This is a genomic window from Pseudomonas jessenii (genome assembly GCF_002236115.1).
GTDB classification, from domain to species: domain Bacteria; phylum Pseudomonadota; class Gammaproteobacteria; order Pseudomonadales; family Pseudomonadaceae; genus Aquipseudomonas; species Aquipseudomonas jessenii.
Window position 1 is genome coordinate 1 of sequence record NZ_NIWT01000006.1, and the last position, 115,343, is coordinate 115,343.

Here is a 115,343-nt window from a genome sequence, read left to right on the forward strand (position 1 = left end):
TCCCGAACTCAGCAGTGAAACGATGCATCGCCGATGGTAGTGTGGGGTTTCCCCATGTGAGAGTAGGTCATCGTCAAGATTAAATTCCGAAACCCCTATCTGCGTATGCAGGTAGGGGTTTTGTTTTAGTAGAAGTCACCAGTTTTCACTGGCACGTTAAAATTCTAACGGGCTGGTTACAGAATTTCTTGACGACCATAGAGCGTTGGAACCACCTGATCCCATCCCGAACTCAGAAGTGAAACGATGCATCGCCGATGGTAGTGTGGGGTTTCCCCATGTGAGAGTAGGTCATCGTCAAGATTGAATTCCGAAACCCCTGTCTGCTAACGCAGACAGGGGTTTTGTCGTTTCAGGGGTACTGAAAAGCCCGTTGTGGAGCCTCTCCACAACGGGCTTTTTCACGTCTTACGCAAACAGCTTCAGCACATTGTTCATCGCATCATCGGCAAAACCCTGCACGAAGTCCTTGAAGTCCGGCAGTGCCTCGGCGGCGCCCTGCGCCGGTTCGGCGATGATGGTCCAGGTGGCTCTGGACTTGTCCGCATCCAGTGGTTCAACGCTCATCGCCGCCCACAGATTGGCCACACCCAAGGTGTTGTAGATAGTGGTCCAGGTCATGTGCCGTGCCTGGTCGTCCCGGGAGTTGAGCTGCTCGACCACCAGGTTGCCGTCCTTGAAAAACTTTTTGCGTAGCGATGACACGCCTTCGCCGGTCATCTCTATATGCGACAGTGCCGGGATGAAGCGATCGAAGCCGGCAAAGTTACCGACTACGGCCCATACCCGAGTGGCATCGGCGGGCACGTCCACCGAGGACACCACGTGGCAGCCTTGAGGGTTTTTGATCAGGGTGTCGGGTTGCAGAATACTCATGGTTTTGCTCCGTTTGGTTGCGTCAGATGAAATTGATTTCTTTGAGGTAATCGCAGCCGCGACGCAGCAGCGCCGGGGACTTTTGCGGGTAGTGCGCGCCCATTAGCCGAACACCGGCCTGGGCGTTGTCGTGGCCGATCATCGAGATATCGCCGATGTCCTCCTCGAAGCCGTTGAGGTAGAACCCCAGCACGCCGAACAACGCGTTGTCGCTGTCGACCCGACCCAGTTGCTGCTGCCAGTCGGCGACGCTGACCATCGTGAATTCGCGGCCTGCCTCGCGTAAGGACGCCACGTAGTTGTCCCAGCTCAAGGGCTCGGGGTTGTGCAGGTTGAATACCGCTTGTTCCGGTTGATAACGACTGGCGTGGAAGGCGATGAATCGGGCGAGAAAGTCCACCGGCATCAAGTCGAAATTCAAGGTGAACTCCGGTACTTGGCCAAGCTGGATCGAGCCCTTGAGCATCAGCATCAGGCGATTCTTGTGCGGCTGACACACGCCCGTGAGGCTGTTGAAGCTGATGTTGCCGGGACGGTAGAGATTGACCCGCACACCAAGCTCCCGTGCCCTTTCGAGGATTCGCTCGCCGACCCATTTGGACAGGTTGTAGCCGTTCTTGATGTAGATCGGTGGTGTGAGTGCGGCCGGCAACTCAAGCACTCGGCCATCGGCGGATATCGTGCTGGAGGCCGAGAGCGTCGAGACGAAGTTGAAGATTTTTTTGCTGCGTCCTTCGCACAGGCGCAAACATTCGAAAATCGGCTCGACGTTGTCCCGGGCGAGCGACTCGTAATCGAGGACGTGATTGACGTTGGCCGCGTTGTGCACCAGAGCGCCAAACTCCTGATCCAGCCGCTGGTAAACCTCGGGCGCCAAACCGAGTTCCGGCCGTGTGACGTCTGCCGTGTAAACCCGCACCCGGCTCATATCCAGATGCTCCAGACGGTTCTCCCGTAACGCCTGGGCAAAGCGCTCGTTTGCCGATTGCCCGTTGCCGTCGCGAACCAGACAGGCGACTTCACTGGCGCCCCAGGCCAGCAATGCCTCAACGATGTGTACACCGACAAAACTGTTGGCACCGGTGACGATCACCTTGTGCACATCGCCCATGCGGCTGACGGGCATTGGCTGAATATCCAGCTCGCGGAAGGCATCGTGCATGGCCTGTTCGCTCAGCACTTCTTCGCTGCCGAAGCCGCGTACCAGTGTCGCCAGTTTCTCGAGGGTGGGCATTTCGATGAAGCGGTTGATCGAGATGCTGCGCCCGAACTCCTCGCGCAGTCGCAGGAGCATGCGCGACAGCAGGATCGAGTGCCCGCCCAGATTGAAGAAGCTTTCGTCGGTGGAAATGTCGCTCGCCGGCAGCTCCAGCAACTGCGCCCAGATTTCCAGCAGCAGGGCCTCATCGGCGTTGACGGGCAGGCGCCGTGAAGGGTTCTCGGTGACGCTCACCGGCAGATCCAGCAACGCCTTGCGGTCGACCTTGCCATTGCTGGCGTAAGGCATGCTTGCCAGCTCGGTCCATGCAACAGGGCGCATGTAGTCCGGCAGGTGCTGTGTCGCGTGGGCCCTCAACGCCTGGCGAGCGCTGCCGGGAAGGTCCTCTCGGGGCTGGGCAAGGAAAGCCAGAATCCGCCGCTGGCTATCGATGATCACGACAACCTGGCGATACAACTGGCTGTCGCGCAGGCAGCGCTCAATCTCTTCCGGCTCGACCCGGAAGCCGCGAATCTTCACCTGATTATCACGCCGACCGCACAGCTCGATCCCTTCAGCCGTCCACTTCGCCATGTCCCCGGTGCGATAGGCGCGCAGGGTCCGGTCATCAGGCAAGTTCAGTTCCAGATAACGCTCAGCCGTTTGCTGCGGGTTGTTCAGGTATCCAAGGCACACGCCCGGGCCGGCAATGTACAACTCGCCGACGGTCTGTTCGGCCACCGGTTGAAAATCGTCATCGAGAATCAACACCTGGCTGTTGGCGATTGGAGCGCCCAGCGAACGGTTGTGGTCGCCTGACTGGAGTTTGCGCGCGGTAATCAGCACCGTGGCCTCGGTGGGCCCGTAGAGGTTGTAGAGCTTGCACTGACGGCTCAGCTGCTCGATGACCCACGGCTCGCAGACATCGCCGCCGGTCATCACATGGTCCAGACACAGCAATTGCTCCAGCGGCAGGATGCTCAACAAGGCCGGCGGCAAAAACGCGTGGCTCAGTTGCCGATGACGAATCAGCTCCACCAGTTGCAGCGGATCGCGACGTTGGTCCTCGTCGGGCACGATCAGCTCGGCGCCTTGCAGCAGGGTCGGGAAGATGTCGATCAGCGATGAGTCGAAACTCAACGAAGAAAACTGCAACACCCGGCTCTGGCTGGTCAGCTGAACATAGTCGGCGTACCAGTGGGTGAAGTGCGCGAGGTTGGCCTGGCTGAGCAGCACGCCCTTCGGATGGCCGGTGGTGCCCGAGGTGTAGAGGGCCATGCATGGTGCATCGAGGTCGGGGCGCTGACGCATCAACGGTTGAGAGAGATCTGCTGCATGGGCGTCGATGCTGCTGATGTCCAGCCCTGGCATCTCGTTCGCCAGGGGGGGCTCGCCGTCATGCAGCAACAACACCGCCCCGGCATTCGACAGGATGTACTGCTGACGTTGCAACGGATGGCTCGGCTCCAGCGGTAAGTACACCGCGCCGCTGCCCAGGATCGCCAGGATTCCCGCATACAGCGCGCTGCATTTGGGCAGGCAGATCCCGACGACTATCGGGCGTTGATGCTGATCCAGCAGCGGTCGAAGACATTTCTGGATGGCGCGGCTGTGGGCGTGCAACTGGCGATAGTCGAGGGTGGTGCCATCAATGCTCAAGGCCGGACGGTCAGCATTCTGGATGCACTGTTGCTCCAGCCTTTCGATCATCGGCGTTTGCGCAAGTTGCTGCAGTCGTGGGTCGGCGGTGGCATTGAGGCGATGCACGAACGCGAGGCTGTCAAGGAACCGCAAACTCTCGATGCGCTCGAAGCGAACAGGTTCGGCGGGTTCGGCGAGCCGAAAATAGTCGACATCGCGCGAGTAGCGGCTGACCAGCAGCGCCACGTGGTCAACCAGTGCTGTCATGGCCTGCCTACGCAACGCCTGGCCGTTACCCGACGGCTCATCGGCGATGGGTACACGGGTCAGCAGCGTTGAGCCATGGCTGCACAACAGGTCCAGCGAAGGCAGGCCGGACGCCTGCGGCAGGCCAAGGCCCAATTGCAATGTCAGTCGTTGCGCCTGACAGGTGAACGGAGGTGACGTGCCATCGTCGATCAGTAGATCCGCAGGCCCCGACATTTCGTCGAGTGCGAACATCCGCGTCAGTGAGTGACCGTGTTGTTCGAGCTCCAATGCCAGCTCGGTCAGTGCCTGGCTTTGTCCGATGAGCAAGATGTCGAGACGTCTCATGATGGGCTCCTCGTCAAACCAGGTAGTCGCTGAGGGCGGTTTGTACGCACGGCGAATCGAGCAACGAACTGCTGTGGAAAAACCGCACAATGTTGGCCACCAGCGGGTGATGGCGACTTATCGGGAAGGCCAGTGCCGATACTTCGTTCCTGAGGGCGTGGCGCGCCGCGTCATTGATCTGCAGTGCGTCGATCAGGCAGAAGTCGAAGGATTTCTGGATGTCGTTGGTCAGGTAATGAGTAATGAACACCGGCAAGATCTGGGCGATGCACTGGCGGTCGTCTGCACTTGCGGCATGCCAGTAGATGCGTACCAGCCGCGCCCAAAAACCGGAGTGACGCCCCTCGTCCAGCAAGTGATCGGCCATCAGGCCCTTGATCGATTGCTTGACCGTGTCGTCCTTGGCAAACGCGGCGACATCACCGGTCACCGTGTTTTCGGCGATGGCCACGCAGATCAGTTCTACCGCGCTACGCAGGTGCTCAGGTGCGAGCGCCACGGCCGCCGGTATTGCTCGGCTCAGTTCGATTTCATCCGGCAATTCAATGGGGGTGATGCCGGTCAACGCGATGGTCTGTTGCATGAAATCCATCGCCACCAGTGCGTGATAGTCCTCGTCCACCACGACAGTCATGGCGTCGTAGCGGCAGGCGAACGGGAACTCGACCGCGAAGCGATTCTTGGCGATGCTGCGGGCGGTTTTGTCGACGATCTCGGTTTCGAAGATCACCACATCGTTGATGAACTTGTAGAGGGTCTGCACCAGGGCGAAGTCGCGCTGTTCCGGGCATTGGCGCACAAAGGTTTCGCTCAGCACCAGCGGTTGGCGGCTCAACGGGTAGATCAGTTTGTCGTCGTTTTCCAGCACACGGCGCGGGCGGGTGCGGATGGTCGCGCGGCTCTCCCAGGCATCAGCGAAGGATTGGTAGTCTGCGGCGTTCATGCGCTCACCTCCGTGACGGATACGTTCATGCTCAGGCGCAACCCGTCCCACAGGGCGATACGACTTTCCACGGCTGCGATGGCGCTGGCGTACACGTCTTCCTGCCGTTGCGGGTCGCTATCGACCAGTCGCGACAGGAGCTTTTCCGCTGCCGGGCCGTGGTCCTCGGAATCGACCTCAATGTGCCGTTCGAGGTAGTAACGGAAGGTCGGCGCCTGCTCGATGCCGATGCCCCAATCGTCGAGGATGCGCTGGAACATCTGCGGGATAACGCTCTCGCGACCGTGCAGAAACGCCGCCGCTACACTGTGACCCGGTGCATGCAGTGCGGTGTGTAGCGTATGGCGAACGAAATCCGCGGCCGCCGGATCGACCTTGATGCTCTGCAAGGCCACGTCGTAGCTCGCACCCTCTTGCTGCAGAGCCACGAAGCGTTCGATGGCAACGGTACAGGCGCCGACCTCGCGCATTGCATCCAGGTACAACTCGAAGTGGCTGTAATGACCCCGGGCCGGACGATCATCCGACTCCTCACCCAGTACGATCTCGTTGATCAACCGCGCGGCCTGGGGATCCTGCGGTGGCAGCCAGGGCAGTCGCACGCAGGTCAATTCCTGTTGCAGGCGCTTGGTCAGCGACATGAAGTCCCATACGGCAAACACGTGGGTTTCCATGAAGCGTCGCAGGACCGGCAGCGAATGTATTTCAGAGAAGATCGGGTGTTCGCTAAGTTCTGATTTTTTTTGAAGCAGACGTTCTTTAGTTGGTTTCATGGATGAGCCTGTAAATGATCCGGGGTGAGAAGTAATCAAGCACTGAAGTTCGCTGGAAGTTTTCTCCTGGCGAACGGGTACCTCAAACGTATTGATCTTTTTCAGTGCTATTGATGCCGAGTAGCTGAGGTGTTACTGCCGTTTGTGGTTGGCGGCGAAGAAAAACTAATACACATATAAAGTGTTGATCAAGTTGTTTTGTTATTATTTCAATATTCAACTTTTTCGAAGATGACAAGTTCCAATAAAACTTTTTATATTGGTTTTATTTTGGCGTAGTTACTCCTTCCGGCTTATGTAAGTCAGAATTAAATAAAGAGTGAATGCCTCACTCGAAGTAACTTTTTACGGGCGTCGTTGTGGGTGTCTGAGGGGGTGGAAGCGGGTCGCGAGTGATGCCGATCCTTCCGTTCCCGTGATGAGGCTCCTTCCTTCGCTTCTGGGGGCAGAGACTGCTCCATTCGCACGGAGCGTCACCCGTTTTTTGTCCTGGTTATCCAGAGTGGGCGTAAATCGAGGTGGCCGCCATTACTGAGGCATCACGCAAACGTTGCAATGGTCGGGTTTTAAGGCGGCGGGGCGTTGGGGCGCGGTATGGCGCCGCAAGGGCGGTGTGGTATGGGGGCGGGGGATTTGTAATCAAATCATTCGCGGAGCATTTGGGGGGGGGGAATGCGCGGCAAGCGAGGAAAACCCTTCGTTACATTCCCCGGGCTTGCCGCCGCGGGCTACTTCGACCTGTTCCTGGCTTGGACTTCAGGGCTGTTGAGGTAGCGCGTAATGACCTCGACCCCTCGGTTCAGGTGATGCTCGAGCAGCTGCACGGAGTGTTCGACGTCCCGGGCTTTGGCTGCCTGCAACAGTGCCTTGTGGTCATCCTGGGAGAGTTTGCCAAGGCCCATGGCTTCCAGGTTGAAACGCAGGAACCGTTCTTCTTCGATCAGGCCGTCTTCGACCAGTTTCAACAGCCGGCGATTCGGCGCCCGGGTGTAAAGCGCCATGTGGAACAGGCGATTGAGCCGACCGATTTCGGTGTAGTCGCTTTCCGTTTCCAGTGCATCGATGTAGCGGGCAGCCTGTTCGAGATCTTCGTCCTGGAGCAGTGGTACCGAGAGACGCAGGGCTTCGGATTCCAGCAGGATGCGCAGCGCGTAGGTTTCCACGGCATCGCCCTGTACCAGCGGCGCGACCACGGCGCCCTTATGGGCAACCACATTGAGCAACGATTGTGCTTCGAGTTGGCGCAAGGCTTCGCGTACAGGCATGCGGCTGACGCCGAACAGGTCGGCGAGGTCTTGCTGGCGCAAGGCCGCACCGCAAGGAATGCGCCCGTCGAGTATGGCCGCGCGTAGGGTTTCTTCGATCACCGAGCGTGCCATGTGTGCAGGAATCGGCCCGTTGACCTTGATACTGCTGAGAGGGTTGGGCTTTTGTGTCACTAAACGCACCCTGATTGATGGAATATTTTTGGATCCAAATGACACTAGTGACTGGCTGACTGCTTGTCAAACAAGCTCTGGAGTGCCTTTCTTCCAGTTTAGCGCGCCGCCAGTGATCTCACCGTGCCATTGTCTTTTTCCGGGCTAACCTTCACCATTCGAACGACTCCCTCCTGCCTATCCAGGATGCCTCGCATTGGTGGCAAGTTTAACGATCCCCCGGGTTTTACGCTGGCTGTGCAGCGCATTGCTGCTGACTGGCGTGATGCTGGGCAGCTTGAGCGCCGATTGGGATTTTTCCCTGATCAGCCGGCGAGCGCAGGCATTGTACGGACCTTTGGGAGAAGGTCAGCAGCGCATTAATGATTGGCAATACTTGTTGACCAGCCAGAAGCAGATCGGCGAGCTGGAACAACTCAATGTGGTCAATCGCTTCTTCAACAAACAGCTGCGATACGTCGAAGACATGGATCTGTGGCATGAAGTCGACTACTGGGAAACCCCGATCGAAGCCCTCTGGAAAGGCGCCGGCGACTGTGAAGACTACGCTATTGTCAAGTACTTCAGCCTGCGACACCTCGGTGTAGCCAGTGAAAAGCTGCGTATCACCTATGTCAAGGCACTGACCCAGAACCGTGCGCACATGGTGCTGACCTACTACTCGAGTCCGGAGGCCGAGCCCCTGGTGCTCGACAGCCTGATTGATGCAATCAAGCCGGCCAGCCAACGAAAGGATTTGCTGCCGGTCTACTCTTTCAACGCGGAAGGGATGTGGTTACCGGGTGCCAAGAGCAATAAAAAGGTCGGCGATACCAAACGCCTTTCGCGTTGGCAGGATGTGTTGAAAAAAATGCAGGCCGAAGGATTCCCGGTCGAGACGACTAACTAGGAGCACGTGCTCAGATGTCTTTGTTCAAACAGCTGTTGATTGCTATCTGTCTGTTCCTGGTGGTCGCCTTCACCGGCAGTTTCATGGTCAGTCTGGAGAGCTCGCGTACTCAGTACGTCAACCAGTTGCGCTCCCATGCCCAGGACGCTGCGACGGCGCTGGCGCTGTCCCTGACACCGAACATCGACGACCCGGCGATGGTCGAGTTGCTGGTCAGCTCGATTTTCGACAGCGGTTACTACGCGAGCATCCGCGTGGTCGATGTGAAGACCAATCAGACCCTGGTCGAGCGCACGGGCATTCCGGCGGTCAACAATGTTCCGGACTGGTTCGTCAAACTGATCGGCCTGGAGCCCGCCGGTGGTGATGCGATCGTCAGCCGTGGCTGGGAGCAGGCTGCCCGGGTCGAGGTGGTCAGCCACCCGATGTTCGCGCTGGCCAAGCTATGGCAAAGCGCTTTGGGCAGCCTGGGCTGGTTGCTGCTATGTGGCGCGGTCAGTGCGGTACTGGGCGCATTGTTGCTGCGTCAGCAATTGAGACCGCTGGATTACATGGTCAAGCAATCCCACGCTATCGCCCGGCGGGAATTCCTCAGCCTGCCAGAACTGCCGCGCACCCCCGAACTTCGCCGGGTAGTGCAGGCCATGAACCAGATGGTCGAGAAGCTCAAGGCGCTGTTTCAGGAGCAGGCGGAGCGCAGTGAAAAATTGCGGGTCGAGTCCTATCAGGACTCGTTGACCGGGTTGGCCAACCGGCGTTATTTCGAGATGCAATTGAATGCGCGGGTAAGCAACCCGGAGCAGGCCAGTTCCGGTTACCTGCTGCTGTTGCGGGTCAAGGATCTGGCCGGTCTCAACCAGCGCCTTGGTGGTCAGCGCACCGATGAAGTGCTCAAGGCCGTCGGCGAGCAATTGTCCCGCGAGTGCGCCAAATACCCGGAAACCCAAAACCTGGTCACCCGTATCCGCGGTGGCGAATTTGCCGTACTGGCACCGGGACTGGTGCGCACAGAAGCGCTGCAATTGGCACAGAACCTCGACAGCGCCTTGGCCAGTCTTCACGCTACCGGCGCCACCGATGTGGCTGCCGTAGCCTCTATCGGCCTGGCGCCTTTTGCTCACGGCGACTCGCCGCAAGCCGTGCTCAGCCTCGGCGATCAGGCACTGGCGCAGGCCGAAGGCCAGGGCGAGCAAAATTGGGCCTGTATCGAACACAGCCTTGCGGCCAGTGTCGGCGACGATCACCACGCCTGGCACCTCATGCTCGACCAGGCGCTGACACAGCAGCGTTTCGAGCTGTATTTCCAACCGGTCGTGGCCGCTCAGGACACGCAACTGGTGTTGCACTACAAAGTGTTGTCGCGACTGCTCGACGAACACGGCCAGACCATCCCCGCCGGGCGTTTTCTGCCTTGGCTGGAGCGCTTCGGCTGGACTGCACGTCTGGATCGGCTGATGCTCGAGCGGGTATTGGAGCAAATGAGCGGGCATGAGGAATCGCTGGCGCTGAACCTGTCGTCGGCTACCCTGGCCGATCCGCAGGCGCAAAACAAAATCTTCGAGATACTGCGCTCGCATTCCAACCTCGGCCCGCGTCTGACCCTGGAAATTGGCGAAGAGCAACTGCCTGATCAGGCAGTGCTGGAGCAACTGACCCGGCGCCTGCGCGAACTGGGGTTCTCCCTGAGCCTGCAACGTTTCGGTGGCCGCTTCAGCATGATCGGCAACCTGGCCCGGTTGGGTCTGGCGTACCTGAAAATCGATGGCAGCTACATTCGGTCGATTGATCTGGAGAGTGACAAACGCCTGTTCATCGAGGCGATCCAGCGAGCGGCGCACAGCATTGACTTGCCCCTGATTGCCGAGCGGGTCGAGACAGAAGGGGAGTTGTCGGTGATTCGCGAGATGGGGTTATACGGTGTACAGGGCCAGTTGTTCGGCGAGCCAAAACCCTGGGCCTGATGTGATCGCCCCCACGCCATGCGTGGGAATGATCGCAGGGGCGCGTCAGATCAGCCCGGTCTCCTCATCATCGATCAATTGGCTCAAGCCACCCAAGGCTTCACGGGCCTGGTTCCGGTCCATGAGCTTGGCCTGGGCCGCCGTCGGCAGGTCGGTGACGCGGATCACGCCTTTCTGCGTCAGCACCTGAATCAAGTCGTCGAGTACCCGGATCATTTCCAGGTCACTTTGCTTGAGCTGTTTGAGGCTGTTTTCCACAGCCGCGTTGGCAAACCAGGCCTGGATCTCATGATTGTCGGCCGCCAGCGTTTCCGTGGCCTCCGCGTAGGCGGCGGGTTCCACGCGTACCAACAGGCCCTGCGCATCGCGTTGCACGTAAAACATTGAGCATCCCTCAGAATTGAACCAGCGTCATGCTGTCAGCAGCATAGGTCAACTGCATGCCAGTATGTGGCGCAGCGACGAAATCGTCACCGGGCAGCGAATGCAAACGTGACGGCCGCCCCATAGGGAGCGGCCGTTATCACGCATCAGCTGTTGTTGTGATCGATCTTGATGGTCGGGTCACTACCGGCAATCAGGTTGTGCAGGTTGGCGCTGGACCAGTTGTTGCCTTCCAGTTTGATCGTCACGTCCGGTGTGGCGGCGGCCGCATTGCCCGAGTTGAACTGGCCGGTTGTGCTGACTTGCAGCGACGACACGCCATCGACCGTGGAGATCTTCAGGAAGTTGTCGATGGTGCTGCCGGTTTCACCCTGCAACAGATCGCGCAGGTCGATCCGGTCGCCTTCGCTGGCCTTGAAGTCCTTGATCACGTCGTTGCCGGTGTCGCCCGCTTTCCAGACGAAGGTATCACCACCGGAACCACCGATCAGGATGTCGTTGCCCTGTCCACCCATCAACGTGTCGTTGCCGGTACCCCCGAGCAGGATGTCATTGCCCTTGCCTCCGTCGAGGGTGTCGTTACCGCCCAAACCGAACAGGATGTCATTGCCCGCCCCGCCCAGCAGGGTGTCGTTGCCGTCATGGGCACCGGACACATCGAACGCGTTGTAATGCTCGGTGATGTACTGGTGCACATTGCTGGTGGTGACGTTGCTGACGTCCACACCGGATTGCTGCGCCACGAAGGCTTGCATTGCCTGGTAACCCTCGCCGGCAATGCCGTTGAAGCTCACCAGATCGCCGAACAGAAGGTCGTTGCCGTCGCCACCGCTGACGGTGTCGTGACCCGGCATCGTCGCTTCAGTGTGGCCGATGATCGAGTTGGCCAGGTCCTTCGGATCAATGTTGGTTTGTGGCGATTGATTCGAGTCGTACGGCTTCAGGTCGTTGAGGCTCACTCCGCTGTTGAGGCCAATCGCCTCGACATTCGACAGGTTGCTCAGCAACGTAAAGCTGCCGGTGGAGTTGCTGGTGGTGTCCCCGTCGGTGCTGTTGCCGTCGCCGTCACGACCCGAGAACTCGTAGGTACCGTCACCCTGGGCATGCAGATAGCCGAAGTCCTTGGATGACCAGCTACTTCCGTTTCCGTTGCCATTGCCATTGCCATTGCCATTGCCATTGCCGTTGCCGTTGTTGCCGTTGCTGCTCTTGGTCCAGACCGTCACATAGCCCGAGGCGGTAATGTCGATCTGGTGCGTGCTGTCGGGGAACAGGCTGATCGCTGTGCCCAGCTGATAGTTGCTGGTGGTGATCAGGCTATCGAGTGTTGTGCTGCCATACAGAGTCGGGTTGGTCGACTCGCCGCTCTGGTAGTAAGTCGGCTTGCCGTCAGTAATGAAATACGTGAGGTTCGTCGCCCCGATGTTGGCCACGGCGTCCGCACTCTGGAACCAGTTGGCCGTGGTTTTGAACACGTCCTCGTAGTTGGTGCCGCCACCGGATGACATCGAGTCCAGAGTCGCCTTCAACTGAGTCAGCGCATTCGGGTCTTTGAGGTTCACCGATACCGACTTGTTGACCTGGGTGTCGAAGTCCACCAGGAAGATGTTCACCGTACCCGAGTTGCTGCCCAGGCTTTGCTTGAGGGTGTTGAACACCGACGTCAGCTGGTCCTTGGCCGAGTTGATCGACGAGGAACTCATACTGCCGGAGCTGTCGACCATGAACGCGATGTTGTAGTTGGTGCCCGGCACCACGGTCAGGCCGCCGATGTCGGCGACGATGATGTCATTGCCGTCGGTGCCGGTGATGGTGTCATCGGCCGCCGTGGCGGTGACGGCGTTGTAGACTGCCGGGTACACAGTCACGGGAATCTGCGAAGTGCTGCTGGCCGAACCACCCAGGGCCTCGGTGGAGGTCGAGGTCACGGTCAGGTTGAACTGGCCGTTGTAGTACGGTGGTGGAGTGACAGTCAGAGAGCCGAGGCTCCAGCCCGTCACGTTGGCCTCGCCATTGGTCGCGGTGACCGTGAAGGTATGTCCCGCGCCGTCGGTGAGCATCGAGCCGACCGGCATGCCGCTGATCTTCAGGCTCAGGCTTTCCGAGCCGTCGGTGTCGGTCAGCGCGGTGGTGATGGCGGACAATTTCACACTGGTGCCTTCGGCGCCGGTGTTGAGTTTGTAACCGTCGTAGTAGCCTTCGCCATTGGAGCCGTGCAAGTCGGACACGGTCACGCCGGCATTCACCAGATCTGACACGCTAGTGTAAATCGGTACGCCGGCACTGCTCAGGTCGATCGGCGTGCTGCCATTGACCGACAGGTTGACGTCATAGCTGCCCGGGCCGCTCTGGTTGTGGTGGTAGATGTCCAGGGTGTAGTAGCCGCTGGTGGTCGGGGTGTACGAACCATTGAGGTTGCCGCCCGCGCCCCACGTGATCGCGGCCACGTTCTTGCCTCCGATAGTCACCAGCAGGCTGTCATCGCCAACACCGCTGAAGGTATAGGTCTTGCCGGCTTCGAGGTAGATCAGGCCGGAGGTTTTCGACGCCGTACCGGCGGTCACGCTACCGTCGGACTGCACGTTGGTCACGGTGCCTTTGGAGTTCGGTGTGCCAGCGGCGTCGATCACGTTTTTCAGCGTGGTCGAGTCCGCGCCGTTGCCGCTGGTGCCCAGGCCCGACAGACCGGTCCAGACTTCCTTGATCAGCCCGGTGGACCTCACGCTGTTGTCGGCAACGCTCAGGGTCGGGGTATCCGCCACTGGGGTGATGTCGATCTTGATCGTGCCGGTGTTGCCCAGCGCCTGGCCGTCGGTTGGCTGGAACTTGATCTGTGCGTAGTCGGTCTGGTTGTTGCCCAGGTTGGTACCGCCGTATCCGTCTACGCCCGATTCGTTGGCATCCGGCATGAAGCGCAGTTTGCCAGCGTCGATGTCGGCTTTGCTGAAGGTCTGGTCGGCGGCGACATCTTTCCAGGTCGAGCCGTCCAGGTACTGCAGTTTACCCTCGCCCGGCAGCTGGGTGATTTTCACGCCCTGGCTGGTGGCCGGACTGTCGACGTCGCTGACGCCGAAGGTCGACCAGCCGAGGATCAGTGGCGTGTCTTCGGTGCCGGTGACGTTGACCGGTGCTGCGACCGGTGCGTCATTGACCGCCACCACGTTGACCGTGGTGGTCGCGGTGTTGGAGTAGTTGCTGCCATCGGTCACCGTCACGGTGATGATGCGCGGCACTGTGCTCGGATCTTCACTGTTGTTGGTGAAGGTGATGTTCTTGATCTGCTGCATGTAGTCGGCCAGCGTTGCGCTACCCGACAAGGTCAGCGTGACGGTGCCATTGGTGCTGTTGGCATTGATGGTGATGCCGTTGACGCTGTTGCCCAGGTTCAGCGCATCGCCGTCCTGACGATTGGTCAGCACGATGGTCGCGCCGGTCAGCAAGGTGCTGTCCGGGTCGGTGATGCTCAGGTCGGTATCGCCGATCGACACGCCAGGGCCGGCAGTGTTTTCGGTGAACGTCACCTTGTAGTCGACTCCGGTAGCGCCACTGGAGTTGTTGGCGTCGAGGTCCAGTACTGGTGGTGCATCGTTGTCGATGATCGAAGTGCTGACGCTGCCGTTGGACGCGCTGATCGCCAGGCTCTCGAAGTTGCCACCGGTGGCCGAGTCGATCTTGACCACGAAGTTTTCGGTGCCTTCGGTGATCTTGCCATCGATGGTCGAAATGTCGAACGGCACGCTGCTGACACCCGCCGGGATCTTCACGGTGTACACACCGGTGAAGTCAGAACCGTCGGCGGCGGTACCGCTGTAGACGATATTCAGCGTCACTTCGGTCTGGGCCGGGTGAGTCAGGCTGACGGTGTAACTGGCGGTCTGGCCTTCGGTTACCGAGGTGCTGCCGCTGATGCTGACAGTGGTGGTGTCCTGGAAGTCACTGACGCTGGTCGACGCGGGAGTCTTATCCGTGCCGATGGCTTCAAGGTTGCCGCCGCTGGCGGTCTTGATGGATTCGCTAACGGTTGGCGCGCCGATGTAGACGTCGTTGCCGACCGTCACCGGCAGGGTGCCGGAGCTCTGGCCTTCGGCGATGGTGATGACCTTGCCGCTGTCCAACGTCACGGTGACCGGACCGTTCTGCGCGGTGACCGGCTTGCCCTGGGCATCGGTCAGCGTGGCGGTGTAGGTGATGGTGCCGTTTTCGTCCACGCTCGGGGTCGCGGTCAAGGTCACCGTAGTGGTGTCGTTGACGTCGGTAACCGTGGTTTCCACGGGGGTCTTGATCGGGTTGATCGCTTCGAGGTTGCCGCCGTCAGCCGATTTAATCGACTCGGTCACGGTGGTCGGACCTTTGTAAACGTCGTTGCCCACGATGACCGGCAAGCTGCCGGAGCTCTGGCCTTCGGCGATGGTGATGACCTTGCCGCTGTCCAACGTCACGGTGACCGGACCGTTTTGTGCGGTGACCGGTTTGCCCTGGGCATCGGTCAACGTGGCGGTGTAGGTGATGGTGCCGTTCTCATCCACGCTCGGGGTGGCGGTCAGGGTCACGGTGGTGGTGTCGTTGACGTCATTGACCGTGATGGTTACTGGCGTTGTGTTTGGCGACACCAATTCCAGGTTGCCGCCCACCGCGTCCTTGATGGATTCGGTGACGGTGGTCGGACCTTTGTAAACGTCGTTGCCCACAATGACCGGCAAGCTGCCGGAGCTCTGGCCTTCGGCGATGGTGATGACCTTGCCGCTGTCCAACGTCACGGTGACCGGACCGTTCTGCGCGGTGACCGGTTTGCCCTGGGCATCGGTCAAGGTCGCGGTGTAGGTGATGGTGCCGTTTTCGTCCACGCTCGGGGTCGCGGTCAAGGTCACCGTAGTGGTGTCGTTGACATCGGTAACCGTGGTTTCCACGGGGGTCTTGATCGGATCGATGGACTCGAGGTTGCCGCCCACCGCGTTTTTGATGGATTCGGTGACGGTGGTCGGGCCCTTGTAGAGGTCGTTGCCGACCGTCACCGGCAAGGTGCCGGAGCTCTGGCCTTCGGCGATGGTGATGACCTTGCCGCTGTCCAACGTCACGGTGACCGGACCGTTCTGCGCGGTGACCGGTTTGCCCTGGGCATCGGTCAAGGTCGCGGTGTAAGTGATGGTGCCGTTTTCGTCCACGCTTGGAGTGGCGGTCAGGGTCACGGTGGTGGTGTCGTTGACATCGGTAACCGTGGTGCTGACCGGAGCCTTGATCGGATCGATGGACTCGAGGTTGCCGCCCACCGCGTCCTTGATGGATTCGGTGACGGTGGTCGGGCCCTTGTAGACGTCGTTGCCGACCGTCACCGGCAAGCTGCCGGAGCTCTGGCCTTCAGCGATGGTGATCACCTTGCCGCTGTCCAACGTCACGGTGACCGGACCGTTCTGCGCGGTGACCGGTTTGCCTTGGGCATCGGTCAACGTGGCGGTGTAGGTGATGGTGCCGTTCTCATCCACGCTTGGAGTGGCGGTCAAGGTCACGGTGGTGGTGTCGTTGACATCGGTAACCGTGGTTTCCACCGGGGTCTTGATCGGGTTGATCGCTTCGAGGTTGCCGCCGTCAGCCGATTTAATCGACTCGGTCACGGTGGTCGGACCTTTGTAAACGTCGTTGCCCACGATGACCGGCAAGCTGCCGGAGCTCTGGCCTTCGGCAATGGTGATGACCTTGCCGCTGTCCAACGTCACGGTGACCGGACCGTTCTGCGCGGTGACCGGTTTGCCCTGGGCATCGGTCAACGTGGCGGTGTAGGTGATGGTGCCGTTCTCATCTACGCTCGGGGTGGCGGTCAGGGTCACGGTGGTGGTGTCGTTGACGTCATTGACCGTGATGGTTACTGGCGTTGTGTTTGGCGACACCAATTCCAGGTTGCCGCCCACCGCGTCCTTGATGGATTCGGTGACGGTGGTCGGACCTTTGTAGACGTCGTTGCCCACCGTCACCGGCAAGCTGCCGGAGCTCTGGCCTTCAGCGATGGTGATGACCTTGCCGCTGTCCAACGTCACGGTGACCGGACCGTTCTGCGCGGTGACCGGTTTGCCTTGGGCATCGGTCAACGTGGCGGTGTAGGTGATGGTGCCGTTCTCATCCACGCTCGGGGTCGCGGTCAGGGTCACCGTGGTGGTGTCGTTGACGTCATTGACCGTGGTGGTTACTGGCGTTGTATTTGGTGACACCAATTCCAGGTTGCCGCCCACCGCGTCCTTGATGGATTCAGTGACGGTGGTTGGACCTTTGTAAACGTCGTTGCCCACCGTCACCGGTAGGGTGCCGGAGCTCTGGCCTTCGGCAATGGTGATGACCTTACCGCTGTCGAGGGTCACGGTGACCGGACCGTTTTGCGCGGTGACCGGTTTGCCTTGGGCATCGGTCAGCGTGGCGGTGTAAGTGATGGTGCCGTTTTCGTCCACGCTCGGGGTGGCGGTCAAGGTCACGGTGGAGGTGTCGTTGACGTCATTGACCGTGGTGGTTACTGGCGTTGTGTTTGGTGACACCAGCTCCAGGTTGCCACCGTCGGCCGACTTAATCGACTCGGTCACGGTGGTCGGACCTTTGTAGACGTCGTTGCCGACCGTCACCGGCAGGGTGCCGGAACTCTGGCCTTCGGCGATGGTGATGACCTTGCCGCTGTCCAACGTCACGGTGACCGGACCGTTCTGCGCGGTGACCGGTTTGCCTTGGGCATCGGTCAGCGTGACGGTGTAAGTGATGGTGCCGTTCTCGGCCACGCTCGGGGTGGCGGTCAGGGTCACGGTGGAGGTGTCGTTGACGTCATTGACCGTGATGGTTACTGGCGTTGTGTTTGGCGACACCAATTCCAGGTTGCCGCCCACCGCGTCCTTGATGGATTCAGTGACGGTGGTCGGACCCTTGTAGAGGTCGTTGCCGACCGTCACCGGCAGGGTGCCGGAGCTCTGGCCTTCGGCAATGGTGATGACCTTGCCGCTGTCGAGGGTCACGGTGACCGGACCGTTCTGCGCGGTGACCGGCTTGCCCTGGGCATCGGTCAGCGTGGCGGTGTAGGTGATGGTGCCGTTTTCGTCCACGCTTGGAGTGGCGGTCAAGGTCACGGTGGTGGTGTCGTTGACGTCGGTAACCGTGGTGCTGACCGGGGTCTTGATCGGATCGATGGACTCGAGGTTGCCGCCCACCGCGTCTTTGATGGATTCGGTGATGGTGGTCGGACCCTTGTAGACGTCGTTGCCGACCGTCACCGGCAGGGTGCCGGAGCTCTGGCCTTCGGCAATGGTGATGACCTTGCCGCTGTCCAACGTCACGGTGACCGGACCGTTCTGCGCGGTGACCGGCTTGCCCTGGGCATCGGTCAGCGTGGCGGTGTAAGTGATGGTGCCGTTCTCGGCCACGCTCGGGGTGGCGGTCAGGGTCACGGTGGTGGTGTCGTTGACGTCATTGACCGTGATGGTTACTGGCGTTGTGTTTGGCGACACCAATTCCAGGTTGCCGCCCACCGTGTCCTTGATGGATTCAGTGACGGTGGTCGGACCCTTGTAGAGGTCGTTGCCGACCGTCACCGGCAGGGTGCCGGAGCTCTGGCCTTCGGCGATGGTGATGACCTTGCCGCTGTCGAGGGTCACGGTGACCGGACCGTTTTGCGCGGTAACCGGTTTGCCTTGGGCATCGGTCAGCGTGGCGGTGTAGGTGATGGTGCCGTTTTCGTCCACGCTCGGGGTCGCGGTCAAGGTCACCGTGGTGGTGTCGTTGACATCGGTAACCGTGGTTTCCACGGGGGTCTTGATCGGATCGATGGACTCGAGGTTGCCGCCCACCGCGTCCTTGATGGATTCGGTGACGGTGGTCGGGCCCTTGTAGAGGTCGTTGCCCACCGTCACCGGCAGGGTGCCGGAGCTCTGACCTTCAGCGATGGTGATCACCTTGCCGCTGTCGAGGGTCACAGTCACCGGACCGTTCTGCGCGGTAACCGGGGCACCGTTTTTGTCGGTCAGCGTCGCGGTGTAGGTGATGGTGCCGTTCTCATCCACGCTCGGGGTGGCGGTCAAGGTCACCGTAGTGGTGTCGTTGACGTCATTGACCGTGGTGGTTACTGGCGTTGTGTTTGGCGACACCAATTCCAGGTTGCCGCCCACTGCGTTCTTGATGGATTCGGTGACGGTGGTCGGGCCCTTGTAGAGGTCGTTGCCCACCGTCACCGGCAAGCTGCCGGAGCTCTGGCCTGCAGCGATGGTGATCACCTTGCCGCTGTCCAACGTCACGGTGACCGGACCGTTCTGCGCGGTGACCGGCTTGCCCTGGGCATCGGTCAGCGTGGCGGTGTAGGTGATGGTGCCGTTTTCGTCCACGCTCGGGGTCGCGGTCAGGGTCACCGTTGTGGTGTCAATCGAGTCAGTGATGGTGGTCACAGCCGGCGTGGTGTTCGGCACCAAGTTCTCGAAGTTGCCGCCGGTGGTACTGGTGATGGTGGTGCTGACGGTGCTGCCGTTGTTATAGACGTCGTTGGCCGCAGTCGGGACGTTCACGCTGCCGCTGGTCTGGCCCGCGTCGATGGTAATGACCGAGCCGTTGCTCAAGGTCACGATCATCGGCGTGCCGGCCGGGTTGCTCAGGGTCGCGGTGTAGGTGATCTGGCCGCCTTCGGTGATGTTGCCGGTGGCGGTCAAGGTCAGCCCTGTGTTGTCCACGGAATCGGTGATGGTGGTCACGGCTGGTGTGGTGTTCGGCACCAGGCTCTCGAAGTTGCCGCCGGTGGTGCCGGTGATCGTGGTGCTGACGGTGCTGCCGTTGACATAAACATCATTGGCCGCAGTCGGCACGTTCACGCTGCCGCTGGTCTGGCCCGCGTCGATGGTAATGACCGAGCCGTTGCTCAAGGTCACGATCATCGGCGTGCCGGCCGGGTTGCTCAGGGTCGCCGTGTAGGTGATCTGGCCGCCTTCGGTGATGTTGCCGGTGGCGGTGAGGGTCAGGCCGGTGCTGTCCACGGAGTCGGTGATGGTGGTCACGGCTGGCGTGGTGTTCGGCACCAGGTTTTCGAAGTTGCCGCCGGTGGTGCCGGTGATCGTGGTGCTGACGGTGCTGCCGTTGACATAAACATCATTGGCCGCAGTCGGGACGTTCACGCTGCCGCTGGTCTGGCCCGCGTCGATGGTAATGACCGAGCCGTTGCTCAAGGTCACGGTCATCGGCGTACCAGCCGGGTTGCTCAGGGTCGCGGTGTAGGTGATCTGGCCGCCTTCGGTGATGTTGCCGGTGGCCGTCAAGGTCAGCCCTGTGTTGTCCACGGAATCGGTGATGGTGGTCACGGCTGGTGTGGTGTTCGGCACCAGGTTTTCGAAGTTGCCGCCGGTGGTGCCGGTGATGGTGGTGCTGACGGTGCTGCCGTTGTTATAGATGTCGTTGGCCGCAGTCGGGACGTTCACGCTGCCGCTGGTCTGGCCCGCTTCGATGGTAATGACCGAGCCATTGCTCAAGGTCACGGTCATCGGCGTACCAGCCGGGTTGCTCAGGGTCGCGGTGTAGGTGATCTGGCCGCCTTCGATGATGTTGCCGGTGGCGGTGAGGGTCAGGCCGGTGTTGTCCACGGAATCGGTGATGGTGGTCACGGCCGGCGTGGTGTTGGGCACCAGGTTTTCGAAGTTGCCGCCGGTGGTACTGGTGATGGTGGTGCTGACGGTGCTGCCGTTGTTAAAGACGTCATTGGCCGAGGTCGGCACGTTCACGGAGCCGCTGGTCTGGCCGGCGGCGATGGTGATGGTCGAGCCGTTGGACAGAGTGACGGTTACTGGCGTCTGTGCTGGATTGGTCAGGGTCGCGGTGTAGGTGATCTGGCCGCCTTCGGTGACGGTGTTACCGGCCGTCAGGGTGACCGTGGTGGTGTCGAGGGTATCGGTGACCTGGGTCACGGCCGGGGTCGTCGGCGGCGTCACAGTGATGCCGCTGCCGCCGCTGGTGCCGGTGACAGTTACATCGATCTGGGTCGCGTCGTTATAGACAGTGTCGTTCGCAGCCAATGGCACGTTGACGGTGCCGGTGGTCGCGCCTGCGGGAATCACGATCACGGCGCCGTTGGACAGCGTGACAGTCAGGTCGGTCAGTGGTGCTTGGGTCAGGGTCGCGGTGTACACCAGCACGCCACCGGCCTCGGTGATGGTCGGCGTGGCACTGAGGCTGAGGGCTGACTCACTCGGGGTATTGGCGTTGGTATTAGCGTTGGTATTAGCGTTGGTATTGGCGTTGGTGGCCTGGCCACCCGGGATTTCCAGAGTCGTTTGCCCGGCAGTGTTGATACCCGCAGTCGGGAAGCCGATGGTCGGATCGACGCGGCCAGCGGTGGCGTCGAGCATCACGGAGCTGTGACCACCACCGACGGCACCACCAGAACTTGCGGCAACCGGGCCGGCAGCGGTGGCTTCAAGGTCTTTTGTCGGGTCGGCACCGGCAGCAATGGCCTGTTGCAGCTCTTCTACCGAAGGCGCGGCTTGCGCGGTGGCAGCTGCCAGGTCAGTGCTGGAGTCTGGAGCGTCAGCGCTCCACTGAGTGTCACGACCCAGATCCAGGGTGCGGCCATCGGCCAGTTCCAGGGACACGGCGCCGGAAAGGCCAGTGTCTATCTGGTCGCCGGCAAACAGTTTGTCGCCTTCAACGAGAACGCGGCGGATGCCCTCGGGGGACACCACGAAAACCTGACCAACAATGCTTTTGACGATGGCAACAACACTGCTCATTGAAGACTCTCCGGGGTGTCACGTTCAGTTGACTTCCATGGACCTGATGGCATTTGTCTGTGCCGACCAGTCTGGACGTACATTGCAAAATAGATGCACAAATTTGACGCATCAAATCGTCAATATATTGGCTATATTTTTTCGTTATTAACTTTATGCCAAACTATTGACCTTCCTCGAGCCATCCTAAACAATCGTCCCAGTAATGTCACATTGATATTTCGGCTGTGACTCGTCCTCGGTATGTGATCCAGTTCCGCTTTTTGAACTTTCCGACATACGGTCATTCCGCTTGCCATCTTTCGACGCAGCGCGTTCTTTTGCTGTGATTCAAGACAAGAAGTTCTGGGAAATTCCTACAATGCGTTCGCCTTTGTTCATGGCAATACCTTTCGTCCTCGCCGCGTCTTTTGTGCAGGCGCAGTCCTTACCAGAAGCCATGCAACAAGCGCTGGATGTCCATCCGGAAGTTCAGGCGGGTGTCAACAGTCGGTTGGCTGCGGATTATCAGTTGAAGGCTGCAAAAGGTGGATATTTGCCACGGGTCGACCTGCTGGGCGGTTATGGTCGTGAAGGCACCGATAGCGTGACGACGCGAACGGACGGCAGCAACAATCACTGGCAAACCCTGAATCGCAGTGAGTCAAATTTACGTCTGACCCAAATGGTTTTTGACGGTTTTGCGACGTCCAGCGAAGTGGGGCGTCAACAAGCCACTGTCAACTCCCGCGCCTACTCGCTGCTGAGTACTTCCGAGCGCACCGGGCTGACCGTGGCCCAGGTCTATCTCGACGTGCTGACTCGTCGCGAATTCGTACGTCTGGCCGAGGACAACCTCAAGAGCCACCAGCGCATTTACGACCAGATCCAACTGCGCACCCAGCGTGGCGTCGGCAGTGGCGCCGACCTTGATCAGGCGGAGGCGCGGATGGCCCAGGCGCGCAACAACCTGATCACCGAGCAGACCAACCTGGCTGACGCCGAAACCAACTACCTCTCCGCTGTTGGCCAGATGCCCGATCAACTGGAACGCCCGGCGAGTTTCATGGCGCTGATGCCGGCCAACCTGAATGAAGCCCGTGCGCAGATGCTGGAAAACAGCCCGATCCTGCGTTCGGCCGAATCCGATATCGCCGCTGCCGAGAAGCAGTACGACACGGCCAAGTCGACGTTCTACCCGCGCTTCGATGCTGAGTTGGGTCGCTCCGCGGACAACGACATTGATGGTCAGAACGGCCACAACAACGAATGGCAGGCCATGCTGCGCATGCGCTTCAATCTGTATGCCGGCGGCAGCAACAAGGCCGATCTGGAATCCAAGTCCTACCTGTCGAACCAGGCGCTGGACATCCGCAACAACGCCCTGCGCCAATTGAATGAAGAGCTGGGCCTGGCCTGGAACGCCCTGAACAACGCCAACGCGCAAGTGCCGATCGCCCAGCAATACGTCGACCACAGCACCGCCGTGCGTACCGCTTACCAGCGTCAGTTCAGTCTCGGCGAGCGCACCCTGCTCGATTTGCTCGACAGTGAGAACGAACTGTTTTCCTCCTCCCGCCGTCTGGCGGAGATCAAGAACATTCAGTTATTTACTCAGTACCGAATCAAGGCGACCATGGGCGAATTGCTCAAGAGCCAGGGAGTGGTCGCACCATTGGCATCCGTTGTGCAGAACGACATGAAGCCCAAGGTCCAATTGCCCGGTATGAATTAAGCAGGACCTTCATTGTTCAATTGTTAGCCAAGAGTGCCGAGCGTGGAATCAGAAGTCAGTCGGGTTCAACTCATTCATGATCCGCGCGCGTTGCATGACGATCCGTTGCTGGATGGTCTGCTCGCTCTTTGCATGCTGCACCAGAAACCTGCCAGCGCGGCAATGCTGACCACCGGCCTGCCGCTGCCCGAGCAACGCTTGAGTGTCGAGTTGCTGCCTCGTGCGGCCGCTCGCGCGGGGCTGCAAGGTCGGGTGCTGCAACGCAAGCTGGAAGATATTCCGGCGATCGCGATGCCAGCATTGTTGTTGCTCAGGGACGGTCGAAGTGCCGTCCTGCTCGGCTGGCAAGGCGAAGATCAGGTACGGGTGCTGCTCAGCGAAAGCGACGGCGGTGAGTCCCTGGTCAGCCGTGACCTGCTGGCCGATGACTACACCGGCAAAGTCTTTTTCGCCCAGCCGCAGCACAAGTTCGACGTCAATCACGGCACGCTGATTCCGCGTGCGCGCTCGTGGTTCCGCGACACTCTCAAGCGTTCGCGCTGGTTGTACGCCGATGCCATCGCCGCCAGTTTTCTGATCAACATCATTGCCATGGCCGCGCCGTTGTTCGTGATGAACGTCTACGACCGTGTCGTGCCAAACCAGGCCGAAGCGACGCTCTGGGTGCTGGCACTCGGCATCACGGGCGCCTACCTGTTCGACCTGATCCTGAAAAGCCTGCGTAGCCTGTGCCTGGACCTGGCCGGCAAGAAAACCGACCTGATTATCTCGGCCACGCTGTTCGAGCGCATCGTTGGCATGGCCATGAAATACCGGCCGGCGCGGGTCGGCAGCTTTGCCCAGAACATCCATGAGTTCCAGAGCCTGCGGGACTTCCTCGCCTCGCTGACACTGACCAGCCTGATTGACCTGCCGTTCACGATTCTGATCTTTATCGTCATCGCGATCCTTGGCGGGCATCTGGTTTGGATACCGGTGCTGGCATTCCCGATCGCCCTGGCCATTGGCTATGCCTTGCAGAAACCCCTGGTGGCGACCATGGAACGGACCATGGCGCTGGGGGCCGAGCGTCAGTCGAGCCTGATCGAGACCCTGGCCGGCCTGGATGCGGTGAAGGTCAACAACGCCGAAAGCGAACGCCAGTATCAGTGGGAGCAGACCATCGGCACCCTCAGTCGCCTTGAGTTGCGGGTGAAAATGCTCTCCGGCCTGGCGATGAATATCACCTTGCTGATCCAGCAACTGGCCGGCGTGATCATGATCGTCTTCGGCGTGTACCAGATCATCGACGGTCACCTGAGCATGGGTGGCCTGATTGCCTGCTACATGCTCAGTGGTCGTGCGCTCAGCCCGCTGGCGTCACTGTCCGGGCTGCTGACTCGTTATCAGCAGGCGCGGGTGACCATGACCTCGGTCGACCAGATGATGGAGCTGCCCCAGGAGCGCAATTTCGAAGAGCGTCCGCTCAGCCGCAAGGTGCTGCAGGGTGGCATTGAGTGCCGCCAGCTCAACTTCACCTACCCGCAACAGCAGAATCTGGCGCTGAAGAACATCAACCTGTCGATCAGTCCCGGCGAGAAGGTCGGCATCATTGGCCGAAGCGGCTCGGGCAAGAGCTCGCTGGCGAAGTTGCTGGTGGGGCTGTATCAGCCGGATGACGGCGCGTTGTTGGTCGATGGTGTGGATATCCGCCAGATCGACGTCAGCGAGCTGCGCTACAACATCGGCTACGTGCCCCAGGACATTCAGTTGCTCGCCGGCACCTTGCGCGACAACCTGGTTTCCGGTGCGCGGTATGTCGAGGACGAACTGGTGCTGCAAGCCGCAGAACTGGCCGGCGTCCACGAGTATGCGCGCCTGCATCCGCAGGGTTATGAGCTGCAAGTCGGCGAGCGCGGGCAGAACCTCTCCGGCGGTCAACGGCAAAACGTCGCCCTGGCCCGTGCATTACTGCTCAACCCGCCGATCCTGCTGCTCGACGAGCCGACCAGCGCCATGGACAACACCGGCGAAGAGCGCCTCAAGCAGCGCCTGGCAGCGGTGATCGAAAACAAGACCATGGTGCTGGTAACGCACCGGGCATCGCTGTTGTCGCTGGTGGATCGCCTGATCGTGGTCGACCGCGGGCAGATACTCGCCGACGGCCCGAAAGCCGCAGTGATGGAAGCGTTGAAGAAGGGGCAGATCAGTGTTGCTTAAGTCGGGTAAGGGTTCGATCCTTCGCTACTTCAAAGGCTCTGCTTCACTTCAGGGGCAGCCGCTGCCGGAGGTCAACAAGGCGCTGATCGAGGATGCGCCCCGCGTGGTGCGGCTGACGATCTGGGCGATCATCGCGTTCTTTGTGTTCCTGATGCTCTGGGCCAACTTCGCGGTGATCGACGAGGTGACCAAGGGCGACGGCAAGGCGATTCCATCGTCGAAGATCCAGAAGATCCAGAACCTTGAAGGCGGTATCGTTGCCGAGCTGTTCGTCAAGGAAGGTCAGATTGTCGAAGCCGGCGCACCGCTGATTCGCCTGGACGACACGCGATTTGCTTCGAACGTCGGTGAAACCGAGGCCGATCGGTTGTCGATGCTGCTGCGGGTCGAGCGCCTGAGCGCCGAGGTCGAAGATCGCCCGCTGAACTTCCCCGAGGATGTGCTCAAGGCCGTGCCGGGTCAGGCCAAGAGTGAAGAATCGCTCTATATCAGTCGCCGCCAACAGTTGCACGATGAGATTGGTGGCTTGCAGGAGCAGCTGATCCAGCGCCAGCAAGAGCTGCGCGAATTCACCTCCAAACAGGCGCAGTATCGCCAGCAATTGGGCTTCCAGCGTCAGGAAATCAGCATGTCCGAGCCGTTGGTGGCCCAAGGCGCGGTATCACCGGTGGAAGTCCTGCGCCTCAGGCGTGCCGAAGCGGAGACCCGTGGTCAGCTCGACGCCACCACGCTGGCAATTCCACGAGCCGAATCGGCAATCAAGGAAGTGCAGCGCAAGGTCGATGAAACCCGTGGCAAGTTCCGTAGCGAAGCCCTGACCCAACTCAATGAAGCACGCACCGACCTGAACAAGGCCCAGGCCACCGGCAAGGCCCTGGAAGACCGGGTCAGCCGGACGCTGGTCACTTCGCCAGTGCGTGGCATCGTCAACAAGTTGCTGGTCAATACCATCGGCGGGGTTATCCAGCCGGGCAGCGACCTGGTGGAAATCGTGCCGCTGGACGACACCTTGCTGGTCGAGGCGAAGATCCGCCCGCAGGACATCGCGTTCCTGCACCCGGGCCAGGAAGCGACGGTGAAATTTACCGCCTATGACTACACCATCTACGGCGGGATGAAGGCCAAGCTGGAGCAGATCGGTGCCGACACCATCACCGATGAAGACAAGAAGACCACCTACTACATCATCAAGCTGCGCACCGACCGCAGCCACTTGGGCACCGACGAAAAACCATTGCTGATCATTCCGGGGATGGTGGCTTCCGTGGACATCATCACCGGCAAGAAGACCGTGCTGAGCTACCTGCTCAAGCCGATCATCCGCGCTCGTGCCGAGGCGCTGCACGAGCGGTAATCCACCTTTGAGGCCACTGGCCCCATCGCGAGCAAGCTCGCTCCCACAATGGATCTGTATTGAAACGCAATTTTTGTGTTTCCACTGACCCCTGTGGGAGCGAGCTTGCTTGCGATAGCGTCCGCCAAAACACCACAATCCTGTCAGAAAGTGACAAATAACGTCACACCACGATTCCTCCACTCCCTTAGCAATCGCCATATCGTTATTCGTTAACGGTATTTAAATTTCAATTCTTATATCTATAAAGTCAATCTCCTGCGTACCTGTCGACCAATCGGCGCGCCGCACGACACGAACCAACACGGGACCTCCGTGAGTTTCTGATCGACGCGCGCGCCTTTGTGCGTGCCGTGCGTGGGAGTGATTTATGTCTGCAGCTTCAGCTTCGCCAAGCATCGCGCCACAACTCTTTGAAGTCCGCCCGTTCAGCGGAGCGGTGGGCGTCGAGATCATCGGTCTCGACCTGTCCCGCCCGATCAATGATCAGGACTTCGCCCGTATTCACCGCGCGCACCTGGATCATCACGTAGTGGTGTTCCGCGACCAGCGCATAACCCCTGAGCAACAGATCGATTTCAGCCGTCGTTTTGGCGTGTTGCAGATCCATGTGCTCAAGCAGTTCCTGCTGACAGGGCATCCGGAAATCCTGATCGTCTCCAACATCGTCGAAAACGGCCAGAACATCGGCCTGGGTGACGCCGGCAAGTTCTGGCATTCCGATCTCTCCTACAAAGAACTGCCGAGCCTGGGCTCGATGCTGCATGCCCAGGAGCTGCCGTCAGAAGGCGGTGACACATTGTTCGCCGACATGCACAAAGCCTGGGACAACCTGCCACTCGCGTTGCGCAATGCCGTTGAAGGTCGCTCGGCCGCGCACTCCTACACCGCGCGTTACAGCGAGACCAAATTCGAAGGCAACTGGCGCCCGACCCTGACCCCGGAGCAACTCGCCCAGGTCGCCGAAGTCGTCCACCCGGTCGTGCGTACCCACCCGGAAAACGGTCGCAAGGCGTTGTTCGTCAGCGAGGGGTTCACCACTCGCATCGTTGGCCTGCCGGAAGACGAGAGCCAGCAACTGCTGACCGAGCTCTACGCCCACAGCGTGCTGCCGCAAAACATCTACCGCCATCAATGGCAGCCCCATGACCTGGTGTTCTGGGACAACCGTTCGCTGATCCACCTCGCCGCCGGATGCCCCAGCCATCTGCGCCGCAAGCTGTATCGCACCACCATCCAGGGCGACGCGCCTTTCTGAATTGTCGGAGATCTGATCATGTCCAAACGTCTTCCATTCGCACCTCTGGCCGCGGCCATCGGTCTGGGTTTCAGCCTGATCGCCGGCAGCCTGGTGGCACCGACCGTGGCCCACGCCGAAGGTGAAATCCGCATTGCCGAACAGTTCGGCATCGTTTACTTGCTGCTGAACGTGGTGCGCGATCAGAACCTGATCGAGAAGTACGGCAAGCAGGAAGGCATCGACATCAAGGTCGACTGGACCCAGCTCTCCGGCGGTGCAGCGGTCAACGACGCGTTGCTGTCGGGCTCTATCGACATTGCCGGCGCTGGTGTTGGCCCGCTGCTGACCATCTGGGATCGCACCCACGGCAAGCAGAACGTCAAGGCCGTGGCTTCTCTGGGCAACTTCCCGTACTACCTGGTGAGCAATAATCCCAAGGTCAAAACCATTGCCGATTTCACCGAGAAAGACCGAATCGCAGTGCCGGCGGTGGGCGTGTCGGTGCAGTCGCGCTTCCTGCAATACGCGGCGGCCAAACAGTGGGGTGACAAGGACTTCAATCGCCTCGACAAGTACACCATCGCTGTTCCACATCCTGATGCCACGGCTGCGCTGATCGCTGGCGGAACCGAGTTGACCGGGCACTTTTCCAACCCGCCGTTCCAGGATCAGGCGCTGGAAAATCCCAACGTGCACGTGGTACTGAACACCTATGACCTTCTCGGTCCGAACTCGCCGACGGTGCTGTTCGCCACCGAGAAATTCCGCAATGAGAACCCGAAAACCTACAAGGCATTCATTGACGCGCTGACCGAAGCGGCCACGTTTGCCCAGAACGACAAAGGCGCAGCGGCGGACACTTACATCCGCGTTACCAAGGCCAAAATCGATCGTGCGGCGTTGCTGAAAATCATCGACAACCCGCAGTTCGAGTTCAGCGTCACGCCGAAAAATACCTACCCGTTGGCTGAGTTCCTGTACCGCGTTGGCGCGATCAAAAACAAACCGGATTCGTGGAAGGACTACTTCTTCCAGGACACCAAACCACTGCAAGGGAGCTGACCGAAATGAACGCTCCTTTGCAAGGCCACACGGTCAGCAAACCGATCGCGGCAGCCCAGGCGCTGCTGTCGGTCGATAACGTCAGCCTCGAATACCGCACACCGCAGCGCGTGGTGCGGGCGACCCATCAAGTCAGTTTCGAGATCGATCCGGCAGACCGCTTTGTCCTGCTCGGCCCGTCCGGTTGCGGCAAGTCGACGTTGCTCAAAGCCGCCGCCGGCTTCATCCAGCCAGTGGAAGGCGAGATCCGTCTGCAAGGCCAGCGCGTCGATGCGCCGGGACCGGACCGGATCGTGGTGTTTCAGGAGTTCGATCAACTGCCGCCGTGGAAAACCGTCAAACAGAACGTGATGTTTCCGCTTCTGGCTTCGAAAACCCTCAAGCGCAGGGAGGCCGAAGAGCGAGCGCTGCACTATCTGGAAAAGGTCGGCCTGGCGGCGTTTGCCGATGCTTATCCGCACACCTTGTCAGGCGGGATGAAGGCACGGGTCGCCATCGCACGGGCGCTGGCGATGCAGCCGAAAATCCTGTTGATGGACGAACCCTTTGCTGCGCTCGATGCCCTGACCCGGCGCAAGATGCAGGAAGAATTGCTGCTGCTCTGGGAGGAAGTGCGTTTCACGCTGCTGTTCGTCACGCACTCTATCGAAGAGGCACTGGTGGTGGGCAATCGCATTCTGTTGCTGTCACCCCATCCCGGACGGGTGAGGGCGGAAGTCCACAGCCACCAGTACGATTTGCACAGCCTCGGCGGTGTGGCGTTTCAGGAATCGGCGCGACGTATTCATCGACTGTTGTTCGACGAAGGTCAATCACCGCAAGCCGAGCATGAACTGGATTTCGCTGATATCCGCATCGCTTATTGAGCCAGTTGAAAGGAGGGCCCGATGAGCCATTTATCATCCCCGCGTGAAGAATTCGAAACCGTATTGCCGCCACTGACCAGCGTGCCGCTGGAGCGCGAACTGCCCCTCGGCCAACGCCTGTGGCAACAGGGCTGGCTACGTAAAAGCCTGATCCTGATTTTGCTTGCCGTGCTATGGGAAGCGGTTGCCCGTTATCAAAACAACGACCTGCTGCTGCCGAGTTTTGTGCAAACCGCTCACGCGCTTTACGACGGCCTGCTCAGCGGCGAGTTGCTGGGCAAGGTGTGGATTTCTTTGGTGGTGCTGCTCAAGGGCTACCTGATCGGCATCGTTCTGGCGTTTGCCCTGACCACGCTGGCGGTGTCGACCCAGTTCGGTCGTGACCTGCTGAGTACTCTGACTTCAATGTTCAACCCGTTGCCGGCCATCGCGCTGTTGCCGCTGGCGCTGTTGTGGTTTGGCTTAGGGCAAAACAGCCTGATTTTCGTGCTGGTGCATTCGGTGCTCTGGGCGCTGGCGCTGAACACCTACGCTGGCTTTCTTGGTGTCTCGGAAACCCTGCGCATGGCCGGGCGCAACTACGGCCTCAAGGGCATGCGTTTCGTGCTGTTCATCCTGATTCCGGCAGCGCTGCCGTCGATCCTCGCCGGGCTGAAAATCGGCTGGGCGTTTGCCTGGCGGACCTTGATTGCTGCCGAGTTGGTGTTTGGCGCAACCAGCGGCAAGGGCGGGTTGGGGTGGTACATCTTTCAGAATCGCAATGAGTTGTACACGGACAAGGTGTTTGCCGGGTTGGTGGTGGTGATTCTGATTGGATTGCTGGTGGAGAATCTGGTGTTTGATTCGTTGGAGCGGGTGACGGTGAGGCGGTGGGGGATGGTGCGGTGAGTGTGACACCGTCCATTGTTGGTCTTCATCTCCTCTGCCGTATTGTCTGTGCAGTGGATATCCCGTCTAGCCGATTCAAGCGCTCTCTACGAAGTCGAACTTGACGCTGGGGCGATGGTGTTCCATGGACTCCTATCGGTTCTGGAAACGTTGAAAGCGCCCCGCGATTATCTGCGTCAAGCAATGGTCTCGAGAACAAATCAGGATCTTGTCGTGAATAAGCTGGTGGTATTTCGCCTGCTGATGCATCAATTAGAGTTGAGCGATTGAGGGGGTAGGCGGGGGGCATTGACGGCTTGGCTCTGGAGGCGCCAGTCAGTGGGTTAATATCGAAGTACGCAGGAGGGCTGCCTGGCGGTCTGCTGAAAGGCGCCTCGTACCACCCAAGATGCCTGAAGTTTGCCCGCATTGACCGATAGCCAAGATAAGTCGAGGCTGCGCCCGATACCAAACTTGTAGCGGAAAGCAATTGAGATGCCTGAGGAGCAATATCAAACATGTTTGAAAGTCCTGCAGCCATCCCTGTCAGCCCGGATATCGTGCCTAAACCATTTGCGAGGGTAGCTTGTCCGCGACTTATTACTAAAGAGCCAATATTCAATCCCGTTCCTACTGAAGAAGTCAGGTAACCGATGATCCCAAGCTCTCTAGTGGCGGAAAGTATAGATATCACTCCCCAATGCCCCGTAGGATCCGCCCGATTGATCGGGTCCCCCGCGCAATACATATAAGCATTCAACCCACCCTGCCCAAACGGACTCCAACTGTCCGGACTGTGAAAACGCATCAACCGCGGGTTGTAGGCGCGGTAGCCGTTGCCCAGTAAATACCAACCGATATTCGCCTCACGTAACTGGCCATTGAACCCCAGCCGTGTCTCGACTCTCTGCTGCGCGGACTGCTCGCCGTACGCTGAGTAGCCGATGGTTTTGGTCAGTCCATCGACGATTTCGCCAATGATGGATTGGCTGCGGTCGGTTGCCAGCAGTACTACGCGTGGCCGGCTGCGGTTGTCTCGATCAACAGGTTGGCTCATGCCGGGATCTTCGCGGAAACGGGGCAGGCTTTGAGTTTTACTCGCTTGAGCCAGGTTTGCGAACTATCAGAACTGATAGTGGTGTGAGTTGTTTCTATGGGCTGGCGCGAATGGATGTGGTGACGGCTCCACCGCTTTCGCGAGCAGGCTCGCGAAGAGGTCGGTGCTGCCAACACATGATTCGGCAGTTTGTTTGCTAGCATTGCGTCTGAATCAGTCCAGATTAAACACGAGTGCTCACGATGCAACTCCCAGACATGAACCTGTTGGTCGCCCTCGATGCCTTGCTCGACGAGGGCAGTGTGGTGGGCGCCGCGCGGCGGATGAACCTCAGCCCGGCGGCCATGAGCCGGACGTTGACGCGCATTCGCGAGGCCATTGGCGATCCGATCCTGGTGCGCGCCGGCCGTGGCCTGGTACCGACCCCCAAGGCACTGGAATTGCGCGAACAGGTTCGCAGCGTGGTGGAACAGGCCGGTTTGCTGTTTCGTTCGGCCGATATGGTGGAGCTGAGTTCGCTGCGGCGGCGTTTCAGTATTCGGGCCAACGACTTCTTTGTCGGCGTCTACGGCGGCAAGCTGTTCGACACCCTTGACCGGCAGGCGCCGCACTGCGAATTGCGTTTCGTCCCGGAAGGCGATGGCGATGATGAGGCATTGCGCGAAGGGCGGATCGATCTGAGCGTCAGCAACACCCGGCCGTTGACCCCGGAAGTGAAGATTCAGAACCTGTTTTCCACCCACTTTGTCGGCCTGGTGCGCGAGGATCATCCGCTGTTCGACGAAGAGATCACGGCGGAGCGTTACGCGGGGTTCTCGCATATCAGCATGTCTCGGCGCGGCATTGCCCGAGGTCCGATCGATACCGCGCTCAATGCCCTGGGGCTGGAGCGGCGGGTGGCGGTGATCGCGCCAAGCTTTCATGCGGCGATGTTTGCCTTGCCCGATTCGGACCTGATTCTGCCGGTGCCCAAGGAAGCCTTGCTGAGTGTGCGGCGGCTCGGACTGAAGCTGCGCTCGTTCGACCTGCCGATTCCGTTGCCGACCTTGATGCTGACACAGGCCTGGCATCCGCGATTCGACAAGGATCCGGCCCACCGCTGGCTGCGTGAAACGCTGAAATCCTGCTGCGATGAAACCTGGCTGGCCGCGCAGCCGGACTGACCTGAACGCAATTCCCCCCCTGTAGGAGCGAGCTTGCTCGCGAAAAACGTCTGAACGACACGATCAATCAGTCAGCACGCGTTATCGTTGACGTCCATCGCGAGCAAGCTCGCTCCTACAGGGGGCAGGGGTTGTATCGTTGTGTTTGGCGCACTTATAACCTGCCAATAAGTTGATTTTCGTCAGGCATTACGCTTCTTAGAATGCTTCGGTCTTTCCACGCCGGAGCTTGCAGTACATGACTTCCCTTACGGTCACGGCACCTGTGGCTGCGGCCAGCACGGCAGCCGCTCCACCTGTCTTCGGCCCGCGGATCATTATCGGCCTGGTTGGCGTATTGGTGGCGGTGCTGATGTCGGGTCTGAACGAGATGGTGACCAAAGTCGCCCTGGCCGATATCCGTGGTGCGTTGGCCATCGGCTACGACGAAGGCACCTGGCTGGTCGCCTGTTATACCGCGACTTCGGTGGCGGCCATGGCGTTCGCGCCGTGGTGTGCGGTGACGTTCTCGTTGCGGCGTTTCACCCTGTGCGCCATCAGCCTGTTCACCCTGCTGGGTGTGTTGTGCCCCTTCGCCCCGAATTATGAAAGTCTGTTGTTGCTACGCACCTTGCAAGGCCTGGCGGGCGGTGCATTGCCACCCATGCTGATGACCGTGGCCCTGCGCTTTCTGCCGGCCAATGTGAAGTTGTATGGCCTGGCCGGTTATGCCCTGACGGCGACGTTCGGCCCGGGTCTGGGCACGCCGTTGGCGGGGTTGTGGACCGAGTATGTCGGCTGGCAATGGACCTTCTGGCAAATCATCGCGCCTTGCCTGATTGCCATGGCCGCAGTGGCGTATGGCTTACCCCAGGACCCCCTCCGCCTGGAGCGCTTCAAGTCCTTCAACTGGCGCGGTGTGCTGCTGGGCTTTCCCGCCATCTGCATGCTGGTGATCGGCATCCTGCAGGGCAATCGCCTGGACTGGTTCGAGTCGAACCTGATCTGTGGATTGCTCGGCGGCGGGCTGTTGTTGCTGGTGCTGTTTTTGGCCGGCGAGTGGTCGCAGCCGATTCCGTTTTTCAAGATGCAGATGCTCGGCATCCGTAACCTGTCTTTCGCCCTGCTGACCCTGGCAGGCGTGCTGGTGGTGTTGCAGGCGGTGATCATTATTCCGTCCAGCTACCTGGCGCAGGTCCAGGATTATCGCCCGGTGCAGACCGCGCCGATCATGCTGCTGGCGGCGCTGCCGCAATTGATTGCGCTGCCGTTGGTGGCGGCGCTGTGCAACTTTCGCTGGGTCGATTGCCGCTATGTATTGGGCATTGGCTTGAGCATGCTGGCGCTGTCGTGCGTCGGCGGCTCGCAACTGACCTCTGCGTGGATTCGTGACGATTTCTATGTGCTGCAATGGCTGCAGATTTTCGGTCAGCCCATGGCGGTGTTGCCGCTGCTGATGCTGTCCACCGGCAGCATCAACCCGATGGAAGGGCCGTTTGCATCGGCCTGGTTCAACACCGTCAAAGGCCTGTCGGCGGTCATCGCCACCGGGGTGATCGAGGCGATGACCACGGCACGCCTGCATTTCCACTCGACCATGCTGGTCGACCGTCTCGGCAACTCACCGCTGGTCGAGCGCGACAGCGCAAGCCTCGCTCATCGGCTGCATGAGCAAGCGGTGGTGCTCACTTCCTCTGATCTTTACCTGTGCATGGCGGGTATCGCGGTGATCTTGATCCTGCTGATTTTCTGGCTGCCGACGCGGATTTATCCACCGCGCGCACCGACCTGATTGCTCCACTGAAACAGAAGGTTTTTATGAACACTCAAGCAAAGCAGAAAGTCGCGGTTGCCGTGGCCGCCGCATTGGCCGTCGGCGTGTTGCTGTACCTGGCGATGCCCGGCCTGTTCGGCAAGCGTACCCAGCAGAACACCAATGATGCTTATGTCTCGGCGGATTTCACCCTGGTCGTGCCGCGGGTTGCCGGGTTTATCAAGCAAGTGCTGGTCGAGGACAACCAGCAGGTCAAGGCCGGGCAGTTGCTGGCACTGATCGATGACCGGGATCTACGCGCCGCCGCCGAGGCCGCCGATGCCGAAACGCTGGTGGCCAGGGCGCAACTGCAAAACGCCCGGGCGACCCTCGAGCGCCAGGCATCGGTGATTGCCCAGGCGCAATCCTCGGTGGTTTCGGCCAAGGCGGAAATGGCGTTTGCCGAGCATGAACTGAACCGCTACAACCACCTCGCCGGGGTGGGCGCTGGCACGGTGCAAAACGCGCAACAGGCGCAAACGCGCATCGACCAGGCCTCCGCACGGCTGGCCAATGCCACGGCGGTACTGGCGGCGGAGCGCAAACAAGTGGAGATCCTCACGGCCCAGCGCGATGCAGCCGAAGGGGGGCTGAAACGGGCGCAAGCGAAGCTGGAAATGGCCAGCTACGAGTTGTCCTATACAAGGATCGTCGCGCCACAGGACGGCATGGTCGGCGAACGCGCGGTGCGGGTCGGCGCCTACGTCACACCGGGCAGCAAAATCCTCGCCGTGGTGCCGCTGGCGCAGGCGTACGTGATGGCCAATTTCCAGGAAACCCAACTGACGGATGTGCAGCCGGGGCAGGCTGTGCAAGTGCGCGTCGACAGCCTGGGCGGTGCGGCACTGAACGGTCGTGTCGAAAGCATTGCACCGGCCACCGGGGTGACGTTTGCCGCGGTCAAACCGGACAACGCCACCGGCAACTTCACCAAGGTGGTACAGCGGATACCGGTGAAAATCGTGCTGGAGCCGGGACAGTCGCTGGCCGAGCGCTTGCGGGTGGGGATGTCGGTGGAGGCGAGCATCGATACCGGCAGTGGTGTCTCGCGTGAGGTGACTCAGCGATGAAAACCTGTGTTGACGGTGCGGACGCCATCGCGAGCAAGCTCGCTCCCACAAGGGTTATGCGCGAAGTACAAGATTTTCGCATCACAGAAAGTCCATTGTGGGAGCGAGCTTGCTCGCGAAGAGGTCATCAGCCTCGCCTGACTTTTTCTGCCTTGCTTATGCTGAGCCTGTCCGCCTGCACCGTCGGCCCGGACTTTCACAAACCTCAGCCCACACAAATCACCGAGTGGTCGAAACCATCAAAGGCAGCCGCCAGCCAAGTAGTCACCGAAACGATGAACGAGCGCTGGTGGGAGGTGTTCCACGACCCGAAACTCTCCGCCCTGAGCCAGCGCGCCCTGACCGACAACCTCGACTTGAAGCTCGCCAGCAGCCGCCTGCAGCAAAGTCGTGCAGTTCGCCAGGTGATCACAGCCGACCGCTATCCGAATACCGCCGCCACGGGAAGTTACGCCCGAAAACGTAACAGTGGTGAAGGCCTGAGCGACCCGTCAGGGCACAACGGCCAATCCGCCTTCAACCTGTGGGATGCCGGCTTTTCCGCCTCCTGGGAGCTGGATTTCTGGGGCCGCGTGCGTCGGGAAACCGAAGCCGCCGATGCTAACCTTGAAGTCGCCGAGAACGACCGACGTGGTGTGCTGCTGTCGGTGCTGGCCGAAACCGCCCAGGACTACATTCAACTGCGTGGCGTGCAGAACACCCGGCTCGTCACCGAACAGAATCTCGACGTCGCCCGCCATAGCCTGAAGCTTTCGCAACTGCGCCTGGCCGACGGCGTCGCGACGGATCTGGATGTCGCTGAAGCCGCCGCGCAGGTGGCGGCCATCGAATCACGCCTGCCCGCACTGGAGCAGCGCCAGTGGCAACTGATCAACGCCTTGAGTCTGTTGATGGGCGAAGCGCCCCAGGCATTGACGGCGGAGTTATCCACAGACGCACCGGTGCCACAAACGCCGCGCCAGGTCGCCATTGGCTTGCCCTCGCAACTGGCTGAACGCAGGCCGGACATTCGCCAGGCCGAAGCACGGCTGCATGCCGCCACTGCCGGCATTGGCGTGGCCAAGGGCGATTTCTATCCGCGAATCACCCTGTCGGGGAACATCGGTTCCCAGGCCATGCAACTGAGCGATTTCGGCTCCTGGGGTTCGCGTTCGTTCGGGATCGGCCCGCAGTTCAGCTTGCCGTTGTTCGACGGCGGACGCTTGCGTGGCGTGCTCGAGTTGCGCGAAGCACAACAACAGGAAGCCGCTATCATCTATCAGCAAACCGTGCTGCGCGCCTGGCATGAAATCGATGATCAACTGACCACCTACAACGCCAGCCAGTTGCGCCGCGACAGTCTGGCCGAAGCCGTACGTCAGAACCGCATTGCGCTGGACACCGCGCAACAGCAGTACGTTGAGGGCGTGGTGGATTTCGTCACGGTGCTCACCGTGCAAGGAGCGTTGCTGGCGACGCAGGAGCAGTGGGTCGAGAGCTCGACCGGCGTGTCGCTGGCGGCCGTCGGGTTGTACAAGGCGTTGGGTGGGGGTTGGGAGTCGGTGTATCCGTTGGCCGTGACGGCGCAGCGTTAATACGCAGGCAATGATGGCCATCTGCTTGACGCTAGTCACCGCTGCCGTAGACTCGGTTGATCCGAAAGGGAGTGCGGTCATGCGGATTTTCTGTGTGTTGGGGTTGGGATCGGTCCTCGTCGCGAGCGCTGTCCAGGCGCAAACGCCTGGGGCAGACGACCCGCTTGCGCAAATGGATGCAGGCGCCAGTACTGCGACCAGCACCGAGGCCCGCGGTGTACTGCGGGCCCGGGACCAGGCCGTACTGGCCAGTGAGGTCCCTGGGCGGATTGTCGAGTTGCCGTTCAGCGAGGGGGAATCGTTCAAGAAGGGCGATACCCTGGCGCGGTTCGATTGCTCGGCCTATCAGGCGCAGCTCAATGCCGCTCAAGCGGCCAGCCGTGGCGCGGGTGAAGAACTGGCGCACAACCGGCGACTGGCCGCGCTGAATTCGGTCGGGCGTTTCGAAGTGGCACGTGCCGAGGCCAAGGTCAGCGAAACCCAGGCGCAGTCCCAGGTGTATCAAGTGCAGGTCAAGCGTTGCAGCGTGCAGGCGCCGTTCGATGGCCAGGTCGTCGAGCGCAAGGTACAGCGCTATGAAAGCGTACCTGCCGGCGCACCCTTGCTGGACGTGGTCGATAATCGCACCCTGGAAATCCATTTGCTGGTGCCCTCGCGCTGGATGGCCCGACTCAAGCCCGGCCAGACCTTCAGTTTTGTCCCCGATGAAACCGGCAAGCCGCTGGATGCGACAGTCAAACGCCTGGGCGCACGAATCGATGAAGGCAGCCAGACCCTGCTGCTGGTGGCCAGCGTGCCCGACGCCAGCGGGTTGCTGGCGGGCATGAGCGGCACTGCGCATTTCGCGGAGTTCAAGTGAACGCGCCGGTGAGCGGCGGTGCCGAACAGGTATTCGCACGTTTTCTTGATCTTGAGCGCCAGACCCGCGCAGCCCAAACGTCCGCCCAATTGGCCTACAGCCTGGTCAATGATGGACAGGCATTGTTTGGCTTTCGCCATGCGGCACTGTTGATCGCCGGGAAGGTGCAGGCCGTGACCGGTGTCAGCGCGGTGGAGCCGAACTCACCCTTTGTAGCGTTCGTCGAGCAGGCGGTGGCTCAGTTGTTCAAACGCGAACAATTGCAGCAGGCGCGGGTCGTTGCCGCCGATGTCCTCGGCGAGTCGCTGCGGGCTGAATGGCAAAGCCTGTCGGCGGCGCAGGTGTTCTGGCTGCCGCTGGTCGATCGTCAGGGCGAGGTGTTCGGTGGGTTGTGGCTGGCCCGGGACGTTGCGTGGAACCCAGCCGAACAGGTGCTGCTGGCGCAACTGGGTGATACCTACAGCCACGCCTGGCAGGCGTTGCAACCGCGCAAGCCCTGGCGTCTGCGTTGGACCCGCAAACGCCGGGGCTTGCTGGTTGCAGTGCTATTGCTCGGGCTGTTGATCCCGGTGCGCCAGTCCGTATTGGCACCGGCTGAAGTGGTGCCCTTGGGCGGGCGGGTAGTGGCGGCACCGCTGGACGGTGTCATTGCCGAGTTCCTGGTCAAACCCAATCAGACGGTGAAGACCGGCGAATTGCTGCTGCGCTTCGAAAGCACCACACTCAAGGCCCAGGCCGATGTCGCCGAACGCGCCCTCGGGGTTGCCGAGGCGGAACTCAAGGCCAACTCCCAGCGTTCGTTCGCCGATGCCGAGTCCAGTTCGAAACTGGATTTGCTGGCCGCCCGGGTTGAACAGAAACGCGCCGAGCGCGACTACGCCCGTGAACTGCTCAAGCGCAGCGAAGTGCGCGCCGAGCGCGATGGTATTGCGGTGTTTGCCGATGCCGAACGCTGGACCGGCAAACCGGTGCAGACCGGCGAGCGGCTGATGGAGATCGCCGATCCGACCCAGGCGCAATTGCGTATCGAGCTGGCTGTGGGGGACGCGATCTCCCTGGAGCCCGGCGCTGAAGTCGCCTTGTTTCTCGACAGTGACCCGCTGCAACGGCATCTGGCCAGACTCGAACGTTCGGCTTATGAAGCGCAACCTACGGCGGGCGGGCAATTGGCTTATCGGCTGGATGCGAATTTCGACGCGCCACCCCCGCGCATCGGATTGCGCGGCACGGCGAAAATCTTCGGTGACCGGGCGCCGCTGGGGTTGTACCTGCTGCGTCGACCGTTGGCCGGTTTGCGTCAGAGCGTGGGCTTGTAAATGAGCCTGCCCGGCCTGCGTGCCGACCTGCAACTGTCCCCGGCAGCGCCGGCGCTGGACGGTGCGCCCAGCTGGACGCTGGCCGACCCGGTGCGAGGGCATTACTTCAAGCTCGGTACGACGGCGATGCGTTTGTTACGTCACTGGTCGCTGGGTGAACCCGAGCAGGTCCTGCAAGCGGCCAATCGTGAGCCGGGACTGGCGCTGGACGGTACGGATCTGGAGCAATTGCTGGTTTTTTTGCGCAGCCACGACCTGATTACCGCCCTCGACCCCCAGCAGCGTGCCAGCTACAGCGTTAAAGCGGATGCCCAGCGCCGGAGCCTGTGGCAAGTGTTGCTGCATCAGTACCTGTTTTTTCGAATTCCGTTGTGGCGCCCCGAGCGTTTTCTCAACCGTGTCTGGCCTTGGCTGGAGCGCTTCGGTCCGCGAGCGCTGCGCTACGGATTACCCGCCGTGCTGGGGGTGGGGGTGTTTCTGGTGTCGCGGGACTGGCAGCGATTTATCGCAACGTTTCCGCATCTGTTCAGCCTTGGCGGCGCAATGGCGTTTGGCGTGGCCCTGTTCTTCGCCAAGCTCTGCCACGAATTCGGTCACGCATTCATGGCCAAGCGCGCCGGGTGCCGGGTACAGAGCATGGGCGTGGCGTTCATGGTGCTGCTGCCGATGTTTTATACCGATGTCAGCGATGCCTGGCGGGTCAATGATCGCAAGGCCCGGTTGCTGATTGGCGCTGGCGGCGTGCTGGCGGAGTTGCTGTTGGCGTGCATTGCCTTGCTGGCCTGGTCGTTGTTGCCCGACGGTCCCGCCCGCACCGCCGCGTTCATGCTCGCCAGTGCTACGTGGATCACCACACTGGTGGTCAATCTCAACCCATTCATGCGTTTTGACGGTTATTTTTTGCTCAGCGATTTCTGGCAGGTCGATAACCTGCAAGGTCGGGCGTTTGCCCTGTGCCGCTGGCGCCTGCGCGAGTTTTTGTTCGGCTACGGCGCAGCGGCGCCGGAGCCTTGGTCGCCGACAATGCAACGGCGTTTGCTGATCTGGGGGTATGGCTCGTGGTTATGGCGCGCGGCATTGTTTTTCGGGATCGCTCTGGCGGTCTATCACCTGTTCTTCAAGGTGTTGGGGATTTTCCTGATGCTGGTGGAGCTGGTCTGGTTCATCTTTCTGCCCATCATGAGTGAGTGGCACCAGTGGTGGGGCCGCCGCGAGCAGGCGCATGGACCGCGGGTGCTGCTCAGCAGCCTGGCATTGCTCGGGCTGTTGCTGGTGCTCATCCTGCCGTGGCGCAGTGCCGTCGAGGTGCCGGCCATGCTGGAAGCGGGCCGGGTCAACACCTTGCATGCGCCGGTGGCGGCACGGATCAAAGCCGTGAAGGTGCATGACGGGCAGTCGGTGGTGCAGGGTGATGTCCTGATCGAACTGGAGTCCCCGGATCTCGATTCGCGCCAGACCATTGCGCGCCGGGAAATCGAGATTCAGCAATTGCAAATGCGCCGTCAGGCCAGCCGCAGCGAAACGGCCTCCGATGCCTCAATCGTCGAGCAGCGCCTGGCCGAAGCGGTCGCCGAGTACCGGGGGCTGGCGGCTCAGCGCGAGCGATTGCTATTGCGCGCCCCCCATGCCGGCACCGTGCGAGATCTGCTGCCGCAATGGGCGGTGGGGCGCTGGCTGTCGACCCGGGAACCGCTGGCGCGGGTGGTCGAGGACGGCGTGCGCTTGCGTGGCTATCTGGCCGAGGCAGAACTCTGGCGCGTGGCACCGGGCGCCACTGGACGGTTTATCGCCGATGATCCGATGCATCCGGCGATTGCGGTGCAACTGAGCGAAATCGACACCAACGGTGTGGCGTTTGTCGATCAGGAGGCACTGACCTCCGATCACCACGGACCGATTGCCGTGCGTCGCGATCAGTATCAACGAGCCGAGCCGGTACAGGCGCAGTATGGCGCGCGATTGAGTACCCTCGAACCGGCGCCGACGCCGGTGCAGCCGTTGCGCGGCGTGGTGGTGTTGCAGGGCAGCGGCGAGTCGTTATTGGGGGTTGCCTGGCGACGCATGGCGGCGCTGGGGGTCAGGGAAAGCGGTTTTTAAGGAGTGCGACGATGGCGAACAGCAGTGCTGTGGCAGCCGAAGGTTTGGTGGTGCGGCCTTCGCGAGCCAGCGATGGGCCTTTTTTGCAACGCCTGTATCAATCGGCCCGACCGGACCTGCAATGGATCGACGACAGTGTGGAGGTGGTCGAGCAGATTGTGGCCCAGCAGTTCCAGGTGCAGGAGCAAGGACTGGGTGAAAACTTCCCCAATGCCATGCATTACGTGGTTGAGAAACTCGGCACTGCGATCGGCGCGTTGAGCACTGATTTCGGGCCGAATGAGATTCGCGTGCTGTATCTGGCCTTTATCCCGGCGGCGCGGGGGCAGGGGTATGGGCGGGCGGTATTGCAGGGGGTGCAGAAGGCCGCCCAACAGATTCGTTGCCCGGTGGCGACGGTGGTCTGGGCCAGCAATCCCCATGCGCTTGAGCATTACCTGGCGCTGGGTTTTGCAGTGCAGGAGTACAACGTCGCGGCACAAAGGCTGGTGTGGTATCCGCAAGGCTGAGGGCACTGCGAGCCAGAAAAGGGTCAGTTGAAGGCGATGTAGAAGTAGCCTCGCTGCGGATCACGTCCCATCGACGGCACCCGGGAAACGAAAATGTTTTCCACTTTGCCCAGTTCCGGCAATTGCAGCGTGCATAAACCGTCCACAAAATCGGTCGGGGCCAGGCTGTTGAACTCTACACTGAATGGCATGCGCTCACTGTTGCGCATGCGGGCGCGGGGTGACTCTTCGAGGTGTTCGAACTGCACCGGCAGTTCGCTGCCGTCGGGCAGGCGAAGGACAACGGTCTGGCCCAGCAGGGTCTGGAAATGATGACTTTGAACCGCTTGCAACATGATCAGCCTCCGAAAAGTGAACAGTGCCGGGGGCGCGCGGCCCCCGGCGAACCTTCAGCCACGCGATGGAAAATACCCTTGCAGGGCGATGCTGAAGTTGATGACCAGGAACGGGTTCATCACACTCATGGGCTGGGTCCCGCCAGTGGAGGCAATCTCTCCGGTGACGGTGGTGCTCACGCCCTGGAGTGCCACCGCCGTTGCCCCTTGCTGATCGGAGTAGATATTCGCCGTCCCCGGTCCGCCGCTCGAAGCGCCGATGAAGGCGTTGGTTGTCGTTGGCACGTTTACGGGATTGCTCGGCGGGTTGGCCAGTTGCAGGGTGGTGGTGGCGGTCAGTCCGGACATCTGGTGGGTGTGGTTGGGCATGTTGCCGATGGTCGCGGTGACGTTTTCGGTACCGGAAATCTCGCCAATGGTGCGCGTGCTGAGATTGGTGCCGGTGCCCTGGGCCATCGGTAATCGACCTTGCAGGTTGGGTAGCATGAAGGTGGTCTGGCCGTTGCCGCCGTAGTTCACGCCAATCAGCGAGAACAATGCACTCCATTGCGAAATGCTTAACGTCTGGCCATTGCAAAGGGCCCAGTTCTGGGGGGCGAAATCAAAGGCGAAAGGCTGGATAGTGCCGATAAATACTTCCATTAATCCTTATCCTTCAGGTTGGTGGTTGGCGCGCCACGCGGCTGCCAGACACCTGGGGGTGTCGACTCCTTTTCTTTACGTGGCTCGGTCACGCCACGCCACAGCGTAGACGTAGATTGTGGGTGTCGTGGCGAGGTTGTGTTTGTCCGATGGACACGCTCCCCACGCTGTCATCGTTAATGTCCTTCACTGTTTACGAAAAGCTCGGTATCAAGTCGATTTAGCTTCAAATTGATATCAAAAGACCACTAGTCGAAGCTTTATCGATCGACTACGCTTTGTCCTACAAAAGGACTATCAAATACGGTGAATGGACTTGCACCATTTTCATTTCATTTCCGGTTTGCCGCGCTCGGGGTCGACCCTGCTTTCTGCAATCCTGTTGCAGAATCCGCGTTTCCATGCCGGAATGACCAGCCCCGTCGGTTCCCTGTTTTCCGGTGTTCTGGAGCAGTGCAGCGCCGGCAGCGAGTTTGGTGCCGTTATCGACACCGATATGCGCCGTCGCCTGTTGCGCGGCCTGTTTGATTCCTTTTACGCCGACAAGGCCGACAAATCGGTGGTGTTCGACACCAATCGGTTGTGGAGTTCCCGCCTGCCGGCCATCAGCGATCTGTTTCCCAAGGCCAAGGTCATTGCCTGCGTGCGCAACGTCGCCTGGGTCATGGACAGCATCGAGCGTCTGTACCGCGCCAATCCCTATGAAAACACCAAACTCTTCGGCGATGCCGTCGAGCGCAACACCGTCTACAGCCGTTGCGAAACCCTGGCCCAGCGCAATCGCCTGGTGGGTTTTGCCTGGGCGGCGCTCAAGGAAGCCTATTACGGCGAGCATGCCGACTCCTTGCTGATCATCGACTATGACTTGCTGACCCAGGCTCCGGAGCGGGTGCTGCGGCTGGTCTACGACTTTATCGACGAACCCTGGTTCGAGCACGACTTCGAACACCTGGCGTACGACGCCCCGGAATTCGATCAAGCCCTCGGGGTGGCCGGCCTGCACAAGGTCAGACCCAAGGTCGCCGTGCAGGCACGACGCACCATCCTGCCGCCGGATCTGTTCAAGCAATACTCAGACTTGTCCTTTTGGCTCGATGGCTCTGCCAGCGCCGCCAATGTCATTCGTATGAAGTCCGACGCCGCGAACATTTGATCGCGGCGTTTTTCATTGATGCCTTACGTATATTCGTTCGAATCCGGGTGAGCAGCATGTGGTGGACCATTTTTGGCGGGGTAAAGGCAACGTCACGGGCAACCGAAGGTCAACGGACGCCAGCGGCGCCCATGATCATGTCCCTTGAACCACGCATGCTGTTCGACGGCGCCGTCGCCGCCACGGTGGCCGATACCGCGGCCCAGGCCGATAGCCATTCCACAGCCGATGCCGCCAAGACACCGACTGCCGATCACCCGACGATCAGCAAGGACACCCACGGCCAGACCGATGCCGCGCCGGCTGTCAGCCCGGTTGCGGTGCCAGGGCAGAGCGTGGTGTTCGTCGACTCTCGGGTGAAAGATGCCGACAGCCTGCTCCGGGGCGTCGCCCCCGGGACCCAGATCGTGAAGCTGGACACGGGCAAGGATGGACTGCAACAAATTGCCGACTACCTCGATCAGCATCAGGGCATCAGCTCGGTGCAGATCATCGCCCACGGCAACGCTGGCGACCTGTGGCTGGGCGACAGCTATCTGTCGGCTGACAACGTCGCCGCTCGCAGCGCGGTGCTGGCGGAAATCGGCAAGGACATCAACGCTGGCGGTGACATCCTGATCTACGGCTGCTACACCGCCGAAGGCGAGCGTGGCCTGAGCTTTGTCGACTCGCTGGCGCAAATGACCGGCCGCGATGTAGCGGCTTCGAGCAACCGTACCGGCGTGGGCGGCGACTGGAATCTGGAAATCGCCACCGGCAACATCGAAAGCGCCAACGTGCTCTCGACCACAGCCATGAGCGACTATCAGTGGGGCCTGGCCACCTGGACCGCCACCAACAACGCCAATACGGGCGTCGGCTCGTTGCGTGCCGCCCTCGCCTCGGCGCAGAACGGCGATATCGTCACCTTCAGCAGTGGCATGACGGTGCAGTTGACCTCCGAATTGCTGATCAACAAGAACGTCACCGTTGATGGCGACTTGAACAACGACGGTGCGGCGGATGTGATTCTCGATGGTCAGTACAGGACCCGAGTGATTGAAGTGAGCTCAGGCAGTATCGTCACGCTCGATGGCCTGGTGATCACCCGTGGCCTGGTGTCGGGCAATGGCGGCAACGGTGGCTACGGTGCCACGGGCGCGATGGCCGGAGGTATTTTCAACGCCGGGATTCTGACCCTGAACAACGTTACCGTGACCTCCAACGGGGCTTCCGGTGGCGGTGGCGGCGGCGGTGTCACGGGCGCTTTTTACGGCGGCGGCGGCGGTGGCGGCGGCGGTCTGGGCGGACAGGGCGGTGGGCATGGCGGTTCGGCAGGGCCAGGCACCGGCACGTTGGGCGGCCAGGCGGGCAGCGGTGGCGTCGGTGGTTACGGCGGCGGTTATGACGCCACCCACATGGGCGGTCGTGGCGGTACCTCCACTGGCGGTGCTGGCGGGGTGGGCGTTTCCTATTACAGCAACGGCGGTAACGGTGCGACGGCCACCAATGGCACGATATCCATAGGCGGCGGCGGCGGCGGGGCCGGTTGGGACAAGGTGGGTGGCGCCGGCGGCAACGCGGTGGGCGGGATCTACAACGCCAGCAGCGGCACCATCACCGTCATCGGCACGTCGACCATCAGCAACAACATCGGCGCCGGTGGCGGCGGTGGCGGTGGCGGTGGCCAAGGCAGCAATGCTAGTAATGGCGGCATTGGCGGCCGGGGCGTCGGTGCGATCTGGAACAAAGGCACGCTGCTGATGACGGCCGCCAACTTCGCGGCCCTGGCCGGTAATGCCGCGGCCAGTGGTGCGGGTGGTACCGCGCAGGGCGGAGGTACAACCGGCACCTCGCCGACCTCCTTCGCGACCATCTACAACGACGGGGGTGTACTCAACACCGCGTATGCGCCACCACCGACCGCGACCATCGTGGTTGCTGACACCACACTGAGCATCGGCGAAACGTCCTTGGTGACGATCACTTTTTCCGAGGCCGTGACCGGTTTCACCAATGCGGACCTGACCATCGCCAACGGCACCTTGAGTGCGGTAAGCAGCGGCGATGGCGGCATCACCTGGACAGCAACGTTCACGCCGTCCGCCAGTATTTCCGATACGACCAACGTCATTACCCTGGACAACACCGGTGTGATCAACGGTCTGGGTACCGCCGGCGTCGGCACCACCAACTCCAATAACTACACGGTCGACACCGTACGCCCGACCGCGACCATCGTCGTGGCGGACAATGCGTTGAGAGTCGGCGAAACTTCGCTGGTGACCATCACCTTCAACGAAGCGGTCACCGGTCTCACCAACGCGGACCTGACGATTGCCAACGGTACGCTCACTGCGGTGAGCAGCAGCGATGGCGGCATCACCTGGACAGGGACCTTCACCCCAACCGCCAGCATCACCGATACGACCAACCTGATCACCCTGGACAACACCGGGGTCAACGATCTGGCGGGCAACGCCGGGAGCGGTACCACCGACTCGAACAACTATGCCGTCGATACCGTGCGCCCGACCGCGACCCTTGTGGTGGCCGACACCAGCCTGAGAATCGGTGAAACCTCGCTGGTGACCATTACCTTCAGCGAAGCGGTCAGCGGGTTCACCAACGCCGACCTGACGATTGCCAACGGTACGCTCACGGCGGTGAGCAGCAGCGATGGCGGCATCACCTGGACGGCGACCTTTACCCCGACCGCCAGCGTCAATGACACGACCAACCTGATCACCCTGAACAATACCGGGATCAGCGATCTGTCGGGCAACGCCGGTAGCGGCACCACCGATTCGAACAACTATGCGATTGATACGCTCCGTCCGACCGCGACCATCGTGGTGGCGGACACGGCGCTGAGAATCGGCGAAACCTCGCTGGTGACGATCACCTTCAGCGAAGCGGTGAGCGGGTTCACCAACGCTGATCTGACCATCGCCAACGGTACGCTCACGGCGGTGAGCAGCAGTGATGGCGGTATCACCTGGACGGCGACCTTCACCCCGTCCGCCAGCATCACCGACACGACCAACCTGATCACTCTGGACAATACCGGGGTCAGCGATCTGTCGGGCAACGCCGGCAGCGGCACCACCGACTCCAACAACTACGCGATCGACACCGTGCGCCCGACGGCCAGCATCGTGGTCGCGGATACGGCGCTGAGAATCGGTGAAACCTCGCTGGTGACCATCACCTTCAGCGAGGCGGTGAGCGGGTTCACCAACGCCGACCTGACCATCGCCAACGGTACGCTCACTGCGGTGAGCAGCAGCGACGGCGGCATCACCTGGACGGCGACCTTCACGCCCTCCGCGAGCATCAACGACACGACCAACCTGATCACCCTGAACAACACCGGGGTCAGCGATCTGGCGGCCAACACCGGCAGTGGCACCACCGATTCGAACAACTACGCCATCGATACTGTTCGTCCGACTGCCACGATTGTGCTGGCCGATCCAACGCTGACCGCGGGCGAAACCTCGCTGGTGACCATCACCTTCTCCGAGGCGGTGAGCGGTTTCACCAACGCCGACCTGACGATTGCCAACGGCACCTTGACCTCCGTCAGCAGCAGCGACGGTGGCATCACCTGGACGGCGACCTTCACCCCTACCGTTGGCGTGAATGACTCGAGCAATGTGATCACCCTGAACAACACCGGAGTCAGCGATCTGGCGGGCAACACCGGCAGCGGCACTACCAACTCCGGCAACTACACCATCGATACGGTGCTGCCGACGGCGACCATCGTGGTCGCCGACAATGCGTTGAAAATCGGTGAAACGTCGCTGGTGACCATTACTTTCAGCGAAGCCGTCAGTGGGTTCTCCAACGCCGACCTGACCATCGCCAACGGTACACTCACAGCGGTGAGCAGCAGCGACGGCGGCATCACCTGGACCGCGACATTCACCCCGACTGCCAGCATCACCGACACGACCAACCTGATCACGCTGGACAACACCGGTGTGCAGGCTGTCGCCAGCGGTAACGTGGGCATCGGCACGACCGACTCCAACAACTACGCCATCGACACCGTGCGCCCGACGGCAACCATTGTGGTCGCGGACACGGCACTGAGAATCGGCGAAACCTCGCTGGTCACGATCACCTTCAGCGAAGCGGTGAGTGGTTTCACCAATGCCGACCTGACCATCGCCAACGGTACGCTCACAGCGGTGAGCAGCAGCGACGGCGGCATCACCTGGACGGCAACCTTCACGCCTTCGGCGAGCATCAACGACACGACCAACCTGATCACCCTGGACAACACCGGCGTGGCTGATCTGAGGGGGAACGCCGGCAGCGGCACCACCGATTCCAACAACTACGCTATCGACACGGTCCGACCCACTGCGACCATTGTCCTGGCCGACGCCACCCTGAGTGCCGGCGAAACCTCGCTGGTGACCATTACCTTCTCCGAGGCAGTGACGGGTTTCACCAACGCTGACCTGAGCATCGCCAACGGCACCTTGACCTCGGTGAATAGCAGCGACGGTGGCATCACCTGGACCGCGACCTTCACCCCAACCGTCGGCGTGAATGACTCGAGCAACGTGATCACCCTGAACAACACCGGAGTCAGCGATCTGGCGGGCAACACCGGCAGCGGCACTACCAACTCCGGTAACTACACCATCGATACGGTGCTGCCGACGGCCACTATCGTGGTCGCCGACACTGCCTTGAGCGTCGGCGAAACCTCGCTGGTGACCATCACCTTCAGCGAGGCGGTGAGCGGTTTCAGCAACGCCGACCTGACCATCGCCAACGGCACCTTGAGCTCCGTGACCAGCGGTGATGGTGGCATCACCTGGACCGCAACCTTTACGCCGACCAATGCCATCTCCGACACCAGTAACGTCATCACCCTGGATAACAGCGGTGTGCAAAACGGCTCGGGCAACGCCGGTAGCGGCACCACCGACTCCAACAACTACGTGATCGACACCGTGCGCCCGACCGCCACCATTGTGGTCGCGGACTCGGCGCTGGCGGTGGGTCAGACATCAGTGGTGACCATCACGTTCTCCGAGGCGGTGACCGGCTTTACCACGGCCGATCTGACGGTGAGCAACGGTACTCTGAGCAATCTCAGCACCAGCGATAACATCATTTACACCGCGACATTTACTCCGACGGCTGGCATCACCGACGCCACTAACCTGATCACCCTGGACAACAGCGGTGTGGTCGACGGGGCGGGCAACGCCGGTAGCGGCACCACCGATTCGAACAACTTTTCGATCGACAGCCAGCGCCCGACCGCAACCATTGTGCTATCCGACCCGACGCTGAGCGCCGGTGAAACCTCGCTGGTAACCATCACCTTCAGCGAGGCCGTGAGCGGTTTCAGCAACGATGACCTGTCCGTTCCCAACGGCACGTTGAGTGCGGTGAGCAGTAGCGACGGCGGCATCACCTGGACGGCGACGTTCACGCCGACCGTCGCGGTCAACGACACGACCAACCTGATCACCCTGGACAACTCCGGTGTCGCGGACCTGGCAGGCAACGCCGGTGCGGGTACGACCAATTCCGCGAATTTCACCATCGACACCGTGTTGCCGACCGCCACCATCGTGGTCGCCGACACTGCCTTGAGCGTCGGCGAAACCTCGCTGGTGACCATCACCTTCAGCGAGGCCGTGAGCGGTTTCAGCAACGCCGACCTGAGCATTGCCAACGGTACCCTGAGCGCGGTGAGCAGCAGCGATGGCGGCGTCACCTGGACGGCAACCTTCACGCCGACCGCCAACATCGCTGACAGCTCCAACCTGATCACTCTGGACAACAGCGGCGTGCAGAACGCCTCCGGCAATGCGGGCAGCGGCACCACCGATTCCAACAACTATGCCATCGACACCGAGCGCCCGACGGCGACCATCGTCGTGGCCGACGACACGCTGGCCATCGGTGAAACCTCGTTGGTGACGATCACGTTCAATGAAGCGGTGACGGGGCTCACTACCGCCGACCTGATCGTGGAAAACGGCACTTTGAGCGGCTTGAGCAGCAGCGACGGTGGTATCACCTGGACAGCGACCTTCACGCCGAGCGCCAGCATCACTGACACGACGAATCTGGTGACCCTGGACAATACCGGGGTTGTTGACCTGGCGGGCAACGCCGGCAGCGGCACCACCGATTCGAACAACTTTTCGATCGACACCCAGCGCCCGACCGCGACCATTGTGCTGTCCGACCCGACGCTGAGCGCCGGTGAAACCTCGCTGGTAACCATCACCTTCTCCGAGGCAGTGAGCGGTTTCAGCAACGCTGACCTGTCCGTTCCCAACGGCACGTTGAGTGCGGTGAGCAGCAGCGACGGCGGCATCACCTGGACGGCGACGTTCACGCCGACCGTCGCGGTCAACGACACGAGCAACCTGATCACCCTGGACAACTCCGGCGTCGCGGACCTGGCAGGCAACGCCGGTGCGGGTACGACCAATTCCGCGAATTTCACCATCGATACCGTGTTGCCGACCGCCACCATCGTGGTCGCCGACACTGCCTTGAGCGTCGGCGAAACCTCGCTGGTGACCATCACCTTCAGCGAGGCCGTGAGCGGTTTCAGCAACGCCGACCTGAGCATTGCCAACGGTACCCTGAGCGCGGTGAGCAGCAGCGATGGCGGCGTCACCTGGACGGCAACCTTCACGCCGACCGCCAACATCGCTGACAGCTCCAACCTGATCACTCTGGACAACAGCGGCGTGCAGAACGCCTCCGGCAATGCGGGCAGCGGCACCACCGATTCCAACAACTACGCCATCGACACCGAGCGTCCGACCGCCACCATCGTGGTCGCTGACACGGCCCTGAGCGTCGGCGAAACCTCGCTGGTGACCATCACGTTCTCCGAGGCGGTGACGGGTTTCACCAACGCCGACCTGACCATCGATAATGGCACCTTGAGTGCGGTGAGCAGCAGCGACGGCGGGATCACCTGGACGGCCATTCTGACACCGTTGGCGGGTATCGCCGACACCAGCAACCTCATCCAGCTCGATAACAGCGGTGTTCAGGATGCGGCAGGCAATGCCGGCATCGGGGCCACGGACTCGAACAACTACGCGATCGACAGCCAACGCCCGACCGCGACCATTGTCATGGCCGACACCGACCTGCGTCCCGGCGAAACGACCCTGGTGACCATCACCTTCAGCGAAGCGGTCAGTGGTCTGGACAGTTCCGATCTGAGCGTCGCCAACGGCACTCTGAACGGGTTGAGCAGCAGCGACGGCGGCGTCACCTGGACGGCGACTTTCACGCCGACCGCCAGCATCACCGACACCACCAACCTGATCACCCTGGACAACACCGGTGTCACCGATGCAGCTGGCAACGCCGGAAGCGGGGTGACCAACTCGGCGAATTACCTGGTGCAAACCAGTGCGCCGACCGCCAGCATCGTGATCGCCGATACGGCGCTCAAGGCTGGCGAAACGACCCTGGTGACCATCACGTTCAGCGAGGCGGTGACCGGTTTCAGCAACGCTGACCTGACCATCGCCAACGGTACATTGAGCAACGTCAGCAGCAGCGATGGCGGCATTACCTGGACAGCGGCCTTTACGCCAACCTCGAACGTTACCGACGCCGGCAACCTGATCACGCTCGACAATAGCGGCGTGGTCAATGCATCGGGCAACGCGGGGACGGGCACTACCGACTCGAACAATTTTGCCATCGACACCGCGCTGCCGACCGCCTCCATCGTGGTTGCAGACACGCAACTTGGCATCGGTGAAACCACCACGGTGACCATCACCTTCAGCGAAGCGGTGAGCGGTTTCGATGTGTCGGACATCAGCGTTGCCAATGGTGTGTTGTCGAACCTGAGCAGCAGCGATGGCGGCGTGACCTGGACCGCGACCCTGACTCCGACCGCCAACATCAACGACACAACCAACCTGATCGTGCTCGACACCGGTCGCGTGCAGGACGTTGCCGGCAACTTCGGCGCAAGTATCGCCATCTCCAACAATTACGCGCTTGATGCGACCCGGCCAACGGTGAACATCGTGGTTGCCAACCCGAACCTCGGTATCGGCCAGACCACTACGGTGACCTTCACCTTCAGCGAAGCCGTCAGCCACTTCGACCTGTCCGATCTGAGCGTGACCAACGGCGACCTGAGCAATCTCGGCAGCAGCGATGGCGGCAAGACCTGGACGGCGACGTTCACGCCGACGGCCAATGTCACCGACCCAAGCAACTTCATCGCCCTGGACACCCGCAACGTCACAGATCTGGTGGGCAACACTGGCAACACGGTGGCGGTGTCGAACAATTACACCCTCGACAGCGAACTGCCGAGCGCCACCGTCGTGGTCGCCAATCCGAACCTGGGCGTGGGTCAGACTTCGCAGGTGACCATCACCTTCAACGAAGCGGTCAGTGGTTTTGATTTGTCCGACATCAGTATTGCCAACGGCACCTTGTCCGACCTGAGCAGCAGCGATGGCGGCAAGACCTGGACCGCGACCCTGACACCGACCGCCAACGTCAATATCGCCAGCAACGTGATCAGCATCGACTATGCCGGTATCAGCGACATGGCCGGCAACAGTGGCAGCGGCGTGAGCTATTCCGACAATTTTGTCATCAACACGGTGCCAACTTCCTCGGTCGTTTTCGTGTCGGCAGACCTGGATTTGCGCAGCAACCCCCCGGTGACGCTGACCGATGTGCCCAACGTGCCGCTGCAACCGACCATTTTCACGCCTCCGACGGGCAACCTCAGCTCACCATTGACCTTCCAGCCGTTGTTCGAACAACGGGTGATCGGCAACGGTATCCGGCCGTTGGGCGATATTTTCATGAACCACGGTGCATTGGCCCCGAGTTTCATCGCACAGGTTTTCAGCAGCAATGACAGCGGAGGCGATGGCTCGGGGCATGGTTTCCTCGGTTTCGGCGGCGGCGATGGCGGTGTGTTCAGCACCAGCACGCTATCGAGCCTGTTCAATCAGGACAGCAGTAGCGAACGCGATTCGTTGAACGCCTTTGGCAGTCAGTCGATCAAGTCCGGCGATGTTTCCCAGGGCCTGCGCGGGGTGTTTGGCGCACCGACCCTGGGCCAGCAATTGCAACAGCTCAAAGACAACGAGCAGCAGCAGGTCGATAACCTGGCCGCCGCTTTGAAACTGGCCGGCATCAGCGAAATGCAGGCCTGATGAAAACCTCCACTTGTGATGCGGCACCCAGGGGCGATGCAAGGATGAATAGAAGTCATAAGTTATTCGGCGCCAGCCTGCTGGCACTGGCGATCAGCGGATGCGCAGTCACCAGTGAGCCGATCGAACGCAGTGTCAGTGAGCAGCGCGCCAAAAGTGACCTGCAAAGCATGTACAAGGGGCAGGAGCCTCTTGGCGGCCCATTGACCCTGCACCAGGCCATGGCCCGTGCGGTGAAGTACAACCTCGAAGGCCGGTTGAAAATCATGGAGGAGGCCCTGGCCAAGCGTCAGCTCGACCTCGCCAGTTTCGACATGCTGCCGCGCATGGCGCTGGACGCCGGATACGTGGGCCGCAACAACGTCAACGCCTCCAGTAGCCAGAGCGTGCGGACCGGCACGCAGTCCCTGGAGCCTTCGACCTCCCAGGACCGCGACCGTGATGTAGCGGACCTGACGATGGTCTGGAACGTGCTCGATTTCGGTGTCAGTTACATCAGTGCAAAGCAGCAGGGCGACCAGCGCCTGATCGTTCAGGAGCGCCGACGCAAGGTGATCAACACCATCGTCCAGGACGTACGCTCGGCGTATTGGCGGGCGATGGCCGCCGAACGCCTGCTCACGCAGATCGACAGTCTGATGGCACGGGTGGAAACCGCGCGCAACGACAGCCAGAGCATGAGCCAGCAACGCATTGGCGATCCGGTGCAAGCCCTCGGTTATCAACGCTCGCTGATCGAAGCGACCCGCCAACTGGAAGAGCAACGCCGTGCGTTGTCACTGGCGAAGACCGAACTGGCGACCCTGATCAACCTGCCGATGGGCACGGAGCTGACCCTGGCGACCGATAACGGTTATGAGATTCCCGAACTCAAGGTCGATCTGGCCAGTCTTGAACAGGAAGCCCTGACCAGCCGACCGGAACTGCGCGAACAGGATTATCAGACCCGCATCAGCGCTGCCGAGACCCGCAAAGCCATGTTGCGCCTGCTGCCGGGCCTGGAGTTCTCCGCTGGCGGACATTACGACAGCAACTCGTTCCTGGTGGAGCAGGGCTGGGCCGATTACGGCGTCAAGGTCACCTGGAACCTGTTCAATGTGATCTCGGCGCCTGCGGCGATCGACGTGGCCAAGGCCGGTGAGGAAGTCGCCACCGCGCGCCGTCAGGCGATGTCGATTGCGGTGCTGGCGCAGTTGTATGTGGCCAATGCCAACTACCGCGAGGCCTTGCGCCAGTTCAAGACCAACCAGCAATTGTCGGACATCGACGGGCAAATCGTCGGTCAGTTGCGCAACCGCCACCAGGCGGATGGCATCGGTGAACTGGATCTGATCCAGGGCGAACTCAATACCTTGCAGGCCGATCTGCGTCGTGACCTGTCCTACGCCGACCTGCGCAACGCCTACGGGCAAATTTTCGCCAGCGCCGGCCTCGATCCGTTGCCGGATCAGGTGCAATCGACACAGGTCCAGTCCATCGCCACGGCCCTGGCCAATCGTGAAGCAGCCTGGGCGGCAGGTGATATTACGGTGCCGGTGACCCATGCCCCAGCACGTTGATGTGAAGGCCCCGACCGCCAGCATCAGCCGAGCTCAGCGGGAGCGGCGCAACGGTCATCGCGGCGCGGCGATACTGCTGACCGGCCTGCCGGCGGCGGGCAAGTCGACCCTTGCGCAAGCGCTGCATGCCGAGTTGTTTGCTCGCGGACTGCAGAGCGTGGTGCTCGATGGTGACGGGCTGCGGGTGGGGCTCAATCGAGATCTGGGCTTCAGCGACAGCGATCGTCAGGAGAACATCCGTCGCGCCAGCGAACTGGCATCGTTGCTGGTGGAGAACGGACAAATCGTGATCCTGGCGATGATCGCGCCCCTGGTGGAGTTGCGCGATGTGTTCGCCCGGCGGCTCGGTGACGATTATCGCGAAGTCTGGTGCAGTGCGACCCTGGCGGTGTGCGAGCAACGTGATCCAAAAGGTCACTATGCCCGCGCCCGACGCGGCGAATTGACCGGGTTTACCGGGGTGTCCGCACCGTATCAGGCACCGGTCGATGCGGCGCTGGTGCTCGACACCGGGATACAGTCTGTGGAGGCCTGTCTTGATCGACTGTTGACCTGGCTCGGTGAATCCGCGGTGCTGCCCCGACCTTGAACCGGTTGGTGTTCAAGGTTTCGACGACAAGTCCGCCATGCCCTTGAGCAACTCGATCGGCAGTGGAAAGACGATGGTCGAGCTCTTGTCGCCGGCAATCGAACTCAGGGTCTGCATGTAGCGCAGCTGCATGGCCCCCGGTTGGCGGCCCAGCATTTCGGCGGCTTGCATGAGTTTTTCCGAGGCCTGCAATTCGCCTTCGGCGTGGATTACCTTGGCTCGCCGTTCCCGTTCGGCTTCGGCCTGCTTGGCGATGGCGCGGATCATCGATTCGTTGAGGTCCACGTGCTTGATCTCGACGTTGGCGACCTTGATGCCCCAGGCGTCGGTCTGGGCGTCGAGCACTTGCTGGATGTCCAGATTCAAGCGTTCGCGTTCGGCCAGCAGTTCGTCCAGTTCGTGTTTACCCAGCACCGCCCGCAGCGTGGTTTGCGCCAATTGGCTGGTGGCCATCAGAAAGTCTTCGACCTGGATGATCGCCTTTTGCGGATCGAGCACGCGGAAATACAGCACTGCGTTGACCTTGACCGACACGTTGTCGCGGGTGATCACGTCTTGCGGCGGCACGTCCAGCACCACGGTGCGCAAATCGACCCTTACCATTTGCTGGACCACCGGTATCAGCAGGATCAGGCCAGGGCCCTTGACCTGCCAGAAGCGCCCGAGCTGGAACACCACGCCGCGCTCGTATTCGCGCAGGATGCGGAACGTCGCCCCTGCCAGTGCGATGATCAACAATAGCAGCGCGACAAGACCCAATTGCAAACCCATGACTATTCTCCGCCCGGCGCCGCGTCAGCCGCGGCCACTTGCAGCAGCAAACCCTTGCGCCCCACCACCCGCACCCGCTGCCCGGGTTGCAGCGGCGTCGCGCTAAGCACTTGCCATCGTTCTCCCTGCAGATGAATCCAGCCGCCATAGGCGTTACCGGTCTGCAATGACGTCACCGCCGTCACGCTGCCGAGCAGCCCGGCATCACCGCTGACGATGTCGCGCGGTCGTGTCTTCATGGCGTGAATCACCAGGTAGATCAGCAACAGCGCGCTGACCAGACCCAGGCCGATCATCAACGGCACGGGCACTTCGGTATTGGACAGGATCACCGCGCCGATCACGAACATCACGATGCCGCCCAGGCCGATCACGCCGTAATTGGGCAGGGCCGCCTCGGCGATCAGGAACGCTAGGCCGAAGGTGATCAGCCAGATCCCGATGGGGTTGGGCACCAGCAACACAACTGTGTCGGTGGCGCAGGCCGATCCGCTCAACGCCAATAGCAACGCAACTGCACAGCAACGCATGTTCACTTGACCCTCCGGGAGAGGCGTGGAGTGGCTCTGAATACAGTTTAGTTGAGCCTCGGCCGGTATGAATTTTGCTCAATTTCCGTCGGCAGCCGATGAGCGGATTTCCCACCGGAACGCGCTGACGGGCCTAGACTTTTACTACGCAAGCCAAGCTTTAATCATCGTCCGTAAGCGATCATGGCGGACACCGAGGTGCATCATGCGTATGGCAAGAACCGTGCAGCGAAGCCTGGAAAAGGCTCAATGCGAATATGACATCGTCAGCCACCCACACTCGGCCAGCAGCCTTGAAACGGCGCGGGTCGCAGGCATTCCTGCCGAACGGGTGGCCAAATCGGTGATCCTCGACGATCACCATGGGCATTACCTGATGGCCGTGCTACCCGCCAGCCGTCACCTTGACCTGAGCAAAGTCCGCAGCAGCGGTGAGTGGCAGGTTTCCCGCGAAAGCAACCTCGCGCACCTGTTCGATGATTGCGAGCGCGGTGCCGTACCGGCGCTGGGTGAGTCCTATGGGTTGGAGGTGGTCATCGATCCGCTGCTGACCCGGCAAAAAGACATCTATCTGGAGGCTGGAAACCACGTCAACCTGGTGCGCATGGACATGCCCGAGTTTCTGAAAATGGTGCCGCATGCCGAGGTGCGGGAATTGAGTCATTGAGTTTTGTTTCGTCAATGCTGACGTCATCGCGGGCAAGCTCCCTCCCACAGGAACTGCGATTAACCTGTGGGAGCGAGCTTGCTCGCGATGACCGCGCAGCGGTCCTTGAATTGGTCCCCAGGAGTTCGACATGGAAAGCCCGACCCACAACCTTCCATCCCTGTTCAAACAACTCGGCCTGCCGGACGACGCCGAAAGCATCGATAAATTCATCGCCACCCATTCACCGCTCAAACCTGAGCTGCACCTTGCGGATGCGTTTTTCTGGAGCCCGAGCCAAGCGGAACTTCTGCGGGAGGAGATTCTCGATGACGCGGATTGGGCCGAGGTGGTGGATCAACTGGATGTGATGTTGAGGAAGGGGCGGGGGGTGTAAATAACTGATAGGCGGCGGTCCGCAGAGGTTGCTCTGATCAAGGTAATTGACCAAAATTAAGACCTTATTTGAGGTCTTAATTATGCAAAGTGTTTTGGCTGATATGGCTGTCAGCGTGTCTGAACTGAAGAAAAACCCCTCTGCCGTTTTGAATGGCGCCCATGGAGGGCCCGTCGCAGTGCTCAATCACAATCGTGTCATGGGCTACATGGTCCCGGCAGATGTTTTCGAGGCCATGGTGGAGCGTCTCGACGATTTGGAGTTGGCGGAAATCGTGCGTTCTCGTCGTCATGAAACGCCAATTCCGGTAACGCTGGATGACCTATAAGCTCGAATTTCTGCCATCTGCACGCAAAGAGTGGGACAAGCTGGGGCATACGTTGTGTGAGCAATTCAAAAAGAAGTTGGCCGAACGGCTCGAAATGCCTCGAATCCCGTCTGACTCACTCCATGGCATGCCCGACTGCTACAAAATCAAATTGAAGTCATCTGGCTACCGACTCGTCTACGAGGTGATAGATGAGCGCGTTGTCGTTTCTGTCGTTGCAGTAGGAAAGCGGGAACGGAGTGAAGTGTACGAGCGTGCCAGGAAACGTTGATGGTTCTCGGCAGGTCGCTGTTACGTAATTGTTTCAAAACTTGACGGAAAATCCCCTCCAATGCGATATTGATAGTTAGCAAACTAACAGTGTGTATTTTCCCTCGTGCCGAATAACCTTGCCATTCTCCAGATGAACATCAGCAGCGCCATGGTGGTGGCCGCCAGGCATTGGCGCAAAATCTGCCAGACCACGCTGGCCAACTATGGAATCTCCGAAGCCTGCGCCGTTCCGTTGTTGATGATCGGGCGGCTGGGCGAGGGTGTGCGCCAGGTGACGGTGGCCCAGGCAGCAGGGATGGAGAGCCCGTCGCTGGTGCGCCTGCTCGATCAGTTGTGCCATGGCGGCTACGTCTGCCGCACCGAAGATGCACAGGACCGCCGCGCCAAATGCCTGAGCCTGACCGAAACCGGTCGGGAGCTGGTGCAGGCGGTCGAAGTGGAACTGGTGCGCTTGCGCCACGAAGTCCTTGAAGGCATTGACCAGAGTGATCTGGAAGCTACGCTGCGGGTACTGAGAGCATTTGAAGCGGCCACGCCGCCATCGGTGGCCAACTCTTGAGCGGATTTTTCTCTGGCATGCCCCCGGCGCGGGACTGGTTCTACGGAGTCCGCACCTTCGCCGCATCGATGATCGCGCTGTACATCGCCCTGCTCATGCAAATGCCGCGTCCGTATTGGGCGATGGCTACGGTGTACATCGTTTCCAGTCCGTTTCTCGGTCCTACCAGTTCCAAGGCGCTGTACCGGGCGGTCGGCACCTTTATCGGCGCTGCTGCGGCGGTTTTGTTCGTGCCGATGTTCGTGCAGAGCCCCTACGTGCTGGTGGTGGTGATTGCACTGTGGACCGGGACGCTGCTGTTTCTGTCCCTGCATTTGCGCACGGCCAACAACTACGCCTTGATGCTCGCCGGTTACACCTTGCCGCTGATCGCTCTGCCGGTGGTGAACAACCCGCTGGGGGTGTGGGACGTGGCCGAAGCGCGGACCGAAGAAATCTTTCTGGGCATCGCCGTGGCGGCAGTGGTCGGTGCCATGTTCTGGCCCCGGCGCCTGGCGCCGGTGTTCAATGATTCGGTGAGCAAATGGTTTACCGATGCATCGACCTACAGCCTGCGCTTCCTCAGCCGCAACGTGCAGCCTGAAGAGGTCAGCGCGTTGCGGGCATCGATGGTCGCTACCTTCAACTCCCTGGAGTTGATGATCGGCCAGTTGCCCCACGAAGGCTCGCGTCCGCAGACGGTACGCAACACCAAGGAGTTGCGCGGACGGATGATTCACCTGCTGCCAGTGATCGATGCCCTCGACGATGCGCTTTACGCCCTGGAACGGCGCACCCCCGAGCTTGTGGACAAGTTCGCGCCATTGCTGACGGCCACCACCGAGTGGCTCGAGCACAAGGATGCCGACCTCGCCCGCTGGCAGGCACTGAAGGATAAACTCGAGGCCCTGCAACCGGCTCCCGAAGCGCTGGATGACCGCAAGCAACTGCTGTTCTCCAACGCCATTTACCGTCTCGGCGAGTGGATCGATTTGTGGCAGGACTGCCGCAGCCTGCAGTACGCCATCCAGTGCGAAAGCCAGGACAACTGGCGCGCGGTGTATCGGCATTGGCGGCTGGGGCGGCTGTCCCCGTTTCTGGATCGCGGCCTGATGTTTTATTCCGCTGCTTCCACCGTCACCGCGATAATCGTCGCTTCGGTGCTGTGGATTCTGCTCGGCTGGACCGATGGCGGCAGCGCAGTGATCCTGGCGGCGGTGGCGTGTAGTTTCTTTGCCTCGATGGACGACCCCGCGCCGCAGATTTACCGGTTCTTTTTCTGGACGGCGATGTCGGTGGTGTTCGCCAGCCTTTATCTGTTTCTGGTGCTGCCCAACCTGCATGACTTTCCGATGCTGGTACTGGCGTTTGCCGTGCCGTTCATTTGTGTCGGCACCCTGACGGTCAAGCCGCAGTTTTACCTGGGCATGCTGCTGACCCTGGTCAACACCTCATCCTTCATCAGCATTCAGGGCGCTTACGACGCGGACTTCCTCAGTTTCGCCAACTCCAACCTGGCCGGCCCCATGGGGTTGCTGTTCGCGTTCATCTGGACCCTGATCGCCCGGCCGTTCGGTGCCGAACTGGCAGCCAAGCGCCTGACCCGTTTCAGCTGGCGTGACATTGTCGGCCTCTCCGAGCCGGCCACGTTGTCTGAGCATCGGCTTCTGGGCATACGGATGCTCGATCGGCTGATGCAGCACCTGCCGCGCCTGGCCATGACCGGCCAGGACTCCGGCGTGGCGCTGCGGGAAGTGCGGGTGGCGCTGAATCTGTTGGACCTGCTCGCTTATACGCCGCGGGTCCTTGGTGTGCCGCAGGTGCTGCTGCGCCAGGTGGTGGCCGAGGTTGGCGAGTACTTCAAGGCCTGTCTCAAGGCCGGTGAGCGCTTGCAGGCACCGAGCCCGTTGCTGATGACCCTCGACCGCACGCGTCGCGCCCTCAGCGGTGCCGGCGATGATGAAACCCGTCGGCATCTGCTGCACGCCCTGAGCGGCCTGCGCCTGGCACTGTTGCCCGGCATCGAATTCGTCGGTTCCGCCGAGCCCGAAGAACCGCTTCCCCATGGCATTGATGGAGCGCCCTTATGATCGGTGACCTGGATCTGAGCGGGGTATTCCTGCCCACGCTGCTGGTGCTGATGGGCATTACGTATGTGTTGTACCTGTTGGTGCACGGGGTGCTGACGCGCCTGCACTTTTACCGTCTGGTCTGGCACCGGGCATTGTTCAACGTGGCCCTCTACGCCTTGCTGCTTGGCGCCGTGGACTCACTCAGTCGATACCTGATGACATGAAAAAACCGTTTCTAACCCTGGGTCGCGTGGTGTTGACCCTGCTGATCGTGAGCTTCGCCGTGGTCGTGGTCTGGCGCATGGTGATGTATTACATGTTCGCGCCCTGGACCCGCGACGGGCACATTCGCGCCGACATCGTGCAAATCGCGCCGGATGTCTCCGGGCTGATCCAGCAAGTGGAGGTGCGCGACAACCAGTTGGTCAAGCGCGGCCAGGTGCTGTTCAGCATCGATCCGGACCGCTTCAAGCTGGCCCTGCGCCAGGCGAAAGCGGCAGTCGCCGACCGTGAAGAAACCCTGGCCCAGGCCCAGCGCGAGGCCAAGCGGAACAAGGGTCTTGGCAACCTGGTGCCGGGTGAGCAACTGGAAGAAAGCCAATCGAAAGTGGCTCGCGCCCAAGTGGCCTTGATGGAAGCCCAGGTGGCGGTGGACAGCGCACAACTCAACCTCGACCGCTCGGTGATCCGCAGCCCGGTGGACGGCTACGTCAACGACCGTGCGCCACGGACCCAGGAATTCGTCAGCGCCGGGCGGCCCGTGTTGTCGGTGGTCGACAGCAACTCGTTCCACATCGACGGCTATTTCGAAGAAACCAAACTGAACGGCATCCATATCGGCCAGAGCGTCGACATCCGGGTGATCGGCGACAATGCGCGCCTGCGCGGGCATGTGGAGAGCATCGTCGCCGGTATCGAAGACCGCGACCGCACCAGTGGCAATAACCTGCTGCCCAACGTCAACCCGGCCTTCAGCTGGGTGCGGCTGGCCCAGCGGATTCCGGTGCGGATCGCCTTCGATGACGTGCCGGATGATTTCCGCATGATCGCCGGGCGCACCGCCACGGTATCGATCATCGACGATCAGCAACGGGAGCCGGCGCAATGAGCAAGGCCTCGGGTTTGGCGGTCGCCGGATTAGGTTTGCTGCTGTCGGCGTGTCAGATGGTCGGGCCGGATTATCATCTGCCCGAAGAGGCGGCTGTCCATCGTCCAGACTTCCAGGGCGATCTGGCGGTCGACGGTAAAACGGTGGTGTCCGCGCCGGTGCCGGCCGATTGGTGGCGCCTGTACAAGGACCCGCGACTCGACCGGTTGGTACAGCAGGCCATGGCCTCCAACACCGATTTGCGCGTGGCGGCGGCCAGCCTGTCGCGGTCTCGCGCGCAGATTGATGAGGCCGAAGCGGCGGGCGGCTGGAGCGGCGGCGTGCAGATGGGCGCCCAGCGCTTGCAGGAGTCTGGTCAAGCGTTCTTGATACCGGAAAAAGTGCCGGTGGCCAACATCGGCGATATCGGCATCAGCGCGTCGTACCAGTTCGACCTGTTCGGCACCTTGCAACGCGGTATCGAAGCGGCCAAGGCCAATGCCGATGCGACACAGGCAGCTGCCGATACTGCACGCATCACCGTGGTGGCCGACGTGGTTCGCGCCTACACCCAGGTGTGTGCAGCCAATGAAGAGCGGGAAATCGCCCAGCATTCCCTCGACCTGCAAGCCCAGAGCACCACGCTGATCCAGCGCTTGCGCGATGCCGGGCGTGGCGACGAAACCCAGGTCACCCGCTCGCAGACCCAATTCAAATCCCTGCGCGCCGACATGCCGCGCTATGAAGCGTCGCGCCAGGCCGGGCTGTACCGCTTGTCGATGTTGCTGGCCAAGCCGGTGGACCAACTGCCGGCCGGCACCGCCACCTGCGACGAGCTGCCAAAAATCGCGCAACTGGTACCGGTGGGCGATGGCGCTGCGTTGCTCAAGCGTCGTCCCGATGTGCGGCAGGCCGAGCGGCGACTGGCGGCCGCGACGGCCGGTATCGGCGTCGCCACGGGCGAGCTGTATCCGAACATCAGCATCGGCGCGACCATCGGTACCGTCGGTATCCTGGACGATCTCGGCGACCCGTCTACCAATCGCTGGGGCTTCGGTCCGTCGCTGACCTGGAACGTGCCGACCAACGGCGCCCGGGCGCGCATCCGCGAAGCCGAAGCGGTGACCCAGGCGACACTGGCGCATTTCGACGGGGTGGTGCTCAATGCCATTCGCGAGACCCAGACCGGTCTTGCCCAGTACACGGCATTGCTGCAACGCCGCGATGCACTGGCCGATGCCGAGCAATCGGCAAAACTGGCGGCCGACCAGACCCACCGCTTCTTCCAGGCCGGCCGCGCCTCGTTCCTGGCCGACCTGCAAGCCACCCGCACCTACATCGACGTCACGGCGCAGCTGGCGGCCGCTAACACCCAGGTTGCCGCCAGCCAGATCGATTTGTTCCTCGCCTTGGGCGGTGGTTGGGAAAGCGGACGAACGCAAGCGTCGAACTCCGGCAAACCCTGAGGCCGTTGCTATGCTTTGAAGTGTTGGAGGGGCGCCCGGTGCAAAAGCGCCCTTTCTTCGCACAAGGCTCGCGCAGGTCAGGGGGAAACCAATAATGAAAAACCCTTATGCTCTCGGCTTCTGGTGCGCCATCGTGGCGTTGGTGCTGCTGTCGGCCACCTATTTCTACGGCATCATGCTGGCCCACCAGATCGACAAGGCTATGGCGTTCCTCGACAGTGCCGCCGCGCTGATTGCCGTGATGTCCATTGCGGTGGTGGCCTGGGCCTCGGTCCAGAATCAACGCATCAAAAAAAGACAACTCGAACAGGGCAAGACCCTGGTCCTGATCTGGGACACCAAGGTGGCGTTGCGTCGTGTCGAAACGGTGTTCGACCGCTATTTCTGGGGCAGTTACTGGCAACCGGGGCGCACCTTTCAGGAAGTCATGGGCGAATTGACCGGCACGCCGCTGGAAAAAAGCCTCGAGAGCCTGAAAAAACAGTGCCTGGCGCTGGACCGGCAGGTGGCTGACGACGGTCGGCACTGGCTCAGCAATGCCCGCGAACTGGCCGATGTCGCCACGGCTATGGCCCGCGAACGCTATCAACTGGACGTCTGCGACCCGCGCGCGGAAGTGACGGGCGGGGCGGTGATCAACCGTGACTTCGAAGTGCTGGTGTACACCTGGACTGCGCGGCTCAAAAGCTTTGATCATCAGCTGGATGAGATTGAAGTCCAGTATTCCTGATTTTGTGGTGGCTGTTATGCCGCCATCGCGGGCAAGCCCGCTCCCACAGGTATAGCGTGATCCCTGTGGGAGCGAGCTTGCTCCGGGCGGCGTTCCGACGATAGCGATCGAATGGATTGCGAAGATCTCGAATCCTGCGCCCCCCCAAGACACTCTTTCACCTTTAATCATTGGGCCGTTCGTCGCCCCTGGTGCTAATCTGCTTTCCACTTTCAGCACAGTCGAGCCGCAACCCGTCATGGGTTCAGGGAAGACGACCTCACTTTCAACAACGGACACTGAACGGGTCATACATGAATAAATCAGCAGGCGTGCTACTGGGAATTGTTGTCGCAATCGGTGCCATCAGCGCAGGTGGGGCCTGGTTCACCAGCACCAGGATCGAAGGTGTGCTGAACACCTCGATAGCCGATGCCAACAAGGAACTGCAGGCGGCGATGGTTGGTTCCAACGGCACGGCGTCGCTGGAGCTGGTGTCGCTGGAGCGTCATGTGTTCAGCAGCACCGCGCACTATCGCCTCAAGGGCGAAGGCGAAATGTTCGGCGAAGCGCCGGTCGAGTTGCTGTTTGTCGATCACATCGAACACGGCCCGTTGCCATTCTCGCGCCTGATGTCGCTCAAGTGGCTGCCGGTCCTGGCGACCAGTCACTACGAGCTGGAAAAGACCCCGTTCACCGAGAAGTGGTTTGCCGCCGCCAAGGACAAGTCCCCGCTGACCGGCGTGGTCAATATCGGCTATGACAACGCTACCAATGGCACCTTCGAGTTGCAGCCGCTGGAAATGGCACTGGATGACAAGTCGAGCATGAAGTTCTCCGGCTTGAAAATGGACGTCGACGCCAGCGCCAAGGCGCAGAAGGTCAAGGCCAACGGCTACATGGACAGCCTGAAGGTGACCACCGTGTCCGAAGACCAGACGCCGGTGCAGGTTGAATTCAATGGCCTGACCCTGGCCAGCAACCTGACAAAAAGTACCTACGGTTTCTACACCGGCGAAAACGTCGTTGAACTGGCCAGCGGCAAATCGACTTTTGGCGTCAAGCAGTCGGTGCTGGACTTCAAGAAATTCGAAATGAAGAACCTGACTGAAGAAAAGGGCAGCAACGCCTCAGGGCGTGCCGATTACAAGGTTGGCGAAGTGTCCCTGAACGGCAAGACCATTGGTTCCGGTTCGCTGGCCATGAGCCTGAAGAACCTCGACATTCCGGCGACCCTGTCGTTGATGCAGATTTACCAGAGCAAACTGCAGCCGTATGAAAGGGCGGTGGCCGAAGCAACGGCGGCCGGTCTGCCGGCACCGGAGCTGAAACTGACCGAAGCCGAAGAGGCGCTGCTCAAGTCCAGCCTGGAAAAACTGCTGGCGGCCGGACCACAAGTGGCCCTGGAAAACCTGTCGTTCAACACCGCCAATGGTGAGAGCCGCGCCAACATGGTGCTCGATCTGACCAAGCCACAAGCTATCGATCTGCCGACCGATCAGTTGGTCAGACAGCTGATCGCGCTGCTGGACTTCAAGCTGCAAGTGTCCAAACCCATGCTGATCGATGTGCTCACCGTGCAATCGCAAATCGACGGTCAGACCGACGCCAAGCTGATTGCCGATCAGGCCACCGCCACCGCGGACATGTTCAGCAGCATGGCGGTCGGCAGCCAATTGGCAAAACTGGACGGCAATAACATCGTCACCAACTTGCGTTACGCCAACAATCAGGTGGACTTCAACGGCCAGAAAATGACCGTCGAAGAGTTTGCCGGTTTTGTGATGAGCAAGTTTGCGGATGCTGGCGCCACCGAATAACGGCGGCCGTTTACCCCGCAACGCCCGGCCTCTGCATCGCGCAGGCGCCGGGCGTTTTGCTGTCTGGCATCTCTAGGGAACGTCACGGATCAGGCGCCATGCCTCTTCCCATGGCAGCGGTTGTTTCATCCGCTCGGCGAGCATCGCCATTGCCCGGTCCATCTCGCAGGCTACCGCCGCCGACACCACGCCGTTTTTTCCGAACAGGCCTATGAACGGCGGGTTGTAAGGGTCGCCCTTGAACTCGACTTCGTCCCAGGCCTCGGAGTGGCCGAGGTAGTCATAGGTTTTACCGAAATGCCAGGTCCAGAAAAACGGCACGTCGAGGTAATGCTCGTCACCGCCCAGCATATTGACCGCGGCGATCCGCGCCTGTTGTTGGGCCAGTCGCCAGTGTTCGATGCGCAGGTATTGGTCGTTCAGCGGGAACGTTGCGATATCGCCAGCCGCCCAGAGGCCGTCGGCCACGCGCATTGCGCCATCGACATGCAGCGAGTGATCCTGCTCCTTCGGTAACCCGGTAAAGGCCGCAGTGGCTGGCGTCACGCCGATGCCGACCAGCACCAGATCGGCCGCCAAGCGTTGGTCGTTGTCCAGGCGCACGGCTTCGACCTTGTCCGTCCCTTCGATCTGTACCGCATTGCCATGAGTATGAAACACGACGCCATGGGCTTCATGTCGTGCGCGAATGGCCTTGCCGACCGTGTCGCCGAACTGTTTGGCAAGCGGCACCTCGTGGCGGGCCAGTACGGTCACGTGCAGGCCAAGCTGGCGCAGGGACGAGGCGGATTCCATGGCAATGAAGCTGTCGCCGATGATCACCACCCGCTGGCCGGCGCTGGCGCTGTCCAGAATCTGCTGCGCATGGGCTTTGGAGCGCAGGAGGAACACTTGCGGCAGGTCGGCGCCGGGCAGCGTCAGCGGGTTGGGTACGCCGCCGGTGGCCAGCAGCGCGGCGTCGTATGTCAGTGATTGGCCGTCAGTCAGCCGCAGCGTCCGGTTTGGCGCGTCCAGGCTTGCCACTTCGCCTCGCAGGCGTTCGATCCGCTGCTCGCGGTAAAAATCCTCGTCGCGCAGCGGCGGGACTTCGTTCAGCGGCATCTCCCCGGCGATCACGTATTTGCTTAGCGCCGTGCGGTCGTATCCGGCATCGGCTTCGCGGTCGATCAACAGTAACCGGCCGCCGAAACCTTTCTCGCGTAAACATGCTGCCGCCGCCGTGCCTGCCGCGCCGGCGCCGACAATGATGAAGGTTCGTGGATCGTCGGCCGGTGGCGCGTGGGCGTCCGGCATCGGCTGGTCGCCGACCCAGATGTCGCCGTCACGGACTTCAAGGGGATAGCGCTTGAGGCTGTCCAGGGCTGGGGGTTCGCACAGCCCGCCATCCTCGACCCGAAACTGCGCCTTGTGCCATGGACACGTCAGGCGCCCGTGGCATATCGCGCCGTCCGCCAGCGGGGCTCCGGCATGCGGGCATTCGGCCTGATAAGCGCGCAGTTGTTCGCCGGCCCGCAACAGCAGAATCTTGCTGTCCTGGACCTGCACTTCCAGACCCCGGTCTTCGGGCACATTGGCGACACGCGCAACGCGATGCAGAGTCATGATTGCTCTCCAGACAGACGTTTCACTTATGAGTCTGGTACTTATCGCGAGGTTCAGCCAATTGCCCCTGCCACGGCGTGAACGGTCCGGCTATAGTTTGCACGCCGACGACGGCCCAACACGTACAAGGTGCTCCGGTATGCCCCGATCGACCTCAATGAACCCTTGGCTTGCGGCCTTGGCAGTCGCCCTTTGCGTGCAGTTCCCGGCGCAGGCCCAGGAACGTTTCACCCTAAACATTCCTGGAGTCTCCGATGACCGCCTGTTCACGTCGGCCGCCGCCAGCGACTCCGCGGGCTGTGGCGGACATAACATTTCCCCGGCATTGAACTGGAACGCCGGCCCGGCAGCCACCCAAAGCTACGCCATCGTCATGCACGACCCTGACGGCCAGCAGGGCCAGGGCATCGATCAGTGGGTGCATTACGGCATCAAGTCCGGCACCCACCAGATCCCGGCCGGCGCCGGGAGCAAACCCGGCCTCGAGGGCATCGCCGGTACCAACAGCAAGGCAACCACCGGCTATGTCGGCCCTTGCCCGCCCGTTGGCGACAGCGCGCACCACTACATCATCCAGATCTACGCCCTGGACCTGCCCCCGGACGCCTTGCCCGCCGGCCTGACCCGTGCGCAGTTGCTGGAAAAAATCAAAGGCCACGTTCTGAAAAACAGCAGCGTGGTGCGACGCTATCACCGCTAAAGGCTGATCGCCCCAGCGGATTTGCAGAAAACTGAAGTGCGCGGCATTCCGGGGATTTGGCATCCACCCCCGAAAGCGCGCACTATCAGGCTATAGCCGATGCGTTGGAGGATGCCGTGGCAAAAAAAATCGACCGCATCGCCCAAATGCTCAACTGCCCGCAAAAGGGTGAAGAACTGCGGCGAGCGATTACCGAGAGTCGCAAGGATTTTCTGCTGAATCAGCCGGAAGAGGATGTTGTTGAAGACGACGACCTTGAAGAGGAGTTTTTCGAGGACGACGAGGACGATGATGAGTACGACGAATTCGACTGGACTACAGAATGAAAAAAACCGCTTCGGCGGTTTTTTTGTGGGCCAGGACAGCACCGGTCGGAGACTCGTTGACCCCCATGCTGAAAATGGCACACTATCAGGTACTTTTTTACGTGCCTTTGGAGCCGCCATGGAGCAGCTACTTGCAAGTCGTTCGGTCAGCATCACCGAGCTCAAGCGCAGCCCGAGTACTGTAATCGAGCAAGCCGGTTCCGAGCCTGTTGCCGTGCTCAACCACAACCGTCCAGCCGCCTATCTTTTACCGCACGCGGCCTATCAACAGCTGCTGGATCGGCTGCACGCTGCCGAACTTCGTGAAGCCATTGCGGCGAGCCGCAACGATCCGCGTCCGGCCGTCGCTGCCGATACAATGTTTGCCGAGCTTGATGCGCTGATTGATGAGGTAGAAGCAGAGCAACACCGTCCATGAGGCAAGTGCTTTTCTCTGCATTGGCACGGGACGATCTGCTGCAAGTCGCTCGTTTTATCGCCCGGGACAATCCTGAACGGGCCCGGACGTTTGTGGGCGAGCTACGCATGCAGTGCGCGCGATTAATCGAACAACCGAATCTGGGTGTTTCAAGAGACGATTGCGCCAAGGGATTGCGAATGCTTCCCCATGGCCGATATCTGATCTTCTACTGTTTGGCGGACGACGAGATCAAGGTCGAACGCGTGCTGCATAGCGCGAGAGACATTGGCCGGCTGTTTGAAAAAAACAGCATTGATCATTAGGCGCGAAGCTTGCAATCACCCACAAAAAAGCCCCAGACCCATAAGGCCCGAGGCTTTCTTGTAACAGCGGTATGGTGCACCAGGCGGGATTCGAACCCACGACCCCTGCCTTCGGAGGGCAGTACTCTATCCAGCTGAGCTACTGGTGCAGCGGGCGCCATGATACTCATATGCGCTGCGGGCGTCCATGCTGCTGAATCGCCTGCGTTTTTTTAAAGCTGTAACGCGCGGTTGCTACGTTGATCAGAAAAAATGGGCAAAAGCGTCGTTTTCGTTCTTTTTTTCGAACAGCCTATTGTCCTTTACCCCCTTTGATCCTAGGATTCGTTTGAGATTTCAAACGCTCTTGTCTGGGTGCTGAACCGCACGAGTTCAATCAGTGCGCTATTTATGTGCTTCAGCCCGGTGAATGATTTCCCTGACGGCAGCCTATCGAGGCGCCTTTCTACAATCATAATTTGCTCCGCATTCGTTGCGGTGCTGTTAAGGAAAGCCGACATGCAGCTTAAAGACACCCAGTTGTTCCGCCAGCAAGCCTTCATCGATGGCGCGTGGGTCGATGCGGACAATGGTCAGACGATCAAGGTCAACAACCCGGCAACGGGCGAAATTCTGGGCACCGTGCCGAAAATGGGCGCTGCCGAAACCCGCCGTGCGATCGAAGCTGCCGACAAAGCGCTGCCGGCCTGGCGTGCACTGACCGCCAAAGAGCGTGCGACCAAGCTGCGTCGCTGGTTCGAACTGATCATCGAGAACCAGGACGACCTGGCTCGCCTGATGACCCTGGAACAAGGCAAGCCATTGGCCGAAGCCAAGGGCGAAATCGTTTACGCCGCTTCCTTCATCGAATGGTTCGCCGAAGAAGCCAAGCGTATCTACGGTGACGTGATTCCGGGCCACCAGCCAGACAAGCGCCTGATCGTGATCAAGCAGCCAATCGGCGTGACCGCTGCAATCACCCCGTGGAACTTCCCGGCTGCGATGATCACCCGTAAAGCCGGCCCGGCCCTGGCCGCCGGTTGCACCATGGTGCTCAAGCCTGCTTCGCAAACCCCGTACTCCGCTTTCGCCCTGGCCGAACTGGCCCAGCGCGCCGGCATTCCGGCTGGCGTGTTCAGCGTTGTTTCCGGCAGCGCCGGCGACATCGGTACCGAGCTGACCAGCAACCCGATCGTGCGCAAGCTGTCCTTCACCGGTTCGACCGAAATCGGTCGTCAACTGATGGCCGAATGCGCCAAGGACATCAAGAAAGTGTCCCTGGAGCTGGGCGGCAACGCGCCGTTCATCGTGTTCGACGACGCGGACCTGGATAAGGCCGTCGAAGGCGCGATCATTTCCAAATACCGCAACAACGGCCAGACCTGCGTCTGCGCCAACCGCCTGTACATCCAGGACGGTGTTTACGACGCATTCGCCGAGAAGTTGAAAGTGGCTGTCGCCAAACTGAAGATCGGCAACGGTCTGGAAGCAGGCACTACCACTGGCCCGCTGATCGACGAAAAAGCCGTGGCCAAGGTGCAAGAACACATCGCCGATGCCTTGAGCAAAGGCGCGACCGTGCTGGCGGGTGGCAAGCCGATGGAAGGCAACTTCTTCGAGCCGACCATCCTGACCAACGTGCCGAATAACGCTGCCGTGGCCAAGGAAGAAACCTTCGGTCCATTGGCTCCGCTGTTCCGCTTCAAAGACGAAGCCGATGTGATCGCGATGTCCAACGACACCGAGTTCGGTCTGGCCTCGTACTTCTATGCTCGTGATCTGGGCCGTGTGTTCCGTGTGGCTGAAGCCCTGGAATACGGCATGGTCGGCGTCAATACCGGGTTGATCTCCAACGAAGTCGCGCCGTTCGGCGGCATCAAGGCCTCGGGCCTGGGCCGTGAAGGCTCCAAGTACGGCATCGAAGATTACCTGGAAATCAAATACCTCTGCCTGGGCATCTAAGCCGGGAAGAGCATTGTTTCAAGCGCAAAGGGCACGAGAGCGCTGTCCCTTTGCGCCGCTTTAAACCGGAATTTTCTCGGTGGCCGGGAACGCAGTGGCAGTCGATCATCGCATGCTGCCGCCGTTGCTCCCCGTCGCTTTATCCTTGAACCACGCCGCCCGATGAGCGGTGAATGAGGAATGTATGAGCAAGACTAACGCTTCTTTGATGGCCCGCCGTACCGCTGCTGTTCCACGTGGTGTTGGCCAGATTCACCCGATCTTCGCCGATTCCGCGAAGAACGCGACCGTAACCGACGTTGAAGGTCGTGAATTCATCGACTTCGCCGGCGGTATCGCCGTACTGAACACCGGCCACGTGCACCCGAAAGTAATCGCCGCCGTGACCGAGCAGTTGAACAAGCTGACCCACACCTGCTTCCAGGTACTGGCCTACGAGCCGTACGTGGAAGTGTGCGAAAAAATCAACGCCAAGGTCCCAGGTGATTTCGACAAGAAAACCTTGCTGGTGACCACCGGCTCCGAAGCCGTGGAAAACTCCATCAAGATCGCCCGTGCCGCCACTGGCCGTGCCGGCGTGATCGCCTTCACCGGCGCCTACCACGGTCGCACCATGATGACCCTGGGCCTGACCGGTAAAGTCGTGCCTTACTCGGCCGGCATGGGCCTGATGCCAGGCGGCATCTTCCGCGCGCTGTACCCGAACGAACTGCACGGCGTGAGCATCGACGATTCGATCGCTTCCATCGAACGCATCTTCAAGAACGACGCCGAGCCGAAAGACATCGCTGCGATCATCATCGAGCCGGTTCAGGGCGAAGGTGGTTTCTACGTCGCTCCGAAAGAATTCATGAAGCGTCTGCGTGCCCTGTGCGACCAGCACGGCATCCTGCTGATCGCTGACGAAGTACAGACTGGCGCTGGCCGTACCGGTACTTTCTTCGCCATGGAACAGATGGGCGTTGCTGCCGACCTGACCACTTTCGCCAAATCCATCGCTGGCGGCTTCCCGCTGGCCGGTGTGTGCGGCAAGGCCGAATACATGGACGCCATCGCTCCAGGCGGCCTGGGCGGCACCTACGCCGGTAGCCCGATCGCTTGCGCCGCGGCCTTGGCCGTGATGGAAGTGTTCGAAGAAGAACACCTGCTGGATCGTTGCAAGGCTGTTGGCGAGCGTCTGGTAACCGGCCTGAAGGCCATCCAGGCCAAGTACCCGGTGATCGGTGAAGTCCGTGCCCTGGGCGCGATGATCGCGGTCGAGCTGTTCGAAAACGGCGACAGCCACAAGCCGAACGCCGCAGCCGTGGCGTCCGTTGTGGCCAAGGCTCGCGACAAGGGTCTGATCCTGCTGTCCTGCGGCACCTACGGCAACGTTCTGCGCGTCCTGGTACCGCTGACCTCGCCGGACGAGCAACTGGACAAAGGCCTGGCGATCATCGAAGAGTGCTTCTCCGAGCTCTGATCACCCAGTGTGACCTGATCCACAAAAAACCCGCTTCGGCGGGTTTTTTCATGCCCCTTGAAACACATCCCGCCCATTAGCGCTGTATCGAATGGCCAGCATTGGCTAAGGTTTGCGCATTGCCAGGGAGAGCTGTATGACAACCGTCATTTTACCCGCCGTTCCAAGAGTCCTGATCGCCGAGGCCGACCCTTGGTCCCGGGATCTGCTCAAGGAAGTGTTGTTGAACGTACGCTGCGATGCACAGCTGGATTTGTGCGCCGATGGTCAGCAAGCGCTGGAACTGTTGGCCGCCAACCCCTATGACCTGGTGATCGCCGACTGGGAGTTGCCCGGCGTCGATGGCCTTAACGTCCTGCGCAGCATCCGTCAGCGCAAACGCAATCCGCCCATGCCGTTCATTCTGATGAGCAGTCGCAACGACAGTGCCAGCGTGCGCGAGGCCTTGCCGCTGGCGCCGGCCGCGTACCTGACCAAACCCCTGAATATGCAAAGCCTGACCCATCGGTTGCAGGGGCTGCTGCTGAACGCTGGCGAAGAAGTCTCGTGCGAAGTGCCGTCGCTGGCACCGGGCATGACGTTGTCGGTGTTTCTGGAGCGTCGACGGGAATTGGCTGACGGTGCGCCGCTGATGACCGACGTGCAAGTGGCGGTCAAACGCAGCCTCAATCCCAATGGCCTCGACCTGACGGTGCTGGAAGACGAAATCCGCACCGATCCGCAGGTTACCGCTGTGCTGATCGCCGCCGCCAACAGCGCGGCCCAGCACCACGGCACCGCTGTGCAAACCCTGTCCCAGGCGCTGCATCGCCTGGGCACCGGGCAGAGCATGAACCTGATTCTCGGGTTGGCGCTCAAGCGCAGTGCCCGGCTCAGCGATCCGCAATTGGCCGACTATGCCGAGCGTTACTGGGATCTGTCCCTGCACACCGCCGAATACGCGAGAACCCTGGCGCGCTTGCTCGATCTGGATCAGGAGCGCTGCTATTGCGCCGGCATGTTGCATCGTCTCGGCGATCTGGCGTTGCTGCGGTGTTTGCAGGAATGGAAACAGGCCGGTGGCGAACTGGACGAGCAGGAGGAAGTGGGCGAAGCGCTGGTTGAATTTGGCGCGGCCTATGGCTCGGCCCTGCGCACGCGCTGGCGTCTGCCACTGGAGTTGCGCGAACTGATTGCGGCGGCCTACCAGCTCGGTGGCGGGGTTTACTCGCGCGAAGCGCTGGTGGTGAACATGGCGGCGCAGATGGCGCGCCTGAGCGAGCATGAGGGCATCGAGGCGCTGGCGAAGAGCCGGACGGCGAGGTTGCTCAAGATCGGCCTGCCGGAGTTGATGCGTTTGCGCAAAAAGTAAGCACACCACCAACCCCTGTGGGAGCGAGCTTTTGTGGCGAGGGGGCTTGCCCCCGTTCGGTTGCGCAGCAGCCGTAAACCAGCGAATGCGGTTGTCCTGACAATGCTGGAACACCAAATGCAGGACTGCTTCGCAGCCCAACGGGGGCAAGCCCCCTCGCCACAGGTATCCGGTGGTGCCAGCGAAATCTCAGCCCGTCACAATCCGGTTCTTTCCCTCGCGCTTGGCCTGATACATCGCCGCATCTGCCCGGGAAAACAGGTTTTCCACGTTTTCGTCCGCGGCGGTCAGGCTGGTCAGGCCCTGGCTGACGGTGATGCCGAACGTCTGGCCCTCATGGTTGAAACTCAATTGCTGAATCTGCCGTTGCAGGCGTTCAGCCACTTGCAGGGCCATTTGCGGTGTACAGCCGGGAAACACCGCGGCGAACTCCTCACCGCCAATACGCCCGAACAGGTCGCCACGACGCAATGCTGCGCGGCCGCTTTCGGCAATGCGTTGCAACACGTTGTCGCCTTCCTGGTGACCGTAGGTGTCGTTGATCGTCTTGAAGTTATCAATGTCCAGCATCAGAAACGACAGCGGCTCGCCCTGTTGCCGGGTGTGTGCGAACGCGCGGTGGGCGCATTCGAAGAAATGACGGCGGTTGCTGCTCTGGGTCAGCGCATCGATGGTGGCCAGGCGATGCAGCTCGGTTTCCATCTGCTTCTTGTCGGTGATGTCTTCGGCGATGCCGACGATGATCACCGGTTGCCCCGGCTCGGCCTGGCGGTTGATGTAGCATTTGTCGCTTAGCCAGCGCACCTGGCCGTCTGCGGCGATGACTCGATACTCGCGGTCTTCGACGGCGCCTTTGTCCAGCACTTCGGCAAGGCTGCGTTCGGCATAGTCCAGGTCGTCAGGGTGAATGCTGTCGCACCATTGATTGCCGTCGGCCAGCAGTAGATCGGCCGAACGGCCAAAGATCCGTTCATAGGCGGGGCTGACGTAAAGCACCTTGCGGGTTTCCCAATCGAATGCCCACAGCACTGCATTGACGCTCATCAGCAAGGTGCTGAACAACTGTTCGCGTTCGCTCAGGCGTGCGACTTCGCGTTGGGCGTGCATTAGCGCTATCAGGGGCTGCGCGGCCTCGGGCCAATGCGACGGAGATGAGTCTTGCAGGTTTTTTGGGGCCATCGACACAAATCTCAAAGGGCATGCCGCGCGTTCGATAGCGGCCAACACCAAGCCTGCCGGGAATGGCGAAGTGTCTTTGAGATAGGGCTTTTTAGATGAAGTTCCCGCCTTGTGTGGCGAGGGAGCTTGCTCCCGCCGGGCGGTACTGATGGCACGCCACATAACCATGTGGGAGCGAGCAAGCCCGCTCCCACAGGTTTTTTCAGACGGCGGCAGGGCGCAGGGAGTAGGTCTTCAACTGATCGGCGAAGTCGCGCAGGGATTGAATCCCGCTGGCTTCGGCTTCGTGTACCCAGTCCTTGATGGCCGCCAGCATGTCGTGACCATTTGAGCTGGTCTTGACCCAGATCTGTTGCAGGGCCAGGCGTTTTTCGTAAATTACCTTCAGCGCCTGACTGTGCTCGAGCATGTTCTGGATGCGTACATGGTGTTTGTCATCCAGCAGGCTGGTCTCCCGCGAAAGCAGGCGTTTGGCCCGGTGGAACTGGTGACGTACCGAGTGATCGACTTTTTCCAGCTCTTGCTTGACCAGCGGGCCGATCACCAATTTGCGGTACTGGGCCATGATCTGGAAGCGGTTGTTGAGGATCGCCATGGCGGTGTCCATGTCCAGGTTGCCCTTGCCTTCGACGCGATGGGCAATCGGCGCAACCCGTTGAACCTTGGCCAGGCGCAGGAAGCTGAAGACTTGAATCCACGCCCAGCCCAGGTCGAACTCCCACTTCTTCACCGACAGTTTTGCCGAGTTAGGGTAGGTGTGATGGTTGTTATGCAGTTCTTCGCCGCCAATCAGGATGCCCCAAGGCACCAGGTTGGTCGCCGCATCGCGGCATTCGAAGTTGCGGTAGCCAATGGCATGGCCCAGGCCATTGACCACGCCGGCGGCCCACACCGGGATCCACATCATCTGGATGGCCCAGATGGTGATGCCGATGGTGCCGAACAGCAGCAGGTCGATAACGCCCATGATCGCGATGCCCAGCAGCGGGAAGCGGCTGTAGAGGTTGCGCTCGATCCAGTCTTCGGGGCAGTTCTTGCCGTAGATGCGCAGCGTCTCGGGGTTTTCCGCTTCGGCGCGGTACAGCTCGGCGCCTTTGCGCAGCACCGTGGACAAACCCTTGATGACCGGGCTGTGCGGGTCATCGACGGTTTCGCATTTGGCGTGATGCTTGCGGTGGATGGCAGTCCACTCGCGGGTGTTCTGCGCCGTGGTCAGCCACAGCCAGAAACGGAAGAAATGCTTAAGGCCCCCATTCAGCTCCAGGGAGCGATGGGCCGAGTAGCGATGCAGATAGACCGTGACGGCGATGATCGTGACGTGGGTCATCAGCAGGGTGACTGCTACCAGCGACCAGGGCGACAAGCCAAGAAAACCTTCGTACCACATAGGCTGTAGGGCCCTCGATAAAGAAAAAACAGCCGTTGCATTATCACTAAGCCCACACAGAAAACCAGTCACCCTTTCAGATAAGAGTGGCTGGATGTGTCTTTAAACTATAATTCCAACCTTTTTGTAGGGACATGGATCGCCGGATGTCTGCCACCTATCGCGATGCCTTGCGTGCAGCGCTGCTCTATCTGCTGCTTTCTGTGGTTTGGCTGCAGATCAGTGGCTATTTATTAAACAGTTTCTTCGATAGCTCTGCCGAGCGATTGCGATGGCAACTGATCAACGGTTATGTCTGGGTGCTGTTCAGTGCCGGGTTGATCTTCATTGCCCGGGCGCGGCTGCTGCGGTGTCTGGGTATCGGCGCCAAACTGCGTGAGCGCGACGCCGACCGCATGCGCGTGCGCCAGGCGGCAGCCGTGTTCGACTGCACCCGCGAAGGCGTGCTGGTCACCAATCGGGAAGGTCTGATCGTCCATGTGAACCGGGCGTTCATGGAAATCACCGGTTACGGGTGTGAGGACGTGCTGGGGCAGCGGCCCAACCTGTTCAAGTCCGGGCGACACTCTCCTGAGTTCTATCAGGTGATGTTTGCCACGCTCGCCAGTGTCGGGGAGTGGAGTGGAGAGATCTGGAACCGGCGCAAAAGCGGCGAGATTTACCCGCAATGGCAAACGATCCGCCTGATCCACGACGACTACGGCCGGCCGAGCCAATATGTGGCGGTGTTTTCCGACATCAGTGCAATCAAGAATTCAGAACACGAACTGATGCACCTGGCGCACCACGATCCGCTGACCGATCTGCCGAACCGCCTGCTGTTCATCGACCGCGCCGAACAGGCCCTGGCCTCGGCACAGGTCCACAAGCGTGGCTGCGCGCTGCTGATGACCGATCTCGATCACTTCAAGATGATCAACGACAGCCTCGGGCATACCATTGGCGACCAGTTGCTCAAGGCTGTGGCCGAGCGCCTGGGGGCCATGTTCGGTCCGGGCGTCACCCTGGCGCGGTTGGGCGGGGATGAGTTCGCCATACTTGCCGAAAGCTGTCCGCAACTGGTTCAGGCCGCTGCGTTGGCCCAGCGGATCATCGAGGGCCTTAAAGAGCCGTTCCTTATTGATGGGCACCAGCTGTCCATAAACACCAGCATCGGCATCAGCCTGTTCCCCAGCGATGCGTTGAGCGTCGAGCAACTGCTGCGCAATGCCGACTCTGCACTGTTCAAGGCCAAGAGCGCGGGGCGCAATGATTATGCCTTGTACACCGAAGAGTTGACGGCCCACGCCCAGCAACGGGTCGAGATCGCCTTCGAATTGCGCCGAGCCCTGGACCGACAAGAGTTGCGGGTCTATTACCAGCCGGTTCACGACCTCAAGACCCGTCGCCTGATCGGCGTCGAGGCGCTGGTGCGTTGGCAGCACCCGCAGCGGGGCCTGGTGTCGCCGGCGGAATTCATTCCGGTCGCCGAACGAACCGGTCTGATTGCAGAAATCGACGCCTGGGTCATGGCGCAGGCGTGCCGGCAGATGTGCCAGTGGCAGCAGGACGGGCTGGTGCTGTCGTTCGTCGCGGTCAACGTTTCTTCGCGTCTGTTCGCCCGTCGTGAGCTGTATCAGCAGGTGGCGCAGGTCCTGCGCGAAACCGGGCTGGAGCCGGCGTTTCTCGAGCTGGAAGTCACTGAAAGCGCGGTGATGGAAGACCCGGAAGTCGCGCTGGAGCAGATGCATCGCCTGCGCGAGCTGGGTGTGCGCCTGGCCATCGACGACTTTGGCACGGGTTATTCATCGTTGCTGCGGCTCAAGCGTCTGCCGGTGCAAAAGTTGAAAATCGACCAGGGCTTCGTCGCCGGATTGCCGTGGGATGAGGATGATGCGGCGATCTCGCGGGTGATCATTGCGCTGGCCCAGAGCATGGGCATGCAGGTCCATGCCGAGGGGATCGAACAGGCTGAGCAGGCGGAATTTCTGCTCGAGCACGATTGCGATCTGGGTCAGGGCTACTGGTTCGGGCGGCCGGTACCGGCGGAGCAGCTTGACTGGATGCATGAGCCGGTGATCGTGTAGGAGCAAAACCTGTGGGAGCGAGCTTGCTCGCGATAGCGGAATATCAGTCGACATTTCTGGTGAATGAAACTCCCTCATCGCGAGCAAGCTCGCTCCCACAGGGTTTTTTTGGTGTGCCTGAAAGAGGGTGATTCACCTCAAGCTCTTGTCTCCACAGTTAATCTCTTCTGGTTATATAAACATTCTTAAATAGTCTTTTTAAGAATATCTACACCTCTCTAGTATTGCTCTCAAGCCGCAAGCAGTGCCGACACTGCGAGGCAACCTCTCAGTTGAAGGAGCAGCAATATGAGCGCATCCCTGCGTAGCGTCGACGGTCAAGACGAAGCCACCATCCTGCGTGAAATCCAGAGTGCCCTGCGCGATCTGCGCTTTGGCGCCGTGGAAATCACTGTGCACAACGCCCAGGTGGTGCAGATCGAACGCAAGGAAAAATTCCGTTTGCAGCAGCCGGGCAACAAGTCGGGCTGAGGCGAATCAGGCAACGCGATATCCCATAAGAAAAAGCCAACAAACCAAGAATTTCAGGAGCTTTCACCATGTCGTCGATTCGTCATTTCGCTTTGGCCGCCCTGGCCAGCGCCCTTTTTGCCGGTTCCGCCGTTGCCAAGGACTATGAGCTGCTCAACGTGTCATACGACCCGACCCGCGAGCTGTATCAGGACTACAACGCCGAATTCATCAAGTTCTGGCAAAAGGACCACGCCGGTGACTCCGTGAAAATCCAGCAATCCCACGGCGGTTCGGGCAAGCAGGGTCGGGCGGTGATCGATGGCCTGCGTGCCGACGTCGTGACCCTGGCCCTGGCCGGCGATATCGACGAAATCGCCAAGCTTGGCAAGTCCCTGCCGGCGGACTGGCAAAAGCGCCTGCCGGACGCCAGCACGCCTTACACCTCGACCATCGTGTTCCTGGTGCGCAAGGGCAACCCTAAAGGCATCAAGGACTGGGGCGACCTGATCAAGAATGATGTCTCGGTGATCACACCGAATCCGAAAACCTCCGGCGGTGCGCGCTGGAACTTCCTCGCGGCCTGGGCCTATGGCCTGAAAGCCAATGGCGGCGACGAAGCCAAGGCCAAGGAATACGTGCAAACCCTGTTCAAGCACGTGCCAGTGCTGGATACCGGCGCCCGCGGCTCGACCATTACCTTCGTCAACAACGGTCAGGGCGACGTATTGCTGGCCTGGGAAAACGAAGCCTTCCTGGCCCTGAAAGAAGAGGGTGGCGCCGACAAGTTCGACATCGTCGTGCCTTCGCTGTCGATCCTCGCTGAGCCGCCGGTGGCGGTAGTCGACAAAAATGCCGAGAAAAAGGGCAACGGGCAGATCGCCGAAGCCTACCTCAAGCACCTGTACAGCCCGGCCGGCCAGGAAATCGCGGCGAAGAACTTCTATCGTCCACGTGATAAGGACGTGGCTGCCAAGTACGCCCAGCAGTTCCCGAAACTGGAGCTGGTGAGCATCGACAAGGACTTCGGCGGCTGGAAAACCGCACAGCCGAAATTCTTCAACGATGGAGGGGTGTTCGACCAGATCTATCAGGCGCAGTAATCTTAAATAGCCATCAACGAGCCCCGGATTCACCTCCGGGGCTCAGTGCGTTCTCAACCAAGGACTTTTATGTCGCGTCGTATCTCCCCCGTCATACCCGGCTTCGGGCTGACGCTGGGCTACACCTTGGTGTACCTCAGCCTGATTGTGCTCATACCACTGGCGGCGATGTTCGTGCATGCCGCTCAACTCACCTGGGATCAGTTCTGGGCAATCATCTCGGCGCCACGGGTGCTGGCCGCGTTGAAGCTCAGCTTCGGCACCGCCCTGTGTGCCGCGATCATCAACGGCATCATTGGCACGCTGCTGGCCTGGGTATTAGTGCGCTATACCTTCCCTGGGCGAAAAGTGATCGATGCAATGATCGACTTGCCGTTCGCATTGCCCACGGCGGTGGCCGGTATTGCGCTGACGGCGTTGTACACCCCTACCGGTCTGGTCGGTCAGTTTGCGGCGGATCTGGGTTTCAAGATCGCCTACACCCCTCTGGGCATCACCCTTGCCCTCACTTTTGTGACACTTCCATTCGTAGTACGTACCGTACAGCCAGTATTGGCGGATATTCCTCGTGAAGTCGAGGAAGCGGCGGCGTGCCTGGGTGCAAAACCCTTGCAGGTTTTCCGCCATATCCTGCTGCCGGCACTGCTTCCGGCATGGCTTACCGGTTTCGCTTTGGCCTTTGCCCGCGGGGTCGGCGAGTACGGTTCGGTGATTTTCATCGCCGGCAACATGCCGATGAAAACCGAGATTCTGCCGCTGCTGATCATGGTCAAGCTCGACCAATACGATTACACCGGCGCTACCTCCATTGGTGTACTGATGCTGGTGGTTTCCTTCGTCCTGTTGCTGCTGATCAACTTGTTGCAGCGGCGCATCGAAACCCCATAAGGAGGCGCATCCATGTCCCAATCGTCTATTGCTGCCGCTTCCTCGAACGCTGCCCGCCGTGGCAGCGCGACCTCGCGGCGAATCCTGATCGGCCTTGGCTGGCTGATTTTTGCGCTGTTCCTGTTGCTGCCGCTGTTCATCGTGGTGTCCCAAGGGCTGAAGCTCGGCCTCGGGGCGTTTTTCACCGCGATCTTTGAGCCGGACGCGCTGTCGGCGCTGAAACTCACGGTCATCGCCGTGTTGATTTCGGTGCCGCTGAACCTGGTGTTTGGTGTCAGTGCCGCCTGGTGCGTGAGCAAGTACTCGTTCCGCGGCAAGAGCATGCTGGTGACACTGATCGACCTGCCGTTCTCGGTGTCGCCGGTGATCGCCGGTCTGGTCTATGTGCTGATGTTCGGCGCCCAAGGCCTGTTCGGCCCATGGTTGCAGGACCACGACATCCAGATCGTCTTCGCCCTGCCGGGCATCGTGCTGGCGACGATCTTCGTCACCGTGCCGTTCGTTGCCCGTGAACTGATCCCGCTGATGCAGGAGCAAGGTACCCAGGAAGAGGAGGCCGCGCGCCTGCTCGGGGCCAACGGCTGGCAGATGTTCTGGCACGTCACCGTGCCCAACATCAAATGGGGCCTGATCTACGGCGTGGTGTTGTGTACCGCGCGGGCCATGGGGGAGTTCGGTGCGGTGTCGGTGGTTTCCGGGCACATTCGCGGGGTGACCAACACTCTGCCGTTGCACGTTGAGATCCTCTACAACGAATACAACCACGTGGCCGCGTTCGCCGTGGCGAGCCTGTTGCTGATCCTGGCGCTCTTCATCCTGCTGCTCAAGCAGTGGAGCGAAAACCGTATTAACCGCCTGCGCGCCAGCGCCGCGGAGGAATAATTCATGTCGATCGAAGTGCGTAATGTCAGCAAGAACTTCCACGCGTTCAAGGCGCTGGACAACATCAGCCTGGATATCCAGAGCGGCGAACTCGTCGCGTTGCTCGGTCCGTCGGGCTGCGGCAAGACCACGCTGCTGCGAATCATCGCCGGCCTGGAGACCCCGGACCAGGGCAATATCGTGTTCCACGGTGAAGACGTTTCCGGGCATGACGTGCGTGATCGCAACGTCGGTTTCGTGTTCCAGCACTACGCCCTGTTCCGCCACATGACGGTGTTCGACAACGTCGCGTTCGGCCTACGCATGAAGCCGAAGAACCAGCGCCCGAGCGAAAGCCAGATCGCAACCAAAGTCCACGAACTGCTGAACATGGTGCAACTGGACTGGCTGTCGGATCGCTATCCGGAACAACTCTCCGGCGGACAGCGTCAGCGCATTGCCCTGGCCCGAGCGCTGGCGGTGGAGCCGAAAGTGCTGCTGCTCGACGAACCTTTCGGCGCCCTCGACGCCAAGGTTCGTAAAGAGCTGCGTCGCTGGTTGGCGCGCCTGCACGAAGACATCAACCTGACCTCGGTGTTCGTCACCCACGACCAGGAAGAAGCGATGGAAGTCGCCGACCGTATCGTGGTGATGAACAAGGGTGTGATCGAGCAGATCGGTTCACCAGGCGACGTCTACGAAAACCCGGCCAGCGATTTCGTCTATCACTTCCTCGGTGATTCGAACCGACTGCACCTGGGCGAAGACAGGCACGTGCTGTTCCGCCCGCACGAAGTGTCGCTGTCACGCCATGAACTGGAAGACCACCACGCGGCGGAAGTGCGGGACATTCGTCCGCTGGGCGCGACAACACGGGTGACGCTGAAGGTTGAAGGGCAGAGCGATCTGATCGAGGCCGAAGTGGTCAAGGATCACGACAGCCTGATCGGGTTGGCGAAGGGCGAGACGTTGTTCTTCAAGCCGAAGGTCTGGCAGAAGGTTGCCAACATCTAAGGCAAAAGCATCGCGAGCAAGCTCGCTCCCACAGGGGTTCTATGTGCACCATAGATCCTCTGTGGGAGCGAGCTTGCTCGCGATTGCTATCTAAACAGCGGCACGTTTCGGATTGACCCGTACCCCACCCGCCCGCGCCTCGATCTGCTCTTTCAGGTCATGCCGCATCCCCAGCATGAACGCCAGCTCGGCCACCACAAACAACGGCCCGACAATCAATCCCGTCACATCATCGACGAACGCCGGTTTGCGCCCTTCGTAGTGATGGCCGACAAACTGAATCGCCCAACCGATCACGAACATCGCCACGCCGCTGCCCAGCCAGACCAGCGTGCTTTGCTGCGCCAGCGCATGACCGGCCCACACGGACAGCCCGAGCAACACAGTCATCAACACGCCCAGGCGCAACTCCAGGCGCAGGTAAAACCACGCCGATGCCAGCGAGACGAGCACCGCCGGTGAGATCCACACGCCCCCCAGCGACCACTCCGGCCGGGACAGCAACACCGCGACGGCGACCACGATCAGCGGAATGCCGATAAAGTGCGAGGCGATGTTGCGCGGGTCACGGTGGTAGGCGGCGTATTGACTGAGGTGGTCGACGAGGCTTTTCATTGTTGTTCTCCTGTAGGGTGATTGATCATGCCCCGGGGCCATTTCCCACTCTGTCAGCCAGGCGACAATCTCTAGGAGTTTTCATGGATATGCAGGTTTGGCGTCCACGCCTGATGAGCGGTCAGTGGTTCAGCCATTTGCCTGTTTCCCTACAGGATAGCCTGCTGTCGGCGGCCAGGGTGCGGCGCTTGTCTGCGGGCCAGCGGCTGTTCAAGCGTGGCGATCCGCCCTGTGGCCTGTACGCGGTACTTGAAGGCGCGGTGCGCGTCGGTGCCGTCAGCGAGCAAGGCAAGGAAGCGTTGCTAAGCCTGGTGGAACCGCCGCACTGGTTCGGCGAAATCTGCCTGTTCGATGGCCAGCCACGCACCCACGATGCCTACGGCGTGGGCCAATGCACGCTGCTGCACATTCCCCAGAACACCTTGCTGGCGCTGCTCGATGAGCATCCGCAGCACTGGCGGCAACTGGCATTGCTGATGAGCCAGAAGTTGCGCATGACCTTCATCAACCTCGAACAACTGAGCCTGTTGCCGGCCCCGGCACGGCTGGCGCACCGCTTGTTGATGATCGCCGAAGGCTATGGCGAGACCATTCCTGCGCGCCGCGTCCTGCAACTGCCCCAGGAGCAGCTTGCTTCAATGCTGTCGCTGTCGCGCCAGACCACCAACCAGATTCTCAAGGAACTGCAGGGGCAGGGGATCATCGGGCTGAGTTACGGCGAAATTGAAATCCTCGATGCCGAGCGATTGCGGGCACTGGCCTCGATTTAACTGTTTACGCAGGCCCATTGTGGGAGCGAGCTTGCTCGCGATGACGGTGTGTCAGTCTCCAGGTGTGTCGACTGACCGTCCGCTATCGCGAGCAAGCTCGCTCCCACAGGGGATCCGGATCATTCATCGCAACCCATCCCGAAACTGCCCTGGCGTCATCCCCGTCCAGCGCTTGAACGCGCGGCTGAAGCTGCTGGTGTCGGCAAACCCGAGCAGATAACTGATTTCGCTCAGCGACACCTGCGGGTCACGCAGGTGCAGCAGCGCGAGGTTTTCGCGGCTTTCGTTGAGCAACGTGTCGAACCGGCAGCCTTCATCGGCCAGGTGCCGTTGCAGGCTGCGCAGGCTCAGGTGCAGGGCCTTGGCGATGTGTTCGGCGCTGGGTTCGCCTTCGGGCAGTTGTTCTTCAATGGCATCGCGAACCTTGCGCTCCCAGGTCAGCGGCTTGAGTTGCGCCAGGGTGCGCTTGAGCACGGTTTCATTGTGTTCGGCCAGTTCCGGGTTGGCGTCATCCAGGTGGCTGTCGAAGTCGACGAGGGCGAACTCCAGCCGGTCTTCGTCGGCGCCGAAGTACATGGGCGAGCGGAAGACCTTATGCCATTGGTGCGCGTCCGTCGGCTCCGGGCGACGCAGGTAGGTCGCCAGTGGCGCGTAGTCGCGACCCAGGCGATTGCGGCAGGTGCGCACGTAAATCGCCATGAACGCATCGATGGCTTCGAAGGCCGGGGCGGGGTTACCGGCCGGGATTTTCAGGCTGAAACGGTAGCGATCCTCGACACGGGTCAGTTCCAGTTCCAGGGCGTCACTGACCACCTGGTGATAACGCACGATGCGCTCGAACACTTCCCGCAGGCTGCCGCTGGCCACCAGCGCATAACCCAGCGCATGGAAGGTGGTCGGGCTGACGAAACGCGAAACCCGCAAACCGATCGCCGGGTCACCGCTGGTCTGCACCGCCAGATTCCACAGGTGCGTGGTGCCCGACAGCGGATAGCGCGCGTTCGGGTCGTCCATCAGTTGCGGGTCGAGCCCCGCTTGCTGGCACAAGGCGGTGCTGTCGATGCCCAGGGCATCGAGTTGCTTGCGCAGGGCGCGGGTCCAGCTGGCGAGGGAGGTCGGTTCAGTCATGCTGATTGGCGCTTCCGGTCAACAGGTTGGCGTTCTCGGCTACCGCGTTGCGAGGGTTCGCAAGGCAGGATGCAACCATCAATAACCAGAGGATGGAAGCATGAGCGGTACTTCTGCAAGCCCCCAACGACTGAATGCAGCCCAAAGATCGGCCCATATCCGTGAAGTGGTGCTGGCCAGAGGCGTCGAGCTGCGCGAGCAATACCCGATTCTCAAGCATCAGGACGCCCTCGGCGCAGGCATTCTGACCTTCGCCATCGCCGGTATGGTCGGCTCAGCGGCGCTCTACATGAGCGGGCACATGGCGTGGTGGGCGTGCCTGCTGCTCAATGCATTTTTCGCCTCGCTGACCCATGAGCTGGAACACGACCTGATCCACAGCATGTACTTCCGCAAGCAGAAGGTGCCGCACAACCTGATGATGGGGCTGGTGTGGCTCGCGCGGCCAAGCACCATCAACCCTTGGATTCGCCGCCATCTGCACCTCAATCACCACAAGGTGTCGGGCTCTGAAACCGATATGGAAGAACGCGCCATTACCAACGGCGAACCATGGGGCATCGCGCGATTCTTGATGATTGGCGACAACATGATGTCGTCGTTCATCCGCATGCTGCGGGCCAAGACCTGGGCGCAAAAGATCAGCATCGTCCAGCGCACCCTGAAGGTCTACGCACCGCTGGCGCTGATGCATTGGGGCGCCTGGTACGTGTTTCTCGGTTTCCACGCAGCGAACGGCGTTGCACATCTGATGGGCGCACCGATCGAGTGGTCGGCGACCACGTTGTCGGTGATGCAGGTGATCGACATCGCGGCAGTGGTGATCATCGGCCCGAACGTGTTGCGCACGTTCTGCCTGCACTTCATCAGCTCGAACATGCACTACTACGGTGACGTGGAGCCGGGCAACGTGATGCAGCAGACGCAAGTGCTGAACGCGTGGTGGCTGTGGCCGTTGCAGGCGTTCTGCTTCAACTTCGGCAGCAGCCACGGGATCCATCACTTTGTGGTGAAGGAACCGTTCTACATCCGGCAGCTCACCGTGCCGGTGGGACACAAGGTGATGCGCGAGATGGGTGTGCGGTTCAATGATTTCGGCACGTTTGCACGGGCTAACCGGTTTGAGGGCAAGGACGAATTGGTCGGGGATAAGGTGCGTACGGCTCGGGCTTGATGGTTGTTTGTTAAGGCCTCATCGCGAGCAAGCTCGCTCCCACAGGGTGTGTCGGTGTGAATGCGATCTTTGCATCACATCGGCCAGTGTGGGAGCGGGCTTGCTCGCGAATGCGGTGCATCAGGCAATATCAATCCGGCTGAAACGGCGACTCACTCAAGATCACCCCTGTCTCATCCACATACCGCTGCCAATGTTCGATCAAGGCACTGAGCTTCTGCGGTTGGCTCGACGCCAGGTCATGAATCTCCCCCGGATCATTGCCCAGGTCATACAACTGCCAGGTCGCCGGCCCCACCGGTCCCGGGATGTAGACCGCCTTCCATTGCCCTTGCCGAATCGCCCGTCGTCCGAACAATTCCCAACCGGTGACGGTGTGCTCGTCATGCACTTGCGCCGTCTCGCCCGACAAGAACCCAAGCCACGACTTGCCTCGAACTTCCGCCACGGGTTTGCCGTGCCACTGCTTGCCCGGATGACGCACGCCGGCCAGATCAAGAATGGTCGGCGTGATGTCCATCACCGTGCCAAACCCATGGCTGATCTGGCCCTTGAGCGGCAGCTGCGGGTAGTGCACCAGCGCCGGAACACGGATCCCGCCTTCGGTCGTGAAGGCTTTGAACAACCGCGACGGCGCGGTCGCCACTTGTGCCCAGTTCGGCCCGTACCAGACGTAGGAGTTGGCGCGGCCGATATTGTCCAGGCTGTTGTCGTAATGCTGATTGAGATAGGTTAGCAACTGCGGGCCGAATTTCGGAAATGCCTCCAGCAACGCCCCTTCGGCACCGTTATCGGACATGAACAGGATGAAGGTGTTGTCCAGTTGCCCTTGCTGGCGCAAGTAATCGACAACCCGCCCGATGTTCCAGTCCATGCGCTCGACCATCGCCGCATAAACCTCCATGGCCCGCGCGGAGATCTGCCGTTGCTCGTCGTTCAGGGCATCCCATTGTGCAGTCAACTGGATCAATGGATGCGGCTCGACATCGGCCTCGATCAGCCCCAGTTTCTTGAGTTTTTCCAGACGCTCTAGTCGCAGTACTTCAGGGCCGGCGTCATAGCGCCCGCGGTACTTTTCCACCACCTCGGCCGGTGCCTGCAGCGGCCAGTGAGGTGCGGAAAACGGCAGGTAGGCGAAGAACGGCCGGGTCTGGTCGCGCTCCTTGAGGTATTGCAGCAGCTTGTCGCCAAAGGCATCGGAGGAATAAAAATCCTTCGGCAGTTCATCGATGAATTGGTCGTCTTCGATGTACAGCGCCGGGGTGGATTTCAGCAGCCGTGGCGTCGTTTCATCGTAGGTCGGCTCGAAGCCGTAATGGTTGGCCGCGCCGGGCAACAGCGAAAACGAACGCTCGAAACCCCGGGCGTGGGGCGCCAGTTCTGCGGTCAGGCCCAGGTGCCATTTACCGCTCATCAATGTCTGGTAACCGGCCTCGCGCAGCAGCTCGGGCAGGGCGACCACGCGGTCGTTCAGGTGTCCTTCGTAACCCGGTTTGCCGATCAGGTCCGGGGTCAGTGCTTCGGCCATGGTGCCGATGCCGGCGATGTGGTGGTCAGTACCGGTGAGCAGCATCGAGCGGGTCGGCGAGCAGGTCGGTGCGGTGTGGAAGTCGGTCAGGCGCAGGCCATTGTTGGCCAGTGCATCGAGGTTCGGCGTGTTGATTTCGCCACCGAAGGCGCCGATGTCGGAAAAGCCCAGGTCATCGGCCAGGATCACTAGAAAGTTGGGACGTTGCGGCATCAAGAATTTCCTTTTTCAGTAGGCAATGAAGGACAACGGCAGATCGCGGACCTGCACCGGCACGGGGGGCTGGTAGTGATCGTCGCTGGTGAGTTCGTGAAGCAGTTCCTCGCGTAACTGGTGGAAGTCGAAACTGCTGCGCTGGCGCGGATGGGGCAGGGCAATGTCGACCACTTGTTTGATCCGCCCCGGACGCGGCTCCATCACCACGACACGGTCGGCGAGGAAGATCGCTTCCTCGACATCGTGGGTGACCAGCACGGTGGTGATTTTTGCCCGGGCGCGGATCGCCAACAGTTCGTCCTGCATCTGCTGGTGGGTCAGTGCATCGAGGGCGCCGAAGGGCTCATCCAGCAGCAGAATCCGTGGGCTGGCCACCAGGCCGCGAGCAATGGCCACGCGCTGGGCCATGCCGCCGGAGAGCTGGTGCGGATAGGCGCGGGCGAAGTCGCCCAGGCCCACCAGTTCGATGAAATCATGGATGCGCCTGTGCTTTTGCGCAGCGCTCAATGGCTCGTTGACCAGGCCCAGGCCGATGTTGTCGGCCACGCTCAGCCACGGGAACAAGCGGTGTTCCTGAAAGACGATGCCGCGCTCGCCGCCGATGCCGGTGACGGCTTTTCCGTCCACGCTGATTTGCCCGCGAAACTGCGTATCGAGGCCCACCAGCAGCCGCAGCAAAGTGGATTTGCCGCAACCGCTGGAGCCGACAATGGCGACGAACTCGCCCTCGGCGATGTCCAGATTGAATTCGCGAATGGCCTCAAGTGTGAAGCCGTCGACGTCGAAGGTTTTGCCCACGTGATTGAAGCTGACAATCGGTGCGTTCATGCGTGTCTCCAGCGAGTGACGCGGATTTCCAGGCGTTGGCCAATGAGGTTGAGCAGGGCGCCGGTCAGGCCCACCAGCAGCATGCCGGCCATGATCAGGTCCATGCGCAGCAGTTGCTGGGCGCCGATCATCTGGCTGCCGATGCCGCCGTTGGACGGCATGAAGTATTCAGCGCCAATGGTGCCGAGCCAGGCGTAGATAAGGCTCAGCCGAAGCCCTGCAAAAATTCCCGGTGCCGCGCCCGGTAGTACCAGTCGAACCAGGCGCTGACGCAGACTCAGGCGCAACACCTGCGCGGCCTCGTTCAGTTGCGGCGAGAGGTGGACGACGCTGCGTTGGGTGGCGATAAACAGCGGGAAAAAGGCGGCGAGGGCAACGAACACCCATTTGGCCAATTCCCCCAGGCCGAACCACGCGGTGAGCAGCGGCACCCAGGCGAAAATGGCGATCTGACGGATGGCGGCGAGGGTTGGGCCGAGCACGCGTTCACTGGTGCGCGACAACCCCAGCAGCAATCCCAAGGCAAACCCGAGCCCGCCACCGAGCAGCAACCCGCCAAGGGTTCGGCCCAGGCTCAGGGCCATGCCACCAAGCAATGTGCCGTCGAGCAAACCATCCCGAGTGGTCTGCAGGACGGCCAGTGGGCTGACCAGAATGTTCGCGTCAATCCATTGCTGATCCGAGGTCAGTTGCCACAACGCCAGAAGCGCCAGTGGCAGCAACCACGGTTGCAATCGCTGCCAACCTTGATAACGCGGCCCGCGACGGATTTCGGCCGTGGCTGGGTGCGGCCAGTGCACCAGTTTCCTGTCCAGCAATCCGATGCCGCGATCCATCGCCACACCAATCAAACCGATCACCACAATGCACACGAACACGATGTCGAGCATGAACAGCTGCCGCGCCCAGACCATCAGGTAGCCGATGCCTTCACTGGAAGCGAGCAGTTCAACAGCGAGCAGTGAAGTCCAGCCGGCGGCCAGTGCGAGGCGCACACCGGCCATGAATGCCGGCAGTGCGGCAGGCAGCACCAGGCGTCGGATCAACAGGTGCCTGGGCAGGCGCAACACGGCGGCGGCTTCGCGCAGTTTTGGTTGTGCATCGCGCACACCGACCAGTGTATGCAGGGTCACCGGCACCACGATGGCCTTGATCAACACCACCAGTTTCAGCACTTCGCCAATGCCGAAAAACACCATGAACAATGGAATCCAGGCCAGGGTCGGAACTTGCGCCAACCCGGCAAAGGTTGGAAATACCAGGCGCTCCAGTCGACGACTGAAGCCCAGTGCGGCACCCAAAACCGCACCTGCGCTGATCCCGGCCAGCAGCCCCCAGAACAAGCGTTGCAGGCTGATCCACAAATGGCTCCACAACTCGCCCTGGGACAGTTCCAGTGCGCTGCTCCAGACCAGGCTCGGCGCCGGCAGGATCTGCTCGCTCATCCAGTGATTGCGGCTGGCGAGCCACCAGAGGGTGAACAGAGTGACAGGCAGCAACCAAGGCAACAGCCGACGATTCAGACTGGGCCAGAGGCGTTGGTTTTTCAGTGGTGGCGCGGCCAGCGGCAGGCTGAGAAGAGAAACACGGGCCATGGGTGACCTCCGTTGTCGGGTTGCAATACTGGCTGCCTTTTGTGGGAGCGAGCTTGCTCGCGATGAGGGCATGTCAGGCGACTCATGTGCTGGATGACACACCGCTATCGCGAGCAAGCCCGCTCCCACAGGGTTCAAGGCGTATGCAAAATTGATCTATAAAAATTAAAATCAATACTATTGAGAGATAAGTGAAACCATTTAAGGCCTCCATAAGCCACTGCATCCAATGCATTCGAAGAATATTTTTGATGCTGCCAAGGCATACGCCACGGAGAGGTCCGCAGGCCTTGATATAGATCCAAATAGTCTAAAAATGTGAATTTATAGTATTTAAGTGTTGGTTCTACTTGGGTCTACTTTCGGCTCCTCAACGCCCGTTGCCCAAGGAGCCGCACCCATGAACCTTCCCTTCAAACGTGTCATCAGTCTGTTCGCCGCACCGGCCCTGGCGGGTCTGCTGGCCTTCACGGCCAACGCCAGTGAGCTCAAGGAGATCCGCATCGCCGTGCCGGACCTGAGTGCCGGTACCCAGCACTCAGGTGGCGGTGTCGTGGACGTCCTGCGTGATCAACAGATCTTCGAAAAGGCTTTCGCCGATCAAGGCATCAAGATTCAGTGGAGCTTCTTCAAGGGCGCAGGCCCGGTGATCAACGAGGCGTTCGCCAACGGTCAAGTGGACCTGGCCTACCTCGGCGATCTGGCGGCCATCATCGGCAAGTCCAATGGTCTGGATACACGACTGCTCAGCGCCTCGGCGCGCGGGGTGAAGCATTACCTCGGCGTGGTACCGGGTTCAGGGATCAAGACCCTGCAGGACCTCAAGGGTAAACGCGTGGCCATCTTCCGTGGCACCGCCAGCCAGCTGTCCTTCGACGCGGCGCTGGCTAGCCAGGGGTTGAGCGAGAAGGATGTGAAAGTCATCAACCTCGACTTCAACGCGGCGGTCGCGGCGCTGGCGGCGAAGCAGATCGATGCCTCGTGGGGCGGTTCCGGGCTGACGGCGTTGCAAGCCAAGGGGCTGGCCGAGTTACCGCTAAATACCAAGGACCTGGGCGGTGCGGGCAGCGTGCAGGCGGTGCTGATAGGGACTGGAAAGTTTGTCGATGCGCATCCGGAGGCGGTGGCGAAATTGCTCAAGGCCCAACAGCAGGCCGTGGAGTGGCTGACCCAGGACAGCAACAAGGACGCCTACATTCAGTTGGTGTCGGGGCTGGCGAGTTATCCGGCGGTGATCCTCACACAGGACCTGAAGGATCAGAAACTGAGCGAGGTGTTCCCCTCGACGCTTGACCCGGTGTTCCTCGGCAAATTGCAGGATGCCGTGGACCTGGCTTCGCAGCAGAAGCTGATTCGCAAGTCGTTCAAGGTCAGTGATTGGGTGGCGCCGGAGTTGGCTGCTGCGAAGCTCTGAATCTTTAGTGAATTCATTGGCCTCATCGCGAGCAAGCTCGCTCCCACACTGACCGTGTGAACACTGGAGATCCCCTGTGGGAGCGAGCTTGCTCGCGATGAGGCCCTAAACCGCAACGGGCATCTGCTGCCTGTCCACCGCCACCAACGTCTCGATCATCGCCCGCGCCGCCGGTGACAACCGGAACCCCGTGCGGCTGACAATCCCGCACCGCGCATTCATGCTCTCAATGTTCTGCGGCAGGTTGCGCCAGTGCAGCAGCACCAGCGAGCCCTGGGCAATGTCTTCAACAAACGCTTCTTCAGTCCCCACGCCGATGGCATTGGATTGCAGCACCACTTTCACCAGCGCCGGAAAATGTTCGGTCTCGATGGTCGGTGAAAAATCCACCCGGCCACTGAGGTTCGCCAGCAGTTTGCGAATGCCCGGCGGGATCTTCGTAGTCGCCAGCGGGTAATCAAACATGTCGTTGGTCGACAGGCTCTCCTTGGCCAGCAGCGGATGCCCTGGCCGGCAGAAAAACACGCCGCGCTTGGGCGTCAGAGCCTGGGTCTGGAAGTTCGGATCGGACTCGAAATGGCGGATGTCGGCGATGAAGAATTCGATCTCTTCACGGCTCAGGGCGCGGCTGAGTTTCTCCCAGTTATCCACCTCGAAACAGGTGCGCACTTTCGGGTGCGCGTTGATGAACTGCGCCACCGCATCCGGTACCAGTTTCACCGCCGGTGCCGGGCCGCAACCGAAGCGCAGTTCACCGGCATCGAGCTTGGTCATCTGCGTCACTTCGCAGCTGAGCAGCGCAGCACCCTGCACCAGGCTGCGGGCATGTTGCAGCACCACCAGGCCTTCAGGGGTGGGGCGCAAATCCTTGTTGCCACGGTCCACCAGGACGCAGCCGAACTCGTGTTCGAGCCCCTGAATGCTGCGGCTGAAGGCCGGCTGGGTAATGCCCATGGCCTCGGCCGCGCGCACGAAACTGCGGTGTTCGTCGAGGGCGATGAAGTAACGCAACTGGCGAAGATCCATATGCTTTTCCGGCATCCTAAAAATAGCTCGAAGGCATTTGCGACGAGGGTTGACTGAGGTTTTAAATGCAACCTCTTATTCCGTCAACGAAGCATGTAGATATCTATTAGATCTAAATAGAATATAGATAGAGCAGTGTTTCGCGGCCGGTTCAACCGCAAGCAGTCTGATGAGGGTCTACCCATGAGCAATGCCGCTTTCGCAGTACAACCCGCTGTTCACGCGCTTGAAATCCATCCGGTGGCCGGCCGCATCGGTGCCGAAATCCGTGGCGTACAGCTTTCGGGCGAGCTGGATGCCGCCACTGTTGAAGCCATTCAACAGGCACTGCTGCAATACAAAGTGATCTTCTTCCGCGACCAGACCCAGCTCGACGACCAACGCCAGGAGGCGTTCGCCCATCTGCTTGGCGAACCGGTGGCGCACCCGACCGTACCGGTGCGCGAAGGCACGCGCTTTCTGCTGGAGCTGGACGGTGCCGAGGGCCAGCGTGCCAGCTCCTGGCACACCGACGTGACCTTCGTCGAAGCCTACCCAAAAGCCTCGATCCTGCGCTCGGTGGTGGCCCCGGCTTTCGGCGGCGACACCCTGTGGGCCAACACCGCCACTGCCTATGACGGGTTGTCGGTGGAGCTGCGTGAGCTGGCCGACAAGCTGGTCGCCGTGCACAGCAACGAATACGACTACGCCGGCACCAGGCCTGACGTCTCGGCCGAGAAGCTGGAGCGCTATCGCAAGATTTTCACTTCGACCGTGTACGAGACCGAGCACCCGGTGGTCCGCGTGCACCCGGTCAGCGGTGAGAAGAGCCTGTTGCTGGGGCATTTCGTCAAACGCATCAAGGGTTATTCCCAGGCCGATTCGGCGCACCTGTTCGGTCTGTTGCAGAGCCATGTGATCCGCCAGGAAAACATCGTGCGCTGGCGCTGGAAGGCCGGTGATGTGGCGATCTGGGACAACCGCTCCACCCAGCATTACGCGGTGGATGACTACGGGACCCAGGATCGCATCGTGCGCCGGGTGACGCTTAAGGGGGAAGTGCCGGTGGGGGTGAACGGGCAGGTCAGCCAGACCGTGAAAGGGCCGGATATCGACGGCGTCTGAACTGACGCTATCGCGAGCAAGCTCGCTCCCACAGGGGATCTTCGGAGTTCACAGGATCAGTGTGGGAGCGAGCTTGCTCGCGATGGCGGCCTGGCAAGCAACAAAGCATTTACTTTGATCGGGAACCCCGCCTTATGAGTCCGTTGCACCTCGCTTCAACCTCTTCACCCCAACGGCTCAAACGCCTGCCACTGGCCTTGTTGCTGGCAGGCAGCGCCGGTTGGACCCAAGGCTATGCAGCCGACAGCGCCACCCCGGAATCCATTCCGGCCAAGGCCGCCACGGCCGACAGCGCGCAATTGGAAACCGTGACGGTCACCACTCGCCGCCGCGAAGAAAGTTCTCAGGATGTGCCGACGCCGATGAGTGTGGTCAGCGGCCAGACTCTGGAAACCCAGCGGGTCTATCGCATCCAGGATCTGCAGCAACTGGTGCCGAGCGTCAACGTCGCCTACATGCATGCGCGCCAATCCAGCGTGTCGATCCGTGGCCTGGGCAACAACCCGGCCAGCGATGGCCTGGAAGGCAGTGTCGGCCTGTACATCGACAACGTTTACCTAGGCCGCCCCGGCATGGCTGTATTCGACCTGATGGACATCGAGCAACTCGAAGTGCTGCGTGGTCCGCAAGGCACCTTGTTCGGCAAGAACACCACCGCCGGCGTGATCAACATCAGCACCCGCGCGCCGACCTTTACCCCTGAACGCAGCATCGAATCTTCGGTGGGCGAGGATGGCTACTTCCAGACCAAGGGCACGATTTCCGGCCCGCTGAATGACGAACTGGCGGGACGTTTTTCCGCGTATCGCACCCGCAGCGACGGTGACATCAAGAATGAATTCGACGGCCACGATTTGAACGGTGGCTCCCGCGAAGGCTTCCGTGGGCAGTTGCTGTTCAAGCCTAACGAGTCGTTCAACTTGCGCTGGATCGGCGACTACAACGAGGAAGATTCCAGCGCCGGCACACGTGTGTTGTACAACACCGGCCCAACCATCAATGGCACCAACCTGTATCAGACCCGGGCCAACGCGGCGGGCGCGACACTGGTCGACGGCACGCACCGCAAGGTCAACCTGAACAACGAACAGCACGTCACCGTGCATCAGGGCGGTACTTCGGTCGAGGCCAACTGGACGCTGCCAAGCGACTTCACCCTGACCTCTATCAGCTCCTATCGCTGGTGGAATTTCACCCCGCGCAACGATGATGGTCTGAACGTATCCGCCTTCCACAACGCTGGCGTTTCGGTGGAGGATAAGCAGTACTCTCAGGAGTTTCGCCTGGCGTCGCCTACCGGTGGATTCTTCGATTACGTGCTCGGCGCCTACTACTTCGGTTCCGACCTGGACAACAAATCCTTCACCTTCTACGGACCGCAAGCGGACATCTGGAGCGGTACACCTAACGGTGCGCTGAACAACATCGACAGCGTCGGCAACGGTCACATCGAAACCAACAGCTTTGCGCTGTTCGCCCAAGGCACCTGGCACCTGACCGAACGCCTGGATTTCACCGCCGGGCTACGTGGCACCTATGAAGAGAAAAGCGCCAATGTCACCCGTGATGCCCCGGTGGGTGGTGCAGCGGTTACCGGTGCGGCGGCTGCGGCACGACGTGCTCGCGCTGGCGTCTTCGACTCCGGCGATCTGAATCAGTACAGCTCCAGCCCTTCGGGTCTGTTGAACCTCAGCTACCGCATCACCGACGACCTGCTCACATACGCCACCTTGTCCCATGGCGAAAAGTCCGGCGGGGTCAATCTGGCGGTAGGCACGGCAGCGGTTGCCGGCGCCGACTCGCTGCTGATCGGCACCGAGCGCGCCAATAACGCCGAGCTCGGTTTCAAGAGCACCCTGTGGGACCGTCGCCTGCAACTCAATGCCAACCTGTTCTGGACCCAGGTCAACGGCCATCAGACCAACGCCTACGACGCCATCAATCGCGTGCAATACCTGACGAACGCCGGCTCCGTGCGCTCCCGTGGCGTGGAGTTCGAAAGCACCCTGATCCCGCTGCGTGGCCTGACGCTGAACATCAACGGCTCGTACAACGACGTCAGCTACCTCTCCTACAAGGACGCGCCGTGCCCGCCGGAAGTCAGCCTGGCGCCGGGCGCTCCAGCGTCCTGCGACCTCAGCGGCCATCAAGTGGTCGGTGCTTCGAAATGGATCGGCAACGCCAATGGCGAATACAAATGGAACCTGAGCAACGGCTTCGAAGAGTACGTCACCGCCAGCTATGCGTTCCGCTCCAAAGCGGTGGGCACGGTGGAAGATTCCGACTTCGGGCAGATTCCGAGTTATGCGGTGGTCAACCTGTCCACCGGCCTTCGCGGCGACTTCAACCAGGGGCAGTGGGATGTTTCGCTGTGGCTGAAAAACGCCTTCGACAAAACCTACTACACGACGCTGTGGACGGCCGCCAATGGAGGTTATGAAGGCCTGCTCGGCACACCGCGGACGCTGGGCGTGACCGGTCGATATGACTTCTGACGGCGAAAAACCATGCCTTGGATGAATACTTTCAATGCGGGCAAGGCATCGGTTTTTTTCCACTACGCCGGAGCCCTTGAACGGCGGGCTCTGGCGGTGGGTTGATGGGTTTATATATTCGCTAAAGGTCTAAACATAAGTTTAAACATTACTTTCAGAACTAAGCGTTCAAGCCAATGATTGCTCTACCAGGACGTCGTCGGGGGGATGTTCAGCACGACGTTCCGGTAATCCGCAAAGAGACCGCAGGGAGTTAAACAATGGGCAATGTCCAGACCGCCGCCGGTGCACATGAAGTGCTGTGGCGCCAGGCACCCGGTGGTGAGCTGGTCGACCTCGGCCGACCGCACCGGGTGCCCTTGGGCCAGTTGCGTTTGCAGCGCGCGCCACAAGGCGTCCTTCGCCGACGGGAAACGATCGTGCTGGGCTTGCTGGCGTTGCTGGTGCATGGCGCGGTGATCTATTGGGTCAATCAGCAACCGACCACCGTGCTGCCCATCGTGCCACCGCAGATTCCGCCGATGACCATCGAGTTCTCGCGTCCGGCGCCACCGGTGGTCGAGCCGCCGCCACCGCAACCTGTCCAGCCAGTGGTTGAGCCGCCTGCGCCCGTGGAAGACGAACTGGCTGTGAAGCCGCCGCCACCGAAGCCGGTTCCCAAGCCAAAACCGGTTGCCAAGCCGATACCGAAACCGGCGCCCAAGGCCGTTGAGCAACCACCCGCGCCGCCGAAACCGGCAGCGCCCGTAGCGGCTCCTGCGCCACCTGCTCCCCCGGCCCCAGCTCCCGTGACACCTGCTTCAGCAAGCGCGGGCTACTTGAAAAACCCGGCGCCGGAATACCCCTCGCTGGCCCAGCGTCGTGGCTGGGAAGGCACGGTGTTGTTGCGCGTGCATGTGCTGGCCAGCGGCAAGCCCGGCGAAGTCCAGATCCAGAAAAGCAGCGGTCGCGATGCACTGGACGAAGCCGCTCTGAACGCAGTGAAGCGCTGGAGTTTCGTGCCGGCCAAGCAGGGTGATGTCGCCCAGGACGGTTGGGTCAGCGTGCCCATCGATTTCAAGATTCATTAAACCGAAACCAAATTCGCGCGAAACGTTTACACGAGGAATACATCATGACGTTACTGGCATCTCCACTTGAATCCATCGAAAGCGCGGTGATCTGGCTGCTGGTGGTTTTTTCCGTCGCGACCTGGGGTCTGGCATTGCTCAAGGGCGTGCAGTTCGGTCGCCTCAAGGCACAGGATCGAAAGTTTCATCAACAGTTCTGGGCCGCTTCGAGTCTCGACTCGGCGGCCGAGCTGAGCGAAACCCGGCCCGGAGCGGCAGCCCGGGTTGCACAGGCCGGTTATGCGGCCATCCAGGTGGGCGAGGCGCCGCAGGCTGCGGACCTGAGCCAGGCGATCAATCATCAGGATCGTCTGGAGCGTGCCTTGCGACAGCAGATCGTGCGCGAGCGCCGGTCGCTGGAAACCGGGTTGGCGGTACTCGCGAGCATTGGCAGCACCTCGCCGTTCATTGGTCTGTTCGGCACGGTGTGGGGAATCATGGAAGCGTTGAAAGGCATCAGCGCGGCGGGCTCGGCAAGCCTTGAAACGGTCGCCGGGCCGATTGGCGCGGCACTAGTCGCCACCGGCGTAGGGATCGCCGTCGCGGTGCCGGCGGTGCTGGTTTACAACTATTTTTTGCGTCGTTTGAAACTGACGGCGGCGGACCTGGATGACTTCGCCCACGACTTCTACAGCCTGGCGCAGAAGAGTTCGTTCCGTGTGCTGATCCACCCGACGGCGCACAAAGTGGCGGCCCAGGGCAGCGTGCAGAAAGTGAAGGAGGCGTCCTGATATGGCCTTCTCCACGCAAGACACCGATGAGGTGCTCAGTGAGATCAACGTGACGCCGCTGGTGGATGTGATGCTGGTGTTGCTGGTGGTGTTCATCGTCACCGCACCGCTGCTGACCAACGCCATTCCGATCAACCTGCCCAAGACCGAAGCGGTGGCGCCGGTGGAGCAGAAAGACCCGTTGGTGGTGAGCATCGACGGTGCCGGCAAACTGTTTATCAACAAGGACGAGATACAGCCGGACTTGCTGGAGTTCAACCTCAAGTCGGCGAAGGCCAAGGACCCCGAGGTGCGCGTGCAGTTGCAGGCGGACGATGGGGTGAATTACGGCGAAGTGGCACGGGCCATGGCGTCGATTGAACGGGCAGGGATTACCAAGCTGTCGGTGATTACTGCGCGTTAACGGATTTTCGTTTTCCGGGGCCGTCTCCTTGGCAGGGTGCGGCCCTTTTTTTATGCCTCGATTTTCGCAACGCCGCGGTACCCCTGTGGGAGCGAGCTTGCTCGCGATGGCGGTGGATCAAACGACATCGATGTTGAATGTCCGGACCCTATCGCGAGCAAGCTCGCTCCCACAGGATAAGTGTTTTATATTCGATATAGATCTTAATAAATAGCTTCTTATTCCTTAACGAATATAAATCCTCTCCCTATACTCGACCTGGAACAGACACGCAGCAGGAGAGCTCCCCCATGCGCAACGAATCAATTCGCTACCTGATTGTGCCGGGCTGGCAAGGATCGCCAGAAGATCATTGGCAAAGCCACTGGCAGAACAGCCTGCCGAATAGCGCACGGGTGGAACAGGCCGACTGGTTGACGCCGCGCCGTGAAGACTGGGTCGCGGCGCTGGCCGAGGCGATTGCCGCCGACAGCACGCCGGTGATTCTCATTGCCCACAGCCTGGGTTGCATCACCGTCGCCCATTGGGCCGCGAGTGCCCCCGTGCAGTTTTTGCGTCAAGTGCGCGGCGCCTTGCTCGTCGCACCGGCAGATGTCGAACGCCCGGCTTGCGCGCCGGCGTTGCGCAACTTCGCACCGATACCGACGGATCTGCTGCCGTTCCCCAGCCAGGTTGTCAGCTCCGACAACGACAGCGCCGTCAGTGCACCGCGGGCCCTGGAGCTGGCGCGTAACTGGGGCGCCGAGGCGGGGATTCTGTCGGGGGCCGGGCACATCAACGTGAAGTCCGGTCACCAGCGTTGGGAGCAAGGTTTTGCCTACCTCTATCGACTGCAAAACCGCATGGAACACCACGCCCTGCGCCGCGCTTGAACACTTTCTTTATTTAACGCCCCCGTCTCCCGGCGGTTTTGGGCGGGAGTCTGCCATGAGCTTTGAAACCTTCGGCCAGCCGCTGCTGACCTTTCCCGATGCGGAAAAAAGTCCCCTGAGCATCCGCGCCAAGGCGCTGGTGTTTGTCGATCCGCGTTCACGACAATTACGTGAAGACCTTGAGCAACTGGCCACGCGTTCAGTGTCAGTGCTTATCCGTGGCGAAACCGGCACCGGCAAGGAGTTGCTGGCCCGCCATATCCACCGCGCCAGTGATCGCGGCGGGTTGTTCGTGTCGGTCAACTGCGGCGCCATCAGCCCGACCTACGCCGACGCCGAATTGTTCGGCTATGCGGCGGGCAGCTACAGCGGCTCGGCGAGCAGCCGCGCCGGGTGGTTCGGTTCGGCCAATGGCGGTACGCTATACCTGGACGAAATCGGCGACCTGCCGCTGCCGATCCAGACCAAATTGCTCGCTGCCCTGGAGAACCACGAAGTCACCCGCGTCGGAGCCCTTCAGCCGAGCCCGGTGGATGTGCGTTTGGTGGCGGCCACCAGCATCGATCTGGCCCAGGCGGTTGCCGCCGGAAAATTCCATGAACGCCTTTATCACTACCTCAGCGAAGGCCAACTCGAGCTGCCGGCACTGCGCGAACGCACAGGTGACATCCTGCCGCTGGCCGAATACTTCCTCGGTATCTACAGCCAGCGTCTCGACTTGCCAGTGCCGCTGATCAGCGAAGCGGCGCAGCTTGTGCTGGAACGGCACAGTTGGCCGGGCAATACCAGGGAACTGGAGAACGTCATTCACTTTGCATTACTGGTCAGTACGGGTGACGAAATCTTGCCGGAGCATTTGAATCTGCCGGTTGTCCGTCCATCTGCGGTTCTTGTACGAGGATGGATAGATCAACTTATTCAACAAGGGGATGTCGCTGAAGTCCGGGCGCTGAAAGAATATTTCGCAAGCATCAATATATAAGCACGTTTATTGGCGTTATAACGAAACCGGGCAATTGATGGTTGCCTGGTTTTTTTATGGGCGCTGATTGTTGCTGTTATATTTTGTACTATTTGCAGTGTGATTGTAACAATTTTGTATTTTGTGAGCTAATAGGTTTTGACATATCTTCTAGTTTCTCCCTGGATACATTGATATCCGTCGTTGTTACATATCATATGAAAAAGGATTTTTCTGTGAAGTTTGTTGGAAATAATGCTGCGATAGCTCCAGGTGTCGACGATGAGTTGAAAGATATCAATCCCCTTGTCGAGGGTTATATGCCTGCTGACCCGGAGATGGCGCCCCAGTCTTTTCAAGAGGCTGATTCTCCTGAGTGGATAGACCTCAAACGACTTCAGGTTTTCTCGACTTCGGGCGGAAACATAATTTACGCCAACGGATACCAGCAGTTGAGATTGATGGTAGTTGTACAAGCTGTCGACGAAGGGCAAAAGGTAGTTGGAATTTCCGAAAGCGAACTCGACAGCATTCAACTGCTGGATGCCTATTCCGGAAAAGCCCTGCCGATAGACACCATTCGAGACGGCGAGGAACCGGTGTGGAAGTGCATGCTGGAGCGACGCTTGTCGTACGCGCCGTTTCCTCACACGGGTGAACTGCATGGCCCGGTTGTGCGGGGGAAAGGCATCTTTCTCAAGGAGTTCTACGTCAGCAGCAACTCACCCGACCCCGTCAAGCTGATTGCGGCCATTACCCGTTCGGACGGTAAGGTGTTCTATTCGGAAGAAACCTCGGAATTCGGTGAAATAAGCCTGAGGACCGTGCCACCGCCGATCTATCGAAAAGAACAGTTCAGGGTCAAACACCTGTCCGCCAACTGGAAGCCGACAGAGAACGTTGCCAAGGTTGATCGATATGTCCTGGACCTGTTAGTGGACCAGCACCATATAAAATTCGTCGATTGCTCGATTGCCGGCGTATTGCATGCACGCAGTGAACATCCTGACTATCTCGGGTATTACGCCGTTGGCTATTTTAATGGGCTCAAGTCTAATGACGGCGCGGAGGCATTGTGGGAAACAGCCGATAAAATTGCGACCTACCATGATGAGCAAGGCAAAGTCACTTTTTTGATGCACTTTGCCAGAAAAGGCGGAGCGTCCACAGTTCGCTACGATCAATTGTCGGTGAAGATGTTTGTTCGGGATATGTATGGGAACGGGCATGAAGTCGACGTCGCAATGAACACCCAAAGCCCTTCGATGATCGAAGTTGTTTAATTTTACTGTATCTGCAGCGTCAAGGAATGATGATGAGTACAGCTATGCCAGAAGTGGAATCCAGTGCGTTCAATTTTTCTGAATTTATACAGTCTGGAGTGGACGTCCGTACCGGCTCTTATAGTACCAGCATTAATCTCGCGGGGTGGGTGGCCAACAATATCAACGGTCCGCTGATACCCTTCAGTATTTCATTCGATAGTTTCCGCACAACGGATTTCGGTTGGGGACGCGGTTGGTCATTGGGCTTGAGCTCCTACAATCGAAAGACCCGTAAGCTGACCCTTGCAAGCGGTGTTTCTTACCGTGTCTACATCAGCAGAGGGCAGCTCATCGTCCGGGATAAAAAGCTTCAAGACACTCGGGTCACGCTCGACGGCGACAACCTGGTTGTCAGCCATAAAAACGGTCTGATCGAGAGGTTGGTCAGGCCGGATGAAACTTATGATGAATGGTTGCCCGAACATGTCTTCTCCAACGAAGGGCGCTCGATCAACCTGAAATACATGTTGGTACGGGGCCGTCGCGTCCTGCACGAAATTCACGATCAGCAACAACGCGTCGTGGCCCTGAATCATGAAACGAAAGATCAACCCGCCAGCATTACCGTATGGCCTGATCATCCGCCAAGACGCTTGAAATTTGTTTTACGGGTTCGTGATGGTTGGCTTCGGCAGATAACCCTTGATCACGGTTCTGCCGAGCACCTTGCATGGTCATTCGATTACCAGTTACTCGATGGTTTTCTGGTCATGACGGATGTCCGCGCGCCGGGCGGCAGTGTCGAGCGTATCGAGTACGCTCCTCAGAAGCATCGGTTGCCGCTCGGGGCACCGATCAATGCCTTGCCGGCGGTGCGGCGCAGTGTTCTGGTGCCGGGTACAGGGTTGCCGACGATAACCCGTGTCTATGAATACTCCGACAAAAATTTCCTCGGCTATCAATCGGGACTTCGTTGGGTGCAGGACGGGGACCATCTGCATGGGCACAAAGGACCTTACACCTACTCCTGCACCGAACGCCTGGTTGCGGGGGAGGGTGTTAATGCGGTTGAACTGAGTCGCATCGAAAGAACCTACAACCGCTTTCACCTGATGATCTCGGAAAAATCCATTTCCAACGGCAAGGTTCAGCAAAAAACGGTTGTTTATCACGATGTTGACGGTCTGGACTTCTCTGGTCAGCCCGCCCATTTCCAACTGCAGAAAACAGCTGTCGTCAGTTATGTCGATATTTCCGCGAGCGCCACGCGCCGAACCGAAACTACCCATACGACCTATGATGAATTCGGCAATCTGCTAACCCAGATCAATCCGAGCGGAGCCCGGGAGGACTACGTCTATTATCCGGCCGAAGGTGCCGAGGGTTGCCCCCCCAATTCACTGGGCTTCATCACGGCATTGAAGGAGCGATCGGTCACGCCTTCACCTGATTTTGCCCCGGCGCCGACAGTCATTGTCCGTTTTTCCTACATCGACTTGCCCTCCTTGCGCGAAGGCGGTCATCGGTTTTTGTTGCCTCAAAGCGAAAGGTTGTTTGAAGGCGGGAACAACAAGCCATGCGTGGATACTCGATTCGAGTACATCGATGATGCCAGCGATGCATTTTACGGACGCCTCAAGAGTCGCTCGCAAACCGGGCACAACGGTCACCGCCGTCTCGAATTCAAATATTCAATTGATGGAGATTGGGTAAAAACCCTTCAACGATTGTTCGTGGGTAGTGAAAGGCATGATCGCAATGTCTGGCATGACCGATTTATCGGACAGGAAGTCAAGCTTCGGGATGGGGGCGGCAATGAGTTGTTGAAGAAGTACGACAATCTGAACCGTGTCGTTCGCGAGACAGCGGCATTCGATGGAACGGATATCGCGTCACGCATCACTGAATTCTACGGCGAAAGCCAGTCAGAGGACGGCGCAACCATCGGCATCACCAACATACGGGGAGTGCTGAGCAAGATTTGGCTCGACGGGGTCGGGCGCACGACCAAGGTCAAGGTTCAGGATTTCGATTCAGCCGACAGACCATTACGTCTGACCTATGAGGCCCACTACGACAATTTTGGGCGACTGGTGAGCGAAGTCAGCCAGGACTGGTCCGAGGGCAAGGCCACCGAGTCAACCACGACCTACAGCCACGACGGCTGGGGGCGCGTATGCAGAACGGTAGGTCCTGACGGTGTCCCGGTAAACGATGTGTTTGACCCGGTTTCATTGACTCGAACTTGCTGGCTCGACGGCGCTGGAAAAACCCGTTCTGTATTGAACGTGTTCGGTAAGCCGGACCGGGAAGAACGCATCGACTCCGAAGGTGCGGTCACTATCACCGCGACTTTTACCTACGACGGACTTGGGCGTTGCCTGACGCAAACCAACGAGGCGGGATTCGAAACGAGCTTCCGTTATGACCTTTACGGGCGTCTGATCGAGACGATTCTGCCGGATGGCACTTCGATAAAAAAAAGTATGACCCCCTGAGCACGGGTGATCATCCAATCGAAATCAGTGCCGATGACTACGTATTGGGCACCCGGACTTACGACGGTTTGTTGCGTGTCACTCGTACGACCGTCGGCGGCAGAACCGAAACCAGGACCTATGAGGGGGGTGGTGCTCAAGCTTTGCAGCAAGTGACGGCGGCGGGCGATGTTTTCAGGTTCGCCCTTGATCCCATGCTCAACGGGGCAGTGACCGCGCGGATGGGCGGCCACGCGGAATCAGCCAGGCATCGATTTGATCCATTGACCGGGCAACTCGTCGAAACTTCCAGCCCTGCCATTCAGCGCCGGTTTGAGTACTCCAGGTCGGGCAAAGAAAAGTCCCGGGAGTGGATCTCCAGCGAAGGCCGCTTCGGCACTGCCACTACCCGTTCATTGAATGGGCTGCCCATCAGCTTTATCGATGTCAACGATGTAGAACTGCTTACATCCATGACGCTGCGGCGCGGCCCGTGGAAATACGGCAGGGACCGGTTCTGGCGAAGTACGCCTACGGTGCCCAGGGCCAGTTGCTGACATTGAGTGTCGAGGACACCGCCTCGAAACGTTCGCTGACGACCACCTTGGTTCACGATGAGTTCGGTCGTGAGATTCAGCGTATTTCGCAGTTCGGCGACGGATCTCGCCTGGAGGTCATTCAAGCGTTTGGGGCCGATGACAAACTTCAGCAACGATCGCTGGTGTCCGGTGCGCAGTCACGTACAGAAACCTTCGCCTACGACAGCCGCGGGCGTCTGACGCGCTATGACTGTGAAGGCACGCAGGCACCGATCGATGCCTGGGGAAAACGCATTGATTTTCAGGCGTTCACCTACGACTACCTCGACAACCTGTTGACGGTGCGTACGGGGTTCGATGGGGAGGAGAACCTGTGCAGGTTTTCCTACGATCGTCCTGACAAAACCCAGTTGAGTTCAATGACTCACAGTCACGCGCACTATCAGCCCGGGCAAGTGAGCTTCGAATACGATGCCAACGGTAATCTGCTCAATGATAACCAGGGGCGCACGTTCAGGTATGACACGCTGAGTCGGCTCGAAAGTGTCGCCAGCGCTGGCGGTCGCACGCACTATCAATTCGACGGCGAAGATCAATTGCATGCGGTGGCTGCCGAATCCGCAGAGTTGATCAGGCTTTTCCATAGCGAACATGCGCTGTGCAGCGAAGTGGCGGGTAACCATCGACGCAGTCTGTTGTCAGGCGACGGCAAGTACTTGGCCGAGCAGCAAGGTGACGATGTTGTCTTGTTTGTCACGGATGGTCAGGGCACCGCCCTTGCTCGCCTTGGATCTCAAGACGAATCTGTTTTGTCCTGCCTTCCTTATGGTGATCGCCCCGCATCGAGCGGACTTGGCGCCCTGCTGGGGTTTCAGGGTGAGCGACTGGACCCTTCAACCGGGTGTTACCTGCTCGGCAGGGGGTATCGGGCCTACAACCCCCGATTGATGCGATTTCACAGCCCCGACAGTTGGAGCCCCTTTGAGGGTGGCGGCCTCAATGCCTATGCCTATTGTCTGGGGGATCCGGTCAATCTCAAGGATCCCACCGGGCATATCCCGACCCTGGGATGGGTGAAAATCGGAGTGACTGCCGCCCTGGCCGCCGCCGCGATTGCCCTCACCGTCGTGACCATGGGCGCAACCGCACCACTCGTGCCGATCTCGGCCAACGCCTTGGCCTTTTTAACCCTGGAGGTCATTTCCGCGACAGTTTCAATTGCCTCCGCGGTTGTCGATGAACTGGCCCCGGATAGCCTTGGCGCCCAGATATTGACCTACTCGTCGCTGGCGCTGGGAGTGGTGTCGTTGGGGGCCACCGCGGTTGCAAAAATTGGCAGTAAAGGCATTGGCTTTGCGTTGACGAAAAGTGTCGGCTCCCTGGCAGACGTGGTGGCTGCACAGCGAGGGGCAGCGCGGGTGGCGGTGGGGCGGCGTCTACACGGCGCTGTTTCTACGGCAAGTGAGGCATTGAGAAACACGGTCAAATTACAGAGCCGGCTGAACAACGTGTTGATGGCAAAAACGGTCACCAGTGGGGTGGGTATCGCTGCCAAATCAGCATTCGTGGTCGCGAATTCGGAAAAGTACGCTGCCAAAGCCGACGCATTGCTTCAAGACTACTGGCCATCACTGACTGAGGGTTTCAGTGCCCAGAAATTTCGAAGCGATGCGCTGGACGCTCTGGAGTCATTCACCCATGAGATTGGCGAGCAGATCATCAAGCTGCGCGGTGTTTGAACAACGATGAGCAGAGATCTAGATTATTTCAAAATGGAATATCAACTTGAATAAAAGTTATTGTTCGGGAATAAAAAATCCCGGTATTGTCCGCTTCACGCCAGCGATAGCACTTCACTGGCACTCTCATGTTCAAGCCGTCGCCACAAGCGACTGTGATTTTCGATAAGGACACTGCATGAAAAAGGTTCTGTTGTTCACCGCACTGGCGGCTGCCCTGACCGCGGGCCTGGCCCAGGCTGGCGAGAAACTGGTGGTTGCCGCGACCCCGGTTCCACACGCCGAGATTCTCGAGCTGATCAAGCCAACCCTCGCCAAAGAAGGCGTGGACCTGGAAATCAAAGTCTTCACCGACTACGTTCAGCCGAACGTGCAGGTCGATCAGAAGCGTCTGGACGCCAACTACTTCCAGACCCTGCCGTACCTGAAGAGCTTCAACGAAGGCAAAGGCACTCACCTGGAAACCGTGATCGGTGTTCACGTTGAACCCTTCGGCGGCTACTCGAAGAAAGTCAAAGCTCTGGCTGAACTGAAAGACGGCGCGACCATCGCCATCCCGAACGAAGGCAGCAACAGCGGCCGTGCCCTGATCCTGCTGCAGAAAGCTGGCCTGATCGAGTTGAAAGACCCGAAAAACGCCCTGGCCACGCCGAAAGACATCGCCAAGAACCCGCACAACTTCAAGTTCAAGGAGCTTGAGTCCGCGATGTTGCCGCGCGTGCTGGATCAGGTCGACCTGGACATGATCAACACCAACTACGCGCTGGAAGCGGGTCTGAACCCGGCTAAAGACGCCCTGGTGATCGAAGGTGCCGATTCGCCTTATGTGAACTTCCTGGTGGCCCGTCCGGACAACAAGGACAGCGTTGCCATCCAGAAACTGGCCAAGGCCCTGACCAGCCCGGAAGTGAAAGCCTTCATCGAGAAGAAGTACAGCGGCGCGGTACTGCCTGCGTTCTGATTCGCGAAGCAAACCCCTTCAAGGTTTCAAACGCCGACGGCTGATTTAGCGTCGGCGTTTTTTTATGGGCGCTCGATTTAACTGTGGCGAGGGGGCTTGTCGGGCCGCCGCATCGCCCCGTTCGAATGCGCAGCATTCGCCCAGGGAAGCGCGGGAGATCTGTTTGGGGCCGCTTCGCAGCCCAACGGGGGCAAGCCCCCTCGCCACAGGGGAGCCAGTTGACTCTGAATTGCTCAGGCCGGCGTGGCCTTCAAGGCCCTGCGCAACGCCATCAAGAGTTTCAGAATGTCCTGCGGATCCAGCCGTTGCGGCGGTTGTACGTCTGCCATGTTCTCGTCCTTGTGAGATTTTGGCCGGGATTCTGGCCAAAAGTGGTTCGTCCTTGGAGAGGCGTTTCGAAAAAAAGATCCTTCCTACGGCGTAATGGAAAGTAGCTGTCCTCTCTTGCCTGGGCAAACCCGGGCGACAGCTTTCTCCCGGCACTAACAGTTCTACTAGGTGCCGGCGCATTCAAGCGGGTGCAAACTGCTTCCTTCGCCGGGAGTTGACCCTCATGAGCCCAACGACTCGCCCCCTCAATCGCTACCGCTATGATGCTCTGGATCGGCTGGTCGAACTGGAGCCGTTGGAGCTGGAAAAATTGACCCGGTTCTACCGCGGCGAACACCTGGTGACGCAACTGAAAGGACAGGATGCGTACAGCGTGCTTCAACACGACAGGCAACTGCTGGCAGTGCAATCGTTGGACGGTGTCGAGCGCAACAGCCTGTTGCTGGTCACTGATCAGCAACGCTCGGTATTGCAGATGACCGGCCCCGACGCAGGTGTGCGTCAGGTCTACGCGCCCTACGGTCATCGGCGGGTCGAGAGTGGTCCCGGCGGTTTGCTCGGATTCACCGGCGAAGCGGTCGATCCGGCCACCGGCCATTATCTGCTGGGTAACGGGCATCGGGCGTTCAACCCGGTGCTGATGCGCTTCAACAGACCGGACAGCTTGAGCCCGTTTGGACGGGGTGGGTTGAATGCGTATGCGTATTGTCTGGGGGACCCGGTGAATTTCAGTGATCCGACGGGGCGGTTTGCCAGGTTGATCACGAGCCTGTTCAGCGTGGCCAATGCTCGAATTACCATGTCGCCCGCCATTCCCTTCAAGTTGGCCAAGGATGCTTTGCAATGGGGGGCAGCAGGTCGGTTACCCTACAAATACACCCTCGGTGCAGCAGGCTCGACTGTGGCGGGAGTGGCGACGATGGCTTCAGCGCTGACGGGCGTTGCCAGTGCTGTTGCGGGTATTACCGGGGACTCTGAGTCAGCTAAAACTCTCGGGTTTATTGCATTAGGATTAGCGGGACTTACGGTGGTTTCGAGAGCGACTGTTTACTGGGCTGCGCGTGATCCCAAGACTGTCACTGCCTTGAAGCGTTTTGTGGAGAACAAGGGGCGAGCACCGTCTGACCCGTTCCGGCCATCGGCACCACCTATGTCGCCTTCCTTTTTTTCCCCGGGCCCGGACCAGCCCTCGGCCCCGTTCCTAACACCACCACCAACACCAGGAATACTCAGATCAGGCCCCCTGAAGCTAGCTGGCAAGCGATCCTATGATGAAATGCTTGAAGTGGCGGCTACCCGGCCAATTCTGGTGGCCAGGCGTCAGCGGTCACCGCTCAATCCGAACAAAAAAATTCGATGGACCTGAGTGGTCCAACTCAAAATCTTACTCCGGCCAATACCACGCCGGCTCATCCAGCATCCGCTGCCCGACAATCCCGGTCTGTCCGAGATTCTTCTCCAGCACGATGCAATTGCACTCCGGGTCCTCCTGCAACGCCGAAATCAAACGTCGGGCGTGGGACACCACCCATACCTGGCACTGCTCTGAAGCGCGGATGATCAAGCGCGCCAGCGCCGGCAGCAGATCCGGGTGCAGGCTGGTTTCCGGTTCGTTCAATACCATCAATGTCGGCGGCCGTGGCGTCAGCAGCGCTGCGACCAACAGCAGGTAACGCAACGTTCCGTCCGACAACTCGGCGGCCGACAGCGGCCGCAACAAACCTTCCTGAAAGAACTCGATGGCGAAGCGCCCACCCGGCAGAGGTTCGATGTTCAGTCGTGCGCCGGGGAAGGCGTCGCTGATCGCCGCCCGCAAGGCCTCGGGGTCGCCAATTTCGATGATCGTCTGCAAGGCCGCCGCCAGATCGCGTCCGTCGTGGTGCAGCACCGGCGTGCGGGTGCCCAGTTGCGGTTGCCGCGCCGGGGCGTCGGCATCGCTGCGAAAGTGATCGTAAAAGCGCCAGCGGCGGATGAACTCGCGCATCTCCAGCACTTCCGGCGAACTGCGCAGGCTGCCGACCTGATCGAACAGGCTGTCGAAAGTCGGCGTGTGCTGCGCCAATACATCCCACTTTCGATCGGCGCGGGCACGGATCATCGGGCCGTCACGATCGACCAGCAGACTGGCCGGGCGATAGAACGCTCCGGCCCACAGGCATTCGAGTTTGATCTGCGGGTCGAGGCTGAAATAAGACGGTATCGGCGTGCTGCGTCCGGGCAGCATGAAATGGCCGTTGGAATCGGGCAGGCCGAGGCTGATCGAGTAGCCGAAATCCTCTCCCGCAAACCCCAGGCGCAGGCGTTTGACGCCCTGGCGCACGGTGGGCTCGATGGCGACTTCGCCAGTGCGCATGCGCCGGGAGATGGTTTCCGGGCCGGCCCAGAAGGTCGAATCCAGGCCACCTTCACGGGCCAGGGCATTGACCACCCCGCCGTGGGCGGTTTCCGCCAGCAGGCGCAGCGCACGGTACAGGTTGGACTTGCCGCTGCCGTTGGGGCCGGTGATCAGATTCAACCGTCCCAGCGGGATCACCAGTTTGTTGATCGAGCGGTAATTGGCCACCGCGAGGGTCTTGAGCATTTGGGTTCCTGAGGGGGGATCGACCGGGGCTCATTGTCAGGCATGCACAGGCGTCTATGGCAAGTGTTTCAGGGCTGAAAGAGTGTGAGCTTTTTCTTCATAAGACGCTCGTGCAAGGTTCCAATCCTGTTCTAAGCTCTCTGTCGAGTTGTACATGGAAAAGGCCAAGGAGTTTGCATGGTGGTTCCCGGATTTAAAGTAGTCATGGCCTTGAGTGTCGTCACCCTGCTGACGGCTTGCGACGAGAAAAAACCCGTGCAGGAATACCTGCCACGGGTGTTCGTGCAAGTCGTCAAGCCGGCCGATTACGCGGTCCCGGTTACCCTCACCGGTGATATCCAGGCCCGGGTACAGACGGAGCTGTCTTTCCGCGTGGGTGGCAAGATCATCCAGCGCTCGGTCGACGTCGGTGATCGAGTGACCGCCAAGCAAGTGCTGGCCCGGCTCGACCCCAAGGATTTGCAGACCAATGTCGATTCGGCCCAGGCGCAAGTCGTCGCCGAACAGGCGCGGGTGACGCAAAGTGCGGCGGCGTTCGTGCGTCAGCAAAAATTGCTGCCCAAGGGTTACACCAGCCAGAGCGAGTACGACTCGGCCCAGGCAACTTTGCACAGCAGCCAGAGCGCCCTGAGCGCTGCCAAGGCGCAGTTGGCCAATGCCAAGGATCAGTTGAGCTATACGGCGCTGATCGCCGATGCACCGGGGATCATTACCGAGCGCCAGGCGGAAGTCGGCCAGGTGGTGCAGGCGACGATGCCGATCTTCAGCCTGGCCCGTGACGGCGACCGGGATGCGGTGTTCAACGTCTACGAATCGCTGCTGGCCGAGAAGCCGAGAGATCACACCATTGTCCTCAGCCTGGTCGATAACCCTGCGATCAAAACCACTGGCACCGTACGCGAAATCACCCCGGCGGTGTCGGCGCAATCCGGAACCGTGCAGGTCAAGGTCGGCCTCGACAAACTGCCCGACGGCATGCAGTTGGGTTCGGTGGTGAGTGCCACGGCCAGCGGATCGGGCAAGTCGGTCATCGAGTTGCCGTGGTCGGCGCTGACCAAAAACATCAGTGCCCCCGCTGTCTGGATTGTCGACGACAAGGGCAAGGCCCAATTGCATTCAGTCACGGTCGGCCGCTACCTGACCGGCAAGGTCATCATCAGCGGCGGGTTGAAGGACGGGGACAAAGTCATCATCGCCGGCGGACAACTCTTGCACCCGGACATGGAAGTCGAAATTGCCGAAAACACTTACAAGGATCTGACGTGGGGAGCCAAGCCATGAAGCCTTTATGGGCGTTGTCCATCGGGCTGGTGCTGAGCGCCTGTTCCAAAAACGAACCGCCGCCGGCGCCGGTACGGCCGGTGTTGTCGATCAAGGTCCAGACCTTGAGTGAAGAGGACCTGGGCCGCTTCGCCGGTAGCATCCAGGCGCGCTATGAAAGCAATACCGGCTTCCGCGTGGACGGGCGAATCGCCAGCCGTAACGTCGATGTCGGCGCCGAGGTGGAGAAGGGTACGCTGCTCGCCACCCTCGACCCTTCCGACCAGCAGAACCAATTGCGTTCGGCCCAGGGCGACCTGTCGAAAATTCAGGCGCAACTGATCAATGCCAAGGCCAGTGCCCTGCGCCAGCAAGCCCTGTTTGATCGTGGGGTCGGCGCGCAAGCGCAACTCGACGAGGCCAACACGGACCTCAAAACCACCCAGGCCTCCCTCGATCAGGCCCGGGCGGCCGTCAACCAGAGCAAGGACCAACTGGGCTACACCGAGCTGCGCGCCGACCATAAAGCCGTGGTCACCCAATGGAGCGCCGAGGCCGGGCAAGTGGTAACGGCCGGTCAGCAAGTGGTGACTCTGGCGCAACCGGACATCAAGGAAGCGGTGATCGACCTGCCCGATACCCTGGTCGATCAACTGCCCAGCGATGTGGTGTTTCTGGTCGCTGCGCAGCTGGATCCGAGCATCAACACCACCGCCATCATCCGTGAAATCGAACCTCAGGCTCAAAGCGCCACACGCACCCGTCGCGCCCGCCTGAGCCTGGCTGAAACACCAGATGGCTTTCGCCTCGGCACAGCCATCAGCGTCACCCTGAGCTCGGCGATCAAGCCGCGTATCGAGTTGCCTGTCACCGCGCTGCAGGAGGTCGATGGCAAGCCACGCATCTGGGTGATTGATGCACAGAGTAAAACCGTCTCCCCCCGTGACATCACCGTGATCAGCCGTACCGACAGCACCGTGGTGCTGGCTGGCGGCGTGAAGAACGGCGAGCGGGTGGTCAGTGCCGGTGTGAACAGCCTCAAGCCGGGGCAACAAGTGAAAATCGACGAGGACAGTCAATGAAAGGGCCTTTCAACCTCTCGGAATGGGCCCTCAAGCATCAGTCGTTCATCTGGTATCTGATGTTCGTCGCGTTGTTGATGGGTGTGTTCTCGTATTTCAACCTGGGGCGCGAAGAAGACCCTTCGTTCACCATCAAGACCATGGTGATCCAGAGCAAATGGCCGGGGGCGACCCAGGAGGAAACCCTCGAACAGATCACTGACAGGATCGAGAAGAAGCTCGAGGAGCTCGACTCCCTCGACTATGTGAAAAGCTACACGCGCCCCGGCGAATCGACGGTGTACGTGAACCTGCGCGACACCACCAGTGCCAAGGACATCCCGGAAATCTGGTACCAGGTGCGCAAGAAGATCAACGACATCAAATACCAGTTCCCGCAAGGCATACAGGGGCCGTCGTTCAACGACGAGTTCGGTGACGTCTTCGGGTCGATCTACGCCTTCACCGCCGACGGCCTGACCATGCGTCAGTTGCGCGACTACGTGGAACAGGCCCGCATGGAAATTCGCGGCGTGCCGGGGCTGGGCAAGATCGAAATGGTCGGCCAGCAGGACGAAGTGCTGTACCTGAACTTCTCCACGCGCAAACTCGCTGCGCTGGGCATCGATCAGCGTCAGGTGGTGCAGAGCCTGCAAACCCAGAACTCCGTGACCCCGGCGGGTGTCATCGAGGCCGGGCCGGAGCGGATTTCGGTGCGCACTTCGGGGCAGTTCGCTTCGGAGAAAGACCTGGCCGAGGTCAACCTCAAGCTCAATGACCGCTTCTATCGTCTGGCCGATATTGCCGAAATCAGCCGCGGCTACGTCGATCCGGCCTCGCCGGAATTCCGCTTCAACGGCAAACCGGCCATCGGCCTGGCGATTGCCATGCAGAAGGGTGGCAACGTCCAGGCGTTCGGCAAGGCCCTGCACACCCGTATCGACGAGTTGACCGCCGACCTGCCGGTCGGTGTCGGCATTGACAACGTCTCCGACCAGGCCGTGGTGGTGGAGGAGGCCGTTGGCGGCTTTACCAGCGCGTTGTTCGAGGCCGTGGTGATCGTACTGCTGGTCAGCTTCGTCAGCCTTGGCGTGCGTGCCGGGCTGGTGGTGGCGTGCTCGATCCCGTTGGTGCTGGCGATGGTGTTCGTATTCATGGAATACAGCGGCATCACCATGCAGCGGATTTCCCTCGGTGCACTGATCATCGCCCTCGGCCTGCTGGTGGACGATGCGATGATCACCGTGGAAATGATGGTTACGCGTCTGGAGTTGGGCGAGACCAAGGAGCAGGCGGCGACCTTCGCCTACACCTCCACGGCGTTCCCGATGCTCACCGGTACGCTGGTGACGGTGGCGGGCTTCGTGCCGATCGGCTTGAACGCCAGCTCGGCCGGTGAATACACCTACACTCTGTTTGCGGTGATTGCCTGCGCGATGCTGGTGTCGTGGGTGGTGGCGGTATTGTTTGCGCCGGTGATCGGCGTGCACATTCTCAGTACCAACGTGAAACCCCATGAAGGCGAACCCGGGCGTATCGGCAAGGCGTTCAACGGCGGGCTGCTGTGGTGCATGCGCAATCGCTGGTGGGCCATTGGCATCACCGTACTGTGCTTTGTACTGGCGGTGTTCAGCATGCGCTACGTGCAGAACCAGTTCTTCCCGTCTTCGGATCGGCCGGAAATTCTGGTGGACCTGAACCTGCCGCAAAACGCCTCGATCGACGAAACCCGCCGGGCCGTCGATCGCCTTGAAGCCACGCTCAAGGACGATCCGGACATCGTGCGCTGGAGCACCTACGTCGGCCAGGGTGCCATTCGCTTCTATCTGCCACTGGACCAGCAA

General features: G+C 60.4%; 86 protein-coding genes, 1 tRNA gene and 2 rRNA genes (1 of these 89 running past the window's edge). 66 read left to right on the forward strand and 23 right to left on the reverse strand.

Features of this window, described 5'->3' with window-relative positions:
* Window positions 1-79: ribosomal RNA gene (rrf, locus tag PSJE_RS32240) — 5S ribosomal RNA — on the forward strand; the annotation flags it as partial.
* A 108-nt stretch (window positions 80-187) separates the two neighbouring features.
* Window positions 188-303: ribosomal RNA gene (gene rrf / locus PSJE_RS20195) — 5S ribosomal RNA — on the forward strand.
* Window positions 304-408: 105 nt separating this feature from the next.
* Here the strand turns inward: rrf (PSJE_RS20195) and PSJE_RS20200 are convergent.
* The 5 genes from PSJE_RS20200 to PSJE_RS20220 all read right to left on the reverse strand — a co-directional run bounded on the left by PSJE_RS20200 (window position 409) and on the right by PSJE_RS20220 (window position 7,464).
* The gene (locus PSJE_RS20200) at window positions 409-876 is read right to left on the reverse strand and encodes an SRPBCC family protein (RefSeq protein WP_090452360.1); all 468 of its coding nucleotides are present in this window, start codon (window positions 874-876) and stop codon (window positions 409-411) included.
* A 22-nt stretch (window positions 877-898) separates the two neighbouring features.
* Window positions 899-4,309, reverse strand: coding sequence for a non-ribosomal peptide synthetase (locus PSJE_RS20205; RefSeq protein WP_090452362.1), 3,411 nt, complete (start codon window positions 4,307-4,309; stop codon window positions 899-901).
* A gap of 13 nt (window positions 4,310-4,322) precedes the next feature.
* Complete coding sequence (locus PSJE_RS20210) at window positions 4,323-5,252, reverse strand: diiron oxygenase (protein WP_090452364.1); 930 nt, start codon at window positions 5,250-5,252, stop codon at window positions 4,323-4,325.
* The gene (locus PSJE_RS20215; protein ID WP_090452366.1) at window positions 5,249-6,025 is read right to left on the reverse strand and encodes a DUF3050 domain-containing protein; all 777 of its coding nucleotides are present in this window, start codon (window positions 6,023-6,025) and stop codon (window positions 5,249-5,251) included. Before PSJE_RS20215 ends, PSJE_RS20210 begins: the two co-directional genes overlap by 4 nt.
* Before the next feature lie 728 nt (window positions 6,026-6,753).
* A complete protein-coding gene (locus tag PSJE_RS20220; RefSeq protein ID WP_090452367.1) occupies window positions 6,754-7,464 on the reverse strand; it encodes a GntR family transcriptional regulator in 711 nt (236 codons plus the stop codon).
* Window positions 7,465-7,660: 196 nt separating this feature from the next.
* On the opposite strand from PSJE_RS20220, the gene lapG reads away from it, so the two are divergent.
* Entirely contained in the window at window positions 7,661-8,353 is a 693-nt protein-coding gene (gene lapG, locus PSJE_RS20225; RefSeq protein ID WP_090452369.1) for a cysteine protease LapG, read from the forward strand.
* Between the two features lie 14 nt (window positions 8,354-8,367).
* Window positions 8,368-10,314, forward strand: a complete 1,947-nt coding sequence (gene lapD / locus PSJE_RS20230; RefSeq protein WP_090452371.1) for a cyclic di-GMP receptor LapD — start codon at window positions 8,368-8,370, stop codon at window positions 10,312-10,314.
* A 45-nt stretch (window positions 10,315-10,359) separates the two neighbouring features.
* On the opposite strand, the gene PSJE_RS20235 is transcribed toward lapD, so the two are convergent.
* Both PSJE_RS20235 and PSJE_RS20240 read right to left on the reverse strand, forming a co-directional pair.
* Window positions 10,360-10,698: a tryptophan synthase subunit beta gene (locus PSJE_RS20235; RefSeq protein ID WP_090452373.1), complete on the reverse strand. Its 339-nt coding sequence runs from the start codon at window positions 10,696-10,698 to the stop codon at window positions 10,360-10,362.
* Window positions 10,699-10,844: 146 nt separating this feature from the next.
* A complete protein-coding gene (locus PSJE_RS20240; protein ID WP_093999534.1) occupies window positions 10,845-21,422 on the reverse strand; it encodes a retention module-containing protein in 10,578 nt (3,525 codons plus the stop codon).
* 361 nt (window positions 21,423-21,783) lie between these two features.
* Here PSJE_RS20240 and PSJE_RS20245 point away from each other — a divergent pair, with 361 nt between their 5' ends.
* The 7 genes from PSJE_RS20245 (at window position 21,784) to PSJE_RS20275 (ending at window position 30,745) form a co-directional block, all read left to right on the forward strand.
* Window positions 21,784-23,136: a TolC family outer membrane protein gene (locus PSJE_RS20245; RefSeq protein ID WP_057712553.1), complete on the forward strand. Its 1,353-nt coding sequence runs from the start codon at window positions 21,784-21,786 to the stop codon at window positions 23,134-23,136.
* A 42-nt stretch (window positions 23,137-23,178) separates the two neighbouring features.
* Entirely contained in the window at window positions 23,179-25,335 is a 2,157-nt protein-coding gene (locus tag PSJE_RS20250) for a type I secretion system permease/ATPase (RefSeq protein WP_057712552.1), read from the forward strand.
* Entirely contained in the window at window positions 25,325-26,689 is a 1,365-nt protein-coding gene (locus tag PSJE_RS20255) for an HlyD family type I secretion periplasmic adaptor subunit (RefSeq protein WP_090452377.1), read from the forward strand. The genes PSJE_RS20250 and PSJE_RS20255 overlap by 11 nt, the downstream gene beginning before the upstream one ends.
* A 370-nt stretch (window positions 26,690-27,059) precedes the next feature.
* Window positions 27,060-27,947, forward strand: a complete 888-nt coding sequence (locus PSJE_RS20260) for a TauD/TfdA dioxygenase family protein (RefSeq protein ID WP_090452379.1) — start codon at window positions 27,060-27,062, stop codon at window positions 27,945-27,947.
* An 18-nt stretch (window positions 27,948-27,965) separates the two neighbouring features.
* Window positions 27,966-28,991, forward strand: a complete 1,026-nt coding sequence (locus PSJE_RS20265) for an ABC transporter substrate-binding protein (RefSeq protein ID WP_090452381.1) — start codon at window positions 27,966-27,968, stop codon at window positions 28,989-28,991.
* A gap of 5 nt (window positions 28,992-28,996) precedes the next feature.
* Entirely contained in the window at window positions 28,997-29,857 is an 861-nt protein-coding gene (locus PSJE_RS20270) for an ABC transporter ATP-binding protein (protein WP_057712548.1), read from the forward strand.
* A gap of 21 nt (window positions 29,858-29,878) precedes the next feature.
* The gene (locus tag PSJE_RS20275) at window positions 29,879-30,745 is read left to right on the forward strand and encodes an ABC transporter permease (RefSeq protein WP_090452383.1); all 867 of its coding nucleotides are present in this window, start codon (window positions 29,879-29,881) and stop codon (window positions 30,743-30,745) included.
* Between the two features lie 25 nt (window positions 30,746-30,770).
* Here PSJE_RS20275 and PSJE_RS20280 read toward each other — a convergent pair whose 3' ends face one another.
* Window positions 30,771-31,781 (reverse strand): RHS repeat-associated core domain-containing protein, encoded by a 1,011-nt coding sequence (locus tag PSJE_RS20280; RefSeq protein WP_090452385.1) that lies wholly within the window; start codon window positions 31,779-31,781, stop codon window positions 30,771-30,773.
* Window positions 31,782-32,023: 242 nt separating this feature from the next.
* On the opposite strand from PSJE_RS20280, the gene PSJE_RS20285 reads away from it, so the two are divergent.
* The 8 genes from PSJE_RS20285 (at window position 32,024) to PSJE_RS20320 (ending at window position 42,161) form a co-directional block, all read left to right on the forward strand.
* Window positions 32,024-32,944, forward strand: a complete 921-nt coding sequence (locus PSJE_RS20285; RefSeq protein WP_090452387.1) for a LysR family transcriptional regulator — start codon at window positions 32,024-32,026, stop codon at window positions 32,942-32,944.
* Window positions 32,945-33,182: 238 nt separating this feature from the next.
* Complete coding sequence (locus tag PSJE_RS20290; protein ID WP_090452389.1) at window positions 33,183-34,715, forward strand: MFS transporter; 1,533 nt, start codon at window positions 33,183-33,185, stop codon at window positions 34,713-34,715.
* Window positions 34,716-34,741: 26 nt separating this feature from the next.
* The gene (locus PSJE_RS20295; protein WP_090452391.1) at window positions 34,742-35,806 is read left to right on the forward strand and encodes an HlyD family secretion protein; all 1,065 of its coding nucleotides are present in this window, start codon (window positions 34,742-34,744) and stop codon (window positions 35,804-35,806) included.
* Entirely contained in the window at window positions 35,803-37,380 is a 1,578-nt protein-coding gene (locus PSJE_RS20300; protein ID WP_090452393.1) for an efflux transporter outer membrane subunit, read from the forward strand. Before PSJE_RS20295 ends, PSJE_RS20300 begins: the two co-directional genes overlap by 4 nt.
* A 79-nt stretch (window positions 37,381-37,459) precedes the next feature.
* Entirely contained in the window at window positions 37,460-38,239 is a 780-nt protein-coding gene (locus PSJE_RS20305) for an efflux RND transporter periplasmic adaptor subunit (protein ID WP_090452395.1), read from the forward strand.
* Entirely contained in the window at window positions 38,236-39,555 is a 1,320-nt protein-coding gene (locus PSJE_RS20310; RefSeq protein ID WP_090452397.1) for an efflux RND transporter periplasmic adaptor subunit, read from the forward strand. Before PSJE_RS20305 ends, PSJE_RS20310 begins: the two co-directional genes overlap by 4 nt.
* A complete protein-coding gene (locus tag PSJE_RS20315) occupies window positions 39,556-41,652 on the forward strand; it encodes an efflux RND transporter periplasmic adaptor subunit (protein WP_090452399.1) in 2,097 nt (698 codons plus the stop codon). It begins immediately after the preceding gene.
* Window positions 41,653-41,663: 11 nt separating this feature from the next.
* Window positions 41,664-42,161: a GNAT family N-acetyltransferase gene (locus PSJE_RS20320; RefSeq protein WP_057712538.1), complete on the forward strand. Its 498-nt coding sequence runs from the start codon at window positions 41,664-41,666 to the stop codon at window positions 42,159-42,161.
* A 23-nt stretch (window positions 42,162-42,184) separates the two neighbouring features.
* Here the strand turns inward: PSJE_RS20320 and PSJE_RS20325 are convergent, their stop codons facing one another.
* Both PSJE_RS20325 and PSJE_RS20330 read right to left on the reverse strand, forming a co-directional pair.
* A complete protein-coding gene (locus tag PSJE_RS20325) occupies window positions 42,185-42,496 on the reverse strand; it encodes a DUF6916 family protein (protein ID WP_090452400.1) in 312 nt (103 codons plus the stop codon).
* 54 nt (window positions 42,497-42,550) lie between these two features.
* On the reverse strand, window positions 42,551-43,138 hold the full coding sequence (locus PSJE_RS20330) for a phage tail protein (RefSeq protein ID WP_090452402.1): 588 nt from the start codon (window positions 43,136-43,138) through the stop codon (window positions 42,551-42,553).
* Between the two features lie 310 nt (window positions 43,139-43,448).
* Between PSJE_RS20330 and PSJE_RS20335 the strand changes: the two genes are divergently transcribed.
* The 4 genes from PSJE_RS20335 to cysC all read left to right on the forward strand — a co-directional run bounded on the left by PSJE_RS20335 (window position 43,449) and on the right by cysC (window position 55,627).
* Window positions 43,449-44,291 carry a sulfotransferase family protein gene (locus tag PSJE_RS20335; protein ID WP_090452404.1) on the forward strand — a complete coding sequence of 281 codons (843 nt, stop codon included), beginning with the start codon at window positions 43,449-43,451 and terminating at the stop codon, window positions 44,289-44,291.
* Window positions 44,292-44,422: 131 nt separating this feature from the next.
* Entirely contained in the window at window positions 44,423-53,479 is a 9,057-nt protein-coding gene (locus tag PSJE_RS20340; protein WP_408003795.1) for an Ig-like domain-containing protein, read from the forward strand.
* Window positions 53,480-53,523: 44 nt separating this feature from the next.
* Entirely contained in the window at window positions 53,524-55,038 is a 1,515-nt protein-coding gene (locus tag PSJE_RS20345; protein WP_057712533.1) for a TolC family protein, read from the forward strand.
* Window positions 55,022-55,627, forward strand: a complete 606-nt coding sequence (gene cysC, locus PSJE_RS20350) for an adenylyl-sulfate kinase (RefSeq protein ID WP_057712532.1) — start codon at window positions 55,022-55,024, stop codon at window positions 55,625-55,627. The genes PSJE_RS20345 and cysC overlap by 17 nt, the downstream gene beginning before the upstream one ends.
* 12 nt (window positions 55,628-55,639) lie before the next feature.
* Here the strand turns inward: cysC and PSJE_RS20355 are convergent, their stop codons facing one another.
* Entirely contained in the window at window positions 55,640-56,398 is a 759-nt protein-coding gene (locus tag PSJE_RS20355) for a slipin family protein (RefSeq protein WP_057399130.1), read from the reverse strand.
* Between the two features lie 2 nt (window positions 56,399-56,400).
* Window positions 56,401-56,934 carry an NfeD family protein gene (locus PSJE_RS20360; RefSeq protein WP_057712531.1) on the reverse strand — a complete coding sequence of 178 codons (534 nt, stop codon included), beginning with the start codon at window positions 56,932-56,934 and terminating at the stop codon, window positions 56,401-56,403.
* 199 nt (window positions 56,935-57,133) lie between these two features.
* On the opposite strand from PSJE_RS20360, the gene PSJE_RS20365 reads away from it, so the two are divergent.
* From PSJE_RS20365 to PSJE_RS20415, 11 genes are all read left to right on the forward strand, one after another.
* Window positions 57,134-57,595 (forward strand): aminoacyl-tRNA deacylase, encoded by a 462-nt coding sequence (locus PSJE_RS20365; RefSeq protein ID WP_007975646.1) that lies wholly within the window; start codon window positions 57,134-57,136, stop codon window positions 57,593-57,595.
* A gap of 130 nt (window positions 57,596-57,725) precedes the next feature.
* Window positions 57,726-57,971 (forward strand): DUF2789 domain-containing protein, encoded by a 246-nt coding sequence (locus PSJE_RS20370; RefSeq protein ID WP_015092958.1) that lies wholly within the window; start codon window positions 57,726-57,728, stop codon window positions 57,969-57,971.
* Window positions 57,972-58,053: 82 nt separating this feature from the next.
* Window positions 58,054-58,299: a type II toxin-antitoxin system Phd/YefM family antitoxin gene (locus tag PSJE_RS20375; protein ID WP_079246689.1), complete on the forward strand. Its 246-nt coding sequence runs from the start codon at window positions 58,054-58,056 to the stop codon at window positions 58,297-58,299.
* On the forward strand, window positions 58,289-58,570 hold the full coding sequence (locus tag PSJE_RS20380) for a type II toxin-antitoxin system RelE family toxin (RefSeq protein WP_090452408.1): 282 nt from the start codon (window positions 58,289-58,291) through the stop codon (window positions 58,568-58,570). The genes PSJE_RS20375 and PSJE_RS20380 overlap by 11 nt, the downstream gene beginning before the upstream one ends.
* Before the next feature lie 132 nt (window positions 58,571-58,702).
* Entirely contained in the window at window positions 58,703-59,131 is a 429-nt protein-coding gene (locus PSJE_RS20385) for a MarR family winged helix-turn-helix transcriptional regulator (RefSeq protein ID WP_046040691.1), read from the forward strand.
* Entirely contained in the window at window positions 59,128-61,200 is a 2,073-nt protein-coding gene (locus PSJE_RS20390; protein ID WP_090452410.1) for an FUSC family protein, read from the forward strand. Before PSJE_RS20385 ends, PSJE_RS20390 begins: the two co-directional genes overlap by 4 nt.
* Complete coding sequence (locus tag PSJE_RS20395) at window positions 61,197-61,406, forward strand: DUF1656 domain-containing protein (RefSeq protein WP_007987399.1); 210 nt, start codon at window positions 61,197-61,199, stop codon at window positions 61,404-61,406. Before PSJE_RS20390 ends, PSJE_RS20395 begins: the two co-directional genes overlap by 4 nt.
* Entirely contained in the window at window positions 61,403-62,290 is an 888-nt protein-coding gene (locus tag PSJE_RS20400; RefSeq protein ID WP_090452412.1) for an efflux RND transporter periplasmic adaptor subunit, read from the forward strand. The genes PSJE_RS20395 and PSJE_RS20400 overlap by 4 nt, the downstream gene beginning before the upstream one ends.
* On the forward strand, window positions 62,287-63,735 hold the full coding sequence (locus PSJE_RS20405; protein WP_090452414.1) for an efflux transporter outer membrane subunit: 1,449 nt from the start codon (window positions 62,287-62,289) through the stop codon (window positions 63,733-63,735). The genes PSJE_RS20400 and PSJE_RS20405 overlap by 4 nt, the downstream gene beginning before the upstream one ends.
* Before the next feature lie 94 nt (window positions 63,736-63,829).
* Window positions 63,830-64,465 carry a hypothetical protein gene (locus tag PSJE_RS20410; protein ID WP_057712526.1) on the forward strand — a complete coding sequence of 212 codons (636 nt, stop codon included), beginning with the start codon at window positions 63,830-63,832 and terminating at the stop codon, window positions 64,463-64,465.
* A 293-nt stretch (window positions 64,466-64,758) separates the two neighbouring features.
* On the forward strand, window positions 64,759-66,264 hold the full coding sequence (locus PSJE_RS20415) for a YdgA family protein (RefSeq protein ID WP_090452416.1): 1,506 nt from the start codon (window positions 64,759-64,761) through the stop codon (window positions 66,262-66,264).
* A 72-nt stretch (window positions 66,265-66,336) separates the two neighbouring features.
* On the opposite strand, the gene PSJE_RS20420 is transcribed toward PSJE_RS20415, so the two are convergent.
* On the reverse strand, window positions 66,337-67,866 hold the full coding sequence (locus tag PSJE_RS20420; protein ID WP_090452418.1) for an FAD-dependent oxidoreductase: 1,530 nt from the start codon (window positions 67,864-67,866) through the stop codon (window positions 66,337-66,339).
* A 139-nt stretch (window positions 67,867-68,005) separates the two neighbouring features.
* On the opposite strand from PSJE_RS20420, the gene PSJE_RS20425 reads away from it, so the two are divergent.
* The 4 genes from PSJE_RS20425 to PSJE_RS20440 are packed head-to-tail and all read left to right on the forward strand — an operon-like array spanning window position 68,006 to window position 69,615.
* Window positions 68,006-68,566, forward strand: a complete 561-nt coding sequence (locus PSJE_RS20425) for a YbhB/YbcL family Raf kinase inhibitor-like protein (protein WP_090452420.1) — start codon at window positions 68,006-68,008, stop codon at window positions 68,564-68,566.
* Between the two features lie 56 nt (window positions 68,567-68,622).
* Window positions 68,623-68,892, forward strand: coding sequence for a hypothetical protein (locus PSJE_RS31320; RefSeq protein ID WP_223444253.1), 270 nt, complete (start codon window positions 68,623-68,625; stop codon window positions 68,890-68,892).
* Complete coding sequence (locus tag PSJE_RS20435) at window positions 68,858-69,310, forward strand: type II toxin-antitoxin system Phd/YefM family antitoxin (protein WP_224795442.1); 453 nt, start codon at window positions 68,858-68,860, stop codon at window positions 69,308-69,310. Before PSJE_RS31320 ends, PSJE_RS20435 begins: the two co-directional genes overlap by 35 nt.
* A complete protein-coding gene (locus PSJE_RS20440; protein WP_090452424.1) occupies window positions 69,307-69,615 on the forward strand; it encodes a type II toxin-antitoxin system RelE/ParE family toxin in 309 nt (102 codons plus the stop codon). Before PSJE_RS20435 ends, PSJE_RS20440 begins: the two co-directional genes overlap by 4 nt.
* A 72-nt stretch (window positions 69,616-69,687) precedes the next feature.
* Here PSJE_RS20440 and PSJE_RS20445 read toward each other — a convergent pair.
* A tRNA-Arg gene (locus PSJE_RS20445) sits at window positions 69,688-69,764 on the reverse strand.
* A 349-nt stretch (window positions 69,765-70,113) separates the two neighbouring features.
* On the opposite strand from PSJE_RS20445, the gene gabD reads away from it, so the two are divergent.
* The 3 genes from gabD (at window position 70,114) to PSJE_RS20465 (ending at window position 74,369) form a co-directional block, all read left to right on the forward strand.
* The gene (gene gabD, locus PSJE_RS20455; RefSeq protein WP_090452425.1) at window positions 70,114-71,556 is read left to right on the forward strand and encodes an NADP-dependent succinate-semialdehyde dehydrogenase; all 1,443 of its coding nucleotides are present in this window, start codon (window positions 70,114-70,116) and stop codon (window positions 71,554-71,556) included.
* 184 nt (window positions 71,557-71,740) lie between these two features.
* Complete coding sequence (gene gabT, locus PSJE_RS20460) at window positions 71,741-73,018, forward strand: 4-aminobutyrate--2-oxoglutarate transaminase (RefSeq protein ID WP_007994487.1); 1,278 nt, start codon at window positions 71,741-71,743, stop codon at window positions 73,016-73,018.
* Between the two features lie 136 nt (window positions 73,019-73,154).
* Window positions 73,155-74,369 carry a response regulator gene (locus PSJE_RS20465; protein WP_090452427.1) on the forward strand — a complete coding sequence of 405 codons (1,215 nt, stop codon included), beginning with the start codon at window positions 73,155-73,157 and terminating at the stop codon, window positions 74,367-74,369.
* A 189-nt stretch (window positions 74,370-74,558) separates the two neighbouring features.
* On the opposite strand, the gene PSJE_RS20470 is transcribed toward PSJE_RS20465, so the two are convergent.
* Window positions 74,559-75,548 carry a GGDEF domain-containing protein gene (locus tag PSJE_RS20470; RefSeq protein WP_090452429.1) on the reverse strand — a complete coding sequence of 330 codons (990 nt, stop codon included), beginning with the start codon at window positions 75,546-75,548 and terminating at the stop codon, window positions 74,559-74,561.
* A 202-nt stretch (window positions 75,549-75,750) separates the two neighbouring features.
* Window positions 75,751-76,935, reverse strand: coding sequence for a delta-9 fatty acid desaturase DesA (desA, locus tag PSJE_RS20475; protein ID WP_057712516.1), 1,185 nt, complete (start codon window positions 76,933-76,935; stop codon window positions 75,751-75,753).
* Between the two features lie 146 nt (window positions 76,936-77,081).
* Here desA and dibA point away from each other — a divergent pair, with 146 nt between their 5' ends.
* The 6 genes from dibA (at window position 77,082) to PSJE_RS20505 (ending at window position 83,317) form a co-directional block, all read left to right on the forward strand.
* Window positions 77,082-79,001, forward strand: coding sequence for a phosphodiesterase DibA (gene dibA, locus PSJE_RS20480; RefSeq protein WP_090452430.1), 1,920 nt, complete (start codon window positions 77,082-77,084; stop codon window positions 78,999-79,001).
* A gap of 288 nt (window positions 79,002-79,289) precedes the next feature.
* A complete protein-coding gene (oscA, locus tag PSJE_RS20485; protein WP_056726967.1) occupies window positions 79,290-79,472 on the forward strand; it encodes a sulfur starvation response protein OscA in 183 nt (60 codons plus the stop codon).
* Window positions 79,473-79,540: 68 nt separating this feature from the next.
* Window positions 79,541-80,554 (forward strand): sulfate ABC transporter substrate-binding protein, encoded by a 1,014-nt coding sequence (locus PSJE_RS20490; protein ID WP_090452432.1) that lies wholly within the window; start codon window positions 79,541-79,543, stop codon window positions 80,552-80,554.
* 69 nt (window positions 80,555-80,623) lie between these two features.
* The gene (gene cysT / locus PSJE_RS20495) at window positions 80,624-81,442 is read left to right on the forward strand and encodes a sulfate ABC transporter permease subunit CysT (protein ID WP_007972956.1); all 819 of its coding nucleotides are present in this window, start codon (window positions 80,624-80,626) and stop codon (window positions 81,440-81,442) included.
* Between the two features lie 12 nt (window positions 81,443-81,454).
* Entirely contained in the window at window positions 81,455-82,324 is an 870-nt protein-coding gene (gene cysW, locus PSJE_RS20500; protein WP_007972954.1) for a sulfate ABC transporter permease subunit CysW, read from the forward strand.
* A 3-nt stretch (window positions 82,325-82,327) separates the two neighbouring features.
* Entirely contained in the window at window positions 82,328-83,317 is a 990-nt protein-coding gene (locus PSJE_RS20505) for a sulfate/molybdate ABC transporter ATP-binding protein (RefSeq protein WP_090452434.1), read from the forward strand.
* A 90-nt stretch (window positions 83,318-83,407) separates the two neighbouring features.
* Here PSJE_RS20505 and PSJE_RS20510 read toward each other — a convergent pair whose 3' ends face one another.
* Complete coding sequence (locus PSJE_RS20510) at window positions 83,408-83,932, reverse strand: Mpo1 family 2-hydroxy fatty acid dioxygenase (RefSeq protein WP_090452436.1); 525 nt, start codon at window positions 83,930-83,932, stop codon at window positions 83,408-83,410.
* An 83-nt stretch (window positions 83,933-84,015) separates the two neighbouring features.
* Here PSJE_RS20510 and PSJE_RS20515 point away from each other — a divergent pair, with 83 nt between their 5' ends.
* The gene (locus PSJE_RS20515) at window positions 84,016-84,702 is read left to right on the forward strand and encodes a Crp/Fnr family transcriptional regulator (RefSeq protein WP_090452438.1); all 687 of its coding nucleotides are present in this window, start codon (window positions 84,016-84,018) and stop codon (window positions 84,700-84,702) included.
* Between the two features lie 123 nt (window positions 84,703-84,825).
* Here the strand turns inward: PSJE_RS20515 and PSJE_RS20520 are convergent, their stop codons facing one another.
* Window positions 84,826-85,830 (reverse strand): AraC family transcriptional regulator, encoded by a 1,005-nt coding sequence (locus PSJE_RS20520; protein ID WP_090452440.1) that lies wholly within the window; start codon window positions 85,828-85,830, stop codon window positions 84,826-84,828.
* Between the two features lie 100 nt (window positions 85,831-85,930).
* Between PSJE_RS20520 and PSJE_RS20525 the strand changes: the two genes are divergently transcribed.
* Complete coding sequence (locus tag PSJE_RS20525) at window positions 85,931-87,004, forward strand: fatty acid desaturase (protein WP_090452442.1); 1,074 nt, start codon at window positions 85,931-85,933, stop codon at window positions 87,002-87,004.
* A gap of 130 nt (window positions 87,005-87,134) precedes the next feature.
* Here PSJE_RS20525 and PSJE_RS20530 read toward each other — a convergent pair whose 3' ends face one another.
* Genes PSJE_RS20530 through PSJE_RS20540 form a run of 3 tightly spaced genes read right to left on the reverse strand, consistent with a single transcriptional unit; the run spans window position 87,135 to window position 91,171 of the window.
* Window positions 87,135-88,745 (reverse strand): arylsulfatase, encoded by a 1,611-nt coding sequence (locus tag PSJE_RS20530; RefSeq protein WP_090452443.1) that lies wholly within the window; start codon window positions 88,743-88,745, stop codon window positions 87,135-87,137.
* 15 nt (window positions 88,746-88,760) lie between these two features.
* A complete protein-coding gene (locus PSJE_RS20535) occupies window positions 88,761-89,576 on the reverse strand; it encodes an ABC transporter ATP-binding protein (protein ID WP_090452445.1) in 816 nt (271 codons plus the stop codon).
* Entirely contained in the window at window positions 89,573-91,171 is a 1,599-nt protein-coding gene (locus PSJE_RS20540) for an ABC transporter permease (RefSeq protein ID WP_090452446.1), read from the reverse strand. Before PSJE_RS20540 ends, PSJE_RS20535 begins: the two co-directional genes overlap by 4 nt.
* Before the next feature lie 400 nt (window positions 91,172-91,571).
* On the opposite strand from PSJE_RS20540, the gene PSJE_RS20545 reads away from it, so the two are divergent.
* Window positions 91,572-92,585, forward strand: coding sequence for an ABC transporter substrate-binding protein (locus tag PSJE_RS20545; RefSeq protein WP_090452448.1), 1,014 nt, complete (start codon window positions 91,572-91,574; stop codon window positions 92,583-92,585).
* Between the two features lie 105 nt (window positions 92,586-92,690).
* Here the strand turns inward: PSJE_RS20545 and PSJE_RS20550 are convergent, their stop codons facing one another.
* Entirely contained in the window at window positions 92,691-93,611 is a 921-nt protein-coding gene (locus tag PSJE_RS20550) for a LysR family transcriptional regulator (protein ID WP_090452450.1), read from the reverse strand.
* 183 nt (window positions 93,612-93,794) lie between these two features.
* Between PSJE_RS20550 and PSJE_RS20555 the strand changes: the two genes are divergently transcribed.
* From PSJE_RS20555 to PSJE_RS20610, 13 genes are all read left to right on the forward strand, one after another.
* Window positions 93,795-94,715 (forward strand): TauD/TfdA dioxygenase family protein, encoded by a 921-nt coding sequence (locus PSJE_RS20555; RefSeq protein WP_090452452.1) that lies wholly within the window; start codon window positions 93,795-93,797, stop codon window positions 94,713-94,715.
* A gap of 134 nt (window positions 94,716-94,849) precedes the next feature.
* Entirely contained in the window at window positions 94,850-97,210 is a 2,361-nt protein-coding gene (locus PSJE_RS20560) for a TonB-dependent receptor (protein ID WP_090452453.1), read from the forward strand.
* A gap of 260 nt (window positions 97,211-97,470) precedes the next feature.
* On the forward strand, window positions 97,471-98,280 hold the full coding sequence (locus tag PSJE_RS20565) for an energy transducer TonB (protein ID WP_090452455.1): 810 nt from the start codon (window positions 97,471-97,473) through the stop codon (window positions 98,278-98,280).
* 44 nt (window positions 98,281-98,324) lie between these two features.
* Complete coding sequence (locus PSJE_RS20570) at window positions 98,325-99,050, forward strand: MotA/TolQ/ExbB proton channel family protein (RefSeq protein WP_057712499.1); 726 nt, start codon at window positions 98,325-98,327, stop codon at window positions 99,048-99,050.
* 1 nt (window position 99,051) lies between these two features.
* Entirely contained in the window at window positions 99,052-99,453 is a 402-nt protein-coding gene (locus PSJE_RS20575) for an ExbD/TolR family protein (protein WP_007972930.1), read from the forward strand.
* Window positions 99,454-99,743: 290 nt separating this feature from the next.
* Complete coding sequence (locus PSJE_RS20580) at window positions 99,744-100,325, forward strand: alpha/beta hydrolase (RefSeq protein WP_090452457.1); 582 nt, start codon at window positions 99,744-99,746, stop codon at window positions 100,323-100,325.
* A gap of 55 nt (window positions 100,326-100,380) precedes the next feature.
* The gene (locus PSJE_RS20585) at window positions 100,381-101,307 is read left to right on the forward strand and encodes a sigma 54-interacting transcriptional regulator (protein ID WP_090452459.1); all 927 of its coding nucleotides are present in this window, start codon (window positions 100,381-100,383) and stop codon (window positions 101,305-101,307) included.
* A gap of 215 nt (window positions 101,308-101,522) precedes the next feature.
* Entirely contained in the window at window positions 101,523-102,569 is a 1,047-nt protein-coding gene (locus PSJE_RS20590) for a hypothetical protein (protein ID WP_139212592.1), read from the forward strand.
* Between the two features lie 44 nt (window positions 102,570-102,613).
* Window positions 102,614-105,049, forward strand: coding sequence for an RHS repeat domain-containing protein (locus PSJE_RS20595; RefSeq protein WP_159439173.1), 2,436 nt, complete (start codon window positions 102,614-102,616; stop codon window positions 105,047-105,049).
* A 143-nt stretch (window positions 105,050-105,192) separates the two neighbouring features.
* Window positions 105,193-105,585: a hypothetical protein gene (locus tag PSJE_RS30740; protein ID WP_139212594.1), complete on the forward strand. Its 393-nt coding sequence runs from the start codon at window positions 105,193-105,195 to the stop codon at window positions 105,583-105,585.
* Window positions 105,522-107,306, forward strand: coding sequence for an RHS repeat-associated core domain-containing protein (locus PSJE_RS20600; RefSeq protein WP_090452464.1), 1,785 nt, complete (start codon window positions 105,522-105,524; stop codon window positions 107,304-107,306). The genes PSJE_RS30740 and PSJE_RS20600 overlap by 64 nt, the downstream gene beginning before the upstream one ends.
* A gap of 178 nt (window positions 107,307-107,484) precedes the next feature.
* A complete protein-coding gene (locus PSJE_RS20605) occupies window positions 107,485-108,267 on the forward strand; it encodes a MetQ/NlpA family ABC transporter substrate-binding protein (RefSeq protein ID WP_090452466.1) in 783 nt (260 codons plus the stop codon).
* Between the two features lie 553 nt (window positions 108,268-108,820).
* Window positions 108,821-109,963: an RHS repeat-associated core domain-containing protein gene (locus PSJE_RS20610; protein ID WP_090452468.1), complete on the forward strand. Its 1,143-nt coding sequence runs from the start codon at window positions 108,821-108,823 to the stop codon at window positions 109,961-109,963.
* An 18-nt stretch (window positions 109,964-109,981) separates the two neighbouring features.
* On the opposite strand, the gene PSJE_RS20615 is transcribed toward PSJE_RS20610, so the two are convergent.
* Window positions 109,982-111,178: an AAA family ATPase gene (locus PSJE_RS20615; RefSeq protein ID WP_090452470.1), complete on the reverse strand. Its 1,197-nt coding sequence runs from the start codon at window positions 111,176-111,178 to the stop codon at window positions 109,982-109,984.
* Between the two features lie 177 nt (window positions 111,179-111,355).
* Between PSJE_RS20615 and PSJE_RS20620 the strand changes: the two genes are divergently transcribed.
* The 3 genes in view from PSJE_RS20620 to PSJE_RS20630 are tightly spaced (each overlapping or abutting the next) and all read left to right on the forward strand, a layout consistent with a single transcriptional unit that may run on beyond the window.
* The gene (locus tag PSJE_RS20620) at window positions 111,356-112,459 is read left to right on the forward strand and encodes an efflux RND transporter periplasmic adaptor subunit (protein WP_057712492.1); all 1,104 of its coding nucleotides are present in this window, start codon (window positions 111,356-111,358) and stop codon (window positions 112,457-112,459) included.
* Entirely contained in the window at window positions 112,456-113,520 is a 1,065-nt protein-coding gene (locus tag PSJE_RS20625) for an efflux RND transporter periplasmic adaptor subunit (RefSeq protein WP_057712491.1), read from the forward strand. Before PSJE_RS20620 ends, PSJE_RS20625 begins: the two co-directional genes overlap by 4 nt.
* A protein-coding gene (locus PSJE_RS20630; RefSeq protein WP_090452473.1) for an efflux RND transporter permease subunit crosses the window boundary here: on the forward strand, window positions 113,517-115,343 show its 5' portion. The gene runs 1,224 nt beyond the window's last position; the window shows 1,827 of its 3,051 coding nt (coding positions 1-1,827); its start codon is at window positions 113,517-113,519; its stop codon lies off the right edge, out of view. The genes PSJE_RS20625 and PSJE_RS20630 overlap by 4 nt, the downstream gene beginning before the upstream one ends.

What these genes read in the sequence shown, in the direction of transcription:
- cysW (WP_007972954.1), top strand. Translation starts at nt 81,455, where the DNA reads ATGTCCCAATCGTCTATTGCTGCCGCTTCCTCGAACGCTGCCCGCCGT.
- PSJE_RS20285 (WP_090452387.1), top strand. Translation starts at nt 32,024, where the DNA reads ATGCAACTCCCAGACATGAACCTGTTGGTCGCCCTCGATGCCTTGCTC.
- PSJE_RS20235 (WP_090452373.1), bottom strand. Translation starts at nt 10,698, where the DNA reads ATGTTTTACGTGCAACGCGATGCGCAGGGCCTGTTGGTACGCGTGGAA.
- PSJE_RS20295 (WP_090452391.1), top strand. Translation starts at nt 34,742, where the DNA reads ATGAACACTCAAGCAAAGCAGAAAGTCGCGGTTGCCGTGGCCGCCGCA.
- PSJE_RS20435 (WP_224795442.1), top strand. Translation starts at nt 68,858, where the DNA reads ATGAGTACGACGAATTCGACTGGACTACAGAATGAAAAAAACCGCTTC.
- PSJE_RS20305 (WP_090452395.1), top strand. Translation starts at nt 37,460, where the DNA reads ATGCGGATTTTCTGTGTGTTGGGGTTGGGATCGGTCCTCGTCGCGAGC.
- PSJE_RS20265 (WP_090452381.1), top strand. Translation starts at nt 27,966, where the DNA reads ATGTCCAAACGTCTTCCATTCGCACCTCTGGCCGCGGCCATCGGTCTG.
- PSJE_RS20240 (WP_093999534.1), bottom strand. Translation starts at nt 21,422, where the DNA reads ATGAGCAGTGTTGTTGCCATCGTCAAAAGCATTGTTGGTCAGGTTTTC.
- PSJE_RS20555 (WP_090452452.1), top strand. Translation starts at nt 93,795, where the DNA reads ATGAGCAATGCCGCTTTCGCAGTACAACCCGCTGTTCACGCGCTTGAA.
- PSJE_RS20470 (WP_090452429.1), bottom strand. Translation starts at nt 75,548, where the DNA reads ATGGCCCCAAAAAACCTGCAAGACTCATCTCCGTCGCATTGGCCCGAG.
- PSJE_RS20205 (WP_090452362.1), bottom strand. Translation starts at nt 4,309, where the DNA reads ATGAGACGTCTCGACATCTTGCTCATCGGACAAAGCCAGGCACTGACC.
- dibA (WP_090452430.1), top strand. Translation starts at nt 77,082, where the DNA reads ATGTCTGCCACCTATCGCGATGCCTTGCGTGCAGCGCTGCTCTATCTG.
- PSJE_RS20565 (WP_090452455.1), top strand. Translation starts at nt 97,471, where the DNA reads ATGGGCAATGTCCAGACCGCCGCCGGTGCACATGAAGTGCTGTGGCGC.
- desA (WP_057712516.1), bottom strand. Translation starts at nt 76,935, where the DNA reads ATGTGGTACGAAGGTTTTCTTGGCTTGTCGCCCTGGTCGCTGGTAGCA.
- PSJE_RS20270 (WP_057712548.1), top strand. Translation starts at nt 28,997, where the DNA reads ATGAACGCTCCTTTGCAAGGCCACACGGTCAGCAAACCGATCGCGGCA.
- PSJE_RS20425 (WP_090452420.1), top strand. Translation starts at nt 68,006, where the DNA reads ATGCCCCGATCGACCTCAATGAACCCTTGGCTTGCGGCCTTGGCAGTC.
- PSJE_RS20405 (WP_090452414.1), top strand. Translation starts at nt 62,287, where the DNA reads ATGAGCAAGGCCTCGGGTTTGGCGGTCGCCGGATTAGGTTTGCTGCTG.
- PSJE_RS20280 (WP_090452385.1), bottom strand. Translation starts at nt 31,781, where the DNA reads ATGAGCCAACCTGTTGATCGAGACAACCGCAGCCGGCCACGCGTAGTA.
- PSJE_RS20345 (WP_057712533.1), top strand. Translation starts at nt 53,524, where the DNA reads ATGAATAGAAGTCATAAGTTATTCGGCGCCAGCCTGCTGGCACTGGCG.
- PSJE_RS20410 (WP_057712526.1), top strand. Translation starts at nt 63,830, where the DNA reads ATGAAAAACCCTTATGCTCTCGGCTTCTGGTGCGCCATCGTGGCGTTG.
- PSJE_RS20530 (WP_090452443.1), bottom strand. Translation starts at nt 88,745, where the DNA reads ATGCCGCAACGTCCCAACTTTCTAGTGATCCTGGCCGATGACCTGGGC.
- cysC (WP_057712532.1), top strand. Translation starts at nt 55,022, where the DNA reads ATGCCCCAGCACGTTGATGTGAAGGCCCCGACCGCCAGCATCAGCCGA.
- gabD (WP_090452425.1), top strand. Translation starts at nt 70,114, where the DNA reads ATGCAGCTTAAAGACACCCAGTTGTTCCGCCAGCAAGCCTTCATCGAT.
- PSJE_RS20610 (WP_090452468.1), top strand. Translation starts at nt 108,821, where the DNA reads ATGAGCCCAACGACTCGCCCCCTCAATCGCTACCGCTATGATGCTCTG.
- PSJE_RS20545 (WP_090452448.1), top strand. Translation starts at nt 91,572, where the DNA reads ATGAACCTTCCCTTCAAACGTGTCATCAGTCTGTTCGCCGCACCGGCC.
- PSJE_RS20245 (WP_057712553.1), top strand. Translation starts at nt 21,784, where the DNA reads ATGCGTTCGCCTTTGTTCATGGCAATACCTTTCGTCCTCGCCGCGTCT.
- PSJE_RS20260 (WP_090452379.1), top strand. Translation starts at nt 27,060, where the DNA reads ATGTCTGCAGCTTCAGCTTCGCCAAGCATCGCGCCACAACTCTTTGAA.
- PSJE_RS20560 (WP_090452453.1), top strand. Translation starts at nt 94,850, where the DNA reads ATGAGTCCGTTGCACCTCGCTTCAACCTCTTCACCCCAACGGCTCAAA.
- PSJE_RS20550 (WP_090452450.1), bottom strand. Translation starts at nt 93,611, where the DNA reads ATGGATCTTCGCCAGTTGCGTTACTTCATCGCCCTCGACGAACACCGC.
- PSJE_RS20330 (WP_090452402.1), bottom strand. Translation starts at nt 43,138, where the DNA reads ATGGAAGTATTTATCGGCACTATCCAGCCTTTCGCCTTTGATTTCGCC.
- PSJE_RS20525 (WP_090452442.1), top strand. Translation starts at nt 85,931, where the DNA reads ATGAGCGGTACTTCTGCAAGCCCCCAACGACTGAATGCAGCCCAAAGA.
- PSJE_RS20365 (WP_007975646.1), top strand. Translation starts at nt 57,134, where the DNA reads ATGCGTATGGCAAGAACCGTGCAGCGAAGCCTGGAAAAGGCTCAATGC.
- PSJE_RS20375 (WP_079246689.1), top strand. Translation starts at nt 58,054, where the DNA reads ATGCAAAGTGTTTTGGCTGATATGGCTGTCAGCGTGTCTGAACTGAAG.
- gabT (WP_007994487.1), top strand. Translation starts at nt 71,741, where the DNA reads ATGAGCAAGACTAACGCTTCTTTGATGGCCCGCCGTACCGCTGCTGTT.
- PSJE_RS20520 (WP_090452440.1), bottom strand. Translation starts at nt 85,830, where the DNA reads ATGACTGAACCGACCTCCCTCGCCAGCTGGACCCGCGCCCTGCGCAAG.
- PSJE_RS20400 (WP_090452412.1), top strand. Translation starts at nt 61,403, where the DNA reads ATGAAAAAACCGTTTCTAACCCTGGGTCGCGTGGTGTTGACCCTGCTG.
- PSJE_RS20615 (WP_090452470.1), bottom strand. Translation starts at nt 111,178, where the DNA reads ATGCTCAAGACCCTCGCGGTGGCCAATTACCGCTCGATCAACAAACTG.
- PSJE_RS20580 (WP_090452457.1), top strand. Translation starts at nt 99,744, where the DNA reads ATGCGCAACGAATCAATTCGCTACCTGATTGTGCCGGGCTGGCAAGGA.
- PSJE_RS20505 (WP_090452434.1), top strand. Translation starts at nt 82,328, where the DNA reads ATGTCGATCGAAGTGCGTAATGTCAGCAAGAACTTCCACGCGTTCAAG.
- PSJE_RS20510 (WP_090452436.1), bottom strand. Translation starts at nt 83,932, where the DNA reads ATGAAAAGCCTCGTCGACCACCTCAGTCAATACGCCGCCTACCACCGT.
- PSJE_RS20385 (WP_046040691.1), top strand. Translation starts at nt 58,703, where the DNA reads ATGAACATCAGCAGCGCCATGGTGGTGGCCGCCAGGCATTGGCGCAAA.
- PSJE_RS20490 (WP_090452432.1), top strand. Translation starts at nt 79,541, where the DNA reads ATGTCGTCGATTCGTCATTTCGCTTTGGCCGCCCTGGCCAGCGCCCTT.
- PSJE_RS20300 (WP_090452393.1), top strand. Translation starts at nt 35,803, where the DNA reads ATGAAAACCTGTGTTGACGGTGCGGACGCCATCGCGAGCAAGCTCGCT.
- PSJE_RS20340 (WP_408003795.1), top strand. Translation starts at nt 44,423, where the DNA reads ATGATCATGTCCCTTGAACCACGCATGCTGTTCGACGGCGCCGTCGCC.
- lapD (WP_090452371.1), top strand. Translation starts at nt 8,368, where the DNA reads ATGTCTTTGTTCAAACAGCTGTTGATTGCTATCTGTCTGTTCCTGGTG.
- PSJE_RS20215 (WP_090452366.1), bottom strand. Translation starts at nt 6,025, where the DNA reads ATGAAACCAACTAAAGAACGTCTGCTTCAAAAAAAATCAGAACTTAGC.
- PSJE_RS20315 (WP_090452399.1), top strand. Translation starts at nt 39,556, where the DNA reads ATGAGCCTGCCCGGCCTGCGTGCCGACCTGCAACTGTCCCCGGCAGCG.
- PSJE_RS20415 (WP_090452416.1), top strand. Translation starts at nt 64,759, where the DNA reads ATGAATAAATCAGCAGGCGTGCTACTGGGAATTGTTGTCGCAATCGGT.
- oscA (WP_056726967.1), top strand. Translation starts at nt 79,290, where the DNA reads ATGAGCGCATCCCTGCGTAGCGTCGACGGTCAAGACGAAGCCACCATC.
- PSJE_RS20440 (WP_090452424.1), top strand. Translation starts at nt 69,307, where the DNA reads ATGAGGCAAGTGCTTTTCTCTGCATTGGCACGGGACGATCTGCTGCAA.
- PSJE_RS20355 (WP_057399130.1), bottom strand. Translation starts at nt 56,398, where the DNA reads ATGGGTTTGCAATTGGGTCTTGTCGCGCTGCTATTGTTGATCATCGCA.
- PSJE_RS20290 (WP_090452389.1), top strand. Translation starts at nt 33,183, where the DNA reads ATGACTTCCCTTACGGTCACGGCACCTGTGGCTGCGGCCAGCACGGCA.
- PSJE_RS20420 (WP_090452418.1), bottom strand. Translation starts at nt 67,866, where the DNA reads ATGACTCTGCATCGCGTTGCGCGTGTCGCCAATGTGCCCGAAGACCGG.
- PSJE_RS20605 (WP_090452466.1), top strand. Translation starts at nt 107,485, where the DNA reads ATGAAAAAGGTTCTGTTGTTCACCGCACTGGCGGCTGCCCTGACCGCG.
- PSJE_RS20275 (WP_090452383.1), top strand. Translation starts at nt 29,879, where the DNA reads ATGAGCCATTTATCATCCCCGCGTGAAGAATTCGAAACCGTATTGCCG.
- PSJE_RS20540 (WP_090452446.1), bottom strand. Translation starts at nt 91,171, where the DNA reads ATGGCCCGTGTTTCTCTTCTCAGCCTGCCGCTGGCCGCGCCACCACTG.
- PSJE_RS20515 (WP_090452438.1), top strand. Translation starts at nt 84,016, where the DNA reads ATGGATATGCAGGTTTGGCGTCCACGCCTGATGAGCGGTCAGTGGTTC.
- PSJE_RS20320 (WP_057712538.1), top strand. Translation starts at nt 41,664, where the DNA reads ATGGCGAACAGCAGTGCTGTGGCAGCCGAAGGTTTGGTGGTGCGGCCT.
- PSJE_RS20575 (WP_007972930.1), top strand. Translation starts at nt 99,052, where the DNA reads ATGGCCTTCTCCACGCAAGACACCGATGAGGTGCTCAGTGAGATCAAC.
- PSJE_RS20210 (WP_090452364.1), bottom strand. Translation starts at nt 5,252, where the DNA reads ATGAACGCCGCAGACTACCAATCCTTCGCTGATGCCTGGGAGAGCCGC.
- PSJE_RS20465 (WP_090452427.1), top strand. Translation starts at nt 73,155, where the DNA reads ATGACAACCGTCATTTTACCCGCCGTTCCAAGAGTCCTGATCGCCGAG.
- PSJE_RS20325 (WP_090452400.1), bottom strand. Translation starts at nt 42,496, where the DNA reads ATGTTGCAAGCGGTTCAAAGTCATCATTTCCAGACCCTGCTGGGCCAG.
- PSJE_RS20620 (WP_057712492.1), top strand. Translation starts at nt 111,356, where the DNA reads ATGGTGGTTCCCGGATTTAAAGTAGTCATGGCCTTGAGTGTCGTCACC.
- PSJE_RS20585 (WP_090452459.1), top strand. Translation starts at nt 100,381, where the DNA reads ATGAGCTTTGAAACCTTCGGCCAGCCGCTGCTGACCTTTCCCGATGCG.
- PSJE_RS20200 (WP_090452360.1), bottom strand. Translation starts at nt 876, where the DNA reads ATGAGTATTCTGCAACCCGACACCCTGATCAAAAACCCTCAAGGCTGC.
- PSJE_RS20335 (WP_090452404.1), top strand. Translation starts at nt 43,449, where the DNA reads ATGGACTTGCACCATTTTCATTTCATTTCCGGTTTGCCGCGCTCGGGG.
- PSJE_RS20395 (WP_007987399.1), top strand. Translation starts at nt 61,197, where the DNA reads ATGATCGGTGACCTGGATCTGAGCGGGGTATTCCTGCCCACGCTGCTG.
- PSJE_RS20595 (WP_159439173.1), top strand. Translation starts at nt 102,614, where the DNA reads ATGCCAGAAGTGGAATCCAGTGCGTTCAATTTTTCTGAATTTATACAG.
- PSJE_RS20380 (WP_090452408.1), top strand. Translation starts at nt 58,289, where the DNA reads ATGACCTATAAGCTCGAATTTCTGCCATCTGCACGCAAAGAGTGGGAC.
- cysT (WP_007972956.1), top strand. Translation starts at nt 80,624, where the DNA reads ATGTCGCGTCGTATCTCCCCCGTCATACCCGGCTTCGGGCTGACGCTG.
- PSJE_RS20370 (WP_015092958.1), top strand. Translation starts at nt 57,726, where the DNA reads ATGGAAAGCCCGACCCACAACCTTCCATCCCTGTTCAAACAACTCGGC.
- PSJE_RS20535 (WP_090452445.1), bottom strand. Translation starts at nt 89,576, where the DNA reads ATGAACGCACCGATTGTCAGCTTCAATCACGTGGGCAAAACCTTCGAC.
- PSJE_RS20570 (WP_057712499.1), top strand. Translation starts at nt 98,325, where the DNA reads ATGACGTTACTGGCATCTCCACTTGAATCCATCGAAAGCGCGGTGATC.
- PSJE_RS20625 (WP_057712491.1), top strand. Translation starts at nt 112,456, where the DNA reads ATGAAGCCTTTATGGGCGTTGTCCATCGGGCTGGTGCTGAGCGCCTGT.